Raw genomic sequence first — 82843 nt, forward strand, 5'->3', positions numbered from 1 at the left:
GGCGCGGCCCGCGCCGGAACGGATCTACCGTGACTCCGACGGGTACGGCGCCACGCTCCGCCGGGCCGCCGGCGTCACCCCGGCGGCGCGGCCCGCCGCGCGGGCCGACGATCCGAACCGGTCCGCCCTGGATGCCCGGCTGCGCAGGGCCCGCGGTGACCGCTGACCGGTCCGGCCGCACGGGTCCGGACGGCGACGATATGGGCGGCCAGGTCTCGAGCCACGTACGGGGGTGATTCGCATCGATGCCGAGAGTTTCAGATCCGGTAGACGCGACGAGCGGTCTGTCGCCAGATCTGCGCGAGCTGCTGTTCGTCTGCACCCGCCAGCAGTTCGCCCAGTACCCGGATCCACTCCTGGTAGCCGGTGGCCAGCAGGCAGACGGGCCAGTCCGAGCCGAACATCAGCCGGCCCGGTCCGAACGTGTCGAGGGCGTGGGACACGGCGGGTGCCAGGTCGGCCGGCCGCCACGACGACCAGTTCGCCTCGGTGACCAGCCCGGACACCTTCGCCGACACGTTCGGCAGTTGCGCCAGCGTGCGGAGGTGGCCGGCCCAGCCGCGCAGGTCGCCCGTCAGCGGAGGCTTGCCGAGATGGTCGAGCACGAACGAGGCCTGGGGCAGGCTCGCCACCAGCTCGATGGCCGCGGGCAGCTGATGGTGGCGAATCACCAGGTCGAACACCAGACCGGCGTCCGCGACCGCCGCGATACCGTCGCGGATGTCGGCGCGCCGGAGGAACGCCGGGTCGGGTTCGTCCTGGGCGAGGTGGCGGACGCCCACCAGCTTGCCGCCGCCCGGCGCCGCCCGCAGGCGGTGGATGCGGTCGGCGACGCCCGCGGTGGCGATGTCGACCCACCCGACGACTCCCCTGATCAGTTCGCTGCGCGCCGCGGTGCCCAGCAGATCGACCGTTTCCGGCTCGGAGCGGATCGACTGGACGACGACCGTGCCGCGGACCCCCGCCGGTTCGGCCAGCGCGGCGAGATCCTCGGGTCCGAAGTCCGCGTCGATCGCGGCCATGCTGACCGGGTCGATCCAGGGCTGGGGATGGCGCCGGCGGTTCCACAGATGGTGGTGGGCGTCGATGATGCCTTCGGGCGCGTTGCGCCATGGCTCCATGACGACGTCCTCTCTCGGTTGCCGGCGTCCAGGACCGCCTGGGCCGCTACTCCTGCGCCTTGCCTCCGGTGATCCGGGAGACGACGAGCGCGATGATGATGATCGCGCCGTTGAGCGCGCCGATCCACTGTGCCGGAACACCGGCGAGCGTCAACACGTTCTGGATCATGAAGAGCAGTAGGATGCCGGTGAACGCGCCGAACATCGTGCCCTTGCCGCCGTTGAGGCTGACCCCGCCGATGACGGCGGCGGCGAAGACGGTGAAAATGGCGCCGTTGCCCTGGGAGGCGGCCACCGAGGCGAGTCTGCCGGAGAGCAGGAGCCCGCCGAGCGCGGCGAGAAGACTGGCGCCGACGAGCGCGATCCACAGCACCCGGTCGGTGCGGATGCCCGCCGCCTTCGCCGCGTCGATGTTGCCGCCGATCGCGTACAGCGAACGACCGAAGCCGGTGTAGCCGAGCAGGACGATACCGAGGGCGAACAGGACGACGCAGATCCAGATTGACGCCGGCACACCGAACCAGACCGCGGTGCCCAGGTACATCATCGACTCGGGCAGATTGAAGAACGTCTGGCCGCCGGAGATGCCGGTGAGCAGGCCTCGGAGGACGATCAGCATGCCCAGCGTCACGATGAAGCCGTGCAGCCCGAACCGGACGATCAGCGCCGCGTTCGCCACGCCGATGAGCGCGCCGACGAGCAGCGTGATCGGGATCGCCCAGGCGCCGGGCAGGAGCCCGGTGCCGTGGCCGGTGCCGACCGCGACGGTCAGCCAGGCCGCGACGCCCGGTGCGAGCCCGAAGGTGGACTCCAGCGACAGATCCATCTTGCCGGCGATCAGGACGATCGTCTGGGCCAGCACGAGCAGCGCGATCTCCGACATCGTCTGGCCGATGTTGATCAGATTGTCGGGCTGGAGGAACACCGGGTTGACGATCTGGCCGACGATCGCGATGAGCACGATCGCCGGCACCAGGGCGAAGTCCCGCAGCCGTGCGATGGCCAGCTTTCCGACCGTACGGCGAGGTGGTGGATCGGCCGCGACCGTGGAGCGGTCGGTGGCGGCGGTCATGGCCTCAGGCATCGATGGTCAGTCCTTCCATTGCCGCCACCAGATCGTGTTCCCGCCAGCCGCTGGGCACTTCGGCGACGATCCGGCCCTGGAACATCACCAGAACGCGATCGCAGACGCGTAGGTCGTCGAGCTCGTCGGAGGCCACGACCACCGCGGTGCCGGCGTCCGCGACCTGGTCGACCTTGTCCAGAAGGAACTCCTTGGACCGCACGTCCACGCCGGCTGTGGGGGTGACGAGCACGAGCACCTTGGGGTCGTTGGCGAGGGCCCGCGCCATGACGACCTTCTGCTGGTTGCCGCCGGAGAGCCCGGAGACGGGCAGATCGGGGCCGGGCGCCTTGATGGCCAGGGCGTCGATGAGCCCGCCGGCGATGGCGTCGCGGCGGCGGGTGCTGACGAAGCCTGCGGCTCCGAGCCGTTCCGGGATGGTCAAGGTGGCGTTGTCGGCGATCGACATACCGGCGACCAGTCCCTGGTGATGGCGGTCCTGTGGCACGAACCCGACCCCGCTGGCGAGAGCGTCACCGACGTGGCCGGGACGCGGCGCACGGCCGCCGACCGTGATCGCGCCGGCGTCGGCGGTCCGCAGCCCCGCGATGGTTTCGGCCACCTCGGTCTTGCCGCTGCCGCCGGCGCCCGCCAGCCCGATGATCTCCCCGGCCCGCGCCTGGAACGAGATGCCGTCGAACAGGCCGTCCAGCCTCAGCTCGGCGACATCGAGCACCACGTCCGTGCGCGAGGCCGGCGCCGTGCGCGATCGCGGGACGTTGAGCGCGGCCGCCTCGCCGGTCATCGCGGCGACGAGTTCACCGCGTGGCAGCTCGGCGACCGGCGCGGTGACGATGTGCCGGGCATCGCGGAACACGGTCACCATGTCGCAGATCTCGTAGATCTCCTGCAGGTGATGGCTGATGAACAGGAAGGTGACGCCCTGGGTCTGCAGCTCGCGGATGTGGCCGAACAGCCTGGCTATCGCGCCGGCGTCGAGCTGTGCGGTCGGTTCGTCGAGGATGATGAACCGGGCGCCGAACGACAGGGCCCGGGCGATCTCCACGAACTGGCCCTGTTCGACGCTCAGATCCTTCGCCTTGGCGTCGACGTCCATCTCGACCGACCAGACGGCCAGCAGGTCCCGGGCGCGCCGGCGCAGCGAGCGCCAGCTGATCAGGCCGCTGCGGTTCCGGTCGTACCGGTTGAGCAACAGGTTCTCGGCCACGGTGAGCTGCGGGATGATGGTGGACTTCTGGTAGACGCACGCCACTTGTCGCCGCCACGCATCCCGGTTGGACAACCGCGGCGCCGCCGCGCCGTTGAACAGGACCCGCCCCGCGTCCGGAGCCTGCAGTCCGGTCAGGACGGCGACCAGTGTGGACTTGCCGGCGCCGTTGCGGCCGACGAGGGCGTGGGTCTCCCCCGGCAGGACCCGGATGTGGGCGTCGTCGAGCGCCACCGTCGATCCGTATCGCTTCGTGATGCCGACCGCCTCCGCCACGGGGAGGCCCGGCTTCTCCGTGCCGCTCATGTGCCCGTCCTCCCTCCGCGGCCCGGTCAGCCGATGTTGTTGCCCCACAGGGACTTCTCGTCCGTCTTGACGCTCGGCACGCCGCCGTAGTCGGCGCCGTCCACGGTGACCAGCGGGGCGGAGAGCTGGTCCTCCAGCAGTCCGTCGCGGACCTGCAGAATGGTGCTGTCGTGGTCGGTCGGCCCGGGCTGGAACGTCTTGCCCTCGATGGCCGCCTTCAGATAGACGAGCCCGTACTTGGCGTAGAGGTCGGCGGGTTGCGAGACGGTGGCGTCGATGTTGCCGGCGGCGATCTCCTGCAGTTCCTTGGGGATGCCGTCGTTGGAGACCACGAAGACGTGCTTCGGGTCGCTCGGCGGCACCAGCAGGTGGCGCTGCTTCAGCAACTGAAGGGTGCCGGCCAGGGCGAAGCTCGACTGCATGTAGACGCCCTTGATGTCCGGGTGCTCGGTCAGCCGGATCTGCAGCTTCTGTGAGGCGACCGCGCCGTCCCAGTTCGTGGCCTCGCCGAAGACCGTGATCCCCGGGTAGTTCTTCTTCATGCAGTCGTTGAACGCCTCGGTACGGTCGCGGCCGTTGATCGATGCCAGGTCGCCCTGCAGCATGACCACCTTGCCGCTGCCCTTGAGCTTCGTGCCGAGGAACCTGCAGGCCTTCTCGCCGTAGGCACGGTTGTCCGCGCGTACGACCATGAACACCTGGCCCTGATCCGGGCGGGTGTCGATGGTGACGACCGGGATCTTCTTGGCCGCCAGCGACTGCAACGCCGGCGCGATCGCGGCGGTGTCCTGCGGGGCCATGGCGATGCCCTTGACCCCTTGGCTGATCAACGACTGCACGTTGGAGGCGAGCTTCGCGACGTCGTTCTGGGAGTTGGTCGTCTTGAGATCCAGCCCGAGCTCGTCGGCGGACTGGGGCGTGTACTTGATGTACGAGTTCCAGAAGTCGGTGTCCGACCTCGGATAGTCGACGCCGACCAACACGGCCTTCGCGCCGCCGCTGTCCGTCGCGGGATCGTCGCCGCCGCAGGCGCTCAGCAACGCGGCGGCGGACATCAACACTATTGCTGTCGAGGCGATGCTTCTCGGGTTCATCACGGCTCCTCGCTCATCTCTCGGACTGCCACTGCGGACCGTCCGGGAACGTGTATGCGGCCACCGACTCCGGGTGCATCCGCGCACCGACGCCGGGGCCCTCTGGCGTGACGTAGCGGCCTTCCCGGATGACGACCGGGTCGACGAAGTGCTGGTGCAGGTGGTCGACGTACTCGATGACCCGTCCCCGGGTGCTGCCGCTGACCGCCACGTAGTCGAACATCGCAAGGTGCTGGACCATCTCGCAGAGTCCGACACCGCCGGCGTGCGGACAGACCGGCACCCCGAACTTGGCCGCCAGCAGCAGGATCGCGACGTTCTCGTTGACACCGGCGACCCGGGTGGCATCCAGCTGCAGGATGTCGATCGCCTGCGCCTGCAGAAGCTGCTTGACCATGACCTGGTTGTGGCAGTGTTCGCCGGTGGCGACCTTGACCGGTGCCACCGCCTCGCGGATGGCGGCGTGGCCGAGCACATCGTCCGGCGACGTCGGTTCCTCGATCCAGTACGGCTCGTACGGTGCGAGCGACGTCAACCAGGAGATCGCCTGGTCGACGCCCCACGCCTGGTTGGCGTCGATCGCGATCCGGACGTGCGGGCCCACCGCCTCGCGGGCCAGGGCCAGGCGGTGGATGTCGGTGTCGTGGTCGGCGCCGACCTTCAGTTTGATCAGGTCGAAACCGTCGGCGACCGCCTCCTTGGCCAGACGCACGAGCTTCTCGTCGGTGTAGCCGAGCCAACCGGGCGTGGTGGTGTACGCGGGGTAGCCGCGCGCGAGCAGGTCCCGCTGTCGCTGCTCGCGTCCGGGTTGAGCCCGCTGCAGGATGTCGAGCGCCTCCTGCGGCGTGAGCGCGTCGCGTAGGTACCGGAAGTCGACGAGGCTGACCAGTCGCTCCGGGGACATCTCCGCCAGCAACCGCCACAGCGGCTTCTCTTCGCGGCGGGCGTACAGGTCCCAGGCCGCGTTCACGACCGCACCGGCGGCCATGTGGATCACGCCCTTGTGCGGTCCGAGCCACCGCAGCTGGCTGTCGCCGGTCAGCCGCTCGGAGAACGCGCGCAGGTCGCCCAGGACCTCGGCGACCGGCAGTCCCACCACCAACGGCGCGAGCGCGCGGATCGCGGCGACCTGGACGTCGTTGCCGCGCCCGACGGTGAAGGCCAGGCCGAAACCCACCCCGCCCCCGCTGGTGCGGATGGTCACATACGCGGCCGAGTAGTCCGGCTCCGGGTTCATCGCGTCGGATCCGTCCAGCTCCCGGGAGGTCGGGAACCGGACGTCGACCGCGTCGACCGCTGTGATCACCTCAGGCATCGCCGGTCGCCCGTGCTGTTGATCCGCCTGTCATGGGATGTCTTTATAGCGGCCGTCTTCGCCTGCGTCTAGACACATCTTCGAAACATGGCTCCTATCAGGAGTTTTCCCAATGAGCGGTCAGTCGCCAGCGATCGCAGCGAATATAGATCTTCCGAGACATGGGATTACGCTGCTACGGTTAGGCTCGCGTACCGTCACCCGCCGGGCGAGTCCGGAGAGACCACGAGATGTCGCAGACCGACAAGGCCATGACGCGCCTCCGCGAGATGATCCAGTCCGGCGAGCTGCCGCCCGGGTCCAGGCTGCCTCCCGAACAGCAGCTCGCCGCGGACCTCGGCGTCGGGCGGAACATCATGCGCGAGGCCGTGCGCGCGCTGGTCGCGGCCAGGGTGCTCGAGGTGCGCCGCGGCAACGGCACATTCGTCACCAGCCTCGAGCCACGCCTGCTGCTGCAGGGCATCAGCGGCGCCGTGGAACTGCTCCGTGGCGAGACCATGCTCGAGCTCACCGAGGTGCGCCGGCTCTTCGAGAGCGCGGCCGCCGGCCTGGCGGCCACCCGCATATCGCCGGACCAGCTGGCCGAGGTCCGGGGTCATCTCGAGGCGATGCGCGCGGCGGCCGACGACGTGGAGCTGCTGAACCAGCACGACGCCGCGTTCCATCGCGCGGTGGTCGCCGCGACCGGCAACGAGACCCTGTTGACGGTCCTCGAAGGCATCTCCAGCCGCACCCTGCGCGCGCGGGTGTGGCGCGGGCTGGTCGACGCGGACGCGGCCGGCCAGACGCTCCGCGAACACGAGGCGATCTACACGGCGCTGGTCGCGGGCGACGCCATCCAGGCGCAGGCCGCCGCCCTGATGCACATCACCACCACCGAATCATGGTTACGTGCCCACCTGCGCGATGATCCCGACGCGCTGACCGGCACCTGACCGGTCCGACCGGCCCTCCGCTCCGCCGACCCCGCGAAGGTTCCCATGCGTTCAGCTCTGTACACCGGCAACTCGACCATCGTGGTGGAGGAGCGCCCACCGGTCCCACCCGGCCCCGGCGAGGTCCAGATCGCGGTCGCCTACACCGGCATCTGCGGCACCGATCTGCACATTCTGCACGGCAACATGGACAGTCGGGTTCGGATTCCCCAGACCATCGGCCACGAGATGTCCGGCCAGGTCGCCGCCGTCGGCGCAGACATCGCCGGCCTCGCCGTCGGCGCACCCGTCACCGTCATGCCCCTGCGGTGGTGCGGCAGCTGTCCCGCCTGCCAGGCCGGTCACCACCACATCTGCCATCGGCTCACCTTCATCGGCATCGACTCGGTCGGCGCCATGCAGCAGCGGTGGACGGTTCCGGCCGACGTGGTCGTTCCCCTGCCCGGCGACCTTCCGCTCACCCACGGCGCCCTGGTCGAACCGACCGCGGTGGCCGTGCACGACGTGCGCCGGGCCGGCCTGCGCGCCGGCGAGAAGGCCGTCGTGATCGGCGGCGGACCCATCGGCGTCCTGATCGCGCTGGTGGCACGCTCGGTCGACGCGGACATCACCCTGGTGGAGGTGGACGCCCGGCGACGGGCGATCGCCGGCGAGCTCGGCATCCGTACCCTCGACCCCGCAAGCGACGACCTCGCCGGCGAGACGGCGGCGTGGACCGGCGGCGCCGGCGCGGCCGTGGCCTTCGAGGTGTCCGGCTCCGCCGCTGGGATCACCACCGCTGTCGACCTGCTCGCGGTGCGGGGCCGCCTGGTGGTCGTGGGCATCCACAACCAGCGACGCGAGATCGACCTGTTCCGGATCTTCTGGCGCGAGCTGACCATCGCCGGCGCCCGCGTCTACCGGCGCGAGGACTACGACACCGCCATCGACCTGCTGCGCGCCGGAAGAGTCGGCGCCGAGACCCTGATCACCCACGTGGAGCCGCTGAGCAACGCGGCCGCGGCCTTCGACGCCCTGGTTGGTGGCGGCGGTGTCATGAAGGTCCTCATCGACTGCCGGGAGACGTCGTGAACCCGTTCGACCTGTCCGGCCGGCTCGCCCTGATCACCGGAGCCCGGCGGGGCATCGGCCTGGCCATCGCCGAGGCGCTGGCGGCCGCCGGCGCCGACATCATCGCGGTCAGCGCACAGCTGGAGACCACGGGCAGCGAGGTCGAGAAACGCGTCCGCCGCCATGGCCGGGATTTCACCGGACACCGGGTGAACTTCACCGACCGGGCCGCGGTCGCCGGTCTCGCCGCCCGGCTCGACGACGGCGACCGGCCGGTCGACATCCTGGTCAACAACGCGGGCACGATCCGGCGCGCCCCCGCCGCCGAGCACACCGACGCGATGTGGGACGAGGTCCTCGCGGTCGACCTGTCCGCGCAGTTCGTCCTGAGCCGGGACCTCGGCCGCGGCATGGTCGCCCGCGGCCGCGGAAAGATCATCTTCATGGCGTCGTTGCTGAGTTTCCAGGGTGGGGTGAACGTGCCCGGCTACACGGCCGCCAAGTCCGGCCTGATCGGGCTCACCCGCGCGCTCGCCAACGAATGGGCGCCGCACGGCGTCAACGTCAACGCCATCGTGCCCGGTTACATCGGCACGGACAACACCCGGGCGCTCCGCGACGACCCGGGCCGCAACACCGCCATCCTCGAACGCATCCCCGCCGGCCGGTGGGGGGTACCCGGCGACCTCGCAGGCGCGGCGGTGTTCCTGGCCTCACCGGCGGCCGACTACGTCCACGGGGCCGCCGTTCCCGTCGACGGCGGCTGGCTCGGGCGGTAGCCACGATGAGATCCGTGGCCCTGCGGCGGCGGCCCGGCGTGCTGCTCACCGAGCTCGGTTTCGGTGCCGCCCAGGGCGGCAACCTGTACCGCGCCAGGAGCGAGGAGTCGTTCGCGGCCGCGGTCGACACCGCCTGGGATGCCGGTATCCGTTACTTCGACACCGCGCCGCACTACGGCCTCGGGCTCTCCGAGCGGCGCCTCGGCGCCGCCCTGCGCGCACGGCCACGCGACGACTACGTCGTCTCCACCAAGGTGGGGCGTCTGCTCGTGTCGTCCCCCGAGACCTCACACCTGACCGACCCGGAAGGTTTCGAGGTCGCGGCCGACCATCGCCGCGTCTGGGACTTCAGCCGCGACGGCGTGCTGCGGTCACTCGAGGCGAGCCTGGAGCGCACCGGCCTGGACCGGATCGACGTCGTCTACCTGCACGACCCGGACGACCACTGGCAGCAGGCCGCCACGGAGGCGGTACCGACCCTGGTCGGACTGCGCGACCAGGGCGTCATCCGGGCCATCGGCGCCGGCATGAACCAGTCGGCGATGCTCACCCGCTTCGTCCGCGAGACCGACATCGACCTGGTGATGTGCGCCGGCCGGTTCACCCTGCTCGAACAGGGCGCGCTGCACGACCTCCTGCCGGCCGCCGAGGAGGAGGGGGTGGCGGTGGTCATCGCCGGCGTCTACAACTCGGGCCTGCTGGCACGTGACCGGCCGCCGGCCGACGCCACCTACAACTACCAGCGGGCTCCCGCCGCGCTCGTCCACCGGGCGAGGCTCATCGCAGAGGTCTGCGAGAGCCACGGCGCCACCCTTCCCGAAGCCGCACTCGCGTACGCACGAACACCCCCCGCGGTCGTCAGCACGGTCGTGGGGATGGGTAGCGCGGACCAGGTGACGGAAACCGTCCGGCGCGCGGGCGCTGAGATCACGCCCGCCCTCTGGCCCGCGTTGGTGGCCGCGGGGCTCACCGGTCCCTGACTCAGGCCCTGGCCCAGCGCCGGTTGATACCGCCTCGGCAGCCTGCCCGAACCGGTGGGCCCGCGGCCCCGGCGAACCGGTCCCAGGTTCCCTCCTCGGTCGGCGTTCGCCGGGTTCCGGCCACCTCACCCGTAATGCCGCCAACGGGGTGAGCGCCAATAGAGCGTGCGCGGTGCGCAGTGCATGGTCGCCGGTCGGAGGCTGCCCAGCAGGCGACGCGCCAGGGATACATCGAAGTGCCGCCTCGGCAGGAGGTGCAGGCGGGCGCCGTTGAACAACGGCAGCAGCAGGGTCCGCTGGGTGATGTCGAAACCGAACGAAATGATCAGCAGACCGCTCGATGACGGGCCGAGCTCGACTCGGCGACGGCCGTGTGCACCAGCGGCTCGTCCGGAAGCCCGACGGCCCTACCCTTCGGCACTTGTTCGGCTCCTTCCCCGGAGTTCGGGTGAGTTCTGCCTCAAAGGGGTTTACGGCCAGTTTGACACGGCTCCGGAAAATGAGCGTACGAAAGGACAGGGGCGCGCCCGGACGGGCTGACGTAAAGTGATCGCGTCGGTTTACCTGCATCCTCATTGCCGAGGCCTACACTAAGGAACTCGACGCTCGGCCATCAAGAGACATTCATGTCTCCTGGTGGCATTGAGGTTGTCCACTCCCGACTTGTTCAAACCACTTCTGGACCGATCCGTCGGCGAAAACGCCTGTCAACCCAGCTCAGGTGAGGTACGCCATACTCATCGACTCCTTGGGTACGCCTACACTAACTCGCCTTACGTTCTATCGCGTTGCGTCCGTCCATATCTGGCCTGGCGGGAGAAGGTCAATTGCAACGAGCGGTTCGTGGATGCCGCGAGCAACCTCCGGCCACTATGGTGCGCGCTTGACGAAATAGGCAATGACGCCGGCACGCCTGGACGTCCAGGCGTGCTTTCGGCCTGCCTTTTCAGGTTCATGTTCCTGGTCGGACTCGAGATCGACCTCACGGCACTTCGTTACCACGTCGGTCAAGCCCGGCAACGAAGGTTTCAAGACGTGAGAAATTCCAGGTCGCAGCGCTATTCGCGGCGCTGCCGGAAAGCGTGATACCGCATATTGCCTCGTCATCGAGGTGATCTCAGCAAAGAACCAGAGCCGGCCGGGATGGTCCTGGATAGGCCGTCAGCGTGCTTATCCCCTCGACCAGACCGATGAGCAGCGGGAGATCATCGAGCCGATGCTTTCGCTGCTCAGGAAGCCGGGCGGGATCCCGGAGCATCCCTTCCGGACATCGCAGATGCAATCTTGCACCTCGGCCGGTCGGGTGTTCCGCTGGACTTCCGGCCGGGCAGAGCGTCCCCCTGGTACGCCTCGCCGGGTCACCCGCACGAGCCGCCCAGCGGCCATGTCACCGTATGCCCGCTTGGCCGATACGGGCTAGCACGGTGCAGGTCAAGGCGTCAAACCAGTCTGCCGACGGCAAACCCTCCGGCCGGCCCACAATTGATCACGCCGACCGCCGGAGAGCCGCATCCGTGAGGATGGTCCGCTCCGCCGCGGCCAACCGCTCCACCGCGCGCTCGAGGTCCTCCGCGCGCAGCGCAAACGGTAACCGCAGGAACCGTTCCAACGTGCCGTCCAGCCCGAAGCGGGGACCGGGCACGAGGCGTACGGCGTGCCGCTCGGCCGCGTCGGCCAGCGCGGTCGACATCGGACGGTCCAGTCGCGCCCACACCGAGAGTCCCCCGGCCGGACGGGTCGGGCTCCAGGAGGGCAGGTGCTTCTCCAACGCGGCAAGCAGCGCGTCTCGCCGGTGCGCCAGAACATCGAGCCGTCCGGGCAGCAGCTCGCCGAGCCTGGTCAGCATGTACGTGGCGGCCATCTGGTCGACCACCGAGCCGGCCAGATCGACGGAGCGTCGCTCGAGCGCGAGCCGCCGGACCAGCTCGGGGGTGGCGCGGATCCAGCCGACCCGCAGGCCACCCCAGAAGACCTTGCTGAGCGATCCGATGCTGATGACCCGGTCACGCCGATCGAACGCCGCGAGTGGCGGCGGCATCGGCGCACCATCCAGGTTGAGTTCGACGTGCGTCTCGTCCACCAGCAGGAGGGTGGAACGGCGGGTTGCCTCCCGGACCAGGGCTTCCCTGTCCCCAGCCGGGAGCACGGCACCCGTGGGGTTGTGAAAATCGATGATCACATAGGCGAGTACCGGGTTCGCCTGGGCCAACACGCCGGTCATCTGGTCAATGTCCCAGCTCCCGTCGCTCACCGACACCGACACCAGCCGGGCATTGGCCTGGCGCAGGGCGTCGATCGCGTTGGGGTAGCTGGGCCGTTCGACCATCACCAGGTCGCCGCTGGTCACCAGCTGCCGGGCGAGAAGATGCACCGCGCCCTGCGCCCCGGTGGTCACCATGATCTGGTCCGGGGTGGTCGGCGCGCCGCGTTCCGTGTATCTGACGGCGATCGCCTCGCGGAGCTGCGGGATGCCGGCCGGGTGGTAGCCGTGCCCGTTCAGCCGCTGGTCTTCGGCCAGTTCCGGCCCGAGGTTGGCGACCGCCCAGCCGAACGCGGCGGTCACCACCTCCAGTGCCGGCGGGGGCACCGCGATGGCCAGGTCGAGGACGCCGGGTTCGGACCGGATGCCCGGAGCCAGCGGCGCCGCGCCGCGGTTGCGCCGGGCCGGCAGGGTGGTCCAGTTGCCCGCTCCCGGGCGGCTGACCAGCAGGCCTTCGCCGCGCAGATTTTCGTAGGTGTTGGCCACGGTCGCCCGGCTGACCCGCAACTGCTCCGCGAGGCTCCGCTCGCTGGGAAGGCGGGCGTGAATGGGAAGACGCCCGTCCAGCAGGAGACTACCCAAGATCGAGGCCAGACGCTCATGCATGGTACCGGCTCCAGCCGTCTGCCAGCCATTTAGGAGCTTGGCCAACGTTCCCGCCGAAACCGTAACCGTCATGCAGGCCAGTTTGCCGCGACTGGCCTGTGCGATCAAGTTCGCCGCCGTCTAGGCTTTTGGCAGGAGCTATTCGGCCTCCTTACTTTAGGCCCTCAAGGATTCGAACGGGGATCAGTAACGAACGGGGATCAGTAAGAATTTGTGGATCTACGCACCACCATGGCGGTCGAACCAGCCTGTCCGGAATGACCGGACCGCTTCGCGGGTAACAACAGTCCGCGTGACGCACTGGCCCATTGTGCATCAGAGCTGGTGGCTCAATACCGGGCGACGACCGCCTTTTCCACACGGGAGATTTGCATTGCGTAGCAATGATCACCCCTTGCCGGAAACCGGCCAGGGGGTTCAATCGACGTTTCGGCAGGATGTCCGGGTGGCGCTACGGGAAACCGTCCCGGTCGCCATGGGCTACCTTCCGCTCGGCTCCGCGTACGGGCTGTTGTTCGCGAGCAGCGGCCTGCAATGGTGGTGGGCGCCGGTGTGCAGCGTGCTGATCTTTGCCGGGGCGATGCAGTTTCTGTCGGTTGGGCTGCTGTCCACCCACACCTCGCTCACCGCGATCTTCATCACCACGTTCATCGTCAATTTCCGCCACGTCTTCTACGGCCTGTCCTACCCGATGAGCAGAGTGCGCCGTCGGCCGGCCCGGGTGTACGGCATGTGGGCTCTCACCGACGAGACGTACTCCCTGCTCGCCGGCCGGGCCGACGATCCCGCCCTGACCAGCCGGCGGATCACCCTCATCCAGCTGTTCAGCCACGGCTACTGGGTGCTCGGCGGCGTGATCGGCGCCGTCGGGGCGATGGCGCTGCCCAACAGCATCGCCGGCATCGACTTCTCCCTCACCGCGCTCTTTGTCGTGCTGGCCTACGAGCACGTGTCCAAGCCGGAGAACAAGGGTGCGGTCGCCATGGGGCTGGCGGCCAGCGCGGTGGCCCTCGCGATCGGCCGCAGCCAGTTCCTTTCCGTCGCGATGGCGACGTTCCTCGGCCTCGTCCTCATCAGCTACCTCCGTCAAAACAGGAAGATGTCCGATGGACCTGAGTTACGTTCTCCCGGCGATTCTGGTGATGGCGGCGACTACCTTCCTGCTTCGGGCGGCGCCGTTCCTGGCCCTGCAGAAGGTCGCTCAGGCGCCCCTGGTGCGCTACCTCGGCCTGGTGATGCCTGCCGGGGTCATGGTGATCCTGGTCTTCTACAGCCTGAGCACGGTTGAGCTGACCGTGCCGCCGTACGGAGTGCCCAGCATCATCGGCGTCGGGGCGACCCTCTGGATGCACGCGTGGCGACGCAATCCCCTGCTGAGCATCGTCATCGGTACCTGCTCCTACGTCGGCGCGCTGCACCTGATGACCTGAACCGGCCGATCGGTCGGCCACAGTGCGGCCGGTCCGCAACCCCGAGCTGACCGGCCGCACCGACTCAGGCGTGTCCCGTCGCGCCGGGGCACCTGAACCCCACCGTGCCGTGAGCGGCCGGGACACCGGGCCCTTCGAGGGGCACGCCCGTGACCGCCGATGAGCGCGCATCAGCTCCAGCGGCGGGCCGGCGACCGCTCCCGGAGGGGACCCTCAGCCAGGACCAGGTCCAGGGACACGGCGAGAGCCTGTTACGGGCCCGCCACCATACCGAGGTCGTGCAGTGGATGCTCGAGGTGGTCATCGCCCTGCCGGAAGGCTAGTGCCGCGTCTTTGATCGCCGGCGCGATTATCCGCGGTTTCTGATGCTGTTCGGCAGGCTGTGCCTTCCAGGGTGGGGAGGGCATTGACATGGCATCGATACTTGCCAATCATGAGGCGTTTACGATGGACAGCCATAGCGGCGTCCCTACTCATCACCGCCACCGCCGCCGTCACTGCGACACCGGTGCAGGCCGGGGCCGCGCCATCCACCGACGACCGGCTCGACGTCTACGCGGGCACGCTCGACAACCGCCAGTGGGACGCGTTGCGCACCGCCGGACTGGCGGCGGACGAGCTCGGCCGCGCACCGATTCCCGGCCGCAAGGCCCCGGTCGAGGTCATCCTCAGCCGCGGGCAGGCGGACCGGCTCGGGAAAGCCGGCGTTCCCCTGTCGCGCAAGCCGGCGAGCGCATCGACGCGCTCCCGCAAGGCCGCCGGCCCCACGGTCTTCCGGCCCTACAACACCCCTGGCGGCATCCGTGCGGAGCTGACCACCACCGCGGCGCGTTTCCCGCAGCTGGCGAAGCTCGAGACGATCGGCACGACGGTCCGCGGAGTCCCGATCCAGGCGGTCAAGGTCACCCGGAACGCCCGGACCCTGCCCGACGGCCACCGACCGGCCGTGCTCTACTTCGGCGGGCAGCACGCCCGGGAATGGATCACCCCGGAGATGACCCGGCGGCTGATGCACCACGTCCTCGACAGCTACGGCACCGACCCCACCATCACCAGCCTGCTGAACACCACCGAGCTGTGGTTCCTCCCGGTCGCCAATCCCGACGGCTACGACCTCACCTTCACCAACGACGAATACCGTTACTGGCGCAAGAACATGCGTGACAACAACGGCGACGGCCGGTACGGACCCGAGGACGGCGTCGACCTGAACCGTAACTTCGCCGAGAGGTGGGGGTACGACAACGAGGGATCGTCGCCGGAACCGGACGACGAGACCTATCGGGGCCCCTCGCCGCAGTCCGAGCCGGAGACCCGGGCGATGGACGCGCTGTTCCGCCGAGTCGGCTTCGAGTTCCTGGTCAATTACCACTCGGCCGCACAGCTCATTCTCTGGGGCGCCGGCTGGCAGGTCGAGACGGTCAGCCCGGACGATCAGATCGCCATGGCGCTGGCCGGTGACGATGACCATCCGGCCGTACCCGGGTATGACCCGGACATCACCGCCGAGCTCTATGTCACCAACGGCGACACCAATCATCACGCCCAGGTCCGGACCGGAACCATCGGTTTCGCCCCCGAGATGTCGACGTGCCAGACCGCCTCGGAATCGGATCCGGACGACGCATGGCGACCGGAGGACTGCCGTACCGAATTCGATTTCCCCGACGACGAGAAGCTGATCCAGGCCGAGTTCGCCAAGAACGTGCCGTTCGCCTTGTCACTCGCCCGGTCGGCACCGAACCCTGCCGATCCGGTTTCCGTGGTCGGCCGGTCGACCAGGGACTTCACTCCCGATGCCTTCCCCGATTCCTACGGCACCACCCAGCAGGTGGCCGTGGTCGCCAAGCGCTCGCTGCGTAATGTGCGGCTACATGCCAGGATCCACGGCAGAGAGCGTACGGCCGCAGTGGCCGAATGGCACGGCGGAAAAAGGTACGGCGGCAGCGCGGACAAGTACTTCACGGAGCTGCGGGGAACCGTCACCGGGCAGAAGCCCGGCGACCGGGTGACCGTCTGGTTCACCGCCGCCGGCGGAAAGACCAGCGCACCCTTCACCTATACGGTCAACCGGCAGGTCGGTGGCGACGTGCTGGTGCTGGCCACGGAGGACGTCACCGGCATCGAACCGGCGAACACCGACGGTGCCACCGAGGCCCGGTACGCGGACACGTACGTCAAGGCCCTCGCGCGGTCCGGTCACACCGCCGACGTCTACGACATGGACACGCACGACCGGCAGGCCCCGCATCCGCTCGGCGTCCTGTCGCACTACCGGGCGGTCGTCTGGGAGACCGGCGACGACATCGTCCCGCGCAACCCGGGTCAGCCCGAATGGGCCACCACCCGGGCCACCTTCGAGACCGACCTGGCTGTCCGCGACTACCTCAACGAGGGCGGCAAACTGCTGCACGCCGGCCAGTATGCCCAGTACCCCGCGCTCGGTTTCGCCTACAAGCCGCAAGGACCCGGAGAATGCGGCGACGGCGGCGACGACTGGAACTGCCAGCCCTTGAGCGACGACTTCCGGCAGTACTGGCTCGGCGCGGGAGCGTACGTGGACAACGGCGGCACCGCGGCGGTGACCGGCACCGCCGGCACGTTGGCGGGCTTTTCCGCCCCGACCGGGGCGCAGCAGCACACGGCGGCGTTCCTGAGCACCTCGAGCGAGCTGCCACCGGCTAAGTTCCCCCAGTTCTCCAGTACGGTCCCGATGGCCTGGCAGCAGGACGGCCCAGGCCCCTATGATCCGGTCGACGGGGACAGCTATCTGTGGAGCGGCCGCTCGAACTCCTCGTTCAAGCGGCTGACCAGAACGGTTGACCTGACCACCGCCCGGGACGCCCACCTGCGGTTCAAGACTTCGTTCGACACCGAGTCCACCGCCGACTTCCTCTTCGTGGAGGTGCACGAGACCGGCACTGACAACTGGACCACGCTGCCCGACGCCGGCGGCCTGACCAGCACGGACGTCGGGTGGATCTGCGAGTACGAACGCCTCGACCCGCATCCGTTCATGGCGCACTACTGGGCCGAGGACTGCGCGCCCCACGGCTCCACCGGCGACTGGAACGCGGCGACCGGCAACAGCGGCGGGTGGAAGGAGTTCAACGCCGACCTGTCCGCGTACGCGGGCAAGCAGGTCGAGGTCTCCATCAGTTACATGTCCGACTGGTACGGCCAGGGCTACGGCGTCTTCCTCGACGACGTGCGTCTGGACGTCAACGGTGCGACCGTCACCCGTACCTCCTTCGAGACGGACCTGGGCGGCTGGACCGTGGCCGGGCCGCCGCCGGGCTCCGCGCCCAACCCCACCGACTGGACCCGGGCCGGGCACGTCTACGACTTCGGCGCCGCGACCGCCACCCCGGCCACTCTCTATTTCGGTTTCGGCCCGGAGAAGCTGACCGCGGCGGACCGCACCGACCTGTTGTCCCGGTCGATGCGGCAACTCCTGAGGTGAGCGGGGAGGGCCCACGCCGTGGTGGCGTGGGCCCTGCGGGCGCCGGAAATCGCCCCTGAGCTCGGGCCCGCCGGATTTTTCGTTGGTCGTCTCAACCTTTCCGGGTGCCGGTCGCGACAGTATGCCGAGAGCATCGCCTTCGAGAGAGGACCGGGATGCGGCCCGAGCACCTGCGGGAGTACGTCGAATTCGTCTCCGTCCGGCTGCCACGACTGCACCGCACCGCGTTCCTGCTGTGCGGGGACAAGCATCTGGCGGAGGACATCGTCCAGTCCTCCCTGACGACGCTGTTCGTGCAGTGGCGGCGCATCTCGGCGGTGGAAAACGTCGACGGGTACCTGCACCGGATTCTGGTGCGGCGTTACCTGGATGAACGGCGCCGCAAGGGTTTCGGTGTGCTGCTCGGCGATCGCCTGCCGGACACGCCGGCCGCCCCGGCGCGGGCCGTCGAGGAACGCGACTTCCTGATGACGGCGCTACGCGGGCTGCCGAGAAAGCAGCGCGCGGTGGTGGTTCTGCGCTACTACGACGACCTGTCGGTGGAGCAGACCGCGGCGGTCCTTGGTTGCTCGGCGGGCACCGTCAAGAGCCATAGCTCGCGAGGCCTGGCCGCGTTGCGCGGGGTGCTGAGGGCGGAACAACCGGCTAGCGGGAACGGAAAGTGAGTCCAGTGGTGAATGACGAACAATTGCTGCGCGAGCGCCTCGGCGAGGTCGACGTACCGCCTTCGGGGCTCGGCATGGACCAGGTCCTCGCCGCCGGTTTCCGGCGGGTGCGCCGGCGGAGGATCGCCACGGTGGCCGGCACGGCCGCGCTGACCCTGGCGGTGCTTGCCGTGACGCCGGCGCTGCTGCCCGCGGATCGGGAGCCCGACGGCAAGGTGGATCCGGTGCTTGCCACGAAGGCGCCGTCCGCTGAGGTCGCGCCGTCCTGCACGTCGGCGTTCACGCTGCCGGTGCCGAAGGGTGCCGGCCCCATCGACCTGGTCGACGTCGACCCGACCGGCCGTCACATTGTCGGGAACGGCAGCAAAGGCCAGGACTTCGTGCCGTTCGCCTGGAACGACGGCAAGGTCGACCGGATCCAGCAGTTCGCCGCGTCGGTGGAGATGTTCGACGTGAACTCCTCCGGCACCGCGCTCGGCCGGGCCGACGACAGCAAGGGCGGGCTGGAAACGTTCTTCCGGTATCGCAACGGCAAGGTGACTCCGCTGAGCATGCCCGCCGGCCGCTGGCAGACGAACGGGTGGCCGCAGATCAACACCGCGGGTGACATCATCGCCACCGCCCAGCCCGCCGACAGTCTTGAGGGCAAGGGTGCGGTGATCCTGCTGTGGCCGGCGGGCAGGACGACACCGGAGAAGCTGCCGTTGCCGAAGGACGCCGCCGCCCACGACCTGGCCGGCAACGGCGCCATCGCCGGCATCCTGCGCGACAGGTCCAAAGACACCAGCGTCGCCTACGTCTGGGACCGTGCCGGCAAGGGCCGCGCGCTGGAGACGCCGCCGGGTGTGTCCAGCGGGGCGTACGCCATCAGCAGCAACGGCGCCTGGGCGACCGGTGGCCTGTGGCCGGAACACGAGGATCCATCGGCGGCCCTCTGGAACGTGGCCACCGGCAAGCTCGTCGCCCGGTTCGGGCAGGCACCTGGCCACCGCATCAACTCCGACGGCCTGGTCGTCACCATGGACGGCGCACTCTTCCGCGACGGCAAGCCGGTGACCCTGGTCAGCGGCGCCACCAGCCAACCTGGGGTCACCGGGGTCGCGGACACCGGCCTGGTAACTGGCACCACCTCTCGCAACTACCAGTGCTGACACGCCGATCACCTTGGTGGTCCATGCACCGGTGCCGCCCGACGGCCCGTATCCGGTGAGTGCTTCCCCCGCTCCGTGGATGCGGGGGAAGCTCACCCCGGCCGGCTGGGTCAGGTGGCAGGCGTCCACTGCTGTGCCGGCGTGCCGTTGCAGACGAAGATCTGCAGCTGCGTCCCGTCGGCGGTGGCGCTCCCCGGGTCGTCCAGGCAGCGCCCGGACCGCGGATTCACCAGCGCGGAGTTGCCGCCGGGCAGCCAGCGCTGCGCGGCCGTGCCGTTGCACGTCCACAGCTGCACCCGGGTGCGGTCGACGGTGCCACCGTTGCTGACGTCGAGGCACTTGCCGAGGGCGCGAAGCGTGCCGCCCGCGCCGGGCGTGTAGGTCCACGTCTGGGCGGCTGACCCGTTGCAGCGCCACAGCTGCACCCGGGTGCCGTCGGCGGTGCCGGCGTTCGACACGTCCGCGCACTTGCCGGCGATGCCGGAGCGCATCGCAGCGGTGTGCAGCCCGCCGCTTGCGACGAGCGCGGCCTCGACCGTCGCGGCGGCGGCCCGCATCCCGGCCTCGTTGGGATGATATTGGGACCGGCCCGGCGGCGGGTGCCCCGACTCCACCCATGGGTCGATCGAGCAGGCGTCGTGGGCTCGGCTGGCGGCGGCGAGGTCGACCACGGTGGCACCGGCGGACGACGCCGCGGCGGAGGTTGCGGAGGCGAGGCGGGCGGCGATGCTGCGCTCGTAGGCGAGCTGGTCCGCGGTGAGCGGGACGCCTGCGCAGCCTGCGGCATCCGGCATGATCGTGAAGTAGGTGACCAGGTAGACCCGCGCAGCCGGGGCGGCGTTGTGCACGGCGTCGACCACGTTCTCGATGCGCCCAGCGAGCACGGTGAAGGTCTGATCGATGGCGCCCCGGTCGACGCTCGCGCAGTTACTTCCGCCGTCGTTCTGGCAGGTGTAGGCGCCGAGGCTGCCGAGGTAGTCGACGTCGTTGCCGCCGATGGTCACGGTGACCACGTCGGTGCCGGCGGTCACCGCCCGGATCTGCGGCGGTTGGCCGGACTGGCCCGCGGTCAGCACGTTGGCCGTGGTCGCGCCGCTGCACGTGACGTCGGTCAGGTTCGCACCGATCTCCCGCGCCACGACGCTGGGATAGTTGTCGGCCGACCGGGAACAGGCCGCGGCGGAGCCGCCGGGCTGCGTCGGCGGGATGCCCGGACCGGCGGCGAACGAGCTGCCGATCGCCACGTAGTCGAGCCCGGAGGCCGTGCCGGCGGCCCGGGCGGATGCGATCGGGGCGGCGCCCGACAGGGTCAGCGCCGCGGCCAAGAACACGTGCAGGCCTGGCATCACATGCCTCCATGAAACGGGAACCCGGACCCCGACAACGTTGTCAACAACACCGCTCCAGCGCAATCCCGCTATCGAATTTTATCGATAACCGGTCAGTGGTCCGCCCGGAAGACGTTCACCTCGCCCTGCATCCTCGTGGTCCGGGTCCGAGACGGTGAGATCGCCGAATCGCGACCGTCCGACCACGTGGCCGGCCCCCGTTCGCCGCGAACCACCCCTGTGCCACGGCGGCCGTTTCCACTCGGTCCCCGCGTAGCATCAGCAGTTCCCCGACTGCGAGCAGCAGGCGACCGTCGGGGAGCACCAGAAGAAGGATGGCGGCGGCCGGCCAGCCCGCGAATCGCAACCGCGGGCGGCCGGGCATCAGCATCGCCAGGAACGTGCCGGCCACGCCCAGTGCGGCGATGACGAGGCCGGCGGGTAGCGGGTCGAGGCCGGTGACGATCGCACCCATCCGCGAGGCCCGGCATCCACGCCCGGCTGGCAACCCGAAACCGGGTAGAGATTGCGGTGTGGGCCCACGAGACGGGCCTGGCCGGACACGATCCGGTCTCGTACGGTGACAGCTGAGGTGAATGCTCGTTGGCCCCGACGACGACCGCCTGTCAGCTCCACATAAATGCGGCCGGTTCTGCTCAACTGCGAGCGGCGTCGGCCGATAGCCCAGCCATGGGCTCTCTCCGGATACGGATCTTTCTGCTGGCGACAGCGGGCGTGGTGGCCGGACTGATCGCCGGGTACGGCACCGGCGCCGGTGACCTCGCGTACGCCGTGGCCTACCTCGCCCTGTGCGGCCTGGCCTGGTGGGGGGCGCTGCGGGTGGTCCGCCCTGCCGATCGCCGCCCATGGCTGCTGATCGCGCTGGCCCAGACGGTGTGGTTCCTCGGCGACGCGATCGAGATCCTCTACACGTACCTGGTCGGCGAGGCGCCCTCGGTGGGTCTGGCCGACGTCTGCTGGCTCGGCGGGTACCCGCTGATGACTCTTGCCCTGGTGCAGATGGCTCGCCGGCGCGCACCGGGCCGGTTGCGCGGAGCTGTGCTCGACGCCGGCACCCTCACCGTGGCAGCCGCCCTGCTCGGCTGGGAGTTCCTGATCTCCCCGTACCTGGGCCAGGGCTACTCGGTGCTGGAGACGGTGGTGCCGGCGCTGTACCCGGTCGCAGACGTGGTGCTGCTGGCCGGGGCGCTGATCATCGCCCTCTCGCCGGGCACCCGGGGCACCCCCACCCGGCTGATGTTCGCGGCGGCCGCCCTGTATCTCGGCAACGACCTGGCCATCAACATCCTGCCCATACTGACCGACCAGGGCCTGTTGCCGGAGTCGATCGGCTACGAGTTCTCGTCCCGGCTGGGCACGGTTGTCATGTTCGGCAACGCCCTGGTCAGCGTGGCCCTGTTGCACCCCGGCCGGGCCGAACTGACCCGGGCCGGCCATCAGCTCACCCACCTGCATCCGGCCCGGGTGTTGTTTCTCGGTCTGGCGTTGATGACCACACCGGCGCTGACCCTGCTGCACGCCGGGTTCCACGCCAGGACGATCGTGGCATTGGGTGGCGCGGCGCTGTGCACGACGTTCGTGCTGAGCCGCTTCACGATGGCGGTGCGTGAGCAGGACCGCGCCCAGGCCCGGCTGGTTCATCAAGCGCAGCACGACCCGCTCACCGGGTTGTCCAACCGGGCGGTGCTGGGTGACCGGCTCGCCCGCCTGCGGCCAACCTCGGCGGAACCGGTCGCCGTGCTCTACCTCGACCTCGACGGTTTCAAGGAGGTCAACGACCGGTACGGCCATGAGGCCGGTGACGCGGTGCTGGTGGCGATCGCCCAGCGGCTCTCCGCCCTGGTCCGGATCGGCGATCTGGTGAGTCGCCTCGGCGGTGACGAGTTCGTGCTGCTGTGCCCGGGGGTCGGGGAACGCGAGGCGGTCTGGCTGGCTGAGCGGATCCTCGCCGACGTCGCGCAGCCGGTGGTATTCCGCGGCCACCACCTGACCGTCGGTGCCAGCATCGGCATCGCCGCGACCGCGGGCGGCGCCGACGCGCGTGGCGACAGGACGGTGCTGCGGTCCGCGGACGCGGCGATGTATCAGGCCAAGCGGCTCGGCCGTGGCCGGTGGGTGCTGGCCGGCGCCGAACCGGATTTCCTGACGCCCGTGGCCGTCCCGGCCTGATCAGACGTACGCAGCCGGGCCGTCCGCCAGCGCCCAAGATCAACGGCGGATCACCGCGTTCGACGATGCTGAGGTCCAGCCCTGAACTGCGCCCGAAGCCCGTCGCTGACGGCCATCGCGAGGGAAGCCGGCTGACCCGCCGGCTAGCGCAGGAATGGCTCCAGCAGTTCGCCGGCTCGGGCGCGGATGCCCGCGGAGTCGCCGCCGGCCTCGATGAGACTGGATGCGCTGTAGACGATCGCGTTGATCAGCTCGGCGGTGGTTGCCGGGTCGGGCAGGGCCATCACCCGCAGCGCATCGACCAGCGGATGGGACAGCTGCTCGTGCATCACCCGGCTGCTGTCGTCCAACTGCTGACCGGGCGCGATCGCGGCAAGCGCTCGGGCCACCGCATGCTCGCCCTCGGCGACCAGTTCCAGGTTGGTGTCGACGTACGCCAGCACCTGGGCGCCCGGCCCACCGGCTGCGGCCATCGCATCGGCCACTCGGGCCGACCAGCGGGGGAAAACGTCCTGGATGAGGGCGTCGAGCAGGTCCTGGCGCGAGCGGAAGTACTCGTAGGCCGAGGATCGGGCCAGACCGGCGCGCCCGGCGACCGCCGCGAGTGACGGAGCCGTGCCCGGCTCCTCGGCCAGGATGGCACGGGCCGCGTCGAGCAGCGCCCGATGCTGGGCGGCGCGGTGCTCGGCGACAGTGGGCGCCGAGATGCGCGGCACCGTGCCTCCTTCGAATCGCCTAGCTGGAAAGCTTTCCGTCGACCATTTCTACCACCCGGTCACAGTGCTCGAGCACGGCAGTGTCGTGCGTGACCATCACCGTCGCCACCCCGGCGTGTTTGGTTTCGCGGGCCAGCAACTCGACCACCTCGTGGCTGCGCGCCCGATCGAGTGCCGCGGTCGGCTCGTCGGCCAGCAGCAGCGACGGGCCGCCGATCAGCGCCCGGGCGATGCCGACGCGCTGCCGTTCGCCGCCGGAGAGCTGATGGGGGCGCCGGTGGGCCTTGTCGGCCATCCCGACCTCGGCGAGCAACTGCTCGGCGTCGCGTCCCCCGACGCGCCGGGGGTTGAGGTGGTGGATGAGTCGTAGCTGGTCGATCGCGGTCAGCGCCGGGAGGAGGTTGCCGTTCTGGAAGACGAAGCCGATGTGCTCGCGCCGGTAGGCGGTGCGTGCGCCGGCTTCATGGCGGCCAGATCGTTGCCGTCGATGGTGACGCTGCCCTCGTCCGGCACGGTCAGCCCGCCGGCCACGGCGAGCAGGCTGGATTTGCCGGCGCCCGACGGTCCGACCACCGCAACCAGTTCGCCGGGCGCGACGGTCAGGCTCACCGCGTCCAGCGCTGTGATGGTGTCGTCGCCGTCTCCGAGGCGGAGGGTCACCCCGGCCAGGCGCACTCCGGTGCGAGTCGTGGTGTCGAGCTTCATCGCTGTGCTCCCAGGGCGGCCAGCGGGTTCACCGTGGCGATACGGACGATGGCGGTGGCCGCGCCGAGCAGGCCGAGCGTGATCAGCAGCCCGGCCGCGGTCAGGACGGCGGGGGCCTCCAGGGCGAACGGCACGTCACCGCCGGACACAAGGGCACCCACGCCCAGGCCGGTCAGCACCCCGAGGGCGCAGGCGGCCAGCAGGATCAGCAGGGCCTGCGCGAGACCGTCACGAAGCAGGTACGCCCGGGACGCGCCGATTGCCCGCAGGACCGCCAGTTCGTGCCGGCGGTGGATGGTCCACACCGTGAAGAACGCGCCCACGACCAGGGCCGAGATGGCGTACAGGAAGACCTGGATGAGGGTGAGGGTCGAGGTCTCGGCGCTGTAGCCGGGCGAGGTCGCATAAGCGTCGGCGAGCGTCAGGGTGGTAGTGCCGGCGGCGGCGTCCCCGGCCCCGAGATCGAGGGCAGCACCCTCGCGTGCCTTGATCGCCACCGCGGTCGCCTCTCCCCCGGCGCCGGTGTGGATCCGGCGCCACGTGTCCAGCGGCAGGTAGGCCACGTCGACGTGCCCGAACGTACGCTGATCGGAGGTAGCCCCGACCACCGTCAGTTTGACGCCGAGCCGGTCGATGGTGATCGTGTCGCCTAGGCGCAGCCCGGCGTCGAGCAGCGTGCTGGAGACGACGAGTCCGTCGGGGCTGCCCAGCCGGGATCCGCCGGCCGGCACCGGGTCCAGGAAAGAGCCCGGCCGCACACCGAACAGCGCCAGGTCGACCGGCACCCCGGCGCCGCTGTGTGCGTTCACCAGCGTGTTGCCGAACGGCTCGGCCGCCTCGACACCCGGTTGCCCACGCCAGGCCGCCACCTGCCCGGCATCGATGACACTGCGCGAAAAGGCGCCATCCACCCGGGTCCCCTCGGCGAACCCGAACGCCGTGACCGGCATCCGCTGCAGGCCGGACACACCATCGTTGACCAGCCCGGACGACAGGCCGGACAGCAGCACCATGAGCACCGCGATCAAGGCCACCACCGCACCCATCAACGCGAATCTCGAACGCGCGAACCGCAGCTCGCGCAACGCCAGGAACATGACCCCTCCAGCAAGCTTGCCGACATAGCGTCGGCAACTATACCGACACGATGTCGGCAAGGAAGGGTCGAGGCCAGTTTTTACCGTCTGCCCCACGTGGATCGGACCCCCTGCGTATGGTTGCCGTCGCAAGACTGGCGGCAAGGTGTGACGCGGTGGTGCTCGGGAGATCGTCCGGGCGCCGAGATCGGGGATCAGGGCGTGTCGGTCGAGGATTGGCTGTTGACAGCGTGGCAGCGGGAGAACCGCGCGACGTCGCTGCCGGCGTGGTGTGTGGGCAGCCGAGCAGAGGCCTTGATCGATGGTGCGGGGTATTTTGACCGGCTGGTTGACGAGGTCGGTGCATTGCAGCGTGATGATCACTTGTTCTTCACCGATTGGCGGGGAGACCGCGACCAGCTCCTGCGTGACGGCGGGCCGACGGTGGGGCAGTTGTTCGGGGCGGCGGCCAGGCGCGGCGTGGTGGTGCGTGGGCTGATGTGGCGCTCGCACCTGGATGTGCTGCAGTTCAGCCAGGAAGAGAACCGCCAGGTCAGTGAGGAGATCGAAAGCTGCGGCGGTCAGGTGCTGCTTGACCAGCGGGTGCGTCGTGGTGGCTCGCATCATCAGAAGCTCGTGGTGCTGCGGCACCTCGATGCGCCGGAGCGCGACGTGGCCTTCGCCGGTGGCATCGATCTGTGCCACGGCCGCCGTGACGACAGCGTCCACCGCGGGGACCGTCAGGCGGTGGCGATGTCGAAGCAGTACGGGCCCCACCCGCCCTGGCACGATGTGCAGGTCGAGCACCGGGGACCGGTGGTCGGAGCACTGGACACCTGTTTCCGCGAGCGCTGGAACGATCCGACCTCATTGGTGGTCAAGCGGCCGGTGGCCTGGCTCAGCGACAAGGCCCGCGGCGCCACCCTGGAGGTTTCCCCGCTGCCGCCACAGCCACCCGATCCTCCTGAGTGCGGGCCACACACGGTGCAGGTGCTGCGCACCTATCCGAAGGTGCGCCCCGCTTACCCGTTCGCTCCGGGCGGCGAGCGGTCCATTGCGCGCGGCTACGCCAAGGCGATCCGCCGGGCTCGGAGACTGATTTACCTGGAGGACCAGTACATGTGGTCCACCGAGATTGCCCGCTTGTTCGCCCGGGCACTTCGCGACAACCCGGAACTGCACCTCGTCGTGGTGGTGCCGCGGTATCCCGACATCGACGGTGCGCTGGCGTTACCGCCCAACCTCGTCGGGCGGCAGCAGGCCATCGCCGTGTGCCGCAAGGCCGGCGGTGAGCGGGTGCACGTCTTCGACGTGGAGAACCCCGAAGGCGTGCCGGTATACGTGCACGCCAAGGTTTGTGTAGTCGACGACGTCTGGGCCTGCGCGGGCAGCGACAACTTCAACCGCCGGTCCTGGACGCACGACAGCGAGCTGTCCTGCGCGGTCCTGGATGACACCCGTGACCTGCGCGAGCCCCGGGATGTCGCCGGGACCGGCGACGGGGCGCGGGTTTATGCCCGCGCCCTGCGGCTGCGATTGATGGGTGAGCACCTGGACCGCCCGGCCGGCGACGCATCAGACCTCGTCGATCCGCGAAAGGCGGTGCAGGCCATCGAGAGCTCAGCTCACGCGCTGGAAGCCTGGCACGCCTGCGGCCGCCACGGCCCACGCCCGTCCGGACGACTGCGGCCGCACAAGCCGGAACGGTTGCATCCCTTCGCCCGGATGTGGGCGCTGCCGGTGTACCGGGCCGTCTATGACCCGGACGGCCGTCCCCGTCGAGATCGCGTACGCCGCCGCTGGTGAGCGATGGGCGGATCCCGCCGCCGGATGTCGCCCCGCCGACCGGGTCGGTGGCATCGACCCGCCGCGGCGAAACCCGGCCGGGCGGCCCGGCCCGGCGCCGCGCCGACGAGGACGTCCTGACCGACGACCGATAAGGATTCGGCAAACAGTTCTGCAACAAACCTGCACATCTTATTTATTGACTCTCATATATCGGCGGGTGAAGATTTCCTCACGGAACAACCGTCCCGGAGGCCGCCGACGCCACTCCCGAGGACGTGCCGCACGTGCGGTGACACGAGCTTTCACACCGTATCCCGCTGCAAATCGACGGCCTTTTGTCACAATGGTCGCCATGCTGCGTGCTGCACCCTGCGCACCTCCGGCGGTGTCCATTTGTGACAAGGAGAAACACCGAATGACACCGTTACCCCGGGCCCGCCGGCTGCGCCGGCTCGCCGGCGCAGCCGGACTGGTCGCCCTGGTGACCGCGGGACTCGCCGTCACCGTGACCAGCGCCGAGGCCGCGACCCTGTTCACCGCCGACTTCGAGTCGGGCAGCACCAGCGGCTGGTCCAAGTCGGGCGGCACCTGGTCGGTCGTCGCGGACGGCTCGCAGACGTTGCGGCAGAGCAACGTCAGCAGCGAGAACGCACGTGAGCTCGGCGGCGACGCCGGGTGGACCGACTACACCGTGTCGGCGAGGGTCAAGCCGATCTCGTTCGGCTCGGGTGGCTTCGCCGGGCTGCTGGCCCGCGCGAAGAGCTCGACCACGTTCTACCGGCTGGCGCTGCTGCCCGGCCAGGCGCAGCTGCAGGCGGTCAACAGCGGCAGCGTCACCGTGCTGGGCACCTCGGCGCGGACCGTGACCACCGGAACCTGGTACACGGTGAGCCTGACCGTCACCGGCACGACCATCACCGGCACCGTCGACGGCGCCACTGTGGGTTCCGGCACCGGCTCGGTCTCCGCGTCGGGCCGGATCGGCCTGCAGACCGGGTACGCGTCCGCGGGTTTCGACGACGTCACGGTCACCACCTCGGGCGGCGGCACCCCGTCGCCGACCGGCCCGACCAGCAGCCCTCCGACGAGCCCGACACCCGGCCCCACGGCGACCACTCCGCCCCCGGCCACGAGCGACGTCCTCTACGTGGCGCCGAACGGCAGTGCGAGCGCGGCCGGCACTCAGGCGAGCCCGACGACGCTCACCTCGGCGATCACCCGGATCGTCGCCGGCGGCACCATCTATCTGCGCGGCGGGAACTATCCGTTCTCGCAGACGGTCACCATCGCGCCGGGCAACAACGGCACCTCGAGTGCCCGCAAGACGCTGTCCGCCTACCCGGGTGAGACCCCGGTGCTGAACTTCTCGGCCATGGCCGAGGACCCGGCGAACCGCGGGCTGGCCGTCAACGGATCGTTCTGGCACATCTACGGCATCGTCGTCGAACGCGCCGGGGACAACGGGATCTTCGTCGGCGGCAGCAACAACATCCTCGAGCGCACGATCACCCGCTTCAACCACGACACGGGCCTGCAGCTGTCCCGGACCACCTCCGACACCCCCAGCAGCCAGTGGCCCGCCAACAACCTCATCCTGAGCGCGGAGTCGCACGACAACGCCGACTCCGACGGTGAGGACGCCGACGGTTTCGCCGCGAAGCTGACGGTCGGCTCGGGCAACGTCTTCCGCTACGCCGTGTCACACAACAACATCGACGACGGCTGGGACCTCTACACCAAGACGGACACCGGGCCTATCGGCGTGGTCACCATCGAGGACTCCGTGGCCTACAACAACGGCACGCTGAGCAACGGCGGCCAGGCCGGCAACGGTGACCGCAACGGCTACAAGCTCGGCGGGGAGGACATCAAGGTCAACCACATCGTCCGGCGCAGCATCGCCTTCCGCAACGGCAAGCACGGGTTCACCTATAACAGCAACCCGGGCCAGCTGACGATCTCGAACAACATCAGCATCGACAACACCGAACGCAACTTCAGCTTCGACGCCGGCACCTCGGTGTTCCGCAACAACACCTCCTGCCGCAGCGGCAGCGGGACGAACGACCGCGTCATCGGCGATGCGGACAGCTCCAACCAGTTCTGGTCCGGCACGAACGGGTCCCGGTGCGCCTCGCTGACCGGCGCCCTGGGCTGGTCCTTCGCCGGGGACGGCCGCCTGGTCGTGACCCTGGGCGGCAGAGCGGTCACCCCGTAACCGCAGCACCCACGAACCGGGCCCGGCAATCCTGCCGGGCCCGGTTCAGCGCTGCGTCGCGGCGATCACTTCAGCCCGGCGCCGCCCCGGCCGATGAGTCAGATACGGGTCAACTGTCTCGCCAGGGGTGATCATGGAACAGGTAGGCATGCGGGCCGCGCACGTGCCGGTGCCGGTATCCGCGGACGGCCCGTTCACCACGTTCGCCTTCCGCGTGCACAAGATGATCGTCATGGGCGAGTTCCGCCGGGCGCTGGAGGCCGCGGATCACTACGAGGCTCTGATCCGGCTGGCGGGCGACGACATCACGCTCGGCTACCTGATGCAGTGCCGGATGTTCGGGCTTATGTGGACCGGCCGCGACCGGGAAGCGGTGGCCGTCGGGCAGGAACTGCTCCGGCTGCGCGAACGGCTCGGCACCCGGGTTGCCGCCGCCAAGACCAGGGCCGATCTGGTCGAGATGCAGTTCCGGACAGGGCAGCTCGATGACGGCCTGGACGGGCTGGCCCGGGCGAACGCGGTGCTGAACCAGATCGAGGGCGACGACCTGCGCTACCTGGCCGCGGTGAACTCGGTGGCCAACGCCGCGCACGGCGTCGAGCTGTACGAGCTCGGCGAGCAGGCCTGTCGCCGCGTCATCGAGCGGCTGGGCAATGAGCTCAACTTCGCCTGCCCCATCCACGAGACGTACGTGATGCTGCTGCTGGAGTGGGGCCTGCGGCTGGAGCAGATCGGCCGGCCGGAGGAGGCCTCCGCACGCTTCCGCCGCTGCCAGGCTGTCGCCGGTGAGATCATCACGGACCTCGAACGCCGGGAGTCCACGCGGACCTTTCAGCTCAAGGGCGCGTACGCGCTGACCCTGGCCAAACTCGGTGAACCGGGTGCCGCGCTCACGCTCGCCCTGGAGATCATCGAGCCGCTCCGGGACGAGGAGCAGTACATGGAGGCCCGGCTCGCGCACCTCGCCGCCGGTCTGGGGTGGCACGCCGCGGGCGACGACGCCGGCGCCCGGCGCGAGTTCCTCGCGGCCCAGCAGCTCTGCGAGCACGGCAGTACCCGGGCCGAGCGCTTCCAGGTGCGCTACGAGCTGGCACGGCTCGCCATCGCGGGGCTTGACCCCGGCCGAGCCCGCGACCTGACCGAAGCCATGACGGAACAGGCGCGGTCGCTGTGGGAGCTGCGCCTGGAGCGGGTCGCGATGCTGCGCCAGGCGACCCACCGGATCGACCTGGAGGAGCAGCGCCGCAGCGCCGCAGCGGAGCTTCTGCGCGACACGCTGACCGGGATCGGCAACCGCCGCCGGTACGAGCAGATGGTGGCCGCCTTCGCCCTGCCGTCCGACGAAGCGCGCTGCCTGCTCCTCATCGACGTGGACGAGTTCAAGGCGGTCAACGACCGCTTCTCGCATGCCGTCGGCGACCGCGTCCTCGCGGAGATCGGGACCGCGCTGCGGACCAACTGCCGAGACCGGGACGTTGACGTGCCCACCCGCTTCGGCGGCGATGAGTTCGCGGTGTTCGTGCACACCGACCTTGCGGGCGCGGTGGAGGTCGGCGAACGGATCCGGCGGGCGCTGCTCGGCCGGGATTGGGAGGCGGTGGCCCCGGGGTTGACGGTCACGATCAGCGTCGGGGTGGCCGAGCTGCACCGCGGGATGACGGTTGAGGACCTGTTCGCCGCGGCCGACCAGAACCTGTACCGCGCCAAGCGATCCGGCCGCGACCGCATCGCCTCCTGACCTCTCGAACCCGTTCCACCAGGACCGGACCACCTGCCGGCACGATCCTTACCTCGATGTCCTCGACCAGGCGCGGCAGGCGGACGCGCCGGCGACGTTCGACCCGATGGGTAAGTCGATCAGGTGGGTGCGCCGGCGGACGGCTGGTAGTCCGGCGGGCCGGGACGGACCGCTTGCTGCCGGGCTCTAGGGTGGGTCCCCGGATCGGTTGAAGATTGGGGAGACCACGGTGCTTCGGCGCTTCACACTCGTCTCATTCCTGCTGCTGTCCCTAGCGGCGTGCGGGCATGCCCCCGCTGCGGGCAGGCCCGCCGATGCCACACCGGGCAGCACTCAGGCAGTGGGCGCCGCACCGGCAGACACCACCGCACCGGGCGCCACGCCGACCGCGCAGTCGTCCGGGTCGACGCCCGGGCCCACGCCGACGGCCGAGCAGCTCAGCGGCACGCAGTACGCGTACCTCAAGGCGGCCGACACGGCGAAGGGCACGATCACCTTCGACCTGGTCGAATGGTTCGAGGGCAAGGCCGCGGTGAACGCCTGCAAGGCGGACGGCGTCGAGCCGGCCGAGAACGACTGGTGCACCGGCTGGTACATCCGAAACAACAACAAGAAGCTGCGCACCTACCCGGTTGCCGCGGACGCGAGCCTGCGCATCGCCGGGACCACCGGATCGGAGCTTGTGGCCGCCGATCTCGAGAAGTTCCGGACGACGCTGCTGGCGACCGGCCGGGTCTTCGTCTGCACCGTGAAGGCGGGCAAGATCACGAAGGCGGACGAGGTGTACACGCCCTGAGCGCCCGGCGGAGCGTGCCTGCGGGGAAGGCCTATCGGTGGAGCTCGGTGCGCCGGTCCGCGTCGGCGATCCGGATGATGGTGCGTTCCAGCAGGTCGAGCACCTCGTCCTGGCTGCGGTAACGGCGGTCGTTCCAGTTGGTGAGGTCCCGGACCCGGGCGAGGCGTACCGGCGGCGAGCACAGGGGGCCGACCGGATCGACGTCGGCGATGTCACCGCCGAGCAGGGTGTGCCAGAGGGCGTCCAAGGCGGGGTAGGCGCGTTCGGGCCGCGGACTCTGTTGCCAGGCTGCGTGGATCACGGCGCCGACCAGGCAGGCCTCGACGACGTTGGTGCGGTCGACGCGGCCCGGGAAGACGGACTGGAGGTTGCGGCGACGGCCGGCCGGGGTCTGCAGGACGTACCAGGTGTTCTGCACCCATCCGCGCTGGACCACGCACCGGGCGGCGGTGAGCACGGCCACCGCGTCCTGGTGTCGGTGGCCGGCCGGCCCTTCGGCGGGCCACGGGATCTGCTCGAGTTGCCCGGGCGTTGGGGTGCGGAGGGCGTTCCACGCGGCACTGAGCTGCGCCAACAGGCCCAACTGTCGTTTGCGGGTGACCGATTCGCTCATGTTCGCCTCCGGGGTGCCTCTGTCGATGGTCCCGCGCTCGGTCGTGCGCAGGAAGACGACGTGTGTGCCATTGCCCGATGACATCCGGTACGCCGGCGGGGCCCGGCCGACCCGAGGGGATCGGCCGGGCCTCGGTCACGGGGTGATGACGTCGGTGCGCTCGCAGCCGACGAATACGTCCACCGGGTTCGGCGCGAGACGCAGGTCGGACGTGCAGTGGTCGGCGCCCGCACCGCCGTCGAGGGTTCCGCCGCCCCGGGCGGTGATCTCGTCGTCGCCGCCGAGGCCCAGCACCCGGTCGCGGCCGCCGTTGCCGTCGATGGTGTTCGGGCCGGCATTCCCGGTGAGTTCGTCGTCGGCGCCGGTGCCGACGACGCTCTCCACGTCCGCGGCGATGGTGTCGCGGGCGTTCGCCGGCCCGTCCTCGGAGCTGCCGTCGTCGCCGGCCGCGCCGTCGAGGTCGGCCCGCACACCGAGCCGGTTGCCCACCTCCGAGTATGCGGCCGTGTCGGACCCGCCGCCGCCCTGCATCACGTCGCTGCCGAACCCGCCGCTGAGCGTGTCGGTGCCGGAGCCGCCGCTCAGCCGGTCGTTGCCGTCGCCGGCCCGGAGGAGAGAGGGTATGCCGGTGGCGTTCGTGATCGTGTCGGCGCCGTCGAGGCTGCGCAGCGAGATCATGAAGGTGTTGGCCGCGGCCTGGCAGCGCGCCTGGTGGCGGTCCACCAGGGTGCAGCCGGGGCCGGCGGTGAGTGTGCCGGCCGGGTTGGTGACGGTCAGGATCCCGCCGCTGATCGCGACGGTGATCTGGTCGTTGACGCCGAGCAGGGTGTCGTACTTCAGGACCCCGGCGGAGCGGACCACGCCGGGCTGGCAGTCGCCGTAACAGCCGGGCGTGGACGCCGAGGCCGGCGCGGCCGGCAGCACGGCGGGAAGCGTGCCCAGCAGCGCCGCGCTGCCGAGCGCCGGGATCAGGTGGTGACGGAACATGTCTTTCCCCCTTGTTTCGGTTCGGATCGGCCCCCGGTGACGGTCAGCCGCAACGGTGCCGAGGTACCGATCGGATCGCTCCCGGCGACCATGGCACCGGCCGCTGAGGCGCCGCTGAAGTCGGGCTGAAGCGGGCAGCAGGGAGCTACCGACGCCGCTGATGGCGGCCGTGGCCGGGCGACCGCGAACGGGACGCGAACTGAGCCGGGGCCGCCCGCGGGCCGGACGCGGCCTCCTCCAGGTTGCGACCAAGGTCGCGCATGGGCAGGCTGGGATCAGATAGATCAATGGTGATCAATTCTGGAGTCCGCCATGAAGCGTCTTGCGGTGGCAGCGGTCCTGGGCACGGCGATCGGGCTGTGCGGCGTCGCGCCGGCGGTGGCCGCGGCGCCGGCTGGCGCGTTGTCCGAGACCTCCCAGCTGGGCAATCGCCGGTTTGTCGTCACCGGCGACCGGGCCTATGAGGTTGGCGCCGAGGACGCGACGTACCCGGCCACCGGCTGGCACATCCGCGGGGAGATGGGCGGATTCTGGTCGCCGCCGATCAAGCTGCTGGACGGTGTGTGGTTCGCGGCTGACGGCACCTGGCTGACCGCGAGCCGGTTCACCGAGCATCCTGGGTACACGACCATGACGCTGACCGGGCCGCGCGGCATGGACATTCAACGTACGGACGTCGTGCCCGACGGGTCCCGCGCGGCCCTGATCGGCCTGCGGTTCCCGGCGGGCGCGGGCACCGTCCGGCTGACCGTGGACGCACACTCCGAGCTGCTGTCGGCGTACCCATGGACCTTCACGACACCGAGCCAGGCGACCGCCAATCATCGCGACACCGGTTCCTTCGACGGCCGGAACCTGGTTTTCCGCGACCGGGGCGGGCACGACTGGGCCGCGCTGGTCGGCAGCGAGCTGACCCCGTCCGGGCATGCGTTCGGCCCGGGCATGCGCGGGCCGCAGGGCGACGTGATCTGCGGCGACCCCACGCCGGCGGTCTGCGATGACGGGCCCGACGGCAGGGGCACGGGCGGGCGGCTCAGCTACGACGTCAAGGGCGGCCAGACGGTGTGGTTCGCGGTCGCGGGATCCGACCAGGGCCTGGCTTCCGCCCGTACGGAATTGTCCTCCGCCTTGCGTGACCCGCAGAAGCAGTTGTCCGCCAAGGTGGCCGCGCGGCGGGCCGTGGCCGCACGCAGCCGGGTCGACCTGCCCGGCGACCGGCTCCTGCAGCAAAGCGTCGACTGGTCCAAGCAGAACCTGGCCGACTCGGTGCAGCAGTCGCGCGACCTGCGCCTGTTCGCCAGTGACCAGGGCACCGCCTCGCCACCGGTCAAGGGCAGGCTGGCCCGGGCGGACTGGCTGGGTGCGGGCTGGCCCGACTATCCATGGATCTTCGCGACCGACGGTGAGTACTCGGCCTTCGCCGCCGTCGCCGCCGGGCAGTTCCGGGCGATCAAGGCTCACCTGCGCACGCTGCGGGCGATCAGCGACGTGATCAACGACCGGTCCGGCAAGGTGGTGCACGAGGTCACCCCGGACGGCCAGGTCTACTTCGGTACGAACGCGGACCCGGGCAACACCGACGAGACCGTGAAGTTCCCGAGCACGGTCGCGCTGATCTGGCGCTGGACCGGAGACGACCGTTTCCGCGACGAGATGTACGACTTCTCAGTGCGCGCGATGAGATACGCGATCGCGCTGGACGCCGACGGCGACGGCTGGCCCGAGGGCAGCGGCAACGTCGAACGCGCGGGCATGGGCCAGGAGAAGCTCGACGTGGCCGTCTACACCATCCGAGGTCTGCTCGACCTGGCCGGCATGGCCGCGAGCAGGGGCGACCGGGCCACCGCGGCCTGGGCGACGTCCCAGGCGGCCCGCCGGGTGCAGCGGTTCGAGTCCGATTGGTGGTACGGCGGCGACGCGAACTCGTACGCGGACTCGCTGCAGGATCCAGGTGACACCAGGCTGTTCCAGCGGTACTGGATCGGCGCGGTGCCGATGGAGGCCGAGCTTCCCGGCGGCGCCTCGGTGGCCGGCGCCGGGCACGCCGTCACCGCGCTCGCCCAGCGGGAGCGCGACTGCTTCACCGGGGACTTCGGCTTCTTCCACACCGGTACGCCCGGCTGCGACAGCGTCGTGTCGAGCGCGCCGCCCGAACGCGACATCTTCTCGCTCGGCAACGCCGTGATGGCGGCGGCCGAGGGCAACTTCGGCCGGCTCGCCCAGCAGCGCCGGTACACGACGGCCAACGCCCGCAGCCAGCTCGACCCCTCGGTGTGGGAGCTGCCGGGAGCGATGCCGGAGATCCTCCCGTCGCCCGATTTCGGCACCAACATGAGCAAGGACTTCCTGAGCCGCTCGAGCGTGCTGCAGACCTGGGGAACGTACGGAATCCTCTGGCCGGTCGTCCACCAGCAGCTCGGCGTCGACCCCGATCTGGGTCGCGGAGCGCTGGCGGTGGTCCCGCAGATCCCACCGGGACAGACCCGCATCGCCGGTTCGGACATCGCGGTCGGCCCGGGTCACGTCGACGTGCAGGCAGCCGGCCGGGCGGGGACGCTGACGGTCACGGTCGACGCGGTGGTCCACGCCCGCCTCACCCTGGGCGCGGTGGTTCCGGCCGGCAGGACCATTTCCTCCGTACGCCTGGACGGCCGGCCGGTCCCGTTCCGGCTGACGACGACCGCACGCGGCGCCGAGGTGCTGGTCGGGGCCGGCTCGGGAGGCCGCCACGCGCTGCGGGTGGGTCTGCGCTGAGCGGATGATCTTGGCGTCGAAACCCGCCACGAGCAGTGCGAACGCGAGACCGCGGCCGACCGGCAGGCAGAAGCCGTAGATGCCGGCGGCGGGGTCAGCCGCGGCGCTCGTACAGCACGATGGTGACCTTGGCGGCCTTCCACACACCTGCCTGCCGGTAGTCGGTGCCGAGCGTCGCGGCGAGGGGCCCAGCATCGTCCAGGGGGCTGCCGCTCCGCCAGAGTTTGAGCAGCCAGATCCGACGGGTGGCGCCCACGCAGGCAACCTGGTCAGCACATTGCTCGGCGCCCAACTGATTGACCTCGGCCGCCGGCCTGGTCAGCAGCAGGTCGCGGGGGCTCGTCCGATCCCGCAGGTAGTAGTCCGCCCCGGCGCGCAGGGACCAGGTGCCGGTCCTGCCGTAGACGATGCCGTCTCCCGGTTGCCGGTGGGCGGCGATGATGGCGGCGGCGGCCCGGAAGTCGGGTCCGTGGTGGCTGGCAGCGCCGCGGACCTCCCGCTGTGCGGGCAGGCCGAGGGCTGCCGCCAGCAACACGGCCAGCAGTGCCCGTAGCCGGAACCCTCGCAGTGCCGCGGCGGCCAGGAGCGCGATCATCGGGAGGACGAACATGACGTACCGCGGCACCCACACCGGCGAGGTGACGAACGACGCGCCGATCAGCAGCGCCGGCGGCGCCGCGACGAGGACCGCGAAGTCACCCACCAACCGGCCGTCCGGCCACCGGGCGGCGTACGCGAGGCCGATGAGGAACAGTCCGACGGCGGCCGAACCGAAGATGTCGCCCGGCGAGGTAAGCACTTGGCCGACCCTCATCGGACCGATCCAGTCCAGTTGGTCCCCCCGCTGGGTCAGTCCGAGACCCACGAGCGGCAGCACCGGCAGCACCGCGACCGCGGTGACCACGAGCCAGCGCAGCAGCGCCCGGTCTCGGCCCGCCCACCAGCGGACGCCCACCGCGAACGCGTGTCCAACGAGGACGAGCAGGCCGAAGATGTGTGCCAGACCGGCCAGGGTCACCACGACGCCGTAGCCGATCCAGCGCGCCCAACTGGGTCGCCGCAATGCCAGGTAGAACAGCAGTGTCGACAGGGTGGTGAGCATGAACGCCAACCCGTACACCCTCGCGTCCTGGGCGTATCGCGACATCTGCGGCACGGTGATCAGCATGAGCCCGCCGAGCAGCCCCACACCGGGGGTGAACAGCCGGCGGCCCAGCTCACCGGTCAGCCCCACGCCGACAGCCATCGCGAGCAGCGACGGTGTGCGCAGGGCGAGCTCCGAATCGCCGAAGATCGACGTCCAGACACGCATGAACATGTAATAGGGGGCGATGACACCGTCGAAGTTCCCGGCCAGCCCCACCAGCTGGCTGAAGCTACGGTGACTCGCCAGCCAGGTCGCGTTCTCGTCCCACCCCAGCGACGGCGCGCCCAGACGGTATCGGCCGACGACCAGCATCAGCACGGCCGGCAACACGGACGGTGCGTAGGTGAGCACCCATCCGGGCAGCCGCTCGACGGCTCGCGTCGATCCGGGCGTACGGCCAGACCCGGTCGGCGCCGTGCTTTCGTCGGCGCTCTCCGTGCTGGCGCGCGGCTTGGTAGCCGTCTGCCCGAAGGTTCGAAGAACCGCCGCCACAAGGAACCTTCCGTAGGGAGGAGATCTGGCGGAGTCTATCAATGCGCGGGGCCACGGGCGCCCACCGGTGAAGCGATCACAGCGGCCACGGCCGCCATCCACTATGCATCGATACGTGACCACATTGTGGACGGACGGCCAGGCGAGCGGGGCGACATTGTCTGTCTGTCGACGTCGGCCTTGGTGACGAATTCCGCTTGTCCGCGCATATTTTGTGGTCGTTGTCCGCTGCCTCCACGTCAACGAACGTGAACGTTTGACGCAGTCAGTCGCTCCCGTGTCTCAACAAGTTCCGGGTAGGTATTTGTACTCGGAGTGGGTCGGGTGCTACGGCGCGGGAGAGCTACCCTCGCCGGAGCCGCGCTACGCCCGGACGGCGAAGACCCTTGAGGTGGTCAACGCGCTGTGGGACGGCTGACGGCCGGGGCAAACTCGACGAGCCGCCGCCGGAGAACCTGCTCCCGGACATCTCGGCGCTCAACCACCGCCGGGGGCCGCGCGAAATCTTCAGCCGGCTCCTCCGCGAGCGGCAGACACTGCGCGACCTGGTCGTCGACGGCCTGCTGCACGAGTGCTTGCGTCACAGCAGGTGACAAGCTGGGCGAAATCACCGCTTTAGCCCCTGATGTCCGATAAACAGGGACGACCGAGAGATCTCAGGGGCTGCCGCCGCGACGCTGTGCGGGGCCGGCCCGCTTGCCAAGACCGAGGACTGAAGCATGCGCAACGTGCACGACGACGGCGCCGAGGCGCCACCACCGGACCACGACCCGAGCGCGGAGTACCCGCCGGAGGACTCTCGCCGTTACCGGCTCGGGAGGCGGATCGTCCTGATCGGCGCGTTCGGGCTGTTGTCGACCCTCGGGTGGAGCGTGCTCGTCACCGACCGAATGATCGATGCCCGCGATGCCACCGGCGCCTCGCGTGCCGACGGGCTGGGCGACGCCGCATCCGCGCCGAGCCCCGCGCCGTCCACCACCCCGCTCCCCCGCGCCGCGGCCGGCCCCATCGCCACGACGACCGCCGGCACGCGCCCGAGTCCCAGCGTCGCGCCAATCACGGCGGCCCGTATCGCGCCCGCGAAGGGCGGCGCCTGGCCGGGGGCCGACCTTTCCGGACGCCCGGGCGCCGGCCTTGTCGAACTCCCCGGACCCGGCTTCCCCGGACACCCGAGCACCAGCCTTCCCGAACTCCCCGGACCCGGTCTTCCCGGACACCCGAGCACCAGCCTTCCCGGACATCCAGGAGGGCTCGGCCTTCCCGGACGCCCAAGGCCCGACGTTCCTGGACACCCAAGACCCGATCGTCCCGAATTCCCAGGAGGACTCGGCCTGCCCGAACTCCCAGGACCCGACCGTCCCGCACACCTGAAACCCGACCGTCCCGCACACCCGACACCCGACCGCCCCGCACACCCGACACCCGACCGCCCCGCACACCCAAGACCCGACCGTCCCGACGTCCCAGGACTCGACCGCCCCGACGTCCCGGGACTCGACCTTCCCGACTTCCCAAGACCCGACCGGCCCGCACACCCAAGACCCGACCGCCCCGACCTCCCAGGACTCGACCTTCCCGACCTCCCAGAAATCGACCTCCCCGAACTTCCAGAACTCGAGCTCCCCGAACTCCCAGAACTCGAGCTCCCAGAACTCGACCTCCCAGAACTCCCAGAACTCGACCTCCCCGGACTCCCGGGTGCCAGAGCCCGGGCGCTGACGCACCCGCGGGACGGCCGGTAAGGGTAGACGGACGTCTATGGAGAAACGCGCGCTGGTGCTGGGCGGTGGCGGCGTCACCGCCGTCGCCTGGGAGATGGCCTACTCGTAAGCGAGGGCTTGCCGGCCTGTCATCCGGGCGGCCCGGCGTGCCGGCAGGCGGAGGGCCACCAGGCAGGTCGCGCAGGCCAGCAGGGGCGGTCCGATCACGGCGAGGCCGTCGGCGGTTACCGCAGCGGAGTGTCGAGCTGCGGGGTTGCCGTCAACGTGGCCGCGGCTCCCGCAGGCTGCCGACGATCCAGTCGGCCCGGCTTCAACCGAGCAGTTCGGCCACGCGGGCCGCGTCGCCCCAGGACAGGGTGAACCCGGAACCGCCGTGCCCGTAGCAGGCGACCAGCTCGCCGATCATCTCGAGGCGGCGGTTGGTGCGGGCCGGGCGCAAACCGACGGCCCGGGAGAGGACCGGCTGATCGGCGAGGGCGGGTACGAGCTCGCGTACCCGGCGCAGGATCGCCTCCTCGGTCGCCGGGTCGATCGTCTCGTCCCGGTCACCGATCTGTCCGGTGCCGCCGCAGACCACATCGTCGGTGCGCGGCACCACGTAGGTCAGGCCGCCGGGGTTGTCCTCGTCGGTTACCCATTCGGTCAGGCCCGGGTTCGCCAGCCGCACCACCTGCCCGCGAATCGGGTAGACCTCGTCGTCCCCGCCCAGCAGCGCACCGGACCTGAGCCCGGCCGCCACGACGACCGCATCGGGCTGCTCGCCGATGATCGCCGCCACTGCGGCCGGCAGCGCCTCGGCACCCTGCCGGCCGGGCAGGCTCACCGTGCCCCACGTCGTGGAGACGCCCAAGGCCGCCACCCGGGCGCCGAGCCAGCTGAGATAGCGGCTCGTCTCGACCACCGGGACGGTGCAGCGCACGCCCTCGGCGACGGGCTCGTGCCACGGCACCGCGGACGTCCAGGACAGGTCCGTTTCCGCACGCCGCACCCGGACCAGCCCGGAACGCATGACAACGCCGGTCGCCGGATCGTCCGCGAGCTTCGTCAACCGGTCGTAGGTCACCCGGCTCGACTCCAGCACGTCCGGCTCCAACGCCACAGCGTGCGGGAACCAGATCGCGGCGGCCACCGCCGAGACGCTGTCGCGCGCCGCCCGATCAGCGACCACGTGCACGCGGTGGCCGGCCACCGCCAGCTCATGCGCCACGGTCAATCCGAGCACGCCCGCTCCGACCACCACCACTCGGTTCATCCCGCTGACGGTAGGCACCCGGGCTTACCGGACGCAAGATCAAACTGTCGAGTCGCGCTCCGTGGGGCTCCTGGGCCGCCTGACGGTGTGGAGAAGCTACCGAATCGGCGTCTCCTGGCTCTGAGTCGGCCGTCCTCCGCCCAGACGGGGCAGGACGAGCCCGGGGCCCGGTGCCGAGCCCATGGCGCGGGCAGCCGGCAAGCGGGAGCTACAGGCAGGGTGAGCTGCTGATGAGGTACGCGTCGATGCGCCCGGTGTCGCGGTACGTGAGCCGGGCACCGATGCGGAACCCGTCAGGGTCCTCGGCGGAGAAGTCCGGCAGCTTGTCGTCCGTGCGGTCGTCACGGATGGTCTTGTAGCCCTGCTTGGTCCAGTAGTCGGCGAGGGTACGAACGGTCTGCTCGACGGGCCACCCCTCGGGATAGGCGATGCTGTAGTTCGTCTCGACGAACGTGCGACCGTTCGGCCCGCCGTCGCACGGCTGCTCCGGCTCGCTGAAATCGACCTTCAGGGTGGCACCCGGCGGCAGCTGCTTCAGCGCCTCCTGGGCACGGGTGGTGACGCGCTGCTCGGCCTGGGCTTGGGTGAAGGCGGACGGTTGCACGTTGTCACATCCGGCGGTGAATGCGGCGGCGGAGAATACGGCGGCCGCGGTCAGGGCAAGGCGGGTCAGCAGGGGCATCAGTGGACTCTGTCTGTCTGGCCGGTGATGATGAACGCGATGTTCTTCCGCGACGGGTTGTGCGGGTCCCAGTATTCCGAGTGGGTCGCGACCGGGCTCCAGGATCCGTCGGCGCTGGTGAACTGGCGGCCACCGAAGCCCGGATTATCTGGATTCTCGCCGAAGCGCATGGTGTCCTCGACGCCGGTGAGCCGGATGACGTCGTTCGCGGCGGTGCTGGCCCACACGTTGTTGTGGTCGCCTTGAATGTGCAGGCCGGACGCGGAGTCGACCCCGACGCCGGGGCTGCCGACGAAGATCAGGTCGTTGGCGGCCAGGCCATTGCCGTCCCGGGCGGCGTAGCCGACGGTGGTGGTGCCGTAGCTGTGACCCAGCACGGTGTTGTGGGACGGCCGGCCGTCGTGGGTGGCGCCGAGACCGGACTGGAAGTTCTGCAGGTCGTCGACGGCGTTCGTGGCGTAGGACGACGAGCCGGCGTTGGGGATCATGTCAGGGGCGTCGTAGCCCAGCCACAGGATCGACGCGGTCGTGCGCCCGGACGAGTCGATGGTGTTGGCGTCGTAGGCCATCGTGTCGGCGCGCTTGAGGTCGGTTTCGATGCCGGGCAGGTCCGAGGTGGTGCCGGGCACGTAGGTGACCACGTTGTCCGACGTGTCGGGATTACCGACGGCGACGATCGCCCGGCCGTCATCGGCGGTGGACAGGCCCATCAGATAGGCGTCCGGCTTGCCGGGATCGTGGAGCCGGGAGCCGATCACCTCCAGGCCACCCAGCTTGGCCTCGTCGTCCGACCGTTGAACTCCGAGTTTCAGCATCTCGGTGTCCATCGAGGTCCGAGGGTCGGACGCGTCCGGGTACACCTCGCCGATACGGCCCTGGTCGTACATCCTCTGCAGGTACAGCAGGCGGGCGTCGATCGAGGAGATTCGCTGCTCGTACCCGTCGGTCTCGCGCCGCAGCACGAACCGGTTGGCGGTGTCACGGTCGGCGACCGGGATGCCGTTCATCGCGCCGACCAGCCCGGGGAACTCCAGGATGGCCTGCTCCTGCTGTTGCGGGGTGAGCGAGTCCCACCAGCCCTTGATCTCGGCGGGCGTGCGCCTGGCCTGCGCTTCGAGATCCGTACGGGAGACGTTTTGCTGCTGTCCCGTCCCGAAGCCGGTGCGTGCGTTCGGCAGGTTCACCTGAATCGCGGTCATCGTCGAGGAATCCAGGCTCGCCGCCCGTTCCACGATCGACTGCAACTGCTGCACGTACGACGAGATCGCCTGCGCCGACTGCTGCCCACCGCTGGAGTCCGACGCCGGCGCGGCACCGACGGCAACCGTGCCCGCGGCCAGGTCGACGACGAAGCCCCTGCCGGTCGCCTCGGCGGCGATCTGCCGGGCCAGGTCCTGCAGGCTGCGGACGGTGTCCGCGTGGGTGCGCAGCGCCTGGCCGATGCGCCGAGCCGGCGGCTCGGCGTTGCCGGCCTCGGCCAGCAGATCACGGTTCGCCCGCTGCGCGGCCTCCGCGGCGGGGCCGAGCGGCCAGGCGTCGGGCAGATCGCGGCTGCCGCGGATCAGGTCCTCGCAGGCGTCGTCGAGGTCGCCAGCCATCGCCAGCCACGCCTCAGCGGCGGCGTGGACGCGCCCCGGGTCGGCGCCGAGCAGAGTTTGCAGCGTGAACGCCATCCGCACCGCCTACCGGGACCCGGGATGGGGCTGCCCGGCTCCGAGCCCGGTGAGTCGGCTCGCGGCGGCCTGGTCGGCGGTCGCATACTCCTTGGCGGCGCTCCTCAAAGAGTTGCCGTGCGCGTCGACCTGGCCGGCCAGGTTACGCAGGAACGCCGACCACGCGTGCTCGGCATCGGCGAGGACGTCACCGGTCCCCCAGCCGCGCAGGCCCCCGTCCGCACCCAACTGCGCGGCGTGACCGCGATATGCCCTGTCGAACTTGACCGACGACTGCTGGACCGCGGCGCCGACCTTGCCCAATGCCACCGTGTCGACCTGCCCGGCCGGATAGCCCATGACGCCTTGCCTCCCCGTGAGCCGCGGCACCCCACCCGGACGGTACTACACCCCGTAAGTCCGGAACGACTGTGAATGCGCCGATGCCCAGTCGGGCGATTCCGACGTCACCCTGCTCCCGCCGACCGACACCCGGTTTCGCAGGTAGCGTGAGTGGTGGCCGACGGGCCAGACTCCCCCACGTTCGTCTTCCGTCACGGACGAACGACGGCTGCCTGTTCACCACGAAGGAGTCTGCCGATGTCTGAGACCGGCGTCATCCATGACATCGGGTACCGGCGGTACTCCGGCCCCCGGCTGGGTCGCGTCTCGATACAACGGGCCCTCTTCGTGCACGGGTTGCGCGCCGCCTTCGGGTTCGGCCGCTCCGCCAAGGCGAAGGCCTTCCCCTGGCTCATAGCCGGCATCATGCTGCTGGTCGCCGTCATCGTGGCGGCCGCCCGGTCGATCACCGGAGAGGTGGTCTTCAGCTACTTCCAGTACGCCGACCAGATGAGCCTGCTGATCATCTTCTTCGCGGCGATCGTCGCGCCGCAGTTGGTCTCCCGCGACCTGCGGGCTGGGGTGCTGCCGCTCTACTTCAGCCGTCCGCTGCGCGCCGCCGACTACGTGATCGCCAAGTTCGCCGCCATGACGGCCGCGGTCTGGCTGCTGATCGGCGTGCCGCAGTTCATCATGTTCCTCGGCGCCGCGTTCACCACCAGGACCGGCGTCGGCGGGGTGTTCAACGAGCTCTGGGATCTGCTGCCCGGCTGGGCCTACAGCCTGCTCTGGGCGGTGATGTTCGCCGGTATCAGCCTGCTGATCGCGTCGCTCACCGGAAAGCAGGCGTTCGCCGCCGGTGGCATCGTGGCGGTCTTCATGATGACCGTACCGGTCGTCGGCGTGCTCGCCTCGCTGCCGAACACCACCGCCAACAGCCTGTCCGGGCTGACCAGCCCGACATTCCTGATCGGAGGCGTCGGCGAGTGGCTCACCGAGCGGGAGAGCCAGCTCGACGTGGGCGTGGGCAGGTTCGGCGCGATCTACGGCATCGAGGCGGCGTGCCTGATCGCCGCGTGCTTCCTGCTCCTGCTCGCCCGTTACCGGAAGGTGGCCTCGCGGTGACCACCCGCACCGGCGTGGTGGTGCTGACCGACGTCTCGGGCAAGCCGTCGGGCGAGTCCGGGGTGGATGGGGCGGGCCCGCCATCTGCGGACGGCTTTCCTGGCAGAATCGGGGCATGAAGGCCATCGTCTACCGCGCCACCGGCGAACCCGATGTGCTCCAGTTCGTCGACCGCGACCCGCCCGTGCCCGGTCCCGGCGAGGTACGCGTCCGGGTTGCCGTGTCCGGGGTCAACCCGACCGACTGGAAGACCCGCTCGGGCGCCACCAATCCGCTGCAGTTCCCCGAGGTGACGCCGCATCTTGACGGCGCCGGCGTGATCGACGCCGTCGGTGACGGGGTCGAGCGGGGCCGGATCGGTCAGCGGGTCTGGCTGTTCATGGCAACCGCCGGGCGGCCGACCGGCACCGCCGCCGAGGTCACCGTCGTCCCCGCCGACCGGGCCGTGCCGCTGCCCGACGGCGTCAGCTTCGACGTCGGCGCCTCGCTCGGCGTACCCGCGCTCACCGCGCACCGGGCCCTCACCGTCGCCGAGGACGGGCCGCGGCGCCTCCGGCCCGGCGCACTCGACGGCAAGGTGGTACTCGCCGCCGGAGGGGCCGGGGCGGTCGGGCACGCGGCGATCCAGCTCGCCCGCTGGGCCGGAGCCACCGTGATCAGCACGATCAGCGGCCCGGAGAAGGCCCGGCTGGCCACCGCGGCCGGCGCCCACCACGTGATCAACTACCGCGAGGGCGACCCGGCGGCGAGCATCCGCGGTATCGCCCCCGGCGGCGTCGACATGATCGCCGAGGTGGCGCTCGGCGCGAACCTCGCCCTGGACCTGGCCGTGCTGGCAACGCGGGGCACCATCGCGACGTACGCCAATGACGGCGGCCGGCCGGTCGAGCTGGACGTGCGGCAGAACATGATGCTGAACACGCGTTTCCAGTTCCTCGTGCTCTACACGGTCGGTACCGAGGCGCTGGCCGCGGCCGCCGACGACGTCGCCGCCGCCGTCCGCGACGGCGCCCTGCCGGTCGGCGAGGAACACGGCCTGCCGCTGGTCCGCTTCCCGCTCGAGCGCACCGCCGACGCGCACCTGGCGGTGGAGCGGGGCACGGTCGGCAAGGTGCTCGTCGACGTCGCGTCGTGACGGCCTCACCCTGAACATCCCACGGAAAGTGTCGGCACCCCGTGCGATGCTGCGGCCATGGTTGTCACGTTCGATGCCGAGCTGTGGATCTGGGACGCCCGGCGCGGCGACAGCTGGACGTTCGTGAGCCTGCCGGTCGAGGCGGCGGCGGAGATCCGCGACGTCGCCGGCGGCAGCCGCCGCGGGTTCGGCTCGTTACGGGTGCGTGCGGCGATCGGCGACAGCAGCTGGGCGACGTCGATCTTTCCCGACAGTGCGCGGGACACGTTCGCCCTGCCGGTCAAGAAGGCCGTGCGCCGCGCGGAGGGTCTCGATGCGGGCGACGTGGCGACGGTGACCGTCGAGCTCGTCGACGTCTGAGCCTGGCGACGGCAGCCGGGGCACGCGCGACGCGACCGGCGTCCGTGTCTGCCCGCCATCAGCTCGGCGCGGCGTCGACCCCGGCTCCATCGCTGCTCGACCCGCTGGTCATCCGGGCCCGGCCCCGCCCCAGCTCGGCCAGGTCGTCGGCGCTGAGCGCGGCCATCAGCGTCGCGCGTTTCCGGCTCAGCTCGGTCAGCTCCGCGTCGCTCAGGCGAGCCACCTTCTCCGCCCGGGCCGCTGCCAGCTCTCGCCACTGGTCCGCGGTCAGCGGCTGCTCGAGGCGCACCATCTCCTCGATCAGCGACACGAGCTGCTCCGCCGACGGTTCGGTCAGCTGCTCCAGGCCGCCCAGCACGGTCAGCAACCGGGTCCGGAGCCGCATCGCCTGGCGGATCCGCTCTTCGGTGGCAACCAGCTGGCGGCGCACGATCGAGCGCGGGTCGTCGCCCCCCTGCTCCAGCACCTGCCCGATCTCCCGCAGCGACAGGCCGAAGCCGCGCAGCGCGAGAATCCTGTGCAGTCGCCGCACGTCCCCGTCGGTGTAGCAGCGATGCCCGCCCGCCGTACGCGAGGACGGCACCAGCAGCCCCAGCTGTTCGTAGTGGCGCAGCGCGCGCACGGTCACGTGGGTGGCCCGGGCCAGCTCGCCGATCCGCCATTCACGCTCCATCAGGCACGCCGATCCGCTCGGCGACCCGATCCTGAGTCTGCTCGCACCACCCCAGCATCGCTCGTAGCCGCTGGAGGGTGCGACGCTCAGCAGCCCGGGCACGGCCGCCTCCTCCTGGGGTGCTACCTGTCGAATGATTCCGCCGGCAAGGAACCAACCATGGTTGCGTCCGACGGCCCACGAACCCGCGTCGCCGCCCTGACACTCCGCATCCGGCTGACGACATCGCCCGGATCGTCATCCCCGCGGTCGGAGCCGGCCGCCTGGGACACCTATCGGGCCGGGGTGTGAACCCGGCCCGATCGCTGCGCATCGGGCGTCAGCCGTTCGCGGCGTCGCCGGCTCCGGGCATCAACCGGGCCCGCCGGCGCTGCATCTCGTCCCGCTCCTCGTCGGAGAGCCCACCCATCGATTCGGCCCGCTTGCGGCTGAGCTCGGAAACCTCCTCCGGGCTGAGCCGGCCGACCTGGTCCGCACGCTCCTGCGCCATCTTGCTCCATTGCTCCGGCGTCAATGGTTGATCGGTCATGGTCCTTCTCTCCCAACTGAACGTGGTGTTCCTCAGCCGACGTGTTGAGGCCGCTACCGCGCCGACATTTGAATGCTAAAACGTGACGTAACGTCAGATTCAAGCGTTCCGCCAAGATCTTGCGAGCGGGCAACAGGCTGACGGCATTGCCGACATCGCGGATGTTCGGTCGTTGCTGCTGGTGAGGGCGGACCGGCTTCTGGGTATGTCACCGGCGTGGATGACATTCGTGTGCCTCTGGACCGGGACACCCCTTCGTCCCTTGCGCGCCGGATCGCCGAGCGGGCGCTACGGCGCTGGGGCGTGACCGACCAGGTCGAGGAAGACGCACTGCTCGTGACGACGAAACTGGTTCAGAACGTTACAAAGCACACGGACGACGGCGGCGAACTGCGGATGACCCTGCGCGACGATGCCATCCTGATCGAGGTCGCCGACACCAACCCGGCACTGCCCCACGTGCAGCAGGCCGAACCGCATCGCGTCGGTGGGCGTGGCATGATGCTGGTCGCGTCCCTGACCCGACGATGGGCACTCGCCCCGCGGTCTGGGCCGGCCACACCGGCAAGATCGTATGGGCGGAGATAGTAAGGCGACTGCCTCGCCGATCTTGAGACGCCGGCCCGACCGGCCATACTTGGGTCACACCGCACACCCCGTCCACGTCCGGACCGTCGACACAGTGGCCGTCAGGAACACTTCGACGAGATCGCCAACGGCTGACAGGGAGGCGAGTGATGGCCGATCCGCTGCAGGCCGTGCAGCGCCTGCTGGGATTGCGGCAGCTGAGTCTGCTCGACGAGCTGCCCGCGGCGTTGACCGACACCGCGCCCCTGCTCGACGCGGTCGAGATCACCGTGCTGCTCGTCGACTACGAACAGATAGCACTGTGGCCCCTCACCGGCGACGCCTCGCGAACCACCGACTCCGTTCGGATCAACGACACCGCGGCCGGTCGTTCCTTCACCTCGGCACGCCCTGTACGGCACGACGACCCCGCAGACCTCCTGCTCTGGCTCCCGTTGGTGCACGGTGCGGAACGCCTCGGCGTCCTGCGGGTGAGACTCAGCGCGGAACCCGACGACGGATATCAAGGGCTGACCGTCATCGCCGCCCTGCTCGCCGAGTTGATCTCCAGCCGCCGGTTCTACGGCGACGCCGTGGAACACACCAGACGCAGGCTCCCCATGCAGCTGGCCGCGGAGATCATCTGGAACCAGTTACCCCCACTGAGTTTCACCGCCCACGACACCACCATCACCGCGGTCCTGGAGCCGTCATACAACGTCGGCGGCGACGCCTTCGACTACGCCGCGAACGGCACCACCCTGCACATCGCCCTGTTCGACACCGTCGGGCACGGCATCACCGCCAGCGCCCTGACCACCCTGACCCTCAACACCTACCGCAACGCCCGCAGGTGCGGCCTGAGCCTGACCGACACCTACCGCAGCATCGACAAATGGGTACGCAACCAACACCCCGGCGCCTTCGTCACCGCCATCCTCGCCGAACTCGACACCAGGACGGGGCTCTACCAGCGCATCAGCGCCGGGCACCCCGCCGAACTCCTGCTGCGCGACGGAGGTTCCCTGCCACCGCTGCCAACACCTACCGCCTTACCGCTCGGCCTGGCCCACATGCGAACCCGGCCACCGGGCGTCACCCGGCACACCCTGCGGCGCGGCGACACCCTGCTGCTCTACACCGACGGCATCACCGAGTCACGCTCCGCCGACGGCGAACTGTTCGGCCTCAACCGGCTGTCCGAATTCGTCACCACGGCCAAGGCGCGAGGCCTGCCGCCCGCCGAGATAATGCGCCAGCTCATTCACACCATCGTCAGCTACGAGGAGGGGGAACTGCGCGACGACGCCACCGCCGCCATGCTCCAGTGGCACCCCGAGGCGTACCAGGAACCCTGACGCATCCTCCGGACTGAGCAGGCCGAGCTCGAGGATTCCCACCGCGACGGCCGTGTTTTCCGGCAGTTGCCGCGGGGTAGTTCGAACTCAATCCTGGCGCCTGCCCGCGGCAGGTCAGCGAAGGAGTGTGCGATGGCCTGGGTCGAGCAAGTGCGGCAACGCGCCGGGGCCCGATTGCGCCAGGCAAGTACCGACCGACGGCCGCCACCGTTTGTCGCTGACGCCGATCTTGACACGGTCACGCCCGTCGTCATGGTCGACGCCTCACCCAAGATCGACGACGGGCTGCCGCGTGCGGTACGCGTCGCCGGTGCCTGGTCATGGCGCATCATCCTGTTCGTGGCCACCGCCTATGTGCTGCTGCGCGTCATTTCCCTGCTCCGCATAGTGATCATCCCGGTGGCGGTCGCAATGCTGCTTGCGGCGCTGTTCCAGCCGGCGACCGCCTGGCTCCGCAAGCGGGGCATGAACCGTTCGCTCGCCTCGGCGCTGGTGCTGGTGAGCGCGCTGATTCTGGTCATCGGAGGCCTCGGCCTGATCGTCAACACCGTCATCGGCCAGCTCGACACTCTCAGTACCCAGGTCGGCGACGGCATCCGAGAGGTACAGGGCTGGCTCGCGCGCGGCCCGCTGCACGTCTCCCAGAACCAGTTGAGCGACATGATCGCCGAGCTGCGGCAGTCGGCGACCTCGAACCGGGAAGCGCTCACCACCGGCGCTCTGAACACGGCCACGACGCTGGGCGAGGTGGTCGCGGGTTTCCTCCTGACCCTGTTCACGCTGTTCTTCTTCCTCCGCGACGGCGGCGACATCTGGCGCTTCCTGTGCCGCCTGCTGCCGCCGCCGGCCCGGGTGCCGACCGCCCGGGCCGGCCACTACTCGTGGCACACGCTGGTGTCATATGTGCATGCCACCGTCCTGGTCGCCTTCGTCGACGCGATCGGCATCGGAGCCGGCCTGGCCATCCTGGGCGTGCCGCTGGCCCTGCCGCTGGCGGCGCTGGTGTTCCTGGGTGCGTTCATCCCGGTCGTCGGGGCCACCGTCACCGGGGTGGTGGCGGTACTGGTCGCCCTGGTCACCGTCGGACCGGTCAAGGCTCTCATCGTGCTGGGCATCGTGATCGCGGTCCAGCAGCTGGAAGGGCATGTCCTCCAGCCTTTGATCATGGGCCGGGCGGTGGCTCTGCACCCGCTCGCGGTGATCCTCGCCATCGCCTCCGGCGTGGTCATCGCGGGGATCGTCGGCGGGCTGGTCGCCGTACCGATTCTCGCCGTGCTCAACACGGCGATCCGTTATCTGTCCCAGCATCCGGAGGGCCGGCCGACCCCTGACCGGGAACCACCCGGTACCAGGCCCACCGACAGCGACCAGGCCCAGCAGGACCAGGCCGAGGACGACCCGGCACAGGCTGGTGACCCGGACTCTCCGCCGCCGGCGCGCACCTCGGTCAACAACGCGGCCGCGGACCAGTAAGCCCGCACCTCAACCCACTGGCACCGGCGGCGCCGGCGCCGCGGTGGTCGTGCCCGGCCGCCACCAGTTCCATCGTCCGAGCAGCGACATCGTCGCCGGTAGCAGGAGGCCGCGCACCACCGTGACGTCCAGGAGAATCGCCACGGCCATCCCGACACCGATCTCCTTCACCGCGACCAGATCGCCGAGGACGAAGCCGAGGAAGACGGTGCCGATCGCCAGGGCGGCCGTGGTGACCACCGGACCGGTGGCAGTGATCCCGGCCAGGACGGCACGGTCGTTGGCCGCGCGGTCGGTGGCCGTCCGCCGGTCCCATTCCTCCTTGATGCGGGCCAGCAGGAACACCTCGTAATCCATCGAGAGGCCGAAGGCGAAGACGAACAGCAGCAGCGGCGTGGTCAGGTCGAGCGCACCCCACGGATCGAAGCCCAGAGCGCCGGCACCCCAGCCCCACTGGAAGACCGCGACCAGCACACCCATGGTCGCAAGCAACGTAAGCATGTTCATCGCGATGGCTTTGACCGGTACGACCACCGAGCGCGTGAGGGCGAACAGCAGCGCCCCGGTAGCCACGACGATGATCGCCAAGGCGACGGGCAGGCGCTCGGCCACCGATCGTTTCGCGTCGACCAGCTCCGCGGCAGGACCGGCCACCAGTACGGGGGCGGGCGCGTCGAGTGCCCGCAGGCCGGCAACCAGGCGCTGGGCCCGTTCGCCGTCCGCGGCTCCGCTCGGCACCACGTCGACGACGCTCACCCCGGGCGGCGGGCCGGTCCGCACATTCAGGTCGGACACGTCCGGCAGGCGTCGCATGGTGTCGAACAGTTCCTTCAGGCCGGGCCGGGACGGATCTGCCTCGATCACCACGGTCAGCGGTTGCTTGGGTGGGTCGGCGAACCTGTCCCGCACCGCCTCGTCCGTCTGCCGTGCCTCGCTGGTCTTCGGCAGCGCGCGGACGTCGGAGTTGGCGAACTCCACGAAGAACATCGGAGCGCTCAACACCAGCAGGCCGACAGTCGCGGTCAGCGCCACCGGGCCCGGCCGGCGCTGAGCGAACCTGGCCAGGCGCGCCAGCATGCCGGGACCAGGCCTCTGCCCGGAACCCCGCCGCGGCCGGCGCCACCCGCCGGTCGCCGGGATGCGCCGGTGGGCGGTCGCGATCAACGCCGGTACGAGCGTCAGCCCCGTCGCCGTCGCCAGGGCGACGACCAGCGCACCGCCCATCGCCATCGCGGCCAGCAGCGGCTCGCCGAAGGCGAACAGGCCCACCAGTGCGGCGGTGACGGCCGAGCCGGACACCAGCACCGCCCGGCCCGCGGTGGCCACCGTACGAGCCAGGAGCTCCGCCAGCGGCGCGCGCGGATCGGCGGCCCGCTCCTCCTGGAACCGGGCGATCATCAGGAGGCTGTAGTCGACCGCCAGCCCGATACCGAGCAGGGTGACCACGTTGACCGCATACTCGCTGACCGGCAGGAAGCGGGCCAGCCCGGTCAGCGTCAGCAGCGTGGCGGTGACCGCACCCAGGGCGGCCGCCAAGGGCAGCAGGCCGGCCACCAGGCCTCCCAGCGCCACGATCAGCAGGATCCCCACGCAGAGCAGAGCGACGGATTCGCCGACCGCCGCGTCCCGAACGGCCTGGTCGCCGAACTCCCGTTCGGCCAGCAACTCGCCGCCGACGAGGACCTCAGGAGCGTCGATGCGGAGCAGGGCGGCGCGCACCCGGTCGGCGACCCGCAACGCCTCGTCGTCGCTCAGGTCCGGCTTCAACTCGACCGTGACCAGAGAGCTGCGGTTGTCGCTGGAGATCTTCCGCGCCGCTGTGGTGTAGGAATCCTCGACCTCGGCCACCCCAGGGATTTCGCGGATCTCGAACGCGATCCGGCTGACGCTGTTGACCAGCGCGATGGCTCCGACATCGCGCCCTGAGATCACCGCGACCACCCGTTCGCCCTCGGGCGACAGCGCGTCCAGACGGTCCTGCGCCACAGTGGCCGGGGCTCCGGCGGGCAGCGTGTCGGTCGACTGCGTGCGATCGTAAACGGTGCCACCGAACACCGCGCCGGCCAACGCGACCACCACCCATACGGCGATGATGGCGAGGCGCCGAGAGTAGACCGTACGACCGAGCGCAGCGAGCATGACGACCCTCCCGACCGGCGTCGGAGGGACAGCCGCGGCACATGCAATCACCACGGACCGGCGGGGCGCAACTGCCGACCGGGCTCCCACCTCCGGGCATCACCGTCGTTTGTCGACGCGCGGTACGAGGAACGCAATTCCCACGGCGACCACAAGGCAGACGATGACTATTGCTGCACCCGGCCGCGAACGTGAAGCCACCGATCCGCAAGATGACGGAATGAATAGGTCATCGCGTCATGACCTTTTCATTCCGTCATCTCGGGCTTCGAACGCCGCCGCGGTATCAGCGTCGGGGGCGGCCCCTCATTACGAGTAATGCATATGTCAATGCACCGGCGACGATGATGCCGTAAGACGCGAGACGTCGCTCTGTTCCCGACAGGCCCAGGACGTTGATCAGCACTGTGAGCAGCATGGTCACAACGACGACGGCTACCAGAATCAAGGCCGGCCGCTTGCCCACAAACGGACTACGATATTTACCAGTTTGCACAGCGAGTGACCCTCCTAGTCGTCATCGAGCGCATAGTTGATGGTGCCGACGCCCATTCCTATTAGACCTGTGCCGATGGCCAGCTCGGGCGCGCCGATGGCCAATCCGATGCCGCCACCGACTGCAGCACCAATCTCAACATAGTTCGCTACGTAGCTGATGTAGTCGTTAAACGCATTACGTCCCGTGGGATCGATGTTGTTGATCGGGTTGTCAGCGGCGTAGGCGTAGCGGTTGGCTTGAGAGGGGTCGCCGATGAATTGGAGGTTGTCTTGCTGGGTGAAGCGGCCTTGGTTGGGGTTGTACCAGCGCTGGCCGTATTTGGTGAGGCGAGTGGCGGGATCGTAGGTGCCGGCGGCGTAGCGGAGGAGGTTGGTCTGACCGAGACCGTTCTCGTTGCTGGAGGTTTGCACGACGCCGTAGGGGTCGTACTCGTAGGTGGCGGCCACGGTGTTGTTGCTACCCACGATGGCGACGACCGAACCGAGTCCGTCGAGGACGTAGGCGTAGTCAGTGGTGCCGATACGTAGCCCGAGGGGCGTGCCGAGGCCGTCGCGTTCGACGTAGGCGGTGGGCCTGCCGTTGTGGGTCCAGGACTGCAGCCAGGCCATCCCGTACTGGTCTTCCCTGCCGTAGTCGAGTTTGGTGGTTCCGGCTTGGGTGAGTTCGACCTGGTCGGTGCCGGCGTAGGCGTAGTCGGCGGCGCCGCCGGGGCCGTAGGCGTAGTTCATCTGGTCGGCGGCGTTGTAGGTCAGCGTGCCGATGGTCGGAGGGCTGACCTTGGTCTGGTTGCCGCGGTTGTCGTAGGTGTTGTCGGTCGTGGTGACCTGGTTGGCGGAGTTGAAGGTCAGGGTCTGAGTGGTGGTGGAGTCGACCTTGACGCTCTTACGGTTGCCGGTGGCGTCGTAGTCGTACTCGTAGGTTTTGCCGTTGACGTTCGTGGCCTTGGTAAGCCGGTTGCCCTTGTCGTGGCTGTACTGGCTGACCGTGCCGCTGATCTCGTTCTTCTGCCACTGGCGGATGCCGGTGTCGTCGGCCTTGTCGGTCGAGCAGGCTTGGCCGGAGGCGTACTCGGCGTAGCAGTAGGTGACGTCGAAGACCTTGGCCGGGTCTGCCGAATTGCGGGTGGAGGTGATCCGCTTGGGCCGGTCGGACTTGTCGTAGGTGGTTTCCGTGTGCAGCGCCCACGTGCTGTTGGTCTCGTTGGTGGCGAAGTACTGGTGGGTGCGGTTGCCGTCCTTGTCGTAGAGGAAGTTGTAACGAGTGCCGGCGGCGGTGTCCATGCGCACCAGCCAGTTCCGGCTGTCGTAGTAGTAGGTCGTGGTGCCGCGGCCGTCGGTGAGTTTCAGGAGATTGCCCGCCGCGTCGGGCACGTAGGTCTGCACCGGCGTGTTCGGGGCGGTACGGATCCGCAGCCGGTTGAGTTTGTCGTACTGGTAGGTGGTGGTGCCGGTGGCGTCGGTGCGGGTGATCAGGTTGCCGGTCAGGCCGTAGTCATAGACGACCGAGGTGGTACTCGGGCAGCCGGTGCCGGAGTAGGCGACGTTCATCAGCCGGTCTTCGGCGCTGTAGTCGTAGGTGGTGACACAGGCGCCGTGGGTGACGGTCTTGAGCCGGCCGAACGTGTCGTAGGTGAAGGTCTTGACCGCCAGACCGTTACCGGTGGGCGGGGTCATCTTCGTCAGCTGTTTGTCGGCGTCGTAGGTGTAGGTGGTGCCGTTGGTGTCGTTGCCCGGGTCGGTGGACTTCTTGACGGTGCCGTCGTCGTTGTAGTCGACCTTTGCCTCGGCGGCCAGGGCGTCTTTGGTGGAGGTCTTGTTGCCGGCGCCGTTGTAGGTGTAGCTCGAACTGTTGCCCTGGGTGTCGATCGACGAGGACGGCTGGAAGTTCGCCGTCGGGTTCGTCTCCGATGCCGCGTTGGCGTAGGCCGCGGACGCCGATGCGCCGGTCGGAGAGGCGGACTTGGTCAACGACTCACCGGCGTTCGCACCGAACGTGTTGGTGACCTTGCCGCCCTCGGGCGACTGCGACGACGCCACGTCGCCGAACGAGGTGTACTCGTCGTTGCGTTCGTTGCCGGCCGGGTCGACGGCCTTGGTGACGCGTTCCTCGTCGTCGAGGGTGTAGGTGGTGTGCGGCACCGCGGTGACCGGCTGTGACAGGTCCTGCCGGGAATCCGCGACGTCGGTCCGCGTCGAGCTGGTGTAGGCCAGGCGGGTGACGGAGCCCTGGTTGGTGGCGTTGTCGATGACCTGGTTGACCGAGGTGACCCGGTGCTGACCGTCGTAGGTGATCAGCGTGTAGGTGTCCGGCTTGGTGGTGATCTTCGTCAGATCCCCGGCGGTGTTGTACTCGAACATCACCTTGCGCGGCGTCGCCGACTGAATGGTCTGCAGCCGGCCCGCGCTGTCGTAGGCGTACGACGCCTCGCGCCAGCTGTTGTCCGCGCCGGTCTGCCGGTATTTGCTGACCTTGCCGTCGGTGTAGGTCACCGCGACGGTCTTTCCGGAGCCGACGCCCTTGTCCGAGGTGACGCCGGCCCACTGCGAGCCGGTGTAGGAGTAGTCGGTGATGTTGCCGTTGCGGTCCTCGGTCTTGTCGAGGATGCCGTCGGCGGTGAAGAACAGTTCCTTGCCGCTGTCATGCTCGGTCAGCTTCCAGCCACTGCCGTTGTGCTCGAGTTTGGCCTTGAACTGTCCCGGGGTCTTGTAGCCCGAGCCGGACACGGTGAACTTGCCGATGACGCCGTCGGCCGCCACATAGGTCACCGAGCTGTCGCTGGATGCCTCGTACAGCCGGACGTCGGCGCCGCTGCGGGTGCGCCAGCCAGGGCCGTGTGCGCCGTTGGCGATGCTGGTGCCCAGCAGCAAACTGTTGAAGGAAGCTCCTAGGGTGACGTTGCCCGCGATGCCGGGCAGCGTCATCTCGGTGCTGGTCAGCAGCAGATTTCCGGAACCGACGTTGACCTTCATCTGCAGACGGTCGGTCAGCGAGAACGATAGCTGCGTCGCGTTGCGCAGCGGGCCGGTGCCCTTCGGCACCGACGGAGGATCGGCCACCCCCGCGGTGACCACCCCACCTGCCGACGCCGGCACCTTCGCAGGACTTGTGTAGAGCCATACCTTGTCGCCCGACTGCGGCGACACCATCGGCTCGATCTGCGGCGACACCGGCTCGGCCGCAGCCGGGGCACCATAGACAGCTACGAGTGACGACGTTGCGAGCAACGCCGTCACCGTCGAGAGAGCAACACGAACACGTGCCATTCGAACTCCTTGTCGTCAGAACAGCGAGGACAATCCCCGCTGCACGGCAAAAACAGCCGGCACAAAGACTGCGAAGAGCAGCCGGATGCCGGATAGGCGCCTTACGGCAAAAGGGAAGTCAGCTCGCGGTCTCGTCCGCGCGAGTCGTCGATGCGACATCCGTGAGCATCTGGTCGACCCGGCGCGAGGAATTCACCAAGGCCGCCGCTAAATAGACCAGGCCGATAATAATGAGTAGCGCGAAGCACACCGCACAGAAGACGGTTGTGCTCATGATTTGATCGCCACGCTCATAGGCGCGACCCCCGTTAATATGCCCCGTTGACAAAGGTCAATCTACGTACTCCCTTGAGGACGGTCAAGGGAGTAGTTGCTGGTAGACAACGACGGCCACGCCATTGCGCACAGGGCTTTGTCTCCGGTTGCTGACGCCAGGGACGTAATGTATGAGGACATGGCATACTTACGCTAAGTAACTTTAGATCGCTAATTCTTCACATAAGGCAAGCGATCTTCACACTGCGTTGCCAAACCTGTGGGTACGAGGCAGCAACGCTGCCCACAAACTGGGTGTGTGTCCTCCGTCACACCCATTGTCATAGGCGGCTGGATGGAGTCGTTTGTAGATGCGGCTTGCGCTGGCGTCCGCTACCACGAATATTGCGCCGGAAAGCCTTGCGCACCATGCCTGCATCATCAGATCGCCGGTAGGCCCACCGTGGACAAGAAACTCCTTCCATGCGACCTCAACCTCAGGCTCTGGCGCCATCCCAGTGGGAGGTGTCGTGCCCTTGTCGTGGGTTCCGCCCGCGTATCGGACCAGGTCGGACCGGCCAAGCCCGGTTTCGTGCGCCGAGGCGGATCGGGTATGTCGATTTCGGAGCGTCGTGGAACCGGACAGCGGCAGAAGGGGCCGCACCACCCTGGTGACCCGGTCCGCCTCCGGTGCCAGCGGCAACGGCCTCAGCTGGGGCGGCATTCCGTTGGGCGACGGCAGCCACGTCCTGTTCACCTCGGCGGCGACCAACCTGGGCGTCGACCCGGGCGACGGCCGGGCCCACCTCTTCGTGCGCTGCCCGGGGCGCTGTTGAGCCACCCCTGCCGATTCCGGCCACAGTGGATCCGGGCCGAGGGCCGACCTCAGCCCGGGTCCCCGGACCCCGGTCGAGCCGATGATCAGGATCGCCACGACATCATCGGTCACGAGTGCCGATCCGGCCCAGGACGCAGCTCCGACCGCCGAACGGAGCCGGCCGGCCGGCCCAAGGAGCCCAGGAGCGCCGGCGCGGTCCCCCGGCGGCGACGCCGGTTCCTGGAAGCGACCACAGTGTGCGATCCCCGGCGCGTCGCTCAGCGACCGCGGATCGCCGCGATGAACTCGTCCGGCGGCCGGTATCCGTGCTCGACCACATAGTGATGGACCAGCGTGGGCGCGGCGTACGCCGTTTTGTCCGTCCCGATCGCCCGCACCTCGGCGAAGCCGAGCACCTGTTCCGCACCGCCCGAACGGGCCACCGGCCGGTCGGGATGCGCGCAGCCACCGAGGTTGCATCGGTGCCATCCCCGGGTGAGGTGCACCTGCTTCCCGACCACTCTCTCGGCGAGCGCGGCGACGAACTCGTCGGGCACCGGTCCGCGGGTGAAGTCGTGTCCGGCGTCCAGCCAGCCTACGTTGAGCGCCGGCTCCTCCACCTCCGCCAGATAGGTGTAGGGCGACAGATCCGCGAAGTACGTCATGGCAAACATTCTCCGCAGGCTGCCCAGTGGACGTTGCCCGTGGCCGGGTTTCAGCGACTCGGACGGTTCGCAACCAGGGTCACCACGCGGTGGGTGCAGGCCCGCCCGGCGCCGCGGGAGCTCCCGGGTTTCGCCGGGCCCGGGCCGCATCACGTGGCCGTCCGTGCCGGCGACGAGGCGCTTCCGGAAGGACCCGGGTCAGCCCGAGTTCGGCCCGAGCTTCAGGTGGCTGGTGATCCGGTAGCGGTCGCCGCGGTAGATCGACCGGGTGAACTCCATGACCCGTCCCCCGCCGTCGCGGGTGGTCCGTTCGAAGAGCAGGGCCGGTGAATACGGCGGCACGCCGAGCAGCCGGGCTTCGCTCGCGTCGGTGACCGTCGGCTCGATGGTCTGCACCGCGTCGCTGGCGTCCAGCCCGTATCGCTCGCGCAGCAGACGGTAGAGCGAGCCGGAGACGAAGTCCTCGGCGGAGATGCCGCGGACCGGTGCGGCCAGCAGCCGGATCGCCTCGAGGGCCATCGGTTCGCCGTCGACGATCCGCCGGCGCATCACGTAGAGCAGGTCGTCGCCGGGCGAGACCTGCAAGCGCCGGCCGAGCCGGGCGCCCGCCGACTCGGTGCGGAACTCCAGCACCTCGCTGATCCAGTCGCCCTCGGCCGGCGGGACGGGCTGCCCGGATGCGGCGGGAATCTCTTGCGAGATCTTGTACGGGCTGGTGAACGTGCCCCGCCCGTGCTGGCGTACGAGGAGGCCGTTGCGGGCCAGGTCGTCGATGGCCGCTCGTACCGTCGGGCGGGAGACGCCGAGGCTCTCGCAGAGTGAGCGTTCCGACGGCATGGGATCGCCGGGCGCGCGCGCGTCGATCAGCTCGCGCAGTCTGTCCCGAACCTCAGCACGCCGCACAGCGTCCCCCTCTTTGTCTCGCCGAGGCACCGCCAGAGTTGTCCAGTGGTCAGCCATGGACAGTGTCACGTCTCGGTGCCGGTCTTGTCGAGCCAGGTCCACATGCTCCCGAAACCTGAGGTTGTAAAGAAACCTGCCCGTACGTATTGACGTTGACCACTGGTGTGGAAGACGGTAGGCAGACGGTCGATTTCCATACCACTGGTCAGTTCGGGGATGGGATTCGTCGACCGCGCACTTCCGGCAGGCCACCCCCGAGGCCGGCCGGCGCCTCTCATGCGAAGGAGCCCACCCCCATGGGGCCAACCCGCAAGATCACCATTGGTACGACCCTCGCCGCGACCGCCGTGGCCCTCACCGGCATCGGCATCGCCGCCGCGCCCGGCAGCAGCGCCGCCGTCGGTTGCGGCGTACTCTTCGACGACTTCAACTACTCATCGCGCACCGACGCGGCGCTGGGCCAGCGCGGCTGGAGCATCCGGAGCAACTCCGGCGGACCCGGCGTGGCCGGCGCGCGCTGGCCGGCCGACAACGTGTCGTTCCCGACCGTCGACGGGCAGAAGGTGGCCCAGCTGAAAGCGGTCACCGACGGCACCGCCGCCGGCACCTCCCACGCCGAGTTCTCGCAGAGCAACCGGCGATTCTTCGAGGGCACGTACCTGGCCCGGATCAAGTTCTCCGACGCCCCGGCGAGCGGCTCCGACGGCGACCACGTGAACCAGACCTTCTACACGATCTCCCCGCTGGCCGCACCGATGGACCCGAACTACTCCGAGCTGGACTTCTCCGAGTACCTGCCGAACGGCGGCTGGGGTGAGCCGGGTCCGATCAACTACCAGACCACCTGGTACACCTACGTCGCCGACCCGTGGTACGCCGACAATCAGCACAGCCAGCAGGCGCGCAGCATCAACGGCTGGCACGACGTGATGGCGACCGTCTCCGCCGGGCACGTGAAGTACTACATCGACGGTGCCCTGGTCGGTGACCACTCGGGCAAGTTCTACCCCCGGCAGAACATGTCGATCGACTTCAACCAGTGGTTCATCGACCTGGCGGGGCACGCCGGCGGCGCCAGCACCTACCTTGAGTCGGTCGACTACGTCTATCACGCCAAGAAGCAGGTCCTGAGCCCCGCGCAGGCGACGGCGGCGATCAACGGCTACCGGTCCGCGGGCTCCGCGCACGCCGACAGCGTCGTCACCACGAACGACTGCGACCCCGGCGTACCGCCGGCAACCAACCCGCCGACAACCGGCCCTCCGGCGCCCGGTGCCACGATGCTGCAGTCGAACTTCAGCGGCCGCTGCATCGACATTCCCGGCGCCCAGGCGAACGCGGGTGCGCTCCTGCAGATGTGGGACTGCAACGGCAGCGTCGCGCAGGAGTGGGCGTTCCCGTCCGACGGCACCGTGCGCGCGATGGGCAAGTGCATGGACCCGGCCGGGGGCGCCCTCGCCAACGGCACGCCGATCCAGTTGGCCGACTGCAACGCCAACCCGGTCCAGCGGTTCACCCTGACCTCCGCCCGGACCCTGGTGAACGTCTCCTCCGGCCGGTGCGTGGACATCAAGGACTGGGTCGGCAGCAACGGCGCCGCACTGCAACTGTGGGACTGCGCCGGCAGCGCCAACCAGATCTGGGGCAGGCTCTGATCTGATCGCAGCAGCGACGAAGGCCCGCGCCGTCCCTCGAACCACCCGGCGCGGGCCCTGTCCGTTGCGAAGCGCGGCTACGAGGCCACCGGGCCGGCCCAGGGCTTAGTCTGGCGCTCATGGCCATCGACCTGACCGCCCTGCGGGCGCAGTTCCCCGCCCTCGACCACGGCCTCGCCTTCTTCGACGGGCCGGGTGGGACGCAGACCCCCCGCCCGGTCGCCGACGCCATCGCCGCGACGCTGACCGGCCCGCTGTCCAACCGCGGAGCGGTCAGCACCTCCGAGCTCAACGCCGAACGTGCCGTCACGGGGTTCCGGGCCGCCTACGCCGACCTGCTCAACGTGCCCGCCGCCGGTGTCGTCCACGGCCGCAGCGCGACCCAGCTCACCTACGACTTCTCCCGCCATCTGGCCAAGAACTGGCGGGCCGGCGACGAGATCGTCCTCAGCCGTCTGGATCACGACTGCAACGTGCGCCCCTGGATCCAGGCGGCCGAGCGCACGAGCGTGATCGTGCGCTGGATCGAGATCGACGAAAAGACCACAGAGCTGGACCTCGATTCGTACGCGCGGGCGCTCTCCCCCCGCACGCGGCTGGTCGCGGTCACGGCCGCCTCGAACGTGCTGGGCACCAAGCCGCCGGTCCGCCGGATCGCCGATCTGGCTCACGGGTGCGGTGCCCTGGTGTTCGTGGACGGCGTGCACTACGCCGCCCACGACCTGGTGGACGTGCCGGCGATGGGCGCGGACCTGTTCGTCTGCTCGCCCTACAAGTTCCTCGGACCGCATTGCGGTGTGCTCGCGGCGGCACCGGAGCTCCTGGAGACCATTCAGCCGGACAAGCTGCTGCCCTCCTCCAACGCCGTGCCGGAGCGCTTCGAGTTCGGCACTCTGCCCTACGAGATGCTGGCGGGCGCCTCCGCCGCGGTGGACTTCCTCGCCGCGATGGACCCCGGCCCGCGGCCGGGACGCCGGGACAGGCTCGCGCACTCGCTGGGCTCCCTGCATGACCACGAGCGGGTGCTGCGCACTAGGCTAAAGGAGGGCCTGCGAACTCTCGGTGACGCCGTCACCCTGCATTCCAGGGCCGCCGACCGCACCCCGACGCTGCTGATGACTCTCGACGGTCGCGACGCCCGCCAGGCCCAGCTCCATCTGGCCGCACGCGACGTCCTGGCCCCGGCCGGGTCCTTCTACGCCTACGAGCCCTTCACCGCGTTGAGGCTGCCCGACGCCGCCCTGCGGGTCGGCCTGGCGCCCTACAACACCGCCGACGAAGTGGACCGGTTCCTCGACGGTCTCGCCACCTACCTCAGCCGATGAGCCACCCCCTCAGCCGATGAGCCACCCCGAAATGATGTGACGCCAGGGCGCCCTAAGCGGCGGGCAGGGCGGCGGCCAGGACCACGCGGTCCCGTCCGCCCTGTTTGGCGGCGTACAGCGCGTCGTCCGCGGCCTGCAGCAGGGCGGCGGGGGACTCCGGCCCGGTGTACAGGGTCACGCCGGCGCTGAACGTCGTGACGATCGTCTCGCCGCCGAAGACCAGCGCGTGGTCGCGAACCGCCTGGCGCAGCGCATCCAGCCGGGCCACCGCCTCCGCCGCCGTGGCTCCGGGCAGCAGCAGGACGAACTCCTCGCCGCCGTGTCGCGCCACGACCTCGCCGTCGCCGAGGGCACGGCTCAGCGTCGTGGCCAGTTGCACCAGCACGGCGTCGCCGGCGGCGTGGCCGTGCCGGTCGTTGACCCGCTTGAAGTGGTCGAGGTCGACCAGCGCGAGGGCCAGCGGCGTGCCGTCGTTCGAGGCGTGCTCGACCGCGGCGCCGAGGGCGTTCATGAGGTAGCGCCGGTTGTGCAGGCCGGTCAGGTGGTCGCGGACCGCCTGCTCGGCGAGGTCGGCACGAAGCAGTTCGATCGTGCGCAACTGCTCCCGAAGCTGGTTGTTGACGCGCTCGAGCTCGCGGCGCTGCCGGCTGCGCTCGGTGATGTCCCGGGCGACGAGTGCCCAGCCGATGCTACGGCCGGCGCGGTCATGCAGCGCGGACACGCGGATTTCGAAGTCGCGTCCGGAGCCGGCGACGTTCTGGATCGTGTGATCGACGTCGGTGTCGAGCAGGAGCTTGATGCCCGAGTCCGTGCCGAACAGCACGCGGAGTGTGGCGCCGACAAAGTTGGTCGGCGGCTCCGGCAACAGCGAGCGCAGCAGGTGGTCCGCGGCGGGGTTGACCGAGAGCACCCGGCCGCCGGCGTCCACCACGGCGACCGCGTCGCCGATCTTCTGGAAGACCCGCTCGTGGGCGACCGGGGCCAGGCCGGGCAGCGAGAAGCGGGTCATCATCACGTACATGATCGGCGTGGTTACGGCGTAGCCGAGGACGGTCAGGTCAATGAGCCTGCCGTGCAGCGACAGCCCGATCAAGTTGAAGATGGTCGCGGGCATCGAGATGACGATGGCGATCAGGTAGCCGCGGTATCGCGACGCTCCGCGTGCCCAACCCCGGATGACCCTGATCAGTGCGAGGCCCAGCAGCACGTAGCAGTACGTGGTGTGCAGCCAGAAGAGCGGACCGAAGAGCGCCACGTACGCGCCGTCGAACCCGGTCGGCTCGGCGCCTGCGAAGAACTGGTGGTGCCAGGGGTTCGTCGCGATCGCCAGCAGGCAGAGCACCGGCTCGACGGCCAGCCAGGTGAGGCTCCGCCGGGTCAGCCGCCAGGTGCGGTCGATGGTCGTGTACGAGAAGCAGTGCCAGCTGGCGACGACGGCGGACACCCCGACGAAGGCGAGGCCGAGGAATGTCAGCACGATGCCGGGGTCGCGGAACTGCATGGACGCGGCGTCGGCGACCGCCCACTGGGTGATGCCGGCCCCGAGGACCGCCATCACGCCGTAGCCGGGGGCCTGGTGGCGGCGTCGCCAGCCGGTGACGGAAACGGCCGCCGCGACGCACGCGGCCGTGAGGAACAGCAGAGACAGCACATACGTTGTCATGCGTTGCCTCCCTCGCTCGAACGTCCATGAGGCTCATCGGCAGCGGCGGGACCCGGGGTGAGCGGAAGTCCTGTGACGTGGAACGTGTTTCGCCACGCCGTTGTAATGGGAGCGCTCCCATGTAACGATGACTGTCACTTTCCTGGCAGGTGGGACCTTCCATGATGAAGAAGCTCGGCACCATCCTGGCGGCCGCCGCGCTCGGCGCCGGCCTGCTGTGGACCGCCTCTCCCGTAGACGCCGCGGCGGCGCCGCCCTACAGCTACGGCGAGGCGCTGCAGAAGTCGCTGCTGTTCTACGAGGCCCAGGTGTCGGGCCGCAAGCCGGCCTGGAACCGGGTGTCCTGGCGGGGCGACTCGGCGCTGCGGGACGGCTCGGACGTCGGCGTCGACCTGACGGGCGGCTGGTACGACGCCGGCGACCACGTCAAGTTCGGGCTACCCATGGCGTTCACCACCACGATGCTGGCATGGGGCGCGGTGGAGAGCCGGGACGCGTACGCGGGCTCCGGGCAGCTGGGCAGTCTGCTGAACAACCTGCGGGTGCCGAACGACTACTTCATCAAGGCGCATCCGTCGCCCGACGTACTGTACGGGCAGGTCGGCAAGGGCGACGACGACCACAAGTGGTGGGGTCCGGCCGAGGTGATGCCGATGGCCCGCCCCGCGTACAAGATCGACGCGAGCTGTGGCGGCACCGAGCTCGCGGCGGAGACGGCGGCCGCGATGGCGGCCAGCTCCCTGGTCTTCCGGCCGACCGACCCCGGTTACGCGGACACCCTGCTGACGCACGCCAAGCAGCTCTATTCCTTCGCCGATCGGGTGCGTCGCAGCTACCACGAGTGCATCACCGACGCGACGGCGTTCTACCGGTCGTGGAGCGGCTACGCCGACGAACTGGTGTGGGGCGCGACCTGGCTGTATCGGGCCACCGGCGACGCCGCCTATCTGGCGAAGGCCGAGGCGGGCTACGACGCGCAGGGCAACGAGAACCAGACCAGCACCAAGATGTACAAGTGGACGATCTCCTGGGACAACAAGCAGTACGGCAACTACGTGCTGCTCGCCCAGCTGACCGGCAAGCAGAAGTATCTCGACGACGCGAACCGGTGGCTCGACTGGTTCACCGTCGGGGTGGGCGGCGAGAAGGTGCGCACGTCACCGGGCGGTATGGTCGTGGTCGACTCGTGGGGCGCGCTGCGCTACGCGGCCAACACGGCGTTCGTCGCGCTGGTGCACAGCGACCACCTCGGCGACGCGACGCGCAGGCAGCGATATCACGACTTCGCGGTGCGGCAGATCAACTACGCCCTGGGCGACAACCCGCGCAACTCCAGCTACGTGATCGGGTTCGGCGTGAACGCGCCGAAGAACCCTCATCACCGTACGGCGCACGGTTCCTGGTGGGACAGCCAGCAGGTGCCCGAGCAGACCCGGCACGTCCTGTACGGCGCCCTGGTCGGCGGCCCGTCCGCCCCGGACGACGCGTACACCGACAGCCGCGGCGACTACGTGATGAACGAGGTGGCGACGGACTACAACGCCGGGTTCACGTCGGCCGTGGCGCGACTCTACGGCGAGTACGGCGGTGCGCCGCTGACGGGCTTCCCGCAGGCCGAAACGCCCGACATCGCCGAGTTGTCGATCGAGACGACGGTCATGCAGAACGAGGCGCGGGCGACCGGCGTGAAGGTCGTCATCTACAACAAGTCGGCGTTCCCGGCCCGGGCGCTGACCGCCGGGCGCTTCCGCTACTACTTCACCCGGGAGGACGACTCGGCGTTGCAGGTCAGTTCGCCGTACACCCAGGGCTGCCCGGGACCGACCTCGGCCCGGCAGTACTCCGGCAACCTCTGGTATGTCGAGGTGGACTGCACCGGCTACACGATCGCGCCGGCGGGCCAGTCGGCACACCGGATGGAGGTGCAGCTCAAGATCGGCGTCGCCGAGGGCGGCGCGTGGGATCCGGCGAACGATCCGTCCTACCGGGCGGCATCCGGCCCGAACACCGGCGTGCCGCTGTACGACGGCTCGACGCTCGTGTGGGGCTCCGCGCCCGGCGGCTCGTCGCCGTCGCCGTCCCCCTCGCCGTCGCAGTCCTCGTCCCCGTCGCCGTCGCCGTCGCAGTCCCCCTCGCCGTCGCCGGCCGCCGGATGCCGGGTCGTCTATACCACCAACGACTGGAGCACCGGCTTCACCGCGACCGTGGCGATCACGAACGGTCCCGTCGCGGCGAACGGATGGACCCTGACCTTCCCGTACGCGGCCGGCCAGAAGGTGTCGCAGGCGTGGTCGTCAACGGTGACGCAGTCCGGCACCCAGGTGACCGCCTCGAACGCGTCGTTCAACGGGAACCTGCCCGCGGGCGGCACGGTCAGCTTCGGTTTCAACGGCACCCACACCGGCACGAACCCGCCACCCACCTCGTTCACCCTGAACGGCACGGCCTGCGCGACCGGTCGGTGACATCCCGCGCCTGCGAGTCCTCGCGGACTATCGGTGGGCCGGGACCGGTTCCGCGGCGAACTGCGGCTCGGCGACGGGCTTGCCGAAGTGGTACCCCTGGGCCAGCCGGTAGCCGAGGCGGTACAGCTCGGCGGCCTGTTCCGCGGTTTCCACCCCTTCGGCGACCGCGCTCAGGCCGAGGCCCTCGCTGACCCGGATCAGGGCCGTGGCGATGACCGCCTGCCGGCCCGCCATGGTGATGTTGTCGACGAACGACTTGTCGACCTTGATGACGTCCACCGGGACCGTCTGCAGCAGGCCGAGCGACGAGTGTCCGGTGCCGAAGTCGTCGAGGGCGATACGGACGCCCAGCTCGTGCAGCTCGTTGAGGGTCTGCACGGCCTGGCCGCCACCGAACACCGCGGTCTCGGTGACCTCGACGGTGAGCCGGCCGGCCGGCAGGCCGGTGTCCGCCAGGACCCGCGTGACCAGCGCGGCGAAGCCCGGCTCGGCGAGCTGGCGGGCCGAGACGTTCACGCTGATCCGGTCCGGAGCCCGGCCGCCCCGGTCGGCCAGCCACTGCGCGGCCTGGCCGCAGGCCGTGCGCAGGATCCATTCGCCCAGCTCGATGATGAAACCGTTGTGCTCCGCGACCGGGATGAACCGGTCGGGGGCGATCACGCCGCGCTCCGGGTGGTGCCAGCGGACCAGCGCCTCCACCGCGTGCGGCCGGCCGTGTGGCAGCTCCACGATGGGCTGGTAGACCATCCGGAACTGGTTGGTGGCCAGCGCGGTGCGCAGCTCGGCGCCGAGCCGGTCCTGTTCGTTGGCGGTCCTGTCCAGCTCGGGGGTGTGCCGGCGGTGGGTGCCGCCGGAGATCTTGGCGGCGTACATGGCCACGTCGGCGCGGCGGAGCACCTCGAGGGGGCTGTCCGCGCCCTGGGCATCCGCGATGCCGATGCTGACGCCCACCATCAGGTCGTGTCCGTCGGTCCGCACGGACCCGTTCAGCGAGCCGGTCAGCCGGGCCACCAGGGCGTCGGCCTCCTCGGTCGTGGTCCCGGTGAGCAGGACCGCGAACTCGTCGCCGCCCATCCGCGCCACCAGCGCGTCCGGGCCGGCCGCCAGCCGCAGGCGCTCGGCGACGGCGACCAGCAGCAGGTCGCCGACGCCGTGCCCCAGCGAGTCGTTGACCTCCTTGAAGTCGTCCAGGTCCAGCAGGGCCACCTGCATCGACCCGGCGGCGAGGCCCTCGGTGAGGCCCTGCTCCAGGCGGCGGCGGTTGGCCAGCCCGGTCAGCTCGTCGGCCATGGCCAGGTCCTCGAGCAGGTCGGCCTGACGCTGGATCTGCGACACGAAGCCGGACATGCGGACCACCACGAGCACGAACAGCACCACGGCCCCGGCCGCGATCGCCATGCGGTCCACGTCGTTGTCGCCGATGCCCGGCACGAACAGCAGGGAGGGCGGCAGCAGCGAGCTGACCCCGAGCAGCACCAGCCGGCCCCGGCTGACCCGGGCCACGCTCGGCCCGTTCGTCCCGCCGGTCCAGCGCATGGAGGGATGCAGGGCAGCGACCGCCCACATGACGTACGCGAACAGCCAGCCGCCGTCGAGCAGCCCGCCGCCGTCGTTCTCCGTATACAGGGTCAACAGCGAGTAGGTGACGTCGGATCCGAGCAGCACCACCGCCGCCGCGCCCAGCAGCCAGGCACTCGTGGAGCGCCGGCCCGTGCTGGTGAAGAAGCGGGCCAGCATCGCGAGCAGCAGCGTATCGGCCGCCGGATAGGCCAGCCCGATGGCCCGTTCCAGGGCGGAGGCGGTCGAGCCGGCCGCGATCGGGTGCATCACGAACACCCAGAACACCAGGCCGATGCCGATCGCCACGATCGCCGCGTCGATCACACCGGCCAGGTCACCGCCGCGGCGCCGGCCGCGGCTGAGCAGCATCAGGCCGACGACCAGCATCGGGTAGGCCGCCAGATAGAGGAAATCGGCCGCGGACGGGTACGGCTCCCGGTGCAGGATGAACTTGTGGAAGTCCCAGACGAGGTCACCCATCAGCCAGGTGAACTGCCCGGCGGCGAGCCAGTGCCACATGGCCGGGCGAGCGGGGCGGAACAGACGTACGCCCAGCGGGATCGCCAGGCAGGACAGCAGCCCGACGCTGGTGTACTCGACCTCGGAGGCCACGCTGTCGTACGGCAGCAGGTAGTAGCCGATCGTGGCGAGTCCGCCCATGACCAGCCACAACCACCACGCTCGTTTGTGCAACACGGTTAGCCTTCGGCCGGCCGCGTCGTCACTTGAGGGATCACGACGCACGCCACCGGCCGGGCGGGCCTGCCGCCGGCCACGCCTTGGGGTCCGGTCGTTGCGAGTCGTCCGCATGACGTGCCATCGACACCGACGGGCCGCACTTGAGACTTCGCCCGGTTACCGGGTGCCCGGGCCGGCCGCCCGGAACGGCCGTTGATCAGATGTTGGAACCGTCGGGCGGTAGGTCGGCGGGTGGCTGCGGGGATCCGCCCTCACCCTCGGCGTTCGCGCAGGACAGGCCGAGGGTGTACGCCGTCATCGACAAGGAGCCGTAGGCGTAGCCGTCGACCAGAACCGCGGTGTCCGCCTCCCTGGTGGCCCCGGCGAGGCCGGCCAGATACAGCGCGGGAATGAAGTGGTCCGGGGTCGGTACCGCATGGCGGAAGTCGCGGTGGGCATCGAGGGTCGCGAACTCGGTCGGGTTGGTCAGCATGCGCACCTTGGCGTCCTCGTCGAAACGCCGGGCCCAGTCGTAGCCGCCGTCGGCCAGCTTCCAGTTCATCCCGCCCAGGTTGTGCACGACGTTGCCGCTGGCGATGATCAGCACTCCGCGCTGCCGCAGGCCGGCGAGTTTGGCGCCGAGCTCGAGGTGGTAGTCCAACGGCTTGTTGGCGTTGATGCTGAGCTGCACGACCGGGATGGAGGCGTCGGGGAAGGCGTGCACCAGTACCGACCAGGTGCCGTGATCTATGCCCCAGCTGTCGACGTCGGCACCCACCCACGTCGGGTGGACGACATCACTGACCTCTGCCGCGAGTTCGGGAAGCCCGGGCGCGGGATACTGCACCTCGAACAGCGCCGGCGGAAAGCCGTAGAAGTCGTGGATGGTCCGTGGCCTGGGCATCGCAGTGACGGCAGTGGCGTTGATGTACCAGTGCGCGCTGATCACCAGGATGGCGCGGGGGCGGGGTGTCGCCGCGCCGAAGGCCTTCCACGCGGTGGTGTAGCGGTTGATCTCGAGAGCGTTCATCGGGTTGCCGTGGCCGATGAACGCGGCCGGCATCAGTGCATCCGGGGTGTTGCGGGTGTCTGCCTGCACGTCCGGCCTCCTCGTCCGCGGCCCCACTTGCCGGGCCGTCGTCAGCGTAGTGCTTGAGCAGCCGTTCACGTTGTGCTCCGGGCCGGCTGGGCTCTTGACGACTTCAGTCGAGCGTTGTTCACTGGCCCTAACAATCGACGTGCACTGATGAGCGCGCCCCGGGGTCGTTTCGTCACATCACCCCCCGCGAGCGGATTGTTGGACCGATGCTGCGTAACGATTCTCGTGGCATCTGAAAATCGTGAGCACAACTAGCCTGGACATTCTCTCCCACATTTGCTGGGAAAGGGGCACCATGTTTCTCGCGGCGGAAGGTAACAGTGTCCTGAGTCTGGACCTCAGCCCGGTCGATCTGGTGCTGATGGTGATCTACTTCTCGTTCGTGCTGGGCATCGGATTCGCGCTCAAGCGCGCGGTCAAGTCGTCCCTGGACTTCTTCCTGTCCGGCCGGTCGTTGCCCGCATGGGTTACCGGGATCGGCTTCATCTCGGCGAACATCGGCGCGGTCGAACTCCTCGGACAGTCGGCCAGCGGCGCCCAGTACGGCGCGGCGATGGTGCACTACTTCTGGATCGGGGCCATTCCCGCCATGGTGTTCCTCGGCATCGTCATGATGCCGTTCTATTACGGCTCCAAGGTCCGCAGCGTCCCCGAATACCTGCGGCTGCGGTTCGACCCGAAGGCACACCTGATCAACGCCATCACCTTCGTCGTCGGGAGCATGCTCATCGCCGGCGTGAACCTCTACGCGCTGTCGATCGTTCTCGAGGCGCTGCTCGGCATCCCGCTCATCTTCGCCATCATGCTGTCCGCCGTCTTCGTGCTGTCCTACATCCTCCTAGGCGGGCTCACCAGCGCGATCTACAACGAGGTGATGCAGTTCTTCGTCGTGCTCGTCGGCATGGTCCCGCTGACGATCATCGCGATCAAGGAGACCGGCGGCCTCAGTCAGCTGTTCGACAAGCTGAGCGCGGAGCATGGGAACGCGTTCGTGGAACCGTGGACGGGTACCGGTGTCGGCGGGTCGAACCCGGTGGGCGACTGGATCGGGATCATCCTCGGTCTGGCCTTCTGCCTGTCCTTCGGATACTGGACGACGAACTTCGCCGAGGTCCAGCGGGCAATGGCCGCCAAGGACGGCAACTCCGCCAGGCTCACACCGATCATCGGGGCCTACCCCAAGGCGTTCGTGCCGCTGATCACCATTCTGCCGGGGATGGCGGCGCTCGTTCTGCTGCCCGGGATCGGCACCACCGGCAGTGGCCTGGAATACAACGACGCGATCCCGGCGCTGATGGACAAGTACCTGCCGCCCGGCGTGCTCGGCGTCGCGGTGACAGGTCTGCTTGCCGCCTTCATGGCCGGCATGGCCGCGAATGTGTCGAGCTTCAACGCAGTATTCACCTACGACCTCTGGCAGGATTACATCCGGCCCGGCCGCTCGGACCACTACTACCTGGTCGTCGGCCGCTGGGCGACCGCCGGCGGGGTCGGCGTCGCGGTTCTCACCGCGCTCATCGCCTCCGGATTCAGCAATATCTCCAATTATCTGCAGACGCTGTTCTCGTTCTTCAATGTCCCGCTGTTCTGCGCATTCATCATCGGCATGTTCTGGCGGCGGGCGACCAGGAGCGCCGGTTTCTGGGGCATCCTGGCCGGCACGGTGACCGCCGTTGCCGTGTACGCGCTCTACAAGTTCGACGTGTTGAACTTCCGCAGTGATCTGCACGAGACGATGTGGGGTTCGATCGCGGCCTTCGCCGCCGGCGCCATCGCGATGGTGCTGGCCTCGACGCGAGAGCCACAGAAGACGGACGAGGAGCTGCACGGCCTGGTGTACGGGATGGAGATCCGCGATGCATCCGACACCGCGGCCCGCCCCTGGTACCGATCCCCCGTCGTCCTCGGGGTCGGTGTACTCGTCGTCAACACCGCGCTCTACGCCGCCGTCTACGCGTTCTGACCCGCTGGACCTGAGGAGGTTCCCGCCATGACGTCACCGGAGGAGAAGCCCGGCGAGCAGGGTACCGACCTGTTGGCGAAGCTCTTCGACATCCGTTCCTTCACCGGAGCGCTCTTCCTGATCTTCGGGGTGATCGTCACCATCGTCGGGCTGAACGCCAGCGAAGCGGACATCCAGAAGTCGGCCGGGTTGAACCTGGCGCTGGTGATCGGGCCGATCATGCTCGCCTTCGGCGCGATCTTCATCGTCTGGCTGCTGCTCAGGCCGCCGGAGGTGCTGCACAGCCACGAGGTCACCGAGGAGGACCTGCCGGAGCAACTCCGCCATCACGGCCTCGAAGCCATCCCCGAACACCCGGGCGAACCCGGCTCCGAGCCGCCTCCTCCGGCACGCCGGCGCGGGCCGAGCGGACACTGACCGTTCCGGCGGCCGTCGATCGTCGGCGCACCAGGCGCAGCGGGGGAGTTCAGACGCACGTGGATTGCCCGCTGTCGCGGGATGGAGGGGACATGAGGTACAGCACGATCATCGTCGGCGCCGACGGTTCGGAGTCCGCGCTCAGGGCGGTCGAACAGGCCGCCGAGATCGCCCAGGCACGCTCCGCTCGGCTCCTTGTGGTGTGCGCCTATCACCCGTTGACCGCGAAGGAGCAGAGCATTCTCGCCGCGGCGGTCGGCCCCACCAGCATGTACCAGGTGGCCGGTACGGACGCCGCCGAGGAGGCGCTCGCGGCCGCCCGGCAGCGTGCGGTCGAGGCCGGCGCCTCCGAGGTGATCGCGAGGCTGGTCAAGGGCGATCCCGGCCAGGCTCTGCTGACGACGGCGAGTGAGCAGGCCGCGGACCTCATCGTCGTGGGCAACCGCGGCATCAACACCCTCTCCGGGCGACTGCTCGGCTCGGTGCCTTCGGACGTGTCCCAACGGGCGTCCTGTGACGTCCTCATCGTGCACACGACGAAGGGCGGGCCCCGAAGCCTCGGGAGCGACGATGACAAGGACGATTGACGAAGGGGCTGGGCCGCGGCGATCGCGGCGCGATCGGATCCGCGTCCTCCGACGGCCCGGAGGTGTTCATGACGGCTGATGGGCGTACCGGTGCGGGTCGCAAGGTTGCCGTATTGGGCCCGATCCCCCGCGACCGGATCGTGACCCACACCGGCGAACGGTTCGAGAAATACGGATGCGCCCTGTACACGGCGGTGGCGCTCTCGGCGCTGCTCGATCCCGGCGACACGATCGTGCCGATCTGCCATGTCCGGCGGCGCGACGACGGTCCGATCAAGCAGATCCTGAGCCCGTACCGGAACATCGACACGTCCGGAATCACGTCGTCGCACGATCAGGGTGACGTGGTCGAGCTCCGCTACATCGAGCACAACCGCCGGGTCGAGCGGCAGACGAGCTTCATGAACCCGATCCTGCCCGGCGACCTCGACAAGGTGCTCGACGCCGATGTGTTCGTCTGCGTCCCGATCACCGACTACGAAGTGGGCCAGCCGACCTTGCGCCACATCAAGGAGAACAACAGCGACGCGATCATCGTCCTGGACGGCCACGGCCCGACGACCACGCTGACTCGCAGCGGCGAACGCCACCCGCGGGTGTGGGCCGACCGGGACGTGTGGCTGCCGTACATCGACATCCTCAAGATGAACCTCGAGGAAGCGAGCTCGACGTGGTTGGGCGAATCGCCGGAGCTGATCGCGGACCCACCGAGCCTCAGTCACGACGCGCTGCGTGATCTGGCGCAGCACTGTCTCGACCGCGGCGTCGGGGCGGTCTGCGTGACCCTGGACGAACGTGGCTGCGTGGTCTTCTACCGCCAGGCTTCGGGTGGGATCGCCTCGGAGATCGTTGATCGCATCGAGGTCGGGCGGGTCGTCGACGCGACCGGCGCCGGTGACTCCTTCGCCGCCGGGTTGGGCTTCGGTTACCTCGAATTCCGCGACTACGTCGTCGCCTGCCAGTACGGCAACGCCATGGGCGCGCAACGCTGCACCGGCGCCGAGCTCAACGTGTACCTGTCCCGCGAGGAGACGCAACGGCAGATCCTCGCGTCGTACGGTTCCCGATCGTAGGAGGCAGCCGGTCATGGACGCCGATCTCGACGGTGCGGACTCCGGGTGGCAGATCGTCGAGGACGGCTTCGATCCGGTGCTGGCGAACACGTACGAGACGCTCTTCACCACCGGCAACGGATATCTCGGCACGCGCGGCTCGCTCGAGGAGGGCCACGAGGGCGCGCTACCCGGTACCTTCCTGCGGGGGGTCTTCGACCACCACGACTCCGCGGTCATCGACCTGGTGAAGGCCCCCGACTGGGTCGCGCTCGAGATCGTGGTCAACGGCGTCAAGCTCGACGTCACCTCCGGGTCGATCGTGCGCCATCGGCGGGTCCTGGACCTGCGGGAGGGCAGCCTGTCGCGCGAGACCGTCTTCTCCGACTCCGAGGGCCGGCGAACCCGAATCGAATCGATCCGGTTCGCCAGCAGCGCCGACGAACATCTGTGTTGCCTGCGGGCTCGCGTCACGCCCGAGAACCACACCGCCTCGATCAGTGTCCACAGCGCGATCGACGCCACCGTGCACAACCTGGACCGGCGGCCGTTCTACGCGGATCCGCCGCCGGCCGACCCACAGATGAAGTGGCACAAGTGGGCGAAGTCCAGGCACCTCGACGAGGTTGCCCGCGCCGGGTTCCCGGACGGCGTCTACCTCGAGACTCGGACCATCGACACCGGCATCACCATCGGCTACGCGGCCGGCACGACGGTCTCGGCACCGGCGGAGCAGGAGTTCGCGGAGCGGTACAAGCACGTCGGGCAGCGGTCGCGCATGCGGGTCGCCGCCGGGGAGACGATCGTCGTGGAGAAGCTCGTCACGATCTACACCTCCCGCGACGTCGCGGCGGAGAACGTGGGCCGGGCGGCCCAGGACGAGCTCCGCCGCCACCGGAACGCCGGATTCGCGGCGTCCCGGGAACGCAACCGGGCGGCCTGGGCGGCGAAGTGGGCGGACTCCGACGTCACGATCGACGGGGACGAGGACGCCACTCGGGCGGTGCGGTTCAGCATCTACGAACTCCTGATCGCGGCGAACGAGTCGGATTCGCGCGTGAACATCGGGGCGAACGCCCTCACGGGCGAGCGTTACCGCGGGCACGCGTTCTGGGACACCGAGGTGTTCATGCTCCCGTTCTTCGTCTATACGCAGCCGGAGACGGCCCGGGCGCTGCTGCTGTACCGCTACCACACCCTCGACGGCGCGAGACAGAACGCCCGCGACACGGGATTCCGTGGTGCGCGCTACGCGTGGGAGTCCGCCGACACCGGCGTCGAGGAGACGCCGAAGTGGACCATCGACGGTGCGCACCGGATCTGGATGGGCGAGGAGGAGATCCACATCACCTCGGCCGTCGCGTACGGCCTCATCGCGTACGTCGCCGCCACGGGCGACCACGCCCTGATGACCCGGTACGGAGCAGAGGTCCTCTTCGAGACCAGCCGCTTCTGGGCCGACCGGCTGGAGGCGACGCCCGACGGACGTTACGTGCTGAGCAGGGTCGTCGGCCCGGACGAGTTCCACGAGCACGTCGACAACAGCGCGTACACCAACTATCTGGTGCGGTGGCACCTGCAACAGGCCGCCCGCGTCTATGCCGAACTCTCGGACAGCGATGCACCCGAACTCGCGGCGTTGTCGGGGCGCATGGGGCTCGCGCGCGAGGAGGTGCGGGACTGGCTTGACAAGGCTGAGCAGATCCGCCTGCCGAGCGTTGACGATGACGGGGTGATCGAGCAGTTCGACGGGTACTTCGGGTTGGCCACCCTGCCGGTCGAGCACGACGACAACGACATGCCGAGGTATCCCCCGGGCTACCACCACTACAACCTGGCCGGCACGAAGCTGCTCAAGCAGGCCGACGTGGTGATGCTGACCTACGTGCTGCCGGACGAGTTCCCGGATGAGGTCAAGCTGGCCAACTACGAGTACTACGAGCCGCTGACGCTGCACAAGTCGTCATTGAGCCCGGCGACCCACTCGATCATGAGCATCGAGGTCGGCGATCCCGGCCGGGCCGTGCAGTACTTCCGCCGGGCGGCGACCGTCGACCTCGTGGACAACCAGGGCAACACCGAGGAGGGCGTGCACATCGCCTCCGCCGGTGGCACCTGGCAGATGATGGTGAACGGGTTCGGTGGATTTCGGGTGCGCAACGGTCAGATGACCTTCAAACCGTGGCTGCCACCTGACTGGAAAGCCATCGCCTTCCGGCTCAAGTGGCACGGTAATACGCTGTCGGTGTCCGCTGACCACACCGCGGCGACCTTCGTGCTGTCCGCCCCCGAGGGCTGCCACGAGACGATTCTGGTCCACGGCCGCGAGGTGGTTCTGCCGGCCAACGCGGAGGTGGTGGTCGGCCTGGACCGGGAATGAGGCGGCATGTCGTGCCCGTCCTCAGGAACCCTGAGGCAGGGTCCAGCGCTGGTCGGCCGCGCCCGTGCAGCCGGTGACGGTGACTGTCGCGCCCGGCGAACCGGGGTCGGTCAGGCAACCGCCGCTCTCGGGGTTGACCAGCGAGCCGCCCGGACCGGCCCGCCACTGGGTCGCGGGTTCGGCGTCGCATCCGCCGATCCGGACCGTCGCGTCCCCGCTCCTGCGGGCGCACCGGTCGGACACCCGCAGGGTTCCGTCGGTCGCCAGCGTCCACCGCTGGCTGCCGGCACCGTTGCAGGCGGCGGTCCGCACCGGACTGCCGTCGAGCCCGAGCAGCCCGCCCAGGCTCAGGCAGCGGCCGCCGGCCGCGGTTATCGGGCCGGTCCGGGCCGGGTCCGGTGGCGGCGCCAGCGTGGGGCCCGGCGCGCCGGCGGCGGGCCCGGTGGTCGCATTCCGCGCCGGAGCTCCCGGTACGGGGCTCTCGGCCGTCGCGATCGTGGTGCCGGCCGGCCGGCTCGCACCCCGGCCGGCCGGGGCCGGGCTGCTGTCCGTGCCGCTCGCCACCGGTGTCGGAGCCGGGGCGCCGGTCGCCGCCGTCGCCGGCGGTGGGGCGGCCCGGGTGGTCGCGGGCCGATCGCTGTCCCCCGGCGGGCCGAGCACCGCCAGCAGCAGGCCACCGACGAGCACGGCGATCACCCCGACCCCGGCCAGGACCAGGAGCCGCTGGCGGCGCAGCGCGGTGTTCCAGGCCGCCGGGTCGGTGCCCGCCGCGGCCGAGGCCGGGACGGTCGCCATCTCCCGGGTGCCGTCCGCGGGCAGATCGGCGGTCGCCGGCCAGGTCTGCGCGGGCCGGTCGTCGTTCGCGGCGGACCCGTCACGGGGCCGGGTGGTGATGTAGGGACGGACCAATACCGGGTCGTCGCGCTCGGAATCGTCAGACATCGAATCGTCCTACCGGGGGGATACGTCAAGATACGGTAGCTTGCAGCGTAGAGATCATTCGATGTCCAATAATTACCAGGGTTCGGGCGAAAAATCACGTCGGCCGGCTTCCCGCCGCGAACGCGCACGGTCCGATGCGGATTGCCGGTTACCGCTCCACCGACTGGCCGGCCGTCGCATTCGGGCGGTCCTGCCACCCGGCAGCCAGGCTGCGGTAGTAGGGGCTGCGGATCATGAGGCCGTCGTGGTCTCCGGTCGCGACGACCTGCCCGCCGTCCAGCACGACGATCTGGTCCGCGCCGCGGACGGTCGAGTAACGGTGCGCCGCCACGAGCAGCGCGCAGTCGCGGGAGACCTCCGCGATGGCCCGCCGCAGCGCCGCCTCGTTGATCGGGTCGAGGTGCGCCGTGGGTTCGTCGAGCAGGAGCAGGGCGGGCCGGGACAGCAGCGCGCGGGCGATGGCGACCCGCTGGCGTTGCCCGCCGGAGAGCCGTACCCCGCGGTCGCCCAGCGGGCTGTCCAGTCCGTTCGGCAGGCGCCGCACCAGGTCGGCCAAGTTGGTCAGCTCCACCACGTGGGCGATGTCGTCCGCGGTGGCGCCGGGCGCGCCGTAGGTCAGGTTCTCCCGCAGGGTGCCGTGGAACACCGGCGAGTCCTGCTCGACCAGGCCGATCCGCGCTCGGCACTCGGAACGGCGCATGTCACGCACGTTCCGGCCGGCGAGGAGGATCGCTCCGCGGTCGGCTTCGTAGAACCGCTCGACGAGGGCGAAGATGGTCGACTTGCCGGCGCCCGAGCCGCCGACCAGCGCGATGTGGCCGCGGGCGGGCAGCCGGAAGGACACCCCGCGCAGCACGGGCTGCCGCGGGTCGTACCCGAACCAGATGTCGCGGAACTCCAGCGCCGGCGCCGGTGCCCGGACGCCCTGGCGTGGCGAGACGGTCGTGACGCCGGGTGCGGGCCCGTCGGACTCGACCGGCAGGGCGAGCACCTCGTTGATCCGGGTGAGCGCTCCGCTGCCCTCCTGAACGGCGCTCAGGGCCTGGAAGACCGAGCTGATCGGCACCGCGAGACAGCTGATGTAGAGCAGGAACGCGACCAGGTCCGCCAGGGAGCTGGAGCCGGTGGCCACGCGTACCCCGCCGACCAGCAGCACCACCAGGAACGACCCGTCCACCGCCAGCTGGCTGGCCGGTCCCACCGCGGCGGTGAGTCGGGCCGTCCGCACGCCGTGCCGGCAGGCCTCGCGGGCCTGGGCGCCGATGCGCTCGGCCTCCCGCTGCTCGGCACGGCTGGCCCGCACGGTGCGCAGCGCCGACAGGACCCGGTCCAGGTCCCCGGCCATCTCGCCGGTGGCCCGCTGGCTGCCGAGGGCGGCGTGGCGTACGCCGCGCATGACCGGGACCACCGTGGACAGGCCGACCGCGACGAGCGCCGCCACGACGAGGAACAGGGTCGGGTCGAGCCAGATCAGCACGGCGACCGCACCGCACAGTCCCACCACGCCGGTCACCGCGTCGGCGCAACCGTTCACCACGACCCTGCGGAGCGCGAAACTGTCGGTGCTCGTACGGGAGATGAGGTCGCCGACCCGGTGGCGGTCGTGGCACGGCATGGTGAGCCGCAGCAGGTGGTGTACGAGGTTGAGGCGGATGCCGAGAACGATGTGCTCGCCGGCCCGGGCAAGGACGAAGTCGGCGGCGGCATGGGCGAGTGCCTGCGCCACGAACAACGCCACCAGCACCGTCACCGTCGCGGCGAGCGGGCCGCCCGAGCCGGTGACCTCGATGACGTGCCGGACCAGCAGCGGCTGGGTGAGGCCGAGCACGGACCCGATGAGCGTCAGCGTGACAGCGGCGGCGAGGCGGCGGCGGTGCCCCCGTACGAGGCTGAGCAGGGCCATCGGCCCGCTTCGCGCCGTCCCGGCCTGGTCAGCGTTCATCGGGGCGGCGGGCCCCGATCGGGGGCACCTCGATGAGCTTTGCCATGTACCCGTCCGGCATCGCTTCGTCCACCATCCGCCCGTCCGCCTCCACCCAGGCGTGCGCGCCGAACGGGGGTGCCACCCGCACGCCGACGCACCAGGTGGGCCAGCTCCCGGACATCCGGCACAGCACGGCGGTGGCCAGCGATCGGGGCAGGCAGCCCTGCGGACCCAGGCACCGCAGGCTGACCGCCAGCACCACCTTCCGGGCCGACTCGGCCTCGTCGTAACGCGCCGGCCGGGCGCCGAGGCGCAGGACCGTCAGCACCGACCGGATCCGTCTGGGCGGCAACGTCGCCACTGCGCGGGCGACGAGGACGGCGAGGCGCGCGGCGAACCGGCGGGCGGCCGTGCCGGCGGTGGGGCGCACGAGCGCGCCGGGAGTGCTCACTGGTCGACCGCCAGACCGGCCGAGGTGAGCTCGTCCACCAGGCAGCTCACGTCCTGCCGGGCGCGCTCCGCGGCGACGTCGAACTGCTCGAGGAGCGCGTCCACGGCCTCGGTGCGATCCCCACCCCTGGCAAGGATCCGTACGATGAGGGCCGCGCTGGGATTGAGCTGCCAGTAACGCCCGTCGCGCTGGTCGAGCAGGACGGTCCCGTAGTCGGTGTCGGCCGTGGTGAGATCAGGGTGCAGCCGCAGAGACATCGTCGAAGCTTCCCTCCGGCACCCCGCGGGTGCCCGTCCGGTTGGTGTCGATCCCACGCAGCCACACCTCGCAGCCGATGGTCGAGTAGAGGACGGCCTGGCGCAGCCGCGGGTCGTCCGGCCGTTCGGTCAGCTCGACCAGCTGTTGACGGTCGACCAGGCCCAGATCCGCGAGCCGCGAGTCCTGCCACATCGCGATCAGGTCGGCCCGGTGCTCCCGCAAGCCGCGGGCCGCGTCGAGGGCTGCCTGAGCCTTGCTGGTCCGGGCCAGGCATTCGTCCGGGACGATCCCGCGCATGGCCTCGACGAGCAGGGGCTTGTACCGCCACGGCGTGACCCGTTCCTGCGGGCGTACCGACAGGCAGGCGCCGATGACCCGGTCGTCGAAGAACGGCGAGGCCATCGGCAGCCCGATCCGGTGGCTCATCTGCTCCCACTGGCGCACGATCCGGGTGGTGCTCAGGATCTGCTCGAGGTCGGCGTGCATGCCGCGGTCGTCGCTCAGCGGCTCCGCCGACTCCGCGGCGGTACGCAGGGCGTCCCGTACCAGCTCCGCGGCGTGCTCGGTCACCCAGGGGAAGAGGCGTGGCGGGTCGTTCCAGCCCAGCGTGCCCACCACCGGTTCGGCCCGCGGCTGCCGCAGGTCATCGGCCGCGTCGGCGAGCCAGCGGCGGTACGGCCGGCCGTCGGCGAGCGCGGTGAGCAGCGGCCCGAGCGGCCAGTTGAACAGTGCCCGGAACCCGCGAAGCTGCCTGATCGCCGCCAGCGGGGACCGGCGCAGCAGCCGGTGGTAGTAGGCCTCCGAACACCAGGCGACGTGGTCGCCGCCGATGCCGGTCAGATGCAGGCGGCTGCCGGCGGCCGCGAGGCGCGGGAGATGGCTCAGCGCCCGTGCCCGGTCCAGCACTCCGATGGTGGGCTCGTCGAGCGGATCGTCGATCTCCAGTAGTTGCCCGTAGACCAGCGGCGACTCCTCAGCGGGCCACACCAGGTGCGTCACGCCCGGCAGCCGGGCCGCGGCCCGCCGCGCCCACACCAGGTCGTCGTCGGCCGGGTCCAGACCCGGCCAGGTGCTCGCCAGCACCTCGGCGTCGCCGGTCGCGGCGAGGAAGCACAACGAGGTCGAGTCCAGCCCACCGGACAGGTCGGCACTGATGACGCCGCCGGCATCGGTACGGGCGCGCACCGCGTCGGCGAGCGCCTCCCGAACCAGCGGGGCGCCGTCGGTCAACGACCGGTTCGGTTCCGGCGCCGCCCACCAGCGCCGCGTTCGTGCGGTCCGGCCGTCGCGCTCCACCTGCAGGCAACTGCCCGCCGGTACGGCGCGTACGCCGCGCCACAACGGCGTGTCGAGCAGCGGGTGCGGCGCCGGCCACAGCAGCCGTACGGCGACCTGCTGCTCGTCCACGGCGGCGCCGGTGAGGGCGGCCAGCACGTCGGCCCGGTCGGCGCAAACCTGGATGCCGTCGACCTCTGTGTGGTGGACCAGCCGCAGGCCGGACGCGCTGCCCTGCACGCGAAGCCGGCCGTCCGCCGTGGCGGCCAGGTGGAAGCTGCCGCCCAGCGACGCCGCGAACGTGTCGAGTTCCGCGACGTCCCGCAGCCGGGCGACCCGCCGCTGGAGCTCGGCCGGGTCGATCGCGCAGGAGCCGATCACCGCCATCCGGGCCGGTCCCGCCTGCGCCACCTTCACCTGCTCGTCGGACCAGTTCCCGACCAGCCAGGGGCGTCCGGACGCGTGCCGCAGAATACGGGTGTGCGGCGTTCCCAGCCGCCGAGCCACGGCGAGACCCCCATCATGGTCCGGAAGGGCCACGAAGTACGGCTCGCCGTGGCACAGCATGCCGGTTGTGTCAGGCATGAGTCGTGGCAACGGGTCGGGCGATCAGTTCTTGCTCAGGATGATCCGGTCGTTGCCGTGCCTGCCCAGCAGACCCGTCACGGCCCGAAAGTTCCCCTGAACGGTCACCTTCGGAGCCTCATAAGAACGCTTGACCGTGGTCTTCTTCATGAAGCTGCCTCCTCTGTTCGTTGCGGCGATCACAGCGCCGTCGCCGTCCGTTGCGACGTTAGGCCAGGCCGCGCACCTGTAATTCGATGCCACGCCACAACTCCCCCTTTTTGGTGAATATCATATTTTTTCGGGCACCCTGATCGCTCGCTGGCGCCGGCCGGACCTGCTGGGAACGACGAGGCGCAAGTCCGGCTCGGACGTTCGGCCGGCGGCCTCCAGGCAGGACCGCCGGGGCCGCGGGCGGCTCCGCTATCGGGCCCGGGTCAGCAGCGCGGTGACCACGTGTCGTAGCAGCGGCCGGTAGATGCGTACCGAGTCGGTGATCGCGGAGAAGCTCGACGCCTTGTTCGCGTCGGTGTACCGGGTCGGGATCTCCACCTGGTCGATGGCCTGCCCGGTGCGGGCGGCCTCGAGCAGGACGTTCATCTCGTACTCGAAGTGCTCGCCCGGCACGGCGCTGAGCCGGTCGAGCATCGGGCCGGGAAGAAGGCGCAGACCGGTCTGGGTATCGGTCACCCGGTGGCCGGTGGCGGCCCGGAACAGCAGCCGCGTCACGGTGTTGCCGATCCGGCTGCGCAGCGGCATCCGGTCCACGCTGCGGACCCCCAGGACGATCCGTCCCGGTTCGCCCTGAGCGACGACCCGGCGCAGGTCCTCGGCCCGGTGCTGGCCGTCCGCGTCGGCGCAGACGACGGCGCAGCCCGGGTACTGCGCCGCGACATGGCGCAGGCCGGCCTTGAGGGCGACACCCTTACCGCGGTTGGTGGAGTCAGACAGCACGGTGCAGCCGAGCGCGCGGACCCGCGCCAGGCAGCCGGCGGCGTCCGCGCCGCTGCCGTCGTCCACGACCACGATCGCGGCCCAGCCGTCCGGCAGCAGATCGGTGACGAGCGCGGGTAGCTGGGGTCCCGGCCGGTACACCGCAAGCAGGACGACCATCGTCGACATGGTGCTCACGGGGACTCCTTGACATGGTCGTCGTTCGTAGGGCCGCGCGTGATCCGCCG

General features: G+C 69.8%; 69 protein-coding genes. 34 read left to right on the top strand and 35 right to left on the bottom strand.

Going from position 1 to position 82843, the window contains the following annotated elements; translation table 11 throughout:
• Positions 1-257: 257 nt before the first annotated feature.
• From AB0F10_RS07025 to AB0F10_RS07045, 5 genes are read right to left on the bottom strand one after another with little or no spacing between them, the layout of a single operon-like run.
• On the bottom strand, positions 258-1121 hold the full coding sequence (locus AB0F10_RS07025; RefSeq protein WP_360620887.1) for an amidohydrolase family protein: 864 nt from the start codon (positions 1119-1121) through the stop codon (positions 258-260).
• A gap of 46 nt (positions 1122-1167) precedes the next feature.
• Positions 1168-2205 carry an ABC transporter permease gene (locus AB0F10_RS07030; RefSeq protein WP_360620888.1) on the bottom strand — a complete coding sequence of 346 codons (1038 nt, stop codon included), beginning with the start codon at positions 2203-2205 and terminating at the stop codon, positions 1168-1170.
• Positions 2198-3718, bottom strand: coding sequence for a sugar ABC transporter ATP-binding protein (locus AB0F10_RS07035; RefSeq protein WP_360620889.1), 1521 nt, complete (start codon positions 3716-3718; stop codon positions 2198-2200). The genes AB0F10_RS07030 and AB0F10_RS07035 overlap by 8 nt, the downstream gene beginning before the upstream one ends.
• Before the next feature lie 26 nt (positions 3719-3744).
• Positions 3745-4812 carry a sugar ABC transporter substrate-binding protein gene (locus AB0F10_RS07040; protein WP_360620890.1) on the bottom strand — a complete coding sequence of 356 codons (1068 nt, stop codon included), beginning with the start codon at positions 4810-4812 and terminating at the stop codon, positions 3745-3747.
• A gap of 13 nt (positions 4813-4825) precedes the next feature.
• Positions 4826-6127: an enolase C-terminal domain-like protein gene (locus tag AB0F10_RS07045; RefSeq protein WP_360620891.1), complete on the bottom strand. Its 1302-nt coding sequence runs from the start codon at positions 6125-6127 to the stop codon at positions 4826-4828.
• Between the two features lie 230 nt (positions 6128-6357).
• On the opposite strand from AB0F10_RS07045, the gene AB0F10_RS07050 reads away from it, so the two are divergent.
• Genes AB0F10_RS07050 through AB0F10_RS07065 form a run of 4 tightly spaced genes read left to right on the top strand, consistent with a single transcriptional unit; the run spans position 6358 to position 9871 of the window.
• Positions 6358-7062, top strand: a complete 705-nt coding sequence (locus AB0F10_RS07050; RefSeq protein WP_360620892.1) for a FadR/GntR family transcriptional regulator — start codon at positions 6358-6360, stop codon at positions 7060-7062.
• 45 nt (positions 7063-7107) lie between these two features.
• On the top strand, positions 7108-8133 hold the full coding sequence (locus AB0F10_RS07055; protein ID WP_360620893.1) for an alcohol dehydrogenase catalytic domain-containing protein: 1026 nt from the start codon (positions 7108-7110) through the stop codon (positions 8131-8133).
• Entirely contained in the window at positions 8130-8891 is a 762-nt protein-coding gene (locus AB0F10_RS07060) for an SDR family oxidoreductase (protein WP_360620894.1), read from the top strand. The genes AB0F10_RS07055 and AB0F10_RS07060 overlap by 4 nt, the downstream gene beginning before the upstream one ends.
• Before the next feature lie 5 nt (positions 8892-8896).
• Entirely contained in the window at positions 8897-9871 is a 975-nt protein-coding gene (locus tag AB0F10_RS07065; protein ID WP_360620896.1) for an aldo/keto reductase, read from the top strand.
• Positions 9872-11357: 1486 nt separating this feature from the next.
• Here AB0F10_RS07065 and AB0F10_RS07070 read toward each other — a convergent pair.
• Positions 11358-12737 (bottom strand): PLP-dependent aminotransferase family protein, encoded by a 1380-nt coding sequence (locus AB0F10_RS07070; protein ID WP_360620898.1) that lies wholly within the window; start codon positions 12735-12737, stop codon positions 11358-11360.
• Positions 12738-13131: 394 nt separating this feature from the next.
• On the opposite strand from AB0F10_RS07070, the gene AB0F10_RS07075 reads away from it, so the two are divergent.
• The 5 genes from AB0F10_RS07075 to AB0F10_RS07095 all read left to right on the top strand — a co-directional run bounded on the left by AB0F10_RS07075 (position 13132) and on the right by AB0F10_RS07095 (position 19446).
• A complete protein-coding gene (locus tag AB0F10_RS07075; RefSeq protein ID WP_360620900.1) occupies positions 13132-14025 on the top strand; it encodes an AzlC family ABC transporter permease in 894 nt (297 codons plus the stop codon).
• Positions 13919-14167: an AzlD domain-containing protein gene (locus tag AB0F10_RS07080; protein ID WP_360621009.1), complete on the top strand. Its 249-nt coding sequence runs from the start codon at positions 13919-13921 to the stop codon at positions 14165-14167. Before AB0F10_RS07075 ends, AB0F10_RS07080 begins: the two co-directional genes overlap by 107 nt.
• 433 nt (positions 14168-14600) lie before the next feature.
• Positions 14601-17630, top strand: a complete 3030-nt coding sequence (locus AB0F10_RS07085) for a M14 family zinc carboxypeptidase (RefSeq protein WP_360620902.1) — start codon at positions 14601-14603, stop codon at positions 17628-17630.
• A gap of 155 nt (positions 17631-17785) precedes the next feature.
• Positions 17786-18295, top strand: a complete 510-nt coding sequence (locus AB0F10_RS07090; protein ID WP_360620904.1) for a SigE family RNA polymerase sigma factor — start codon at positions 17786-17788, stop codon at positions 18293-18295.
• An 8-nt stretch (positions 18296-18303) separates the two neighbouring features.
• Positions 18304-19446, top strand: coding sequence for a hypothetical protein (locus AB0F10_RS07095; protein ID WP_360620906.1), 1143 nt, complete (start codon positions 18304-18306; stop codon positions 19444-19446).
• A gap of 110 nt (positions 19447-19556) precedes the next feature.
• On the opposite strand, the gene AB0F10_RS07100 is transcribed toward AB0F10_RS07095, so the two are convergent.
• On the bottom strand, positions 19557-20792 hold the full coding sequence (locus tag AB0F10_RS07100) for a ricin-type beta-trefoil lectin domain protein (protein WP_360620908.1): 1236 nt from the start codon (positions 20790-20792) through the stop codon (positions 19557-19559).
• Positions 20793-21464: 672 nt separating this feature from the next.
• Between AB0F10_RS07100 and AB0F10_RS07105 the strand changes: the two genes are divergently transcribed.
• The gene (locus AB0F10_RS07105) at positions 21465-22964 is read left to right on the top strand and encodes a GGDEF domain-containing protein (protein WP_360620910.1); all 1500 of its coding nucleotides are present in this window, start codon (positions 21465-21467) and stop codon (positions 22962-22964) included.
• A 143-nt stretch (positions 22965-23107) separates the two neighbouring features.
• Here the strand turns inward: AB0F10_RS07105 and AB0F10_RS07110 are convergent, their stop codons facing one another.
• The 4 genes from AB0F10_RS07110 to AB0F10_RS07125 are packed head-to-tail and all read right to left on the bottom strand — an operon-like array spanning position 23108 to position 25482.
• Positions 23108-23680 (bottom strand): helix-turn-helix domain-containing protein, encoded by a 573-nt coding sequence (locus tag AB0F10_RS07110; RefSeq protein ID WP_360620912.1) that lies wholly within the window; start codon positions 23678-23680, stop codon positions 23108-23110.
• A gap of 19 nt (positions 23681-23699) precedes the next feature.
• Positions 23700-24107 (bottom strand): ATP-binding cassette domain-containing protein, encoded by a 408-nt coding sequence (locus tag AB0F10_RS07115; protein WP_360621011.1) that lies wholly within the window; start codon positions 24105-24107, stop codon positions 23700-23702.
• Positions 24065-24385: an ATP-binding cassette domain-containing protein gene (locus AB0F10_RS07120; RefSeq protein ID WP_360620914.1), complete on the bottom strand. Its 321-nt coding sequence runs from the start codon at positions 24383-24385 to the stop codon at positions 24065-24067. Before AB0F10_RS07120 ends, AB0F10_RS07115 begins: the two co-directional genes overlap by 43 nt.
• The gene (locus AB0F10_RS07125; protein ID WP_360620916.1) at positions 24382-25482 is read right to left on the bottom strand and encodes an ABC transporter permease; all 1101 of its coding nucleotides are present in this window, start codon (positions 25480-25482) and stop codon (positions 24382-24384) included. The genes AB0F10_RS07120 and AB0F10_RS07125 overlap by 4 nt, the downstream gene beginning before the upstream one ends.
• A 201-nt stretch (positions 25483-25683) precedes the next feature.
• On the opposite strand from AB0F10_RS07125, the gene AB0F10_RS07130 reads away from it, so the two are divergent.
• The 5 genes from AB0F10_RS07130 (at position 25684) to AB0F10_RS07150 (ending at position 32001) form a co-directional block, all read left to right on the top strand.
• Positions 25684-27267, top strand: a complete 1584-nt coding sequence (locus tag AB0F10_RS07130; protein ID WP_360620918.1) for a phospholipase D-like domain-containing protein — start codon at positions 25684-25686, stop codon at positions 27265-27267.
• Positions 27264-27401: a hypothetical protein gene (locus AB0F10_RS07135; protein ID WP_360620920.1), complete on the top strand. Its 138-nt coding sequence runs from the start codon at positions 27264-27266 to the stop codon at positions 27399-27401. The genes AB0F10_RS07130 and AB0F10_RS07135 overlap by 4 nt, the downstream gene beginning before the upstream one ends.
• Before the next feature lie 263 nt (positions 27402-27664).
• Entirely contained in the window at positions 27665-29467 is a 1803-nt protein-coding gene (locus AB0F10_RS07140; RefSeq protein WP_360620922.1) for a family 16 glycoside hydrolase, read from the top strand.
• Positions 29468-29600: 133 nt separating this feature from the next.
• Positions 29601-31205, top strand: coding sequence for a GGDEF domain-containing protein (locus AB0F10_RS07145; protein ID WP_360620924.1), 1605 nt, complete (start codon positions 29601-29603; stop codon positions 31203-31205).
• A 340-nt stretch (positions 31206-31545) separates the two neighbouring features.
• Positions 31546-32001, top strand: coding sequence for a hypothetical protein (locus AB0F10_RS07150; RefSeq protein WP_360620926.1), 456 nt, complete (start codon positions 31546-31548; stop codon positions 31999-32001).
• Between the two features lie 31 nt (positions 32002-32032).
• Here the strand turns inward: AB0F10_RS07150 and AB0F10_RS07155 are convergent, their stop codons facing one another.
• The gene (locus AB0F10_RS07155) at positions 32033-32614 is read right to left on the bottom strand and encodes a hypothetical protein (protein WP_360620928.1); all 582 of its coding nucleotides are present in this window, start codon (positions 32612-32614) and stop codon (positions 32033-32035) included.
• Between the two features lie 135 nt (positions 32615-32749).
• Complete coding sequence (locus tag AB0F10_RS07160) at positions 32750-33601, bottom strand: hypothetical protein (protein ID WP_360620930.1); 852 nt, start codon at positions 33599-33601, stop codon at positions 32750-32752.
• A gap of 312 nt (positions 33602-33913) precedes the next feature.
• Between AB0F10_RS07160 and AB0F10_RS07165 the strand changes: the two genes are divergently transcribed.
• A complete protein-coding gene (locus tag AB0F10_RS07165) occupies positions 33914-36355 on the top strand; it encodes a hypothetical protein (RefSeq protein ID WP_360620932.1) in 2442 nt (813 codons plus the stop codon).
• Between the two features lie 94 nt (positions 36356-36449).
• Here AB0F10_RS07165 and AB0F10_RS07170 read toward each other — a convergent pair whose 3' ends face one another.
• A complete protein-coding gene (locus AB0F10_RS07170; protein ID WP_360620934.1) occupies positions 36450-37994 on the bottom strand; it encodes a glycosyltransferase family 39 protein in 1545 nt (514 codons plus the stop codon).
• 386 nt (positions 37995-38380) lie between these two features.
• Between AB0F10_RS07170 and AB0F10_RS07175 the strand changes: the two genes are divergently transcribed.
• On the top strand, positions 38381-38587 hold the full coding sequence (locus tag AB0F10_RS07175; protein ID WP_360620936.1) for a hypothetical protein: 207 nt from the start codon (positions 38381-38383) through the stop codon (positions 38585-38587).
• A 541-nt stretch (positions 38588-39128) separates the two neighbouring features.
• Positions 39129-39365: a hypothetical protein gene (locus AB0F10_RS07180; protein ID WP_360620938.1), complete on the top strand. Its 237-nt coding sequence runs from the start codon at positions 39129-39131 to the stop codon at positions 39363-39365.
• Between the two features lie 660 nt (positions 39366-40025).
• Here the strand turns inward: AB0F10_RS07180 and AB0F10_RS07185 are convergent.
• From AB0F10_RS07185 to AB0F10_RS07200, 4 genes are all read right to left on the bottom strand, one after another.
• Positions 40026-40967, bottom strand: a complete 942-nt coding sequence (locus AB0F10_RS07185) for an FAD-dependent oxidoreductase (protein ID WP_360620940.1) — start codon at positions 40965-40967, stop codon at positions 40026-40028.
• Between the two features lie 208 nt (positions 40968-41175).
• The gene (locus AB0F10_RS07190) at positions 41176-41649 is read right to left on the bottom strand and encodes a hypothetical protein (protein WP_360620942.1); all 474 of its coding nucleotides are present in this window, start codon (positions 41647-41649) and stop codon (positions 41176-41178) included.
• A complete protein-coding gene (locus tag AB0F10_RS07195) occupies positions 41649-43322 on the bottom strand; it encodes an alpha/beta hydrolase (RefSeq protein ID WP_360620944.1) in 1674 nt (557 codons plus the stop codon). Before AB0F10_RS07195 ends, AB0F10_RS07190 begins: the two co-directional genes overlap by 1 nt.
• 9 nt (positions 43323-43331) lie before the next feature.
• On the bottom strand, positions 43332-43661 hold the full coding sequence (locus AB0F10_RS07200; RefSeq protein WP_360620946.1) for a type VII secretion target: 330 nt from the start codon (positions 43659-43661) through the stop codon (positions 43332-43334).
• A gap of 240 nt (positions 43662-43901) precedes the next feature.
• Here AB0F10_RS07200 and AB0F10_RS07205 point away from each other — a divergent pair, with 240 nt between their 5' ends.
• Genes AB0F10_RS07205 through AB0F10_RS07220 form a run of 4 tightly spaced genes read left to right on the top strand, consistent with a single transcriptional unit; the run spans position 43902 to position 46263 of the window.
• Positions 43902-44768 (top strand): ABC transporter permease, encoded by an 867-nt coding sequence (locus AB0F10_RS07205; protein ID WP_360620948.1) that lies wholly within the window; start codon positions 43902-43904, stop codon positions 44766-44768.
• The gene (locus tag AB0F10_RS07210; RefSeq protein ID WP_360620950.1) at positions 44765-44887 is read left to right on the top strand and encodes a hypothetical protein; all 123 of its coding nucleotides are present in this window, start codon (positions 44765-44767) and stop codon (positions 44885-44887) included. The genes AB0F10_RS07205 and AB0F10_RS07210 overlap by 4 nt, the downstream gene beginning before the upstream one ends.
• Positions 44884-45903: an NADPH:quinone reductase gene (locus AB0F10_RS07215; RefSeq protein ID WP_360620952.1), complete on the top strand. Its 1020-nt coding sequence runs from the start codon at positions 44884-44886 to the stop codon at positions 45901-45903. Before AB0F10_RS07210 ends, AB0F10_RS07215 begins: the two co-directional genes overlap by 4 nt.
• Positions 45904-45960: 57 nt before the next feature.
• Positions 45961-46263, top strand: coding sequence for a DUF1905 domain-containing protein (locus AB0F10_RS07220; protein ID WP_360620954.1), 303 nt, complete (start codon positions 45961-45963; stop codon positions 46261-46263).
• Positions 46264-46321: 58 nt separating this feature from the next.
• On the opposite strand, the gene AB0F10_RS07225 is transcribed toward AB0F10_RS07220, so the two are convergent.
• Both AB0F10_RS07225 and AB0F10_RS07230 read right to left on the bottom strand, forming a co-directional pair.
• Positions 46322-47038 (bottom strand): MerR family transcriptional regulator, encoded by a 717-nt coding sequence (locus AB0F10_RS07225; RefSeq protein WP_360620956.1) that lies wholly within the window; start codon positions 47036-47038, stop codon positions 46322-46324.
• A 217-nt stretch (positions 47039-47255) separates the two neighbouring features.
• Entirely contained in the window at positions 47256-47465 is a 210-nt protein-coding gene (locus AB0F10_RS07230) for a hypothetical protein (protein ID WP_360620958.1), read from the bottom strand.
• Positions 47466-47681: 216 nt separating this feature from the next.
• On the opposite strand from AB0F10_RS07230, the gene AB0F10_RS07235 reads away from it, so the two are divergent.
• The 3 genes from AB0F10_RS07235 to AB0F10_RS07245 all read left to right on the top strand — a co-directional run bounded on the left by AB0F10_RS07235 (position 47682) and on the right by AB0F10_RS07245 (position 50863).
• Entirely contained in the window at positions 47682-48053 is a 372-nt protein-coding gene (locus AB0F10_RS07235; RefSeq protein WP_360620960.1) for an ATP-binding protein, read from the top strand.
• Positions 48054-48202: 149 nt separating this feature from the next.
• Positions 48203-49390: a PP2C family protein-serine/threonine phosphatase gene (locus AB0F10_RS07240; RefSeq protein ID WP_360620962.1), complete on the top strand. Its 1188-nt coding sequence runs from the start codon at positions 48203-48205 to the stop codon at positions 49388-49390.
• A gap of 252 nt (positions 49391-49642) precedes the next feature.
• Positions 49643-50863, top strand: a complete 1221-nt coding sequence (locus AB0F10_RS07245; protein WP_360620964.1) for an AI-2E family transporter — start codon at positions 49643-49645, stop codon at positions 50861-50863.
• A gap of 9 nt (positions 50864-50872) precedes the next feature.
• Here AB0F10_RS07245 and AB0F10_RS07250 read toward each other — a convergent pair whose 3' ends face one another.
• The 3 genes from AB0F10_RS07250 to AB0F10_RS07260 all read right to left on the bottom strand — a co-directional run bounded on the left by AB0F10_RS07250 (position 50873) and on the right by AB0F10_RS07260 (position 57038).
• Positions 50873-53002 (bottom strand): MMPL family transporter, encoded by a 2130-nt coding sequence (locus AB0F10_RS07250; RefSeq protein ID WP_360620966.1) that lies wholly within the window; start codon positions 53000-53002, stop codon positions 50873-50875.
• 510 nt (positions 53003-53512) lie between these two features.
• A complete protein-coding gene (locus AB0F10_RS07255) occupies positions 53513-56764 on the bottom strand; it encodes an RHS repeat-associated core domain-containing protein (protein ID WP_360620968.1) in 3252 nt (1083 codons plus the stop codon).
• 118 nt (positions 56765-56882) lie between these two features.
• Entirely contained in the window at positions 56883-57038 is a 156-nt protein-coding gene (locus AB0F10_RS07260; protein ID WP_360620970.1) for a hypothetical protein, read from the bottom strand.
• Positions 57039-57651: 613 nt separating this feature from the next.
• On the opposite strand from AB0F10_RS07260, the gene AB0F10_RS07265 reads away from it, so the two are divergent.
• Positions 57652-57855 (top strand): hypothetical protein, encoded by a 204-nt coding sequence (locus AB0F10_RS07265; RefSeq protein WP_360620972.1) that lies wholly within the window; start codon positions 57652-57654, stop codon positions 57853-57855.
• A 259-nt stretch (positions 57856-58114) separates the two neighbouring features.
• On the opposite strand, the gene AB0F10_RS07270 is transcribed toward AB0F10_RS07265, so the two are convergent.
• The gene (locus AB0F10_RS07270) at positions 58115-58501 is read right to left on the bottom strand and encodes a hypothetical protein (protein WP_360620974.1); all 387 of its coding nucleotides are present in this window, start codon (positions 58499-58501) and stop codon (positions 58115-58117) included.
• A 198-nt stretch (positions 58502-58699) separates the two neighbouring features.
• Positions 58700-59404, bottom strand: coding sequence for a GntR family transcriptional regulator (locus AB0F10_RS07275; protein WP_360620976.1), 705 nt, complete (start codon positions 59402-59404; stop codon positions 58700-58702).
• Between the two features lie 296 nt (positions 59405-59700).
• On the opposite strand from AB0F10_RS07275, the gene AB0F10_RS07280 reads away from it, so the two are divergent.
• Positions 59701-61059 (top strand): RICIN domain-containing protein, encoded by a 1359-nt coding sequence (locus tag AB0F10_RS07280; protein ID WP_360620978.1) that lies wholly within the window; start codon positions 59701-59703, stop codon positions 61057-61059.
• A gap of 119 nt (positions 61060-61178) precedes the next feature.
• Positions 61179-62384: a cysteine desulfurase-like protein gene (locus AB0F10_RS07285; protein ID WP_360620980.1), complete on the top strand. Its 1206-nt coding sequence runs from the start codon at positions 61179-61181 to the stop codon at positions 62382-62384.
• A gap of 52 nt (positions 62385-62436) precedes the next feature.
• Here AB0F10_RS07285 and AB0F10_RS07290 read toward each other — a convergent pair whose 3' ends face one another.
• Positions 62437-64047 carry a diguanylate cyclase gene (locus AB0F10_RS07290; RefSeq protein WP_360620982.1) on the bottom strand — a complete coding sequence of 537 codons (1611 nt, stop codon included), beginning with the start codon at positions 64045-64047 and terminating at the stop codon, positions 62437-62439.
• A 164-nt stretch (positions 64048-64211) separates the two neighbouring features.
• On the opposite strand from AB0F10_RS07290, the gene AB0F10_RS07295 reads away from it, so the two are divergent.
• Positions 64212-66512, top strand: a complete 2301-nt coding sequence (locus tag AB0F10_RS07295; protein ID WP_360621013.1) for a glycoside hydrolase family 9 protein — start codon at positions 64212-64214, stop codon at positions 66510-66512.
• 27 nt (positions 66513-66539) lie between these two features.
• Here AB0F10_RS07295 and AB0F10_RS07300 read toward each other — a convergent pair whose 3' ends face one another.
• Positions 66540-68768, bottom strand: coding sequence for a bifunctional diguanylate cyclase/phosphodiesterase (locus AB0F10_RS07300; protein ID WP_360620984.1), 2229 nt, complete (start codon positions 68766-68768; stop codon positions 66540-66542).
• 199 nt (positions 68769-68967) lie between these two features.
• Positions 68968-69849 carry a 4,5-DOPA dioxygenase extradiol gene (ygiD, locus tag AB0F10_RS07305; RefSeq protein ID WP_360620986.1) on the bottom strand — a complete coding sequence of 294 codons (882 nt, stop codon included), beginning with the start codon at positions 69847-69849 and terminating at the stop codon, positions 68968-68970.
• Between the two features lie 295 nt (positions 69850-70144).
• Here ygiD and AB0F10_RS07310 point away from each other — a divergent pair, with 295 nt between their 5' ends.
• The 5 genes from AB0F10_RS07310 to AB0F10_RS07330 all read left to right on the top strand — a co-directional run bounded on the left by AB0F10_RS07310 (position 70145) and on the right by AB0F10_RS07330 (position 76248).
• Positions 70145-71812, top strand: coding sequence for a sodium:solute symporter family protein (locus AB0F10_RS07310; protein ID WP_360620988.1), 1668 nt, complete (start codon positions 70145-70147; stop codon positions 71810-71812).
• 27 nt (positions 71813-71839) lie between these two features.
• On the top strand, positions 71840-72229 hold the full coding sequence (locus AB0F10_RS07315) for a hypothetical protein (protein ID WP_360620990.1): 390 nt from the start codon (positions 71840-71842) through the stop codon (positions 72227-72229).
• A 92-nt stretch (positions 72230-72321) separates the two neighbouring features.
• Complete coding sequence (locus AB0F10_RS07320; protein WP_360620992.1) at positions 72322-72816, top strand: universal stress protein; 495 nt, start codon at positions 72322-72324, stop codon at positions 72814-72816.
• A 113-nt stretch (positions 72817-72929) separates the two neighbouring features.
• Positions 72930-73889 carry a PfkB family carbohydrate kinase gene (locus AB0F10_RS07325; RefSeq protein WP_360620993.1) on the top strand — a complete coding sequence of 320 codons (960 nt, stop codon included), beginning with the start codon at positions 72930-72932 and terminating at the stop codon, positions 73887-73889.
• A 13-nt stretch (positions 73890-73902) separates the two neighbouring features.
• Positions 73903-76248, top strand: coding sequence for a glycosyl hydrolase family 65 protein (locus AB0F10_RS07330; protein WP_360620995.1), 2346 nt, complete (start codon positions 73903-73905; stop codon positions 76246-76248).
• A 21-nt stretch (positions 76249-76269) separates the two neighbouring features.
• On the opposite strand, the gene AB0F10_RS07335 is transcribed toward AB0F10_RS07330, so the two are convergent.
• The 7 genes from AB0F10_RS07335 to AB0F10_RS07365 form a co-directional block, all read right to left on the bottom strand.
• Positions 76270-77190: a ricin-type beta-trefoil lectin domain protein gene (locus AB0F10_RS07335; protein ID WP_360620997.1), complete on the bottom strand. Its 921-nt coding sequence runs from the start codon at positions 77188-77190 to the stop codon at positions 76270-76272.
• A gap of 148 nt (positions 77191-77338) precedes the next feature.
• Positions 77339-79093 (bottom strand): ABC transporter ATP-binding protein, encoded by a 1755-nt coding sequence (locus AB0F10_RS07340; protein ID WP_360620999.1) that lies wholly within the window; start codon positions 79091-79093, stop codon positions 77339-77341.
• A gap of 28 nt (positions 79094-79121) precedes the next feature.
• Positions 79122-79565 (bottom strand): lasso peptide biosynthesis B2 protein, encoded by a 444-nt coding sequence (locus AB0F10_RS07345; protein ID WP_360621001.1) that lies wholly within the window; start codon positions 79563-79565, stop codon positions 79122-79124.
• Positions 79562-79822 (bottom strand): lasso peptide biosynthesis PqqD family chaperone, encoded by a 261-nt coding sequence (locus AB0F10_RS07350; protein ID WP_360621003.1) that lies wholly within the window; start codon positions 79820-79822, stop codon positions 79562-79564. The genes AB0F10_RS07345 and AB0F10_RS07350 overlap by 4 nt, the downstream gene beginning before the upstream one ends.
• Positions 79800-81683, bottom strand: coding sequence for a lasso peptide isopeptide bond-forming cyclase (locus tag AB0F10_RS07355; RefSeq protein ID WP_360621005.1), 1884 nt, complete (start codon positions 81681-81683; stop codon positions 79800-79802). Before AB0F10_RS07355 ends, AB0F10_RS07350 begins: the two co-directional genes overlap by 23 nt.
• Positions 81684-81707: 24 nt before the next feature.
• Positions 81708-81833, bottom strand: coding sequence for a keywimysin-related RiPP (locus tag AB0F10_RS07360; RefSeq protein WP_360621007.1), 126 nt, complete (start codon positions 81831-81833; stop codon positions 81708-81710).
• 252 nt (positions 81834-82085) lie between these two features.
• On the bottom strand, positions 82086-82784 hold the full coding sequence (locus AB0F10_RS07365; protein WP_360621015.1) for a glycosyltransferase family 2 protein: 699 nt from the start codon (positions 82782-82784) through the stop codon (positions 82086-82088).
• Positions 82785-82843 lie beyond the last annotated feature (59 nt).

Source organism: Actinoplanes sp. NPDC026623, assembly GCF_040638275.1.
Taxonomy (GTDB): domain Bacteria; phylum Actinomycetota; class Actinomycetes; order Mycobacteriales; family Micromonosporaceae; genus Actinoplanes.

Excerpts from the sequence above, each read along its gene's own strand:
- AB0F10_RS07025 (WP_360620887.1), bottom strand. The coding sequence starts at position 1,121 with ATGGAGCCATGGCGCAACGCGCCCGAAGGCATCATCGACGCCCACCAC.
- AB0F10_RS07030 (WP_360620888.1), bottom strand. The coding sequence starts at position 2,205 with ATGCCTGAGGCCATGACCGCCGCCACCGACCGCTCCACGGTCGCGGCC.
- AB0F10_RS07035 (WP_360620889.1), bottom strand. The coding sequence starts at position 3,718 with ATGAGCGGCACGGAGAAGCCGGGCCTCCCCGTGGCGGAGGCGGTCGGC.
- AB0F10_RS07040 (WP_360620890.1), bottom strand. The coding sequence starts at position 4,812 with ATGAACCCGAGAAGCATCGCCTCGACAGCAATAGTGTTGATGTCCGCC.
- AB0F10_RS07045 (WP_360620891.1), bottom strand. The coding sequence starts at position 6,127 with ATGCCTGAGGTGATCACAGCGGTCGACGCGGTCGACGTCCGGTTCCCG.
- AB0F10_RS07050 (WP_360620892.1), top strand. The coding sequence starts at position 6,358 with ATGTCGCAGACCGACAAGGCCATGACGCGCCTCCGCGAGATGATCCAG.
- AB0F10_RS07055 (WP_360620893.1), top strand. The coding sequence starts at position 7,108 with ATGCGTTCAGCTCTGTACACCGGCAACTCGACCATCGTGGTGGAGGAG.
- AB0F10_RS07065 (WP_360620896.1), top strand. The coding sequence starts at position 8,897 with ATGAGATCCGTGGCCCTGCGGCGGCGGCCCGGCGTGCTGCTCACCGAG.
- AB0F10_RS07070 (WP_360620898.1), bottom strand. The coding sequence starts at position 12,737 with ATGCATGAGCGTCTGGCCTCGATCTTGGGTAGTCTCCTGCTGGACGGG.
- AB0F10_RS07085 (WP_360620902.1), top strand. The coding sequence starts at position 14,601 with ATGAGGCGTTTACGATGGACAGCCATAGCGGCGTCCCTACTCATCACC.
- AB0F10_RS07090 (WP_360620904.1), top strand. The coding sequence starts at position 17,786 with ATGCGGCCCGAGCACCTGCGGGAGTACGTCGAATTCGTCTCCGTCCGG.
- AB0F10_RS07100 (WP_360620908.1), bottom strand. The coding sequence starts at position 20,792 with ATGCCAGGCCTGCACGTGTTCTTGGCCGCGGCGCTGACCCTGTCGGGC.
- AB0F10_RS07105 (WP_360620910.1), top strand. The coding sequence starts at position 21,465 with ATGGGCTCTCTCCGGATACGGATCTTTCTGCTGGCGACAGCGGGCGTG.
- AB0F10_RS07120 (WP_360620914.1), bottom strand. The coding sequence starts at position 24,385 with ATGAAGCTCGACACCACGACTCGCACCGGAGTGCGCCTGGCCGGGGTG.
- AB0F10_RS07125 (WP_360620916.1), bottom strand. The coding sequence starts at position 25,482 with ATGTTCCTGGCGTTGCGCGAGCTGCGGTTCGCGCGTTCGAGATTCGCG.
- AB0F10_RS07140 (WP_360620922.1), top strand. The coding sequence starts at position 27,665 with ATGACACCGTTACCCCGGGCCCGCCGGCTGCGCCGGCTCGCCGGCGCA.
- AB0F10_RS07145 (WP_360620924.1), top strand. The coding sequence starts at position 29,601 with ATGGAACAGGTAGGCATGCGGGCCGCGCACGTGCCGGTGCCGGTATCC.
- AB0F10_RS07155 (WP_360620928.1), bottom strand. The coding sequence starts at position 32,614 with ATGAGCGAATCGGTCACCCGCAAACGACAGTTGGGCCTGTTGGCGCAG.
- AB0F10_RS07160 (WP_360620930.1), bottom strand. The coding sequence starts at position 33,601 with ATGTTCCGTCACCACCTGATCCCGGCGCTCGGCAGCGCGGCGCTGCTG.
- AB0F10_RS07165 (WP_360620932.1), top strand. The coding sequence starts at position 33,914 with ATGAAGCGTCTTGCGGTGGCAGCGGTCCTGGGCACGGCGATCGGGCTG.
- AB0F10_RS07185 (WP_360620940.1), bottom strand. The coding sequence starts at position 40,967 with ATGAACCGAGTGGTGGTGGTCGGAGCGGGCGTGCTCGGATTGACCGTG.
- AB0F10_RS07190 (WP_360620942.1), bottom strand. The coding sequence starts at position 41,649 with ATGCCCCTGCTGACCCGCCTTGCCCTGACCGCGGCCGCCGTATTCTCC.
- AB0F10_RS07195 (WP_360620944.1), bottom strand. The coding sequence starts at position 43,322 with ATGGCGTTCACGCTGCAAACTCTGCTCGGCGCCGACCCGGGGCGCGTC.
- AB0F10_RS07200 (WP_360620946.1), bottom strand. The coding sequence starts at position 43,661 with ATGGGCTATCCGGCCGGGCAGGTCGACACGGTGGCATTGGGCAAGGTC.
- AB0F10_RS07205 (WP_360620948.1), top strand. The coding sequence starts at position 43,902 with ATGTCTGAGACCGGCGTCATCCATGACATCGGGTACCGGCGGTACTCC.
- AB0F10_RS07215 (WP_360620952.1), top strand. The coding sequence starts at position 44,884 with ATGAAGGCCATCGTCTACCGCGCCACCGGCGAACCCGATGTGCTCCAG.
- AB0F10_RS07220 (WP_360620954.1), top strand. The coding sequence starts at position 45,961 with ATGGTTGTCACGTTCGATGCCGAGCTGTGGATCTGGGACGCCCGGCGC.
- AB0F10_RS07230 (WP_360620958.1), bottom strand. The coding sequence starts at position 47,465 with ATGACCGATCAACCATTGACGCCGGAGCAATGGAGCAAGATGGCGCAG.
- AB0F10_RS07240 (WP_360620962.1), top strand. The coding sequence starts at position 48,203 with ATGGCCGATCCGCTGCAGGCCGTGCAGCGCCTGCTGGGATTGCGGCAG.
- AB0F10_RS07245 (WP_360620964.1), top strand. The coding sequence starts at position 49,643 with ATGGTCGACGCCTCACCCAAGATCGACGACGGGCTGCCGCGTGCGGTA.
- AB0F10_RS07250 (WP_360620966.1), bottom strand. The coding sequence starts at position 53,002 with ATGCTCGCTGCGCTCGGTCGTACGGTCTACTCTCGGCGCCTCGCCATC.
- AB0F10_RS07255 (WP_360620968.1), bottom strand. The coding sequence starts at position 56,764 with ATGGCACGTGTTCGTGTTGCTCTCTCGACGGTGACGGCGTTGCTCGCA.
- AB0F10_RS07260 (WP_360620970.1), bottom strand. The coding sequence starts at position 57,038 with ATGAGCACAACCGTCTTCTGTGCGGTGTGCTTCGCGCTACTCATTATT.
- AB0F10_RS07270 (WP_360620974.1), bottom strand. The coding sequence starts at position 58,501 with ATGACGTACTTCGCGGATCTGTCGCCCTACACCTATCTGGCGGAGGTG.
- AB0F10_RS07280 (WP_360620978.1), top strand. The coding sequence starts at position 59,701 with ATGGGGCCAACCCGCAAGATCACCATTGGTACGACCCTCGCCGCGACC.
- AB0F10_RS07285 (WP_360620980.1), top strand. The coding sequence starts at position 61,179 with ATGGCCATCGACCTGACCGCCCTGCGGGCGCAGTTCCCCGCCCTCGAC.
- AB0F10_RS07290 (WP_360620982.1), bottom strand. The coding sequence starts at position 64,047 with ATGACAACGTATGTGCTGTCTCTGCTGTTCCTCACGGCCGCGTGCGTC.
- AB0F10_RS07295 (WP_360621013.1), top strand. The coding sequence starts at position 64,212 with ATGAAGAAGCTCGGCACCATCCTGGCGGCCGCCGCGCTCGGCGCCGGC.
- AB0F10_RS07310 (WP_360620988.1), top strand. The coding sequence starts at position 70,145 with ATGTTTCTCGCGGCGGAAGGTAACAGTGTCCTGAGTCTGGACCTCAGC.
- AB0F10_RS07315 (WP_360620990.1), top strand. The coding sequence starts at position 71,840 with ATGACGTCACCGGAGGAGAAGCCCGGCGAGCAGGGTACCGACCTGTTG.
- AB0F10_RS07320 (WP_360620992.1), top strand. The coding sequence starts at position 72,322 with ATGAGGTACAGCACGATCATCGTCGGCGCCGACGGTTCGGAGTCCGCG.
- AB0F10_RS07330 (WP_360620995.1), top strand. The coding sequence starts at position 73,903 with ATGGACGCCGATCTCGACGGTGCGGACTCCGGGTGGCAGATCGTCGAG.
- AB0F10_RS07335 (WP_360620997.1), bottom strand. The coding sequence starts at position 77,190 with ATGTCTGACGATTCCGAGCGCGACGACCCGGTATTGGTCCGTCCCTAC.
- AB0F10_RS07340 (WP_360620999.1), bottom strand. The coding sequence starts at position 79,093 with ATGGCCCTGCTCAGCCTCGTACGGGGGCACCGCCGCCGCCTCGCCGCC.
- AB0F10_RS07350 (WP_360621003.1), bottom strand. The coding sequence starts at position 79,822 with ATGTCTCTGCGGCTGCACCCTGATCTCACCACGGCCGACACCGACTAC.
- AB0F10_RS07355 (WP_360621005.1), bottom strand. The coding sequence starts at position 81,683 with ATGCCTGACACAACCGGCATGCTGTGCCACGGCGAGCCGTACTTCGTG.
- AB0F10_RS07360 (WP_360621007.1), bottom strand. The coding sequence starts at position 81,833 with ATGAAGAAGACCACGGTCAAGCGTTCTTATGAGGCTCCGAAGGTGACC.
- AB0F10_RS07365 (WP_360621015.1), bottom strand. The coding sequence starts at position 82,784 with ATGTCGACGATGGTCGTCCTGCTTGCGGTGTACCGGCCGGGACCCCAG.